This is a genomic window from Pseudomonas fluorescens (assembly GCF_902497625.1).
GTDB classification, from domain to species: Bacteria; Pseudomonadota; Gammaproteobacteria; order Pseudomonadales; family Pseudomonadaceae; genus Aquipseudomonas; species Aquipseudomonas fluorescens_BQ.
The window spans coordinates 1-114,600 of sequence record NZ_CABVGX010000005.1 but is presented as its reverse complement, the minus strand read 5'-3'; the positions used below and the strand labels follow the sequence as shown (position 1 = coordinate 114,600).

At 59.2% G+C, this 114,600-nt stretch carries 99 protein-coding genes, 1 tRNA gene and 4 pseudogenes (1 of these 104 only partly in view); 55 read left to right on the top strand and 49 right to left on the bottom strand.

From position 1 onward, the window contains the following. The 11 genes from imuA to F8N12_RS05060 all read right to left on the bottom strand — a co-directional run. Positions 1 to 297, bottom strand: partial view of a translesion DNA synthesis-associated protein ImuA gene (gene imuA / locus F8N12_RS05110; protein WP_150579470.1) — the beginning only. 321 nt of this gene lie to the left of the window's left edge; 297 of the gene's 618 nt are visible here — the first part of the coding sequence; the start codon lies at positions 295 to 297; its stop codon lies beyond the left edge, outside the window. Continuing rightward, the gene (gene lexA, locus F8N12_RS05105) at positions 297 to 914 is read right to left on the bottom strand and encodes a transcriptional repressor LexA (RefSeq protein ID WP_150579469.1); all 618 of its coding nucleotides are present in this window, start codon (positions 912 to 914) and stop codon (positions 297 to 299) included. The genes imuA and lexA overlap by 1 nt, the downstream gene beginning before the upstream one ends. Before the next feature lie 204 nt (positions 915 to 1,118). Continuing rightward, positions 1,119 to 1,394 (bottom strand): DUF971 domain-containing protein, encoded by a 276-nt coding sequence (locus F8N12_RS05100; RefSeq protein ID WP_150579468.1) that lies wholly within the window; start codon positions 1,392 to 1,394, stop codon positions 1,119 to 1,121. Further along, positions 1,391 to 2,353, bottom strand: a complete 963-nt coding sequence (locus tag F8N12_RS05095) for a HEAT repeat domain-containing protein (protein WP_150579467.1) — start codon at positions 2,351 to 2,353, stop codon at positions 1,391 to 1,393. Before F8N12_RS05095 ends, F8N12_RS05100 begins: the two co-directional genes overlap by 4 nt. Further along, positions 2,350 to 3,198 carry an ABC transporter ATP-binding protein gene (locus F8N12_RS05090; RefSeq protein WP_150579466.1) on the bottom strand — a complete coding sequence of 283 codons (849 nt, stop codon included), beginning with the start codon at positions 3,196 to 3,198 and terminating at the stop codon, positions 2,350 to 2,352. Before F8N12_RS05090 ends, F8N12_RS05095 begins: the two co-directional genes overlap by 4 nt. Further along, positions 3,198 to 3,980 (bottom strand): ABC transporter permease, encoded by a 783-nt coding sequence (locus tag F8N12_RS05085; protein ID WP_150579465.1) that lies wholly within the window; start codon positions 3,978 to 3,980, stop codon positions 3,198 to 3,200. The genes F8N12_RS05090 and F8N12_RS05085 overlap by 1 nt, the downstream gene beginning before the upstream one ends. 136 nt (positions 3,981 to 4,116) lie before the next feature. Further along, positions 4,117 to 5,523, bottom strand: a complete 1,407-nt coding sequence (locus F8N12_RS05080) for an ABC transporter substrate-binding protein (RefSeq protein ID WP_150579464.1) — start codon at positions 5,521 to 5,523, stop codon at positions 4,117 to 4,119. Positions 5,524 to 5,758: 235 nt separating this feature from the next. Then, entirely contained in the window at positions 5,759 to 6,004 is a 246-nt protein-coding gene (locus tag F8N12_RS05075) for a ferredoxin family protein (RefSeq protein ID WP_007946457.1), read from the bottom strand. Between the two features lie 38 nt (positions 6,005 to 6,042). After that, entirely contained in the window at positions 6,043 to 7,788 is a 1,746-nt protein-coding gene (locus F8N12_RS05070) for a fumarate reductase/succinate dehydrogenase flavoprotein subunit (protein ID WP_150579463.1), read from the bottom strand. After that, on the bottom strand, positions 7,785 to 8,537 hold the full coding sequence (locus F8N12_RS05065) for a GntR family transcriptional regulator (RefSeq protein ID WP_150579462.1): 753 nt from the start codon (positions 8,535 to 8,537) through the stop codon (positions 7,785 to 7,787). The genes F8N12_RS05070 and F8N12_RS05065 overlap by 4 nt, the downstream gene beginning before the upstream one ends. Positions 8,538 to 8,975: 438 nt before the next feature. Further along, positions 8,976 to 9,863 carry a Dyp-type peroxidase gene (locus F8N12_RS05060; protein WP_150579461.1) on the bottom strand — a complete coding sequence of 296 codons (888 nt, stop codon included), beginning with the start codon at positions 9,861 to 9,863 and terminating at the stop codon, positions 8,976 to 8,978. Positions 9,864 to 10,048: 185 nt separating this feature from the next. Between F8N12_RS05060 and F8N12_RS05055 the strand changes: the two genes are divergently transcribed. Both F8N12_RS05055 and F8N12_RS05050 read left to right on the top strand, forming a co-directional pair. After that, positions 10,049 to 11,671 (top strand): NADP-dependent glyceraldehyde-3-phosphate dehydrogenase, encoded by a 1,623-nt coding sequence (locus F8N12_RS05055; RefSeq protein WP_150579460.1) that lies wholly within the window; start codon positions 10,049 to 10,051, stop codon positions 11,669 to 11,671. 47 nt (positions 11,672 to 11,718) lie between these two features. Beyond that, positions 11,719 to 12,759 carry an FUSC family protein gene (locus tag F8N12_RS05050; protein ID WP_150579459.1) on the top strand — a complete coding sequence of 347 codons (1,041 nt, stop codon included), beginning with the start codon at positions 11,719 to 11,721 and terminating at the stop codon, positions 12,757 to 12,759. 7 nt (positions 12,760 to 12,766) lie between these two features. Here F8N12_RS05050 and F8N12_RS05045 read toward each other — a convergent pair whose 3' ends face one another. After that, the gene (locus tag F8N12_RS05045; RefSeq protein ID WP_150579458.1) at positions 12,767 to 13,660 is read right to left on the bottom strand and encodes a DMT family transporter; all 894 of its coding nucleotides are present in this window, start codon (positions 13,658 to 13,660) and stop codon (positions 12,767 to 12,769) included. Positions 13,661 to 13,794: 134 nt separating this feature from the next. Between F8N12_RS05045 and F8N12_RS05040 the strand changes: the two genes are divergently transcribed. Then, complete coding sequence (locus F8N12_RS05040) at positions 13,795 to 14,235, top strand: Lrp/AsnC family transcriptional regulator (protein ID WP_150579457.1); 441 nt, start codon at positions 13,795 to 13,797, stop codon at positions 14,233 to 14,235. Between the two features lie 149 nt (positions 14,236 to 14,384). Here F8N12_RS05040 and F8N12_RS05035 read toward each other — a convergent pair whose 3' ends face one another. Next, positions 14,385 to 15,056, bottom strand: coding sequence for a Bax inhibitor-1/YccA family protein (locus F8N12_RS05035; RefSeq protein ID WP_150579456.1), 672 nt, complete (start codon positions 15,054 to 15,056; stop codon positions 14,385 to 14,387). Positions 15,057 to 15,179: 123 nt separating this feature from the next. On the opposite strand from F8N12_RS05035, the gene F8N12_RS05030 reads away from it, so the two are divergent. Next, positions 15,180 to 15,267 (top strand) — tRNA-Ser (locus tag F8N12_RS05030). A gap of 96 nt (positions 15,268 to 15,363) precedes the next feature. On the opposite strand, the gene F8N12_RS05025 is transcribed toward F8N12_RS05030, so the two are convergent. Then, entirely contained in the window at positions 15,364 to 16,485 is a 1,122-nt protein-coding gene (locus F8N12_RS05025; protein ID WP_150579506.1) for an amidohydrolase, read from the bottom strand. Positions 16,486 to 16,624: 139 nt separating this feature from the next. On the opposite strand from F8N12_RS05025, the gene F8N12_RS05020 reads away from it, so the two are divergent. The 3 genes and pseudogenes from F8N12_RS05020 to F8N12_RS05010 all read left to right on the top strand — a co-directional run bounded on the left by F8N12_RS05020 (position 16,625) and on the right by F8N12_RS05010 (position 20,148). Then, complete coding sequence (locus tag F8N12_RS05020; RefSeq protein WP_150579455.1) at positions 16,625 to 19,030, top strand: glucose/quinate/shikimate family membrane-bound PQQ-dependent dehydrogenase; 2,406 nt, start codon at positions 16,625 to 16,627, stop codon at positions 19,028 to 19,030. Between the two features lie 147 nt (positions 19,031 to 19,177). Next, positions 19,178 to 19,419 (top strand): annotated as a pseudogene (locus F8N12_RS05015) (carbohydrate porin); the annotation flags it as partial. A gap of 210 nt (positions 19,420 to 19,629) precedes the next feature. After that, on the top strand, positions 19,630 to 20,148 hold the full coding sequence (locus tag F8N12_RS05010) for a YkgB family protein (protein ID WP_150579454.1): 519 nt from the start codon (positions 19,630 to 19,632) through the stop codon (positions 20,146 to 20,148). Between the two features lie 9 nt (positions 20,149 to 20,157). Here the strand turns inward: F8N12_RS05010 and F8N12_RS05005 are convergent, their stop codons facing one another. Beyond that, positions 20,158 to 21,027, bottom strand: a complete 870-nt coding sequence (locus F8N12_RS05005; RefSeq protein ID WP_150579453.1) for an AraC family transcriptional regulator — start codon at positions 21,025 to 21,027, stop codon at positions 20,158 to 20,160. A 69-nt stretch (positions 21,028 to 21,096) separates the two neighbouring features. Then, a complete protein-coding gene (locus F8N12_RS05000; protein WP_150579452.1) occupies positions 21,097 to 21,537 on the bottom strand; it encodes a hotdog fold domain-containing protein in 441 nt (146 codons plus the stop codon). 145 nt (positions 21,538 to 21,682) lie between these two features. Between F8N12_RS05000 and F8N12_RS04995 the strand changes: the two genes are divergently transcribed. Together F8N12_RS04995 and F8N12_RS04990 are read left to right on the top strand one after the other, a co-directional pair. Then, a complete protein-coding gene (locus F8N12_RS04995) occupies positions 21,683 to 22,303 on the top strand; it encodes a TetR/AcrR family transcriptional regulator (RefSeq protein WP_150579451.1) in 621 nt (206 codons plus the stop codon). 26 nt (positions 22,304 to 22,329) lie between these two features. Next, complete coding sequence (locus tag F8N12_RS04990) at positions 22,330 to 22,584, top strand: hypothetical protein (protein ID WP_150579450.1); 255 nt, start codon at positions 22,330 to 22,332, stop codon at positions 22,582 to 22,584. A 104-nt stretch (positions 22,585 to 22,688) separates the two neighbouring features. Here F8N12_RS04990 and F8N12_RS04985 read toward each other — a convergent pair whose 3' ends face one another. The 7 genes from F8N12_RS04985 to F8N12_RS04955 form a co-directional block, all read right to left on the bottom strand. Beyond that, positions 22,689 to 25,526, bottom strand: coding sequence for a PAS domain-containing protein (locus F8N12_RS04985; RefSeq protein WP_224787665.1), 2,838 nt, complete (start codon positions 25,524 to 25,526; stop codon positions 22,689 to 22,691). A gap of 269 nt (positions 25,527 to 25,795) precedes the next feature. After that, positions 25,796 to 27,355, bottom strand: a complete 1,560-nt coding sequence (locus F8N12_RS04980; RefSeq protein WP_150579448.1) for a sensor domain-containing diguanylate cyclase — start codon at positions 27,353 to 27,355, stop codon at positions 25,796 to 25,798. 268 nt (positions 27,356 to 27,623) lie between these two features. After that, positions 27,624 to 28,202: a hypothetical protein gene (locus F8N12_RS04975; RefSeq protein ID WP_150579447.1), complete on the bottom strand. Its 579-nt coding sequence runs from the start codon at positions 28,200 to 28,202 to the stop codon at positions 27,624 to 27,626. 1 nt (position 28,203) lies between these two features. Continuing rightward, on the bottom strand, positions 28,204 to 30,372 hold the full coding sequence (locus F8N12_RS04970; protein WP_150579446.1) for a xanthine dehydrogenase family protein molybdopterin-binding subunit: 2,169 nt from the start codon (positions 30,370 to 30,372) through the stop codon (positions 28,204 to 28,206). Positions 30,373 to 30,389: 17 nt separating this feature from the next. Continuing rightward, complete coding sequence (locus F8N12_RS04965; protein ID WP_150579445.1) at positions 30,390 to 30,845, bottom strand: (2Fe-2S)-binding protein; 456 nt, start codon at positions 30,843 to 30,845, stop codon at positions 30,390 to 30,392. A 173-nt stretch (positions 30,846 to 31,018) separates the two neighbouring features. Then, a complete protein-coding gene (locus F8N12_RS04960; RefSeq protein WP_150579505.1) occupies positions 31,019 to 32,173 on the bottom strand; it encodes an NnrS family protein in 1,155 nt (384 codons plus the stop codon). Next, complete coding sequence (locus tag F8N12_RS04955) at positions 32,173 to 32,421, bottom strand: transmembrane sensor/regulator PpyR (RefSeq protein ID WP_150579444.1); 249 nt, start codon at positions 32,419 to 32,421, stop codon at positions 32,173 to 32,175. The genes F8N12_RS04960 and F8N12_RS04955 overlap by 1 nt, the downstream gene beginning before the upstream one ends. A gap of 321 nt (positions 32,422 to 32,742) precedes the next feature. On the opposite strand from F8N12_RS04955, the gene F8N12_RS04950 reads away from it, so the two are divergent. Beyond that, entirely contained in the window at positions 32,743 to 33,576 is an 834-nt protein-coding gene (locus F8N12_RS04950; RefSeq protein WP_150579443.1) for a helix-turn-helix transcriptional regulator, read from the top strand. Positions 33,577 to 33,787: 211 nt separating this feature from the next. On the opposite strand, the gene F8N12_RS04945 is transcribed toward F8N12_RS04950, so the two are convergent. Next, positions 33,788 to 34,375 (bottom strand): LysE family translocator, encoded by a 588-nt coding sequence (locus F8N12_RS04945; RefSeq protein ID WP_150579442.1) that lies wholly within the window; start codon positions 34,373 to 34,375, stop codon positions 33,788 to 33,790. 1,750 nt (positions 34,376 to 36,125) lie between these two features. Then, positions 36,126 to 37,445 carry a PLP-dependent aminotransferase family protein gene (locus tag F8N12_RS04940; RefSeq protein WP_150579441.1) on the bottom strand — a complete coding sequence of 440 codons (1,320 nt, stop codon included), beginning with the start codon at positions 37,443 to 37,445 and terminating at the stop codon, positions 36,126 to 36,128. Between the two features lie 96 nt (positions 37,446 to 37,541). Here F8N12_RS04940 and F8N12_RS04935 point away from each other — a divergent pair, with 96 nt between their 5' ends. The 5 genes and pseudogenes from F8N12_RS04935 (at position 37,542) to F8N12_RS04915 (ending at position 41,643) form a co-directional block, all read left to right on the top strand. After that, positions 37,542 to 38,438 (top strand): DMT family transporter, encoded by an 897-nt coding sequence (locus F8N12_RS04935; protein ID WP_150579440.1) that lies wholly within the window; start codon positions 37,542 to 37,544, stop codon positions 38,436 to 38,438. A 168-nt stretch (positions 38,439 to 38,606) separates the two neighbouring features. Continuing rightward, positions 38,607 to 39,724, top strand: a pseudogene (locus F8N12_RS04930) (bifunctional transcriptional activator/DNA repair enzyme AdaA). 39 nt (positions 39,725 to 39,763) lie between these two features. Next, entirely contained in the window at positions 39,764 to 40,384 is a 621-nt protein-coding gene (locus tag F8N12_RS04925) for a DNA-3-methyladenine glycosylase family protein (RefSeq protein WP_150579439.1), read from the top strand. A gap of 167 nt (positions 40,385 to 40,551) precedes the next feature. Continuing rightward, entirely contained in the window at positions 40,552 to 41,040 is a 489-nt protein-coding gene (locus F8N12_RS04920) for a GFA family protein (protein WP_150579438.1), read from the top strand. A gap of 198 nt (positions 41,041 to 41,238) precedes the next feature. Beyond that, positions 41,239 to 41,643, top strand: coding sequence for a PaaI family thioesterase (locus F8N12_RS04915; RefSeq protein ID WP_150579437.1), 405 nt, complete (start codon positions 41,239 to 41,241; stop codon positions 41,641 to 41,643). Between the two features lie 12 nt (positions 41,644 to 41,655). Here the strand turns inward: F8N12_RS04915 and F8N12_RS04910 are convergent, their stop codons facing one another. Then, positions 41,656 to 42,270, bottom strand: coding sequence for a tRNA-(ms[2]io[6]A)-hydroxylase (locus tag F8N12_RS04910; protein ID WP_150579436.1), 615 nt, complete (start codon positions 42,268 to 42,270; stop codon positions 41,656 to 41,658). A gap of 157 nt (positions 42,271 to 42,427) precedes the next feature. On the opposite strand from F8N12_RS04910, the gene F8N12_RS04905 reads away from it, so the two are divergent. Beyond that, positions 42,428 to 43,291: a universal stress protein gene (locus F8N12_RS04905; protein WP_150579435.1), complete on the top strand. Its 864-nt coding sequence runs from the start codon at positions 42,428 to 42,430 to the stop codon at positions 43,289 to 43,291. Positions 43,292 to 43,315: 24 nt separating this feature from the next. Here F8N12_RS04905 and F8N12_RS04900 read toward each other — a convergent pair whose 3' ends face one another. Next, positions 43,316 to 43,786: a DUF1289 domain-containing protein gene (locus tag F8N12_RS04900; RefSeq protein ID WP_010459705.1), complete on the bottom strand. Its 471-nt coding sequence runs from the start codon at positions 43,784 to 43,786 to the stop codon at positions 43,316 to 43,318. Between the two features lie 410 nt (positions 43,787 to 44,196). Between F8N12_RS04900 and acnB the strand changes: the two genes are divergently transcribed. After that, a complete protein-coding gene (gene acnB / locus F8N12_RS04895) occupies positions 44,197 to 46,806 on the top strand; it encodes a bifunctional aconitate hydratase 2/2-methylisocitrate dehydratase (protein ID WP_150579504.1) in 2,610 nt (869 codons plus the stop codon). A gap of 959 nt (positions 46,807 to 47,765) precedes the next feature. On the opposite strand, the gene F8N12_RS04890 is transcribed toward acnB, so the two are convergent. Continuing rightward, on the bottom strand, positions 47,766 to 49,046 hold the full coding sequence (locus F8N12_RS04890; RefSeq protein ID WP_150579434.1) for a serine/threonine transporter: 1,281 nt from the start codon (positions 49,044 to 49,046) through the stop codon (positions 47,766 to 47,768). A gap of 390 nt (positions 49,047 to 49,436) precedes the next feature. On the opposite strand from F8N12_RS04890, the gene F8N12_RS04880 reads away from it, so the two are divergent. The 4 genes from F8N12_RS04880 (at position 49,437) to F8N12_RS04865 (ending at position 52,999) form a co-directional block, all read left to right on the top strand. Beyond that, positions 49,437 to 49,820, top strand: a complete 384-nt coding sequence (locus F8N12_RS04880; protein ID WP_150579433.1) for a tautomerase family protein — start codon at positions 49,437 to 49,439, stop codon at positions 49,818 to 49,820. 190 nt (positions 49,821 to 50,010) lie between these two features. Further along, positions 50,011 to 50,976: a 2-hydroxyacid dehydrogenase gene (locus F8N12_RS04875; RefSeq protein WP_150579432.1), complete on the top strand. Its 966-nt coding sequence runs from the start codon at positions 50,011 to 50,013 to the stop codon at positions 50,974 to 50,976. Positions 50,977 to 51,119: 143 nt separating this feature from the next. Next, the gene (locus tag F8N12_RS04870) at positions 51,120 to 52,187 is read left to right on the top strand and encodes a phosphotransferase family protein (RefSeq protein WP_150579431.1); all 1,068 of its coding nucleotides are present in this window, start codon (positions 51,120 to 51,122) and stop codon (positions 52,185 to 52,187) included. 44 nt (positions 52,188 to 52,231) lie between these two features. Further along, a complete protein-coding gene (locus F8N12_RS04865) occupies positions 52,232 to 52,999 on the top strand; it encodes an SDR family oxidoreductase (protein ID WP_028623050.1) in 768 nt (255 codons plus the stop codon). A gap of 419 nt (positions 53,000 to 53,418) precedes the next feature. Here F8N12_RS04865 and F8N12_RS04860 read toward each other — a convergent pair whose 3' ends face one another. The 4 genes from F8N12_RS04860 to F8N12_RS04845 form a co-directional block, all read right to left on the bottom strand. Continuing rightward, on the bottom strand, positions 53,419 to 53,670 hold the full coding sequence (locus F8N12_RS04860; protein ID WP_150579430.1) for a DUF1652 domain-containing protein: 252 nt from the start codon (positions 53,668 to 53,670) through the stop codon (positions 53,419 to 53,421). Positions 53,671 to 53,854: 184 nt separating this feature from the next. Beyond that, the gene (locus tag F8N12_RS04855) at positions 53,855 to 55,348 is read right to left on the bottom strand and encodes a helix-turn-helix transcriptional regulator (protein WP_150579429.1); all 1,494 of its coding nucleotides are present in this window, start codon (positions 55,346 to 55,348) and stop codon (positions 53,855 to 53,857) included. Positions 55,349 to 55,532: 184 nt separating this feature from the next. Then, positions 55,533 to 56,816 carry a Zn-dependent hydrolase gene (locus tag F8N12_RS04850; protein ID WP_150579428.1) on the bottom strand — a complete coding sequence of 428 codons (1,284 nt, stop codon included), beginning with the start codon at positions 56,814 to 56,816 and terminating at the stop codon, positions 55,533 to 55,535. Positions 56,817 to 56,956: 140 nt separating this feature from the next. Then, positions 56,957 to 58,441: an NCS1 family nucleobase:cation symporter-1 gene (locus F8N12_RS04845; protein ID WP_150579427.1), complete on the bottom strand. Its 1,485-nt coding sequence runs from the start codon at positions 58,439 to 58,441 to the stop codon at positions 56,957 to 56,959. A gap of 551 nt (positions 58,442 to 58,992) precedes the next feature. Here F8N12_RS04845 and hydA point away from each other — a divergent pair. From hydA to preA, 3 genes are all read left to right on the top strand, one after another. Next, positions 58,993 to 60,432 carry a dihydropyrimidinase gene (gene hydA / locus F8N12_RS04840; protein ID WP_150579426.1) on the top strand — a complete coding sequence of 480 codons (1,440 nt, stop codon included), beginning with the start codon at positions 58,993 to 58,995 and terminating at the stop codon, positions 60,430 to 60,432. Positions 60,433 to 60,592: 160 nt separating this feature from the next. Further along, complete coding sequence (locus tag F8N12_RS04835; RefSeq protein WP_150579425.1) at positions 60,593 to 61,960, top strand: NAD(P)-dependent oxidoreductase; 1,368 nt, start codon at positions 60,593 to 60,595, stop codon at positions 61,958 to 61,960. Then, positions 61,961 to 63,232 carry an NAD-dependent dihydropyrimidine dehydrogenase subunit PreA gene (gene preA, locus F8N12_RS04830; RefSeq protein ID WP_150579424.1) on the top strand — a complete coding sequence of 424 codons (1,272 nt, stop codon included), beginning with the start codon at positions 61,961 to 61,963 and terminating at the stop codon, positions 63,230 to 63,232. Between the two features lie 127 nt (positions 63,233 to 63,359). Here the strand turns inward: preA and F8N12_RS04825 are convergent, their stop codons facing one another. Continuing rightward, complete coding sequence (locus F8N12_RS04825) at positions 63,360 to 63,980, bottom strand: TetR/AcrR family transcriptional regulator (RefSeq protein WP_150579423.1); 621 nt, start codon at positions 63,978 to 63,980, stop codon at positions 63,360 to 63,362. Positions 63,981 to 64,119: 139 nt separating this feature from the next. Here F8N12_RS04825 and copC point away from each other — a divergent pair, with 139 nt between their 5' ends. From copC to F8N12_RS04780, 9 genes are all read left to right on the top strand, one after another. Continuing rightward, positions 64,120 to 64,488: a copper homeostasis periplasmic binding protein CopC gene (gene copC, locus F8N12_RS04820; protein WP_150579422.1), complete on the top strand. Its 369-nt coding sequence runs from the start codon at positions 64,120 to 64,122 to the stop codon at positions 64,486 to 64,488. Between the two features lie 3 nt (positions 64,489 to 64,491). Next, complete coding sequence (copD, locus tag F8N12_RS04815; protein ID WP_150579421.1) at positions 64,492 to 65,349, top strand: copper homeostasis membrane protein CopD; 858 nt, start codon at positions 64,492 to 64,494, stop codon at positions 65,347 to 65,349. 208 nt (positions 65,350 to 65,557) lie between these two features. After that, the gene (locus F8N12_RS04810; RefSeq protein WP_150579420.1) at positions 65,558 to 66,853 is read left to right on the top strand and encodes an OprD family porin; all 1,296 of its coding nucleotides are present in this window, start codon (positions 65,558 to 65,560) and stop codon (positions 66,851 to 66,853) included. Between the two features lie 286 nt (positions 66,854 to 67,139). Further along, complete coding sequence (locus F8N12_RS04805) at positions 67,140 to 67,955, top strand: NAD-dependent epimerase/dehydratase family protein (protein ID WP_150579419.1); 816 nt, start codon at positions 67,140 to 67,142, stop codon at positions 67,953 to 67,955. 44 nt (positions 67,956 to 67,999) lie between these two features. Next, positions 68,000 to 68,887, top strand: coding sequence for an SMP-30/gluconolactonase/LRE family protein (locus tag F8N12_RS04800; RefSeq protein ID WP_150579418.1), 888 nt, complete (start codon positions 68,000 to 68,002; stop codon positions 68,885 to 68,887). Positions 68,888 to 68,952: 65 nt separating this feature from the next. Next, a complete protein-coding gene (locus F8N12_RS04795) occupies positions 68,953 to 69,924 on the top strand; it encodes a TRAP transporter substrate-binding protein (protein WP_150579417.1) in 972 nt (323 codons plus the stop codon). A 78-nt stretch (positions 69,925 to 70,002) separates the two neighbouring features. Further along, on the top strand, positions 70,003 to 70,530 hold the full coding sequence (locus tag F8N12_RS04790) for a TRAP transporter small permease (RefSeq protein WP_150579416.1): 528 nt from the start codon (positions 70,003 to 70,005) through the stop codon (positions 70,528 to 70,530). Then, positions 70,531 to 71,811 carry a TRAP transporter large permease gene (locus tag F8N12_RS04785; protein WP_150579415.1) on the top strand — a complete coding sequence of 427 codons (1,281 nt, stop codon included), beginning with the start codon at positions 70,531 to 70,533 and terminating at the stop codon, positions 71,809 to 71,811. 146 nt (positions 71,812 to 71,957) lie between these two features. Then, positions 71,958 to 72,827, top strand: a complete 870-nt coding sequence (locus tag F8N12_RS04780) for an aldose 1-epimerase (protein WP_150579414.1) — start codon at positions 71,958 to 71,960, stop codon at positions 72,825 to 72,827. Between the two features lie 3 nt (positions 72,828 to 72,830). Here the strand turns inward: F8N12_RS04780 and F8N12_RS04775 are convergent, their stop codons facing one another. Further along, on the bottom strand, positions 72,831 to 73,631 hold the full coding sequence (locus F8N12_RS04775) for a sulfite exporter TauE/SafE family protein (RefSeq protein WP_150579413.1): 801 nt from the start codon (positions 73,629 to 73,631) through the stop codon (positions 72,831 to 72,833). A gap of 158 nt (positions 73,632 to 73,789) precedes the next feature. On the opposite strand from F8N12_RS04775, the gene F8N12_RS04770 reads away from it, so the two are divergent. After that, positions 73,790 to 74,653, top strand: a complete 864-nt coding sequence (locus F8N12_RS04770) for an MBL fold metallo-hydrolase (protein WP_150579412.1) — start codon at positions 73,790 to 73,792, stop codon at positions 74,651 to 74,653. A 131-nt stretch (positions 74,654 to 74,784) separates the two neighbouring features. Here the strand turns inward: F8N12_RS04770 and bkdR are convergent, their stop codons facing one another. After that, positions 74,785 to 75,273 (bottom strand): Bkd operon transcriptional regulator BkdR, encoded by a 489-nt coding sequence (bkdR, locus tag F8N12_RS04765; RefSeq protein WP_017339472.1) that lies wholly within the window; start codon positions 75,271 to 75,273, stop codon positions 74,785 to 74,787. A 186-nt stretch (positions 75,274 to 75,459) separates the two neighbouring features. Between bkdR and F8N12_RS04760 the strand changes: the two genes are divergently transcribed. The 5 genes from F8N12_RS04760 (at position 75,460) to F8N12_RS04740 (ending at position 81,864) form a co-directional block, all read left to right on the top strand. Further along, positions 75,460 to 76,695 (top strand): 3-methyl-2-oxobutanoate dehydrogenase (2-methylpropanoyl-transferring) subunit alpha, encoded by a 1,236-nt coding sequence (locus F8N12_RS04760; RefSeq protein WP_150579411.1) that lies wholly within the window; start codon positions 75,460 to 75,462, stop codon positions 76,693 to 76,695. Between the two features lies 1 nt (position 76,696). Then, entirely contained in the window at positions 76,697 to 77,755 is a 1,059-nt protein-coding gene (locus F8N12_RS04755; protein ID WP_150579410.1) for an alpha-ketoacid dehydrogenase subunit beta, read from the top strand. Then, positions 77,756 to 79,039: a dihydrolipoamide acetyltransferase family protein gene (locus tag F8N12_RS04750; protein WP_150579409.1), complete on the top strand. Its 1,284-nt coding sequence runs from the start codon at positions 77,756 to 77,758 to the stop codon at positions 79,037 to 79,039. A 3-nt stretch (positions 79,040 to 79,042) separates the two neighbouring features. Beyond that, positions 79,043 to 80,425 carry a dihydrolipoyl dehydrogenase gene (lpdA, locus tag F8N12_RS04745; protein WP_150579408.1) on the top strand — a complete coding sequence of 461 codons (1,383 nt, stop codon included), beginning with the start codon at positions 79,043 to 79,045 and terminating at the stop codon, positions 80,423 to 80,425. 419 nt (positions 80,426 to 80,844) lie between these two features. After that, entirely contained in the window at positions 80,845 to 81,864 is a 1,020-nt protein-coding gene (locus F8N12_RS04740; protein WP_150579407.1) for a branched-chain amino acid aminotransferase, read from the top strand. A gap of 52 nt (positions 81,865 to 81,916) precedes the next feature. On the opposite strand, the gene F8N12_RS04735 is transcribed toward F8N12_RS04740, so the two are convergent. Together F8N12_RS04735 and F8N12_RS04730 are read right to left on the bottom strand one after the other, a co-directional pair. Next, positions 81,917 to 82,759: a TIGR03915 family putative DNA repair protein gene (locus tag F8N12_RS04735; RefSeq protein ID WP_150579406.1), complete on the bottom strand. Its 843-nt coding sequence runs from the start codon at positions 82,757 to 82,759 to the stop codon at positions 81,917 to 81,919. Continuing rightward, positions 82,756 to 83,976, bottom strand: a complete 1,221-nt coding sequence (locus F8N12_RS04730; RefSeq protein ID WP_150579405.1) for a putative DNA modification/repair radical SAM protein — start codon at positions 83,974 to 83,976, stop codon at positions 82,756 to 82,758. The genes F8N12_RS04735 and F8N12_RS04730 overlap by 4 nt, the downstream gene beginning before the upstream one ends. A 309-nt stretch (positions 83,977 to 84,285) precedes the next feature. Here F8N12_RS04730 and F8N12_RS04725 point away from each other — a divergent pair, with 309 nt between their 5' ends. Then, positions 84,286 to 85,029: an SDR family NAD(P)-dependent oxidoreductase gene (locus F8N12_RS04725; RefSeq protein WP_150579404.1), complete on the top strand. Its 744-nt coding sequence runs from the start codon at positions 84,286 to 84,288 to the stop codon at positions 85,027 to 85,029. 138 nt (positions 85,030 to 85,167) lie between these two features. On the opposite strand, the gene F8N12_RS04720 is transcribed toward F8N12_RS04725, so the two are convergent. After that, positions 85,168 to 85,506 (bottom strand): FKBP-type peptidyl-prolyl cis-trans isomerase, encoded by a 339-nt coding sequence (locus tag F8N12_RS04720; protein WP_150579403.1) that lies wholly within the window; start codon positions 85,504 to 85,506, stop codon positions 85,168 to 85,170. A gap of 147 nt (positions 85,507 to 85,653) precedes the next feature. Between F8N12_RS04720 and F8N12_RS04715 the strand changes: the two genes are divergently transcribed. Both F8N12_RS04715 and F8N12_RS04710 read left to right on the top strand, forming a co-directional pair. After that, positions 85,654 to 86,718, top strand: coding sequence for a M4 family metallopeptidase (locus tag F8N12_RS04715; protein ID WP_150579402.1), 1,065 nt, complete (start codon positions 85,654 to 85,656; stop codon positions 86,716 to 86,718). Next, positions 86,715 to 87,038 (top strand): protealysin inhibitor emfourin, encoded by a 324-nt coding sequence (locus tag F8N12_RS04710; RefSeq protein ID WP_150579401.1) that lies wholly within the window; start codon positions 86,715 to 86,717, stop codon positions 87,036 to 87,038. Before F8N12_RS04715 ends, F8N12_RS04710 begins: the two co-directional genes overlap by 4 nt. A 48-nt stretch (positions 87,039 to 87,086) precedes the next feature. On the opposite strand, the gene F8N12_RS04705 is transcribed toward F8N12_RS04710, so the two are convergent. Beyond that, a complete protein-coding gene (locus F8N12_RS04705) occupies positions 87,087 to 87,392 on the bottom strand; it encodes an RcnB family protein (RefSeq protein ID WP_150579400.1) in 306 nt (101 codons plus the stop codon). Positions 87,393 to 87,577: 185 nt separating this feature from the next. Between F8N12_RS04705 and F8N12_RS04700 the strand changes: the two genes are divergently transcribed. Continuing rightward, positions 87,578 to 89,389, top strand: a complete 1,812-nt coding sequence (locus F8N12_RS04700; RefSeq protein WP_150579399.1) for a monovalent cation:proton antiporter-2 (CPA2) family protein — start codon at positions 87,578 to 87,580, stop codon at positions 89,387 to 89,389. Then, entirely contained in the window at positions 89,389 to 90,489 is a 1,101-nt protein-coding gene (locus F8N12_RS04695; RefSeq protein ID WP_150579398.1) for a DNA alkylation repair protein, read from the top strand. The genes F8N12_RS04700 and F8N12_RS04695 overlap by 1 nt, the downstream gene beginning before the upstream one ends. 246 nt (positions 90,490 to 90,735) lie before the next feature. On the opposite strand, the gene F8N12_RS04690 is transcribed toward F8N12_RS04695, so the two are convergent. Next, positions 90,736 to 91,632, bottom strand: a complete 897-nt coding sequence (locus tag F8N12_RS04690; RefSeq protein ID WP_150579397.1) for a LysR family transcriptional regulator — start codon at positions 91,630 to 91,632, stop codon at positions 90,736 to 90,738. Between the two features lie 121 nt (positions 91,633 to 91,753). On the opposite strand from F8N12_RS04690, the gene F8N12_RS04685 reads away from it, so the two are divergent. The 3 genes from F8N12_RS04685 (at position 91,754) to lldD (ending at position 97,357) form a co-directional block, all read left to right on the top strand. Further along, positions 91,754 to 93,400 (top strand): GMC family oxidoreductase, encoded by a 1,647-nt coding sequence (locus F8N12_RS04685; protein WP_150579396.1) that lies wholly within the window; start codon positions 91,754 to 91,756, stop codon positions 93,398 to 93,400. A gap of 206 nt (positions 93,401 to 93,606) precedes the next feature. Further along, entirely contained in the window at positions 93,607 to 95,229 is a 1,623-nt protein-coding gene (locus F8N12_RS04680) for an MFS transporter (RefSeq protein ID WP_150579395.1), read from the top strand. 985 nt (positions 95,230 to 96,214) lie between these two features. Next, on the top strand, positions 96,215 to 97,357 hold the full coding sequence (lldD, locus tag F8N12_RS04675; RefSeq protein ID WP_150579394.1) for an FMN-dependent L-lactate dehydrogenase LldD: 1,143 nt from the start codon (positions 96,215 to 96,217) through the stop codon (positions 97,355 to 97,357). 51 nt (positions 97,358 to 97,408) lie between these two features. Here lldD and F8N12_RS04670 read toward each other — a convergent pair whose 3' ends face one another. From F8N12_RS04670 to F8N12_RS04655, 4 genes are all read right to left on the bottom strand, one after another. After that, a complete protein-coding gene (locus F8N12_RS04670) occupies positions 97,409 to 99,880 on the bottom strand; it encodes a TonB-dependent siderophore receptor (protein ID WP_150579393.1) in 2,472 nt (823 codons plus the stop codon). A 205-nt stretch (positions 99,881 to 100,085) separates the two neighbouring features. Then, positions 100,086 to 101,030 (bottom strand): FecR domain-containing protein, encoded by a 945-nt coding sequence (locus F8N12_RS04665; RefSeq protein WP_150579392.1) that lies wholly within the window; start codon positions 101,028 to 101,030, stop codon positions 100,086 to 100,088. Continuing rightward, positions 101,027 to 101,548: a sigma-70 family RNA polymerase sigma factor gene (locus F8N12_RS04660; protein ID WP_150579391.1), complete on the bottom strand. Its 522-nt coding sequence runs from the start codon at positions 101,546 to 101,548 to the stop codon at positions 101,027 to 101,029. Before F8N12_RS04660 ends, F8N12_RS04665 begins: the two co-directional genes overlap by 4 nt. A 152-nt stretch (positions 101,549 to 101,700) precedes the next feature. Further along, positions 101,701 to 102,069 carry a DUF427 domain-containing protein gene (locus F8N12_RS04655; RefSeq protein WP_150579390.1) on the bottom strand — a complete coding sequence of 123 codons (369 nt, stop codon included), beginning with the start codon at positions 102,067 to 102,069 and terminating at the stop codon, positions 101,701 to 101,703. A gap of 282 nt (positions 102,070 to 102,351) precedes the next feature. Here F8N12_RS04655 and F8N12_RS04650 point away from each other — a divergent pair, with 282 nt between their 5' ends. The 3 genes from F8N12_RS04650 to F8N12_RS04640 all read left to right on the top strand — a co-directional run bounded on the left by F8N12_RS04650 (position 102,352) and on the right by F8N12_RS04640 (position 105,577). Further along, a complete protein-coding gene (locus tag F8N12_RS04650) occupies positions 102,352 to 104,292 on the top strand; it encodes a DNA topoisomerase III (protein WP_150579389.1) in 1,941 nt (646 codons plus the stop codon). 532 nt (positions 104,293 to 104,824) lie between these two features. Then, the gene (locus tag F8N12_RS04645; RefSeq protein WP_150579503.1) at positions 104,825 to 105,154 is read left to right on the top strand and encodes a hypothetical protein; all 330 of its coding nucleotides are present in this window, start codon (positions 104,825 to 104,827) and stop codon (positions 105,152 to 105,154) included. A gap of 120 nt (positions 105,155 to 105,274) precedes the next feature. Beyond that, positions 105,275 to 105,577, top strand: coding sequence for a hypothetical protein (locus F8N12_RS04640; RefSeq protein WP_150579388.1), 303 nt, complete (start codon positions 105,275 to 105,277; stop codon positions 105,575 to 105,577). A 45-nt stretch (positions 105,578 to 105,622) separates the two neighbouring features. Here the strand turns inward: F8N12_RS04640 and F8N12_RS04635 are convergent, their stop codons facing one another. Next, positions 105,623 to 107,125, bottom strand: coding sequence for an aldehyde dehydrogenase family protein (locus F8N12_RS04635; protein ID WP_150579387.1), 1,503 nt, complete (start codon positions 107,123 to 107,125; stop codon positions 105,623 to 105,625). A 613-nt stretch (positions 107,126 to 107,738) separates the two neighbouring features. On the opposite strand from F8N12_RS04635, the gene F8N12_RS04630 reads away from it, so the two are divergent. Further along, positions 107,739 to 108,254, top strand: a complete 516-nt coding sequence (locus F8N12_RS04630; protein ID WP_150579386.1) for a DoxX family protein — start codon at positions 107,739 to 107,741, stop codon at positions 108,252 to 108,254. A 54-nt stretch (positions 108,255 to 108,308) separates the two neighbouring features. Next, the gene (locus tag F8N12_RS04625; protein ID WP_150579385.1) at positions 108,309 to 109,007 is read left to right on the top strand and encodes a dienelactone hydrolase family protein; all 699 of its coding nucleotides are present in this window, start codon (positions 108,309 to 108,311) and stop codon (positions 109,005 to 109,007) included. Positions 109,008 to 109,095: 88 nt separating this feature from the next. On the opposite strand, the pseudogene F8N12_RS04620 reads toward F8N12_RS04625, so the two are convergent. After that, a pseudogene (locus F8N12_RS04620) lies at positions 109,096 to 109,716 on the bottom strand (cell wall hydrolase). A gap of 145 nt (positions 109,717 to 109,861) precedes the next feature. Here F8N12_RS04620 and F8N12_RS04615 point away from each other — a divergent pair. Continuing rightward, on the top strand, positions 109,862 to 110,713 hold the full coding sequence (locus F8N12_RS04615) for a CAP domain-containing protein (protein WP_150579384.1): 852 nt from the start codon (positions 109,862 to 109,864) through the stop codon (positions 110,711 to 110,713). Positions 110,714 to 110,889: 176 nt separating this feature from the next. On the opposite strand, the gene F8N12_RS04610 is transcribed toward F8N12_RS04615, so the two are convergent. Beyond that, positions 110,890 to 111,558 (bottom strand): ATPase, encoded by a 669-nt coding sequence (locus F8N12_RS04610; RefSeq protein WP_150579383.1) that lies wholly within the window; start codon positions 111,556 to 111,558, stop codon positions 110,890 to 110,892. Positions 111,559 to 111,826: 268 nt separating this feature from the next. Here F8N12_RS04610 and F8N12_RS04605 point away from each other — a divergent pair, with 268 nt between their 5' ends. Both F8N12_RS04605 and F8N12_RS04600 read left to right on the top strand, forming a co-directional pair. Then, positions 111,827 to 112,252, top strand: coding sequence for a hypothetical protein (locus F8N12_RS04605; protein WP_150579382.1), 426 nt, complete (start codon positions 111,827 to 111,829; stop codon positions 112,250 to 112,252). A gap of 258 nt (positions 112,253 to 112,510) precedes the next feature. Next, complete coding sequence (locus F8N12_RS04600; RefSeq protein ID WP_150579381.1) at positions 112,511 to 112,729, top strand: PLD nuclease N-terminal domain-containing protein; 219 nt, start codon at positions 112,511 to 112,513, stop codon at positions 112,727 to 112,729. A gap of 137 nt (positions 112,730 to 112,866) precedes the next feature. Here the strand turns inward: F8N12_RS04600 and F8N12_RS04595 are convergent, their stop codons facing one another. Beyond that, positions 112,867 to 113,415, bottom strand: coding sequence for a cupin domain-containing protein (locus F8N12_RS04595; protein ID WP_008068184.1), 549 nt, complete (start codon positions 113,413 to 113,415; stop codon positions 112,867 to 112,869). A 254-nt stretch (positions 113,416 to 113,669) separates the two neighbouring features. Continuing rightward, positions 113,670 to 114,600, bottom strand: a pseudogene (locus tag F8N12_RS04590) (NAD(P)/FAD-dependent oxidoreductase); the annotation flags it as partial.

The following is a 114,600-nucleotide window of genomic DNA, read 5'->3' as shown; positions in this document are numbered from 1 at the left end:
GACCCCCGCATTCAGCCAGGCCATGGGGTATGGCACGTAAGGCGGCGCTACCAGCACGATGCGCTCCCCGGCCGCCGCTAATCGCGCCAACGCCGGCCACACCAGTTGCAACTCGCCAACGCCCTGCCCGGCCAGGAGAATTTCGCTCAGCGCCGCTTCTGGCCAACCGCCCGTGGGCAATGCCGCGTCCAGCGCGGCATGGCCGGTTGGTTGTGGGCTGGTGGCCGCAGGGGCGGGTCGGCCTTTCCAGACCTGGCCGCCATTGAACAGGGTATCCAGCGCAACGACGGCACCCATCACCCTTGCCTCACAAGGCCACAGAACACGCCTTCAATCGCCAGGTCCTGACCGGCGCGCACGTGAATCGGCTTATAAGCAGGATTGCGCGGTAACAGTTGAACCTCGTCGTCAATGCGCTGAAAACGTTTGATTGTGACTTCGCCATCGAGCCGTGCGACGACGATCTGCCCGTTGAGCGCTTCCGGATTACGGTACACACCGACCAGATCACCATCGAGGATGCCGTCTTCAATCATCGAGTCGCCCTGAACCCGCAGCAGATAATCCGGCACGCGGGAGAACATGGCGGGATCGAACAGCAAACGGCTGTGCACCTCGGCATCGGCGCCGATCGGCGCACCGGCAGCCACCCGACCGAGCACCGGGATGTCGAGCAAACCGGCTCGCGCTGGCTGACCAGGCAGACGAATGCCCCGGGCCTGATGGGGATTGACCTCAATAAAACCGGCTTCGGTTAACGCCAGCACATGCTTGCGCGCCACGCTGCGGGAGGCGAAACCGAACGCCTCGCTGATTTCAGCGAGGCTCGGAGACTGGCCGTGCTCCGCGATTCGATCACGGATGAAGGTCAGGATGGCGGTGCGGCGGGGAGTGAGAGTAGTCATGGAGTACATTTGTACTCTTTTGCGATTTCTCCAGCAAGAGCCGTTAGTCAGGCTCGTCTATGCAAGATGATCGACCGTAGGAGCTGTCGAGTGAAACGAGGCTGCGATCTTTTCAGGAGCAAGATCAAGAGATCGCAGCCTCGTTTCACTCGACAGCTCCTACAGTGGGCACGGTTGAGCCAGTTGATCCGGTTTTTCCTGATCAAACACCCTTCAGTTCAGGCTGGTTAGAAAAGCCCACGGATAAATCCCCCGCTCATGGCCATCGCTGAACACAAGTTGCAACCCATATCCCTGGGCATTCACCTCGACCACGCGAACACGTGAATCGACCTGCGGAATCAGCCCCTTGAGCCTGAATGCCCTACATTGCGAGCACGGGCATTGGCGGCGCAACTCGGCGTGATCGAGCAATTGCTCGCGCCCATCCGGCCAGTTCAGGCGCAGTTGCTGTTTAACCCGGGAATTGCCGATCGCCAGCGGGTTCATTGCAATTGGCTCAAGGCAATGCGCACGGCTTTGCGCACTTCCGGGTCGCCGTCGCCCTGCGCGGCCTGCAAGGCGGCAACGGCGCCTTTATCGTTTAATTCGCCAAGGGCCAGGGCCGCTTCCTTGCGCAGGTTGCTGATGCGGTGGGCGAGGGTGTCGATCAACGCAGCGAGGGCCGGCACGTATCGCAAGCGACCCAGGCTACGGGTGGCGCGCAGGCGCACTTGCCAATAATCGTCGGACAACGCGGCAGTCAGTGCAGGGCCCGCATCAATGTGGCCAACCTTGCCCAGCGTGGTCGCGGCTTCCTCCCGCACCTGCCAGGCCTGATCGAGCAAGGCCTGACGCAGCGCTGGCAGCACTTGTGCGTCCGACGCCAGACCAAGGGCGCCCGTGGCTGCGCGGCGCACTTCGGTGTCCGGGTCATCACTGGCCAGACGCGCCAACGCTGGCAATTGATCGAGCTGCTTGAGCCAGCCGAGCACGCCGACGGCTTCTCGGCGCACGCTGGCATCGCCATCGTGCAGAGCTTGCGCAGCGACAAGCGCAGCGCCGGAGAAGCGCAATTCGCGCAAGGCCCGGAATGCGGCAATGCGCACACTGGTATCAGCATGCCCGGTCCACGGCAGGATGACCTGCCCCGCAGCCTCGGTCTTGAGCAGACTCAGGCTTTGCGCCGCGGCGGCTTGCACGGCCAATGAGGGATCAGTCAGCGCCTGACACAACGCAGCGACTACCGGTTCCTCTTCCCAGGCTTCAAGCAGCCGCGCGGCTTCGGCGCGCACCTCTTCGGCAGGGTCCTCGACCAGCCGGTCGACCAGCCACACCAAACTTTCCGGCTCTTCCAGGTCAGCCAGTTCGATCAGGGCAATCCGGCGCACGCCGGGGTCCGCGTCGACAAGCCGCGATTGCAGGGCAAGAATGTCGTCGTTAGTGGTTACTTCAAATAATGAGGTCATAGGGCAAATCGCGGCAGTTTGTTTTCAGGAGGCAGTCCGAGAGGGTTAAGGCGCGGTAGCTGCCGACCATCTTCGTGACGCAATAATTCGAGACAATGACGTTTCAGGCGAGAGAACTCGTGACGGGTGACCAGCTCCGCGGTGCGCGGCCGGGGGAAGTCCAGGTGCAGGTCTTCGATGATCCGCCCGGGCCGTGGACTCATGACCAGCAGGCGGTCGGCGAGGAACAGTGCTTCATCGATGTCATGGGTGACGAACACCACCGTGGTGCGAATGCGCGTCCAGATCTCCAGCAGCAGTTCCTGCATGTTCAACCGGGTCAAGGCATCCAGCGCGCCGAAGGGCTCGTCCATCAGTAACAGGCGCGGACGGTTGATCAATACGCGGGCGATTTCGACCCGTTGCTGCATGCCGCCCGAGAGCTGATCCGGCCAGCGCTCGGCAAAATCCTCAAGGCCGACCAACCCGAGCATCTCATCGGCCGCCAGGTGCCGTTGCGCTTTGCCGATGCCCTGCATTTTCAAACCGAACGCAACGTTATCACGCACGGTACGCCACGGGAAAAGTGTGTGTTGCTGGAACACCATCCCGCGCTGCGGAGACGGGCCGGTGATGTCGGCACCGTCGACTTTCAAACTGCCTGTGCGCGGTTGCAGATGGCCGGCGAGTGCGCCGAGCAACGTGGATTTTCCGCAACCTGAAGGCCCGAGAATGCACACGAACTGGCCCGGCTCGATCTGGCAATCCAGACCTTGCACCGCTTCGAACGCAGCACTGCCCTGCCCCAGACTGATCGACAATTGCTCAATATCGATACGCCCTTCGGGGTGTTGAAAACTGCTCATCAGGCTTTCCCTCGTGGTCGATGCCAAGGCGTGAACAGCCCGCCCAGACGTTTGATCAGCAGGCTGCTGCCCATCCCCAGCAAACCGATCAACAACATGCCGACGACGATGTCGGCGTAGTTCTGGATGGTGTAGGACTCCCAGGTGTAATAACCGATGCCGTACTGGCCGGAGATCATTTCGGCAGTCACCAGGCAAAACCAGGAAGTGCCCATGCCGATGGCGAGGCCTGTAATGATGCTTGGCGCAGCGCCCGGCAAAATCACCTCCCGCAAAATCGCCCGCCGCCCTGCCCCGAGGCTTTCTGCCGAGGCGATCAGGCGTGGGTCGACGCCTTCGACGCCGTGCACGGTATTGAGCAGGATCGGGAACAGTGCACCGGTGAAGGTGATAAAGACCATCGACAATTCCGAAGAAGGAAACATCAGGATCGCCAGTGGAATCCAGGCCACGGCCGGGATCGGCCGCAGGACTTCCAGCGGCGGCAATAACAAGTCTTCCGCCCATTTTGAGCGCCCGATGGCCAGGCCCAGGGCGATGCCCATGAACACTGCGGTGAGGTAGCCGGCGAACACACGGCCGAGGCTGCTGCTCAGGTGTTGGGCCAGTTTGCCCGAGTCGCCGAGGCCCAGGGCCGCTTCGATGACGGCGAGGGGTGTCGGCACGTTGGCGAAGGTGACCAGGCCGAGGTTCCAGCGATGGCTGGCGGCGAGTTGCCAGAACAGCAGGCAGAACACGAGTGAAGCGGCCCTTGGCAGCCAGCGTACATAAGATCGGTACACAGTTATTCCTCTCAACCCTTACCCCTGTAAGAGTGAGCCTGCTCGCGATTGCGGTGTGTCAGTCGATGTTGAAGTCGGCTGGTCTGGCGCTATCGCGAGCAGGCTCGCTCCCACAGGGGGATGTGGTGTTTGGGGTTTAGCGAACGGCAATTGCCTGGGTCGTGGCGTCATTGAAGTCGAGGACTTTGCCGCCCTGCGCGGTGGCGAATTGCTCGGCCTGGCCTTTGAGGAGGAAGGCACTGAGGCGTCCCTTGGCATCGCTGGCAAACCAGGCCTGATCCGCCAGTAACTTGATGCCGCTGTCACCCGCCTGCGCATACACCGCGCGGATGCTCTTGCCTTCCTGCTTCAGACTTGCCAACGCGGCGAACGCCGATTCTGCGGACGCGTACTGACGGACTTTGGCCTCGCCGCGCACCCAGATCTCGGCCACATGGCTGGCGTCGGCGATGGTCTTGCCAGTCAACGCATCCACGCCGCTAAGAGGTGTCTGCGAGTAGTTGGCCAATTGCGCGGTGTAGTCCAGATTCGATGCCTTGAAGGCAGCGCGGATGTACTGGTCGTCAATGAAGGTATTGAGGTCCAGGCCGCGATCGGCTTTTTTCAACAACTTGAGGGTGTCGATCGCGGTGCCGACGGCCTGGCGATATTCCGGCTTCCAGCTGAGGTCGCGGGTCTGCACCCCGAGCGGGCCATGGAACAGGTAATTGACTTCGGCATCGACGCCAGTGACCTTGGCAATCAACTCACTGTATTTCTCCGGTTCTGCGCTCAGTAACTGATTGGCCTCGATACTCGCACGCAAATACGCAACGACGATCTCAGGGTATTTTTTCGCATACGCCTGATCGACCAGCGCACCGTGAAACGTCGGCGCGTTCGCTTGGGAACCGTCATAGATCTTGCGCGCAAACCCACGGCTGGGGAACAGTTCGGCGAACGGCACGAAATCGGCGTGGGCGTCGATCTTGCCGGCCTGCAGCGCAGACCCTGCCACTTCCGGTGGCTGCGCGATGATGTTCACATCTTTCAGCGGATCCCAACCCTGAGCCGCGACGGCGCGCAGCAACATGCCATGGGCGGTGGAAGCGAACGGCACGGAAATGGTCTTGCCCTTGAGCTCGGCCAGCGACTGCACACTCGACGCGCTCGGCACCACAATGCCATTGCCGCTGCCCTTGATACTGCCCGACAACACGCTGATGAACAGGCTGTGCTTGCCCGCCGTTTCGAACGCTACGCCGTTGAACGAACCCGGGAAATCGGCCATGGCGCCGAAGTCGAGCTTGCCTGCAACCATCTCGTTGGTCAGCGGCGCGCCGCTAGTGAAGTTCTTCCACACCACTTCGTACCTGGCATCTTTGTACTGGCCTTCGTGGGGCAGGTATTTGTCCAGCAAGCCGAGCTCACGAATCAACAGACCGCCAGCGGCGCAGTTGATCGTGGTGTCCTGGGTGCCGATGGCGATGCGGATGGTTTCGGCCGAGGCCGACAGGGTGAAAGTGGCCAGTATCAGCCCGGCGAAAGCTGCACGTAAAAGCATGATGAATCCCCTCGAATCGTTTGTTGGATATTCGTCTCCGCCACGATCGGAGCGTGGTGGGAAACGAGGGGTGGTGATGAATCTGGCGTCCGGTGGTTGCCGGATGGCTTTTGGGTTGTCAGTGCTGGCCTCATCGCGAGCAGGCTCGCTCCCACAGGTTGCTCGGTGTGCTTAACATTGGTGGCTGGCACGCTCCACTGTGGGAGCGAGCCTGCTCGCGATAGCGTCCTGTCATTCAGCGCAACAAATACGGGATTTCCACTTTCACCGCACCGGTCGGGCAATCCTTTTCACACGGCATGCAGTACCAGCATTCATCAAACGCCATATAGGCTTTTTGCGTGGCCGGGTTGATCGCCAGCAGGTCCATCGGGCAGACATCGACGCACACAGTGCAGCCTTTGTGGGCGATGCACAGGTCTTCGTCGACCGTGACGGGCGCGTTGGAGCGGAAGAAAATTTCCTGGGGTTGATAGGCCATTTCGCAGCTCTCTCTGGTAACGAATTCTTTGATGAAGCTCAGGCTGCAAAAGCACCGACGCGAAGTTTGTCGTAAGCCTGCATCTCTTCGGCATCCAGCGGGATGATGTAAGGTTCGACCGCTTTCTTGAAGCTGGTCATCTGGCCGTCCTCGCCCTTCTTCAAATGGCAATGGCAGAACCAGTCACTGTCGTTGCGCTGCGGATGATCGACCCGATAGTGATACAGGCCCCACCTACTCTCTGCGCGAAACAACGAAGCGCGGGCAGCCATTTCGGCGCAGTCGCGGATCATGCTCACCTCCATCGCGCGCATCAGTTCGTGCGGGTTGTGCGCCTTTATCTGATCAAGGTCACGCTGGATATCGCTGAAACGCTGCAGGCCGATCTGCATTTTCTTGGTCACTTTCGGTGGTTGCAGATAGTCGTTCACAAAGCGCCGCAGCTTGTACTCAACCTGAGCCGGCGGCAGACCGTGCTCACGGTCCAGCGGCGCGTAGACGCGCTGCTTTTCTATTTCGACCTGGCGGGCATCCACCGCGGAAAATTCCCGCCCGGCGACAAAATCCGCCGCGTTGCTGCCGGCAAACCAGCCATAAGTGAACGCACCCAGCATGTAGTTATGCGGCACGGCAGCCATATCCCCGGCCGAGTACAACCCTTTCACCGAAGTTTCGGCCTTCTCGTTGACCCACACACCCGAAGCCGAATGCCCGCTGCAAAAACCGATTTCCGAGATGTGCATCTCGACCATCTGCGTGCGGTAATCGGTGCCGCGATTGGCGTGAAACTGGCCACGACTCGGGCGCTCGTTGCTGTGCAGGATCTCTTCGATATTCTGGATGGTTTCCTCGGCCAGGTGATCGAGTTTGAGGAACACCGGACCGTTGCCACTTTCGAGTTCCTGATGGAACTCCCACATCATCTGGCCGCTCCAGTAGTCGCACTCGATGAAGCGTTCGCCCTTGTTGTTCGCGGTATAGCCACCCAGCGGACCGGTGACATAAGCGCAGGCCGGTCCGTTGTAATCCTTGATCAGCGGATTGATCTGAAAACATTCCAAGTTCGCCAGCTCGGCGCCGGCGTGATAGGCCATGGCGTAGCCGTCGCCGGCATTGGTCGGGTTTTCGTAGGTGCCCATCAGGTAGCCCGAGGACGGCAGCCCCAATCGCCCGGCCGCGCCGCAGGCGAGGATCACTGCCTTGGCCTTGATCACATGGAAATCGGCGGTGCGGCAATCGAAGCCCATCAGACCGTTCACCGCGCCCTCTTCGTCCGTCAGCAAACGCGTGCAGACGACGCGGTTGCTGATGCTGACCCGTGCACGTTTCAACTGACGGTAGAGGACTTTCTTGATGTCGTGCCCTTCCGGCATCGGCAAGACATAGGCGCCCATGTGGTGGACTTTTTTCACGGCGTAATCGCCGGTCTCGTCTTTCTCGAACTTCACGCCCCAGCGGTCGAGTTGCTCGATGGTTTCGAAGCTGTGGGTCGCGTAGGCGTAGACCGCCGCCTGGTTGACGATGCCGTCGTTGGCGATGGTGATTTCCTTGGTGTACTGCTCCGGCGTTGAGTGGCCCGGGATAATCGCGTTGTTCAGCCCGTCCATGCCCATACTGATGGCGCCGCTGCGTTTGACGTTGGCCTTGTCGATCAACAGCACGCGAAGATCACGGTTGCGCTCTTTGGCCTTGATCGCTGCCATCGGCCCTGCGGTGCCGCCGCCGATCACGACGATGTCGTATTCCTGTTCGAGCGTGTTTCTGCATGTGGATTTGGGTGTCATGCCTGCGTCCCTTTTTGCCGGTCGATCCGCAGGCGGTACTGGAAGGCATCGCCGCGGTAGTAAAGGTGTTCGAAGTCCACGGGCTGGCCATCGGCAGCGTGGGTCAGGCGCTCGATGCGCATGATCGGCGAGCCCGGCTCAACGTTCAGCGCCTGGGTCAGGTCGCTGTCCGCGAGTACAGCGTCGATGGCCAGGTCGGCATGACCCAGCGCCAGATCGCAGTCGTTTTCAAGAATCAGGAAGATGTCACGGGTCACCAGGTCGGCCTTCTCCAGCCGTTCACCCAGGGCTTTGGGCAGGTAGGTGATTTCCAGCGAGACCGGCTCGCGGTTGATCAGCCGTACGCGTTTGATCTGCGCTACGGTCTCGCCTTCAGCAACGTTCAAGCGTTCGGCGACGAGTTTGTCGGCGGCAATGAATTTGAAGCTGCGCAGGCGGTTGATCACCTCATAACCACGTCCGGTCATGGACTCGGCGAGGCCTTGCAGGGTGCTCACGTTCTGGAAGGTTTTGGGCTTGGCGACAAAGGTGCCTTTGCCGTGAATCCTGAAAATCAGACCTTCCTTCTGCAGATCGCCCAAGGCCTGGCGAACAGTGATGCGGCTGACTTTGAACAGTGCGCCCAACTCGCTTTCCGATGGCATCTGGCTGCCTTGCGGGTACTCGCCGTCGAGGATGCGGGATCGGAGCACATCGCGCAGCTGCGTATGGAGGGGCACGCTGCTTAGAGATAGAACGTTATCGGTCATGGCTGATCACTTGTCATAACGAGTTATGACGTGATCTTAAAGTTCTAATGGAGCGCTTGAGAAATACTGATTGGGTATAAGGTTAGATGCACAGAAAGCGTAATCCCCGTAGCAGCTGCCGAGCACCGCGAGGCTGCGTTCTGGCCTGATACACCGCTCACGCAGCCTCGCGCTGCTCGGCAGCTGCTACGGAAGTGGCTTGTCTGATACACCGCTCACGCAGCCTCTGATTGGGTATAAGGTTAGATGCTCAGAAAGCGTAATCCCTTGTAGCAGCTGCCGAGCACCGCGAGGCTGCGTTCTGGCCTGATACACCGTTCACGCAGCCTCGCGGTGCTCGGCAGCTGCTACGGAAGCGGCTTGTCTGATACACCGCTCACGCAACCTCGCGCTGCTCGGCAGCTGCTACGGAAATTTTGCTGGGCTGGGCTCGGTGAATCAGCCGATACGCAGTGCGCGCAAATCCAGGTAGCCATCCTTCATCGGCGGGCACCAGTAATAACCACCCGTGACCGGCCGGCTCATGCGGTACAAACCGTCAGTGATACCGTCCTCGAGTCCACTCATCCTGCGCAATTGCGCTTCGAACGCATCGAGGGAAAAACCGAAGGCCAGGAACATCAAGCCAGCGCGATCACCTTCGATCCATGGCATGGAACGGCGCACCACAAACGCTTCCGGGGCGAAGCTTTCCTGAGCGGTGCGTTTGACGTGGGCGGAAATCGGCGCGTCATCCAGCTCTTCGTTATCGCTCAAACGGCGGCCCATGATGTCGTCCCTTTCATGGGCTGACATTGCGTTGAAGCCTTTGAAATCATGCTGCCATTGCTGGATTGCGGCGAAACTGCCGCCGACCAGACCGTCAGCGCCTTCACCCAACAATGCCGCCGCAACCGCTGCTTCATCGTGAGGATTTTCAGTGCCGTCCTCGTAACCGGTCAGGTCATGGCCGGTCTGGTGGCGGAAGGTTTCATTCATTTGCACCCGACGAAACGCCGGAGCGAGCGCGGCTTCGAGGGCATTGCTGCGGTTGAGCAACTCGCCACGATCAATGCCATGCAGCCAGCACCACAACGCCTGCTGCGTCGAGGGGTTATCGACACCGACGCCGGCCATTGCCGGGAACACTCGCAAGCCGTCGATCTGCGCATGCAGCGCCTTGACCAGCGACTCACCAAAACCCACTACCGCCGACTTGCCATCCACCAGCGTCATCAGCTTGTCGAGCGCGGCCGGCACAGCCTCGAGGGATTGCAGGGCGAAGAACATATGACGGGCGTGAGGCGGAACAGGGGTGGCGAGGATGCCCGGCTGGTAGTGACTCATATGAACTCCTATGGAAAGAGCGCGGAGTTTACCCGCAGCACTGGCCATTGTGTGTGCTCAGGTCAAAAGATCGCGGGATCGACGGATCGGCACTTAAAAATTCCGACCAATAAGGCGTATAACCTTTGAAGTGAATTTGAACAGCAAGCCGCCAGCACGTGGCTGACATCACATGGAGTAGCGAAATGAGCACAGCAATCCTTGGCAACCTGTTTCCACACTCCAGCGATATTCCGGAAAAATATCGCCTCGACGGACCCACCGAACAGCGTGAATACCTGGTCGATGGCGAGCTGAAAACCTGGGCCGGGGCCCTCGCCCAGGTCCGCAGCCCGGTGTACCTGAGCGGCGAAACCGGCGACGAACAAGTGATTCTAGGCAGCACACCACTGCTCGACGCCGACACCGCACTGACTGCCCTCGACGCCGCGGTCCGCGCCTATGATCGCGGTCAGGGCCTGTGGCCGACCATGCGCGTGGCCGAGCGCATCCAGCATGTGGAAACGTTCCTGCGGCGAATGCGCGAACAGCGTGAAGCGGTGGTGAAGTTGCTGATGTGGGAAATCGGCAAGAACCTCAAGGACTCGGAAAAGGAGTTCGACCGCACCTGCGACTACATCGTCGACACCATCAACGCCCTCAAGGAACTCGACCGCCGCTCCAGCCGCTTTGAGCTGGAACAGGACACGCTCGGCCAGATCCGTCGCGTGCCGCTCGGCGTCGCGCTGTGCATGGGACCTTACAACTACCCGCTCAACGAAACGTTCACCACGCTGATCCCGGCGCTGATCATGGGCAACACGGTAGTGTTCAAACCGGCCAAGCTCGGTGTGTTACTGATTCGTCCTCTGCTCGAAGCTTTTCGCGACAGCTTCCCGGCCGGGGTGATCAATGTGATCTACGGCAGTGGCCGCGAAACGGTCAGCGCCTTGATGGCCAGCGGCAAGATCGACATTTTTGCGTTCATCGGTACCAACAAAGCCGCCAGCGACCTGAAAAAACTTCACCCAAAACCGCACCGTTTGCGCGCCGCGCTGGGTCTGGATGCGAAGAATCCGGGCATTGTCTTGCCCGAAGTCGACCTCGACAACGCCGTCAGCGAAGCGGTGACCGGGTCACTGTCGTTCAACGGCCAACGCTGCACTGCCTTGAAAATCCTTTTCGTACACGAAGATGTGGTCGAGGCATTCATCGAAAAATTCAACGCCAAACTGGCGACGCTGAAGCCGGGCATGCCTTGGGACAGTGGCGTGGCACTGACGCCGTTGCCGGAGTCGGGCAAGGTCGATTACCTGCACGCGCTGGTGGCGGATGCAGTGAGCAAAGGCGCGGCCGTGGTCAACCCCAACGGCGGTGAGGCCCGCGCGTCTTTCTTCTACCCGGCGGTGTTGTACCCGGTGACGCCGCAGATGCGCGTCTATCAGGAAGAGCAGTTTGGACCGGTGGTGCCGATCGTGCCGTACCGCCATCTGGACACGGTGATCGATTACGTTCTGGAATCGGACTTTGGCCAGCAGTTGAGCATCTTCGGCACCAATCCGGTAGCGGTCGGCCGTCTGGTCGATACATTCGCCAATCAGGTCGGGCGGATCAATCTCAATGCCCAGTGCCAGCGCGGCCCGGACACCTACCCCTTCAACGGGCGCAAGAACTCCGCCGAAGGTACGTTGTCGGTGCATGATGCGCTGCGGGTGTTTTCGATCCGCACGCTGGTCGCAACCAAATTTCAGGAAACCAACAAAGACCTCATCAGCGAGATCATCAGCGGTCGCAGTTCGAGTTTCCTGACCACTGATTACATCTTCTGAGGACAGCACGCCTGAACACGTTCAACAGCCATCGACTGCCACCGCTTTTGCGCCGATTACTGCGTCCGTTACTCGACCCCTATCGGCGTTATCGGCACGCCAGACTGATTCACGCGGTGCGTGTGTCGATCGGCTTGCTCGCCTCGATATTGCTGACCACCGGCATCAACCTGCCCCACGGCGAATGGGCATCGGTGACGATGCTGGTGGTGATCGGCGGCTTGCAGCACCACGGCAACATCGGCAAGAAAGCCGTCGAGCGAGCGACCGGCACGTTGCTCGGCGCCGGCATCGGGCTGTTGTTGATGGCTCAGGAATCATGGCTGGGCATGCCGTGGCTGACCTATTTGACCATGTCGGTGGTGTGCGGGGCTTTCTCCTATCACGCCATCGGCAAGGGCGGCTACACCGCGCTGCTGGCCGCGATTACCGTGTTCATCGTTGCCGGGCACGGCGACAATCCGGTCAGCGATGGCTTGTGGCGCGGCGTCGATATCTTGATTGGCTGCGCGCTGGCCCTGGCATTTTCCTTCGCCCTGCCGTTGTACGCGGTGTATTCCTGGCGCTACAACCTGGCGGATGCCTTGCGCGATTGCGCGACGATTTACGGACGCATCCTCAACGGCGAGTCGGTGAACGATGACGAGCATGTGAAGGTCATGAATCGTCTGAACGCGGCGATGGTGCAACTGCGTTCGCTGATGCCGTCGGTGTCCAAAGAGGTGAAGATTTCCATGACTGAACTGGATGCCATTCAGCGCCACTTGCGGATGTGTGTCAGCACCCTGGAAATCCTCGGCAACACCCGCCCGGATGTCCGCGATATCAACGCCATGGCGCAACTGCAGGCAGCGCTGAACGCAGAGCATCGGCTGGTTCGGGTGCAACTGATCGGCATGGCTCGGGCTTTGAAAACCGGTGCATCGCAGCGACTCGGTCGGCCGCTGGACGCGCCGACCGAAGCCAGTCTGGAGGCGCCGTTGTTCAGCCCTCTCGACGGCTACCGCTTGTTGGTTCAGCAGCTGGCGGGCAATATCAGTCTGCTGCGCCAGCGGTTGGCCAAGACGGCTCCCCGCTGGAATATCTGAGCCCTCATCACTGCGTGACGGGGCGCCGAAATTTAAAGGTCCAGCCTTGTTGCATGCCCGCAGCCGCTAACAGAATCGCGGCAACGCCAACCCATTGCAGCACCTCCAGACGGTGGCCGAAGGCGAACCAGTCGACGAAGATCGCTGCAATCGGATAGATGAAAGACAGCGCACCGGTCAGCGCCGTCGGCAGTTTTTGAATCGCGCCATACAACAACACGTACATCACGCCGGTGTGCACAATGCCCAGCGTCACCAGACTGGCCCAAGCGCTCGGCGCTTGTGGCAACGCCGTAAAGTGCGCGAATGGCGCGAGCAGCAGCGCGCCGGTGCTGACCTGAATCAGGGCAATCAAATGCGGTGGCGTGCCAGTCAGGCGTTTGATGATCAACGCCGCAATGGCGTAAAGAAATGCAGCGCCCAGCGCGAGCGCAATCCCCAGCAAGTAATCGCTGCCACTTTCACCCTGGTGGCCATGGGCGCTGACAATGGCGAGCATGCCCAGAAACGCAAAGCCGAGCCAGAACAGTTTTTGCAGGGTAATTTTTTCATTGAGGAACAAGGCGGCCAATCCAACCAGCATGAACGGCTGGACGTTGTAAACCGCTGTGCCAATGGCAATCGAGGCCCGTGAATAGGAAGCGAACAACAGCAGCCAATTGCCGACGATCGCCACGCCGCTGAGCACCGCCAGCAAGAAAGTAGTGTGGGTCAGAATGCCCGGGCGCAAAAAGCCGAACGCCGCGCAAATCAGCAGCAACGTGCCGGCGCCGAACACGCACCGCCAGAACACCACGTCCAGCACCGGCTGCCCGGACACCAGCACGAACCAGCCAATGGTCCCGGAGATCAGCATGGCGGCTGTCATCTCGAATGATCCGCGCCGAATTGAATTGTTCATCACCTGACTCCTCTGTTGAGTGCAAATTATGCCAATCGGCCTCCAGGCATCTCCAGCGCAAAAATCAGGCTAAACTTTGAATGTGCCTTTGTTATCAAGGCATTTTTTAACAAATGCCTTATCGGGAATTCGCCATGACTGACGACATTGATCAAGTGCTCATCGCCGCATTGATGGAAGATTCGCGACGCTCACTCAAGGCGTTGGCGGGTATCAGCGGTTTATCTTCGCCAAGTGTCGCCGAACGCTTGCGCCGCCTGGAGGAACGCGGCGTGCTCAAAAGCTACACCGTGGAGATCGATCCGAAATGCTTCGGCTATCAGCTGCAGGCCATTGTGCGCATTCGTCCATTGCCGGGGCAGTTGCAAGAGGTCGAGCGACAGATCCAGGCGATTCCTGAATTCACCGAATGCGACAAGGTCACCGGCGACGATTGTTTCATCGCGCGCCTGCACGTGCGCTCGATGGAACAGCTGGACACCCTCCTCGACCGCCTCAACAGCCATGCCGAAACCAACACTGCCATCGTCAAGAAAACCCCGGTCAAGCGACGGTTGCCGCCGATGGCGTTGTGAACGTTGATGTGCGACGAGCGGTGGCCGCAACAGCAATTCCATGCAGGAGCAGTCAAGCGAACCGAGGCCACGATCTTTGATCGGTCATCAACAGAATACGAACTCAATAAAAAACCCGCCGAAGCGGGTTTTTCACTCAAGGCCTGCGATCAATCATCGCGGCTCATGATGCCGAACAGCTGCAACAAGCTGACGAACAGGTTGTAGATCGATACATACAGGCTAATGGTCGCCATGATGTAGTTACGCTCGCCGCCGTGAATGATGGCGCTGGTCTGGTAGAGAATGCAGACCGAAGAAAACAGCACGAAACCTGCGCTGATCGCCAGTTGCAGACCGCTGATCTGGAAGAAGAAGCTCGCGACCACCGCACCCAGCAACACGAAGAAACCGGCGGTAATGAAACCACCGAGGAAACTCATGTCCTTGCGGGAGATCAGCACGTAAGCCGACAGACCACCAAACACCAGTGCTGTCATGGCGAACGCCGAGCTGACGACTTCGGCGCCGCCCTGCATGCCCAGGTAACGGTTGAGGATCGGGCCGAGCAGGAAACCCATGAAACCGGTCAGGGCAAACGCCGACACCAGGCCCCACGCGGAATCACGGAGTTTGTTGGTGAGGAAGAAAAGGCCGTAGAAACCGATCAGTACCACGAAAATATTCGGGTAGCCCACACGCATCTGCTGGGCGACATATGCCATCACGCCGCTAAATGCGAGGGTCAGCGCCAGTAAGCCATAAGTGTTGCGCAGGACGCGGCTAACCTCTAGCTGCCCAGCCTGCACGCTGTTATTAACTGCGTAATCCTGTTCGCGCATGGCGACACTCCTGTTGGTTTGAAACGTTCAGTCGCAAAGATCATAACAGACGCTCTGTAACAAGCTACGTAGAGAGTTTGACAGTGTGTTTCATTCAGGTATTATGGCGCCCGCAACGCAAACGGAGGTGTGGCCGAGTGGTTTAAGGCAACGGTCTTGAAAACCGTCGACTGTAACAGGTCCATGAGTTCGAATCCCATCGCCTCCGCCATATTCGCATCTAAAAGGCCCCATTTTATGGGGCCTTTTTGCGTTTAAGCCTTTCTGTTCCCCCTCCCTGTTTTTCCTTGCGCACCACGACAAATCATCAATCCGCGCGTGGATTCTGTAGAAACTGGACAGTCAAACCAGAGAGCGCGCGAGCCCCGGTCAGCAGTGCGCTTTCATCGACAAAAAAACTCGGGTTGTGGTTGGGGGCGGCAGTTGCCGGATCCTGGCCATCTGGCGTCACGCCGAGGAAAAAATAGAGTCCAGGCACCTGGCGGGCAAAAAACGAAAAGTCCTCAGACGCTCCGACCAGCGCAGCAGGCGCCACTTTTCCCGAGGCTGCCAGGCCAAGCACGGGGGCCATCTGCGCGACGAGACTTTCGTCGTTTAACGTCGTGCCGTAAGCAGGAACCACAGACACATCAGCCGTGGCCCCAGCGCCTTCGGCCGTCTTCTGTGCGCTGAGCTTGATGTCGCGGCCTACCTGCGCACGGACGTTCTCGTCGTAGGTGCGAATGGTCCCGGCCATCTTCACCTGTTGCGGCACGATGTTTGGGGCACTGCCGCCCTGAACCATGCCTACGGTGACCACTGCGGGTGATTGGATCAGGTTGGTTTTCCGGCTGACTACGGTCTGCAGGCCTGTAATGATTTGGGCAGCCGTGACTACCGGGTCAACCGTGTTCCAGGGCATACCGCCATGCCCCTGCTTGCCGGTGACGGTAATGTTCAAGTCATCACTGCTGGCAGTGGTCGCGCCGGCGCGCCAACTGAGTTCGCCAGAACGCCCGGGCATGACATGCACCGCGAAAATTGCGTCGGGTTTCAATGTCTTGAAGATTCCTTCATGTAGCATCAGCTGGGCGCCCCAGAGCTGATTTTGTCCAGGCATAACCTTGCTGGATCCCTCTTCAGATGGCTGGAAGATGAACATCACTCTGCCCGGCAGTTCTTCACGCATTCCGGCCAGCACTTCGGCCGTGGCCATCAGCATGGCAGTGTGAGCATCGTGTCCGCAGGCGTGCATGACATCAACCTCTTTGCCTTGGTAGTCACTGCGAGCCTTGGACGCAAACGCAAGGCCTTGCGACTCTTTGACCGGCAGCGCGTCCATGTCGGCCCGCAGGGCCACGGTAGGGCCAGGCACTACATCCTGATCCATACCTGTCACTACGCCCTCATCCCCTGACAGAAAAGAGACTTTCTGTAGACGTTTACCCATCTCTGCAAATCCCTCATGCGCGCACGTCGCGGTCAAGCGCGGTGAAGCTGCGAAATAGTAGATCTATACTTAATTTATGATTTAACTAGGTAGTTAGCTATCTATATAATGCTCACATCATTTCAACGGGACATTCAACGTGAAGCAGAGTCAACGCCTCTCGGGCATATCAAAATTCATCCTGGTCGGGCTGGGCGTGATCATCGCCCTCCTCGGTTTGGCACTGGCTGCAGGCGGCGTTAAATTGGTCAGTCTGGGAGGTTCCTGGTATTTCCTGATAGGCGGCTTGGTCATGACCACTTGCGGTCTGCTGATCGCCCGCTTCAAACCGGCAGGTGCCTGGCTGTTTGCTGCATTTCTGGTGGGCACAGCCATTTGGGCCATCAGCGATGCGGGTCTGGTGTTCTGGCCGGTGTTCTCGCGCCTGTTCATGTTCAGCGCGATCGGCCTGGCCGTGACGTTGGTCTATCCACTGCTCAAGCGTGCAAACGGTGGCGTTCCAGGTCGTGGCGCCTATGGCATCGCTGCTGTACTGGCGATCGGGCTGGCGGTGGCTGCGGGCAACATGTTCGTTGCACATCCGACAGTCGCCGCGACCGGAACAGGCCCGGGACTGACGCCGGTCGAGCCGGCCAAAGCGCAAAAGGACTGGGCCCACTACGGCAATACCGAAGGTGGCAGCCGCTTCGCCGCATTGGATCAAATCAATCGTGGCAACGTCGACAAGCTGAAAGTGGCGTGGACTTATCACACGGGTGACGTCGCTGAAAGCGATGGCAACGGCGCCGAAGACCAGCTCACACCGTTGCAGGTCGGTAACAAGGTGTTCATCTGCACGCCGCACAACAACTTGATCGCGCTCGATGCCGACAGCGGTAAAGAGCTATGGAAAAACCCGATCAACGCGCAGTCGAAAGTCTGGCAGCGATGCCGCGGCATGGCGTACTTCGACGCCACCACCGCCATCGCTCAACCCGCCAATTCGACCATCATCGAAGCCCAGCCAGCGCCGGCCGCCAATTGCCAGCGTCGCTTGCTGACCAACACCATTGATGCGCGCCTGATCGCGGTCGATGCTGACACCGGCGAGTTCTGCCAGGGCTTCGGAAGCAACGGCCAGGTTGATCTGAAGGCGGGTCTGGGTGATGTGCCTGACAGCTATTATCAGTTGTCGTCTCCACCGCTGATGGCGGGCACGACGGTTGTGGTGGGAGGCCGTGTCGCCGACAACGTGCAGAGCGACATGCCGGGTGGTGTGATTCGCGGCTTTGACGTCATCACCGGCGCCATGCGTTGGGCCTTCGACCCGGGCAATCCGCAGGATAAACAGGCGCCGGCAGACGGCAGCACCTATGTGCGCAGCACGCCGAACAGCTGGGCGCCAATGTCCTATGACGCGGGGACCAACACGGTGTTCCTGCCGATGGGCAGTTCGTCCACCGACATCTATGGTGTGGAGCGCAGCAAGCTGGATCACACCTACGGCGCGTCGATCCTCGCACTGGACGCGAGCAGCGGTGAAGAACGCTGGGTTTTCCAGACCGTTCACAATGACCTGTGGGATTTCGATCTGCCGATGCAGCCGAGCCTGATCGACTTCACCAAGGATGGGAAAAGTGTCCCTGCACTGGTCATCGGTACCAAGGCCGGGCAGATTTACGTGCTCGACCGTGCTACCGGCAAACCGCTGACCGACGTTAAGGAAGTGCCGGTCAAGCCCGCAAACATCCCCAACGAACCGTACTCGCCGACCCAGCCAAAATCGCTGGGCATGCCGCAGATCGGTGCGCAGCACTTGACCGAATCCGACATGTGGGGTGCCACGCCGTACGACCAATTGCTCTGCCGCATCGATTTCAAAAGCATGCGTTACGACGGCTTGTACACCGCGCCGGGCACCGACAAATCCTTGAGTTTCCCAGGCTCGCTGGGCGGCATGAACTGGGGCAGCATCTCCACTGATCCGGTGCATGGCTTCATCTTCGTCAATGACATGCGCCTGGGCCTGTGGATTCAGATGATCCCCTCGCAGAACAAGGGCCAGGCCGCGTCCGGTGGTGAATCGCTGAACACCGGGATGGGGGCCGTGCCGCTCAAAGGCACACCCTATGCGGTGAACAAAAACCGCTTCCTGTCGGTGGCTGGTATTCCGTGCCAGGCCCCACCGTTCGGCACCCTGACTGCCATCGACATGAAGACGCAGAAAGTTGCCTGGCAAGTCCCCGTTGGCACCGTGGAAGACACTGGGCCGCTGGGCATCCGAATGCACTTGCCGATCAAGGTCGGTCTGCCGACCCTCGGGGGCACCCTGTCGACGCAAGGTGGCTTGATCTTCATCGCCGGCACTCAGGACTTCTACCTGCGTGCCTTCAATAGCGGTAATGGCGAGGAAGTCTGGAAGTCGCGCCTGCCAGTGGGCAGTCAGGGCGGTCCGATGACTTACGTCTCACCAAAGACCGGCAAACAGTACATCGTCATCACTGCCGGCGGCGCGCGCCAGTCGACTGATCGTGGCGACTACGTGATGGCTTACGCCTTGCCGTAACCCGCTGCGCCCGCCTCACCGGCGGGCAATCTCTCTGTGCGCGGCACCTGCGGGTGCCGCGCCGCTTTGCGAAATCATTCCAGATTCCACCGGGAAGACTCACATGTTTTTGGCTGCCGCTTTTCTCATGCGGGCTGGCTCAACGGCTTGCTGCTGGGCCTGACCTGCAGCGCCACCCTGCCCGCCTTCGCCAATACCGATTCGAACCTTCTGACCCGCCATACCCTGACCGGTGATTGGGGGGGCTACGCCACCAGATGGATCAGGACGGCATCAAATTCACCGGCGACTACAGCGGCGAAACCGCCTACCACGCCGATGGCGGTCTGCACCGTTCGGCCCGGTACTCGCAGAACCATTTCAGCGTTTTGTATCGGCGTGATGAGGGTGCGTATTGGTAATGGCAGTCTTCCTTGGTGTCAAGTGACTGCGCCCTCGACATGTCCTCCACCCGACCGGCCAGCTCAAGACGATCTGCACCGAACCCAATATCTTCTGCTGCCAGCTGATGAGCAACACAGACCACAATGGGCTCATTCCCAACGCATACGGCGTTAGGCAGCCCAACCGTCTGCTCACTCACTACTGGAATTTCAGCCATGAAAACCTCAAGCATCGGAAATGCAAAATCAAGCGCACTGGCACACTCCACGCTCGGCACCAGAACCATGGAGACAGGTATCTACAGCGCCTACTTTGCGCTTGCCGTCATCTACTTCTGGTTTGGAGGCATGAAATTCACCCACTACGAAGCGGCAGGACTGGTTCCACTGGTCAGCAACAGTCCGTTTCTGGGTTGGGTCTATGGCATTTTCTCGGTTGACATCTTCTCCAGCCTGCTCGGCCTATTGGAGATATCGATCGGCGTTCTGATTGCAGGCCGTTTGCTTTCGCCGAAACTGTCGCTGACAGGGGGTGCATTGTCCGCTGGCCTGTTCTTCACGACCCTTACCTTCATGTTCTCCACCCCGGGCGTCATTGAGCCTGGCTTGGGCTTCCCGGCGATTTCCGTGATGCCAGGCCAGTTTCTGCTCAAGGATTTGGGTTTGCTTGCTGCTTCGGTATTTGTTGCCGGTCATTCGCTGGTAGAACTGGAAAACCGTAAAGCCAATGCATAAGTTGCTCGTTCAATGGCCCAAGGCACTGATGCCTTGGGTCAACCTGCCTTCATTTGCCCCCGCCAGATCTTTCATCCAGTCGCGAGGGCTCAACCCCGTCTTGCGTCTGAATGCACGAGACAGTGCCGTAGGGCTTTCGTAGCCGACTTGAGCTGCAATCAGCGTTATCGAGCGCCCTTCTCGCATTAGCTTCTGAGCCAGACTGATTCGCCAACTCAACAGATAATCAGCCGGCGTCTGCCCAATGACATTCTTGAAATGCAGCGCATACGCGGCGCGTGACATATTTGACTCGCTGGCCAACTCCGCTATCGACCAGGCACGTTCGGGTGAGTCATGCATCTGCAAAAGTGACCGGACCAGCCGCGTGTCGGCCAGCCCTGCCATCATTCCGGCCCGCAACTGGTGATGATCGAGCAGATGACGAAGCAACAGGATGATCAAGAGTTCAAACAGGCGATCAAGCGCGGCCTCCCTTCCACAATGCACATTGGCTGCCTCGGCGAACATCCATCTCAATGTATCTTCCAGCATGGGCAGATCATCGAGAGCGAGCACCAGACAGTCCGGAAGTGAAGTGGACAACGGATTATCAATCCCGCCCCCAAACTCCATGGAGGCGCACAACAACCTTGCGCCATCAGACTCCGCCGCAAGCAATTGATGCTTGGTGGGGCGTGGCATGAAAATCAGAGTGGGACGAGTAATCTGCAAATCCTTGCTATCGGGACGTAACAGCGTCACGCTGCCGGCCTGGAGCAGATGGACATAACCTCGCCGCTCAGCGTCATCGTAAGATGACAAACCGCACAGATCGCCGTTGTAGAACAGATTGGCCCGCACGCCGAAGCGCGAAAGCAAATGAGACAAACGATCCATTGCCCCCTCCTTGATGAGTCAGATTGCCCGAGCATACCATCGCCGATTTCCGGCCTGACGCGGAACTGCTTAGCCGATTTTCACGTTCATGGTGATGCGCGCTGTAAACACCTTCACCCCGCCCTCATCAAAAATCTCGACCGGCACAACCTTGTCACCCGCCGTCTCCCAGTCGATCAGGCTGCCATCTGCGATCGCATGAATGGAGGTCCTGGCTTTGGCCAGGTATTCAACGCTCATGCCTTTTGGAATCCAGCGCGCGCCGCTCGGGATGGACACCTCAGTCATCATGCCGCCTGCAAGTTCTGCCGCATTGCACAGCGCAATGGCGTGAACTGAAGCCAGATGGTTGGTGATTTCCTTGCGGAACGGCACTTTCACTTCACTGCGACCCGGGCTCAATACCGAGATTTGTGGATTGATGGTGCCGAAATACGGCGCCATCTGGCAGGCCATGTTGCTGAACGCGGACGGGCCTGCGCTTTGATACATGCTGAGAGTCTGGCTCATGGGATTCCTCGGGCTCAAGTGAATTGACAGAGATAAACAGAATACTGCTCTGTTACAGAACATTATTCTGTAAAAGCTCGCCAGTCAATCACTCGTGCCCTGCCATTGATTGAATTACCATGGCTCTTTTTTGCCTGGGCTGAGAATGGAACCTGATGACCTGCTTGAGCGCTGCTATCCAGGGCGTCGTGCCGAATCCAAGCGGCACATCCTCAAATGTGCTCTGGCACTTTTCAACCAGCAGGGCATTGAAGCGACCACGATTGATCACATCCGCGTAGACAGCGAGATGAGCGTTGGGGCCATCTATCATCATTTCCAAAACAAGGAAGGGCTGGTCGCCGCGCTGTACATGACCGCTCTTGATGACCAGGCACAACTTAGGGATAGCTACCTTGCAGAGGTCACGTCGACCAAGGAATGGGTTCAAGCATTGGTCTACAGCTACGTCGATTGGGTCGTCCGTCAGCCGGACTGGGCGCGCTTTCAGTACCAGGCGCGCTTTGCCGTCGCGCAAAGCAGTTTTAGCGATCAGCTCAAAGAAGCCAATCTGCGCCGAAACGCTCAACTGAAAGACTGGTTCAACAACCCCGCCCATCGCCGGGACCTGCTGGAGTTACCCTTTGAATTAATGCCGTCACTCATCGTCGGTGCTGCGGAGAGTTATTGCCGGGCCTGGCTGTCTCAGAGAGTCAAAGGAAGTCCTGAGGATCACCGGCAACAGCTTGCGCAAGCGGCATGGCGCGCAGTGGGCGGTCAGGACTGAACTATCCCGTTCCATAGGACTGACATATGACCGATTTGATAACCGGCCTCCAGGGGCCCCGAACTGCCCGGCAGGAATTGTTTTATGACCTCGAAGACGCCGCCTCCATTATCGGTTGGGCAGTGGTGCAACTGTCCGCCATGGCGGACAGCGAATCCAGTAGCGCAAAGGTTGATGCGCTGAGGAAGATCTGCGAGCTGATGAGTAACGAGCAGATCAAGCTCGCCGGTTATGCCGACGAGGTAAAGGCAGGACGAATTGTTCGTTCTGAGGCTGAATGATGTTTAAAACCGCCGGGTAATGGCGGATTTGCATGATCTGGACGGATGTGAGGCAGCCTTCGCGAGCAAGCTGGCTTCTGCGGCGATTGGGAATATCCGCACACTCACTCGCCCATCAACCTGCGCACCCGCGAAACCAGCGTGTCAATAGCAAACGGCTTGGTCAGCACATGCATCCCCGGCTCGAGGTGGCCCTGAGCAATCGCAGCGGTTTCTGCATACCCCGTAATGAACAACGTCTTCAATCCAGGGCGAACCTCCCGGGCGGCGTCTGCCATCTGCCGCCCGTTCATGCCACCGGGCAAACCTACATCCGATATCAGCAAATCAATACGCACGCCGGAACGCAGGACCTTGAGTCCTTCAGCACTGTCCGCTGCTTCGATGACGCAATAACCCAATTCTTCCAGCACCTCTACCAGCAACATGCGCACTGTGTGCTCATCATCCACCACCAATATCGTCTCACCGACGTTTGTAGCCGCGGGGGCACTGGCGCTTTCGGCATGCTCCTGAACACTCGCGTCACCCACATATCGCGGCAGGTAAATACACATCGTGGTCCCGCGTCCCACCTCGGAAGAAATCCGCGCCTGGCCGCCTGACTGTTTGGCAAAGCCGTAAATCATCGAAAGACCGAGACCGGTGCCCTGCCCTATAGGTTTGGTGGTGAAGAAAGGATCGAACGCTTTCGCCACGATCTCGGGCGTCATACCTGTTCCGGTGTCGCTTACACACAGCGTCAGGTACTGGCCTGCCGGCAGGTCCAGCGCTGGCGCCTCCTGCGCGCTCACCCACTGATTGGCAGTGGTGATGGTGATGCGCCCACCGTTGAGCATGGCATCACGTGAGTTGATGCACAGATTGAGCAGGGCATTTTCCAGCTGGCTGGGATCCACCAATGCCGGCCAGAGATCCTCTGCGCCGACTGTCTCCAATGGGATGCTGGGGCCTACGGTGCGCTGGATCAGCTCGCTCATGCCCTCGATCAATGCATTGACATTGGTCGGTCGCGGATCGAGGGTTTGCCGCCGGGAGAACGCCAGCAGTCGATGCGTCAAAGCGGCTGCCCGCCTGGTGGCGCCTTGTGCCGTCTGCAAATACCGATCAACGTCGGAAAAGCGCCCTTGACTGATCCGCGTGGCCATCAGTTCCAGAGCACCGGATATGCCGGCCAGAAGATTATTGAAATCATGGGCCAGGCCACCCGTCAGTTGGCCGACTGCCTCCATCTTCTGCGACTGACGCAACTTTTCCTCGGCCTGCATCAACTCCGACGTACGCTCGGCGACACGCTGTTCCAGGGTTTCATTGAGCGAGCGCAATGCAGCGGTGGCACGGTCACGCTGCGCCTCTACCGAGCGACGCTCTTCAACGTCGATCACGACGCCCGGGAAACTGGTCGGCGTGCCGTCCTCAGCGTGATCGACGCGGCCGTTGGCTTCGATCCAGTAATACTTGCCGTCAGCGCGACGCACCCGGTATTGGTGGGCATAAGCGCCGCCGCGGGCAATCACCTCATCGATTGCCCTCTTCAACCCGGGTTGATCCTCCGGGTGGACAGTGGCAATGACCTGCTCGAGACTCAAACCTTCGTGACCCAAGGCCGGATCGAGGCCAAAGGCCCGCGCAAACGCCTCGTCCACGGTGAAACTGTCTTTGGTCAAATCCCAGTGCCACGTGCCGAAGATCGCACCTGCCGCAAGGGCGAGCTGGACCCGTTCGATGTTCGCCCGAGCGATCATCTCACTCTGGCGCAGACGTTCTTCGTCAGCACGGCGTCCGGTCACGTCACTGAATAAAATCGCCAGTTGACGATCGGCGCGATCGCCCACGGGCACGGCGCGCACGTCAAACCAGCGGCCAAACGCCTTGGCATAGCTCTCGAAGTTGGCCGGCACGCCGGTTTTGGCCACGCGGCCATAGGTTTCAAACCAGAAACGCTCAAGATCGGGGGCAAATTCAGTCACCCATTTGCCGCGCAGGTTTACACCTGCCTGACGCTCGAAAGCCGGGTTGGCTTCCAGGAACCGATAGTCCACCGGCTGATCGTCGGCATCAAACTTGACCTGCACGATGGCGAACGCCGCTTCGATGGTTTCCAGAATCGTGCGAAAACGTTCTTCGCTCTGCCGCAGCGCGGCTTCTGTGCTGCGTACCCGCGTCAAATCGAGCATCGCGCCGATCATACGCAGCGCACGGCCGTCCTTGTCGCGGATGACGTGGCCGCGATCAAGCACTTCGGCGTACGAACCGTCAACCCGCCGGAAGCGATATTCCTCGGTCCAGGCAGTGCCGTTGCCATCGATTACGGCGTGAATGGAAGCATGGATACGCTGCTGATCGTCCGGGTGAATTTGCCCGATCCACCAGTCGCCGTTCATTTCGATATTGGCCAGCGCATGACCATAAGCCTGCTCGAGAGCGTCGTTCCACTGCACACGATTGGAGGTCAAATCCCAGTCCCAGATCGCATCATTGGTCGCTTTGACGGCTAACCGATAGCGCGCCTGGGCTTCTTCGATCGCGCGGCCCGCGAGGTGCTCGTTGGTGCGGTCGCGCAGAATCTTGACGAAGCCGAGGTGAATAGCGTGGTCACCCCAAAGCGGCATCATCTCTCCAGAGGCCCAGAAGCGCTGCCCGTCCTGACGCAGGTGCCAGCGTTCATCGGACGCTCGCCCGTCGCGCAGCGCACTGGCCATCTCCAGCTCGATTCGCCCGGCCGCGCGATCCTCCGGGGTAAAAAAACGCGCTGCGGTACGGCCACGCATTTGTTCCGCGGTCCAGCCCATCACCTGAGTCGCGCCGGAGTTCCAGTCGGTGATCTTGCCACTCGGGTCGGTCAGGATCATCGCAAAATCAATGGCGCTGTCGAAGATTGCCCGCTGACGCGCTTCACTGCTGGCCAGGGCCGAGCGACTGGCTTGCAGCTCCGCCTGAATTTTTGCCGAAGCGCGTCGATCAGCCAGCACGGCACCTGGCGGTCGCTGGTTGCCGTGTGCGCCTGTGTCCGCGGCTAGCGTTGCAGACCCGGCGTCGTCGCGCAGGGAATCATCCCGGCCGGAGCGCGGTATTTGCGCCTCAAGTCTGGCAGCACCAAGCGCCAGACGAAGGCTCGCGACCTCGGCCTCAAGTTCCTCTCGGGATAAATGTTTCAGGATGTCCCCCAACTGATGCACCGTCTCTTTTTCAGTCTGATATCAAGAGTGACTCAAGGCATTGCAGGTTCGGTCATGGCGACCCCGCTGCGCCCTACTTGTTTGACGCCATACATCGCCTGATCCGCTGCTTTGAGCAAGGTATCGAGACTTTGCCCGTGGTCCGGACACTGTGCGATGCCGATGCTGCACGAGATGGCAAGCTCCCCTGCGCTTGTGACAACGGTCTGTGCAATGGATTCAAACACCCTCGCGGCCATTAGTTGCGCATTGTCCTGGCGAGTCAGACCGGACAGCAGAATGACGAATTCATCTCCGCCATAGCGGGCAACGGTGTCACACGAGCGAGTGGCTTGCAGCATGCGCTTGGCCACCGCTTGGAGCACTTGATCACCGGCTTCATGGCCATAGTGATCGTTGATCTCCTTGAAATGATCCATGTCGATCAACAACACGGCAAACTGCACCCCGTTTTCCAGCCAGTTCGAATGCGCCTGGTCAAACCGATCGGCGAACAGGTAGCGATTGGGCAGCTGGGTAAGCACGTCATGCGTGGCGAGATAGGCGGAACGTTGATGCTCGGCGTCTGCCCGCTCTACGGCCTGGAAGTGTCTGATCAGCACCACGGGCATCCCGATCAGTACGCCGGCGAGTACGGTCAGGATGATCAGCATTTCGTTGGTCAAGACGTCCGCAAACCTTAACTGGCGCTCGAACAGCAGGGTCATGGGTTGCGACATATTGCGAATCTCGACCCGCTCGGCCAAACGCGGCAAAAAAAAGTGATCGAGCACACCGGTTGGCAGCGGCGGAGTGGAGAAAACCGGACTTTCAGTGCCGGCCGCCGTATTCAGGACGGCGTCAATGCGCACCAGCGGATCAACGTTTGCGTTGTTCACGGCATCAAGCAGCGCGCCGGTCTTGACCAAAAGCAACGACATCATCGTGCTGCCGAAGAAATTCGGCCGCACTTGCTCCCGCGTCTGGGAGGGCCGTGTGACCGACTGCATCAGGATGTATGCACTATCGCCCTCGTACATCGAGAAAACCGGCGATACCACCGGTTTTTGATGGTGGCGGGTCAACGCCAGGGCGTAGGACAGGTGGCCGACGGTTTCCAGCCGCACGCCGTAGATCGAACTGGACTCCGGCAGCGACGGGTACATGAATAACACTGGCCAGGTTTCTTTGAGGTATGCCTGAGGATGGCCCGGTTGCTGGGCCAGGTTCGGGAAATCCTTGAGTTTGAAATCTGCTCGCCAGGTACGTTGAAGCAATGCTTCGAACGCAGCTTGCTCGGTGACCGGAACCGCCCGCGCCGCTTCCAGCATGTAAATGTGCGGATAAGCGGATAAAACGGCGGCGGCATACCGGGCGGCGGCTTCCGTATCGCTCTGATCGACAGCTTGCAGGAAGGCGGAAAACCCTGCCAATACAGCTTCATTGGTGTCGAGCTGATTGCGCACAATGCCGGAAATATTCTGCACGTATTCCGAAAAACGCGTTTCCCTGCGCTGGGTTTCAGACTTGAGCAACAGCAACGCAGAGAACCCGACCAGGCCGACGGCGAGGACGATGAAGCCAATCAAGGAACTGCGCCGCTTGGTCAGCATTGCGCCGTGCCCATGCCTGAAAAGAGTACGAAGTCCGGGTTAGCCGCTTCCGGATGCAGATTCCACATAGCGTCTAGTCCCTGTTTCAAGCGGCTGGTATGCGCGGCTTCTGGATATTAGCGGCTGATTCTAAGGCAACGTGCCACGGTTAAGAATAGGGAAAAGTGCCAGTAGTTGTGCTGCGGTGTGGGAAGAGTAGCGGCGATGCAAATCCGACCAGCTCCGGCCGGTCTGCGCGATGGCACTCTGTCAGGCGAAATTGACTGGATCAGATGCCTGCAACGGGGCACGGGCCTCCGGCATCCGCCCAGAGTTTGAACTGCGCGACGAAAATGTCATGCGGCACTGGCACCGGTGCCCTGCCCTCGCCCGGGTTCCAGCCCCACAGCACCAGTTTGTCCTCGCTGACGTGTTTGAGCATGGCGGCGAAATCACGGTCGCCATTTTCGGAGCGGTCTTTGATCATCGCGCAGAGCTTGTCGGCCGGCAGACCGATCCAGGCCATTTTGTGCGCCGCTGGCGGCAGGCTCCAGTGAGGCGCGCCGGGCGGCATATGCGGGCCGTAAGTAGCGGGCGGATTACTCTCGGCATGGCACGTCGTGCAGGGCAAACCGCCCGCGCCTTTACCGTCCAGTCCACGGACCACGTTCATCGCGTGTGGAATGCCTTCATCGAATTGCAGCGGCGAGTCACCTGGGATATGACAGTTCTGGCAACGTGGGCTCTGCAAGACTTTTTGCACGGTATCGAATGCCTTCAACGCAGCCTTGTCATCAGCAAACAGATCGGTCGCGTAGGTGGTCAGCCCCACCATCACCACCGCGCCGAGTAAAAGATGTCGTTTCATTTCACACCCCCGACAGCTGCAAGGGCAACTCGCGCAGTCGCTGTCCGGTGAGCGCGAACACTGCGTTGGCCACCGCCGGCGCTGTCGGTGGCACGCCTGCCTCGCCGACGCCGCCGGGTTTAGCGCTGCTCGCGACGATATGCACTTCGACCCGCGGCATCTCGTTCAAACGCAACACTTGATAGTCATGGTAATTGGACTGCTGCACCTGCCCGTCCTTGAACGTCAGCTTGCTGTGCAGGGTAAATCCGAGGCCGAAAGCGATAGCCGACTCCATTTGCGCGGCGATACTCAACGGGTTGACCGCGATGCCACAATCCACTGCGCACACCACCCGGTGTACGCGAATGCCCAGATTGTCCTGCGACACTTCCGCAACCTGCGCTACATAACTGCCAAACGATTCGTGCACCGCGACGCCCAGCGCATGGCCATCGGGTAATGGCGCCTGCCAGGCAGCTTTCTCCACAGCCAGATCAAGAACCCCCAGATGCCGCGGATGCTCCCTGAGCAACGTCCGTCGGTAATCCACGGGGTCCTTGCCAGCCGCTTCAGCCAGTTCATCAATCAATGATTCCATCACAAATGCGGTGTGGGTGTGCCCGACCGAGCGCAACCACAATACGGTGATCCCGGTTTGCGGCGAGTGCAGGTCGACTTGATGGTTGGCCAGTTTTGCCAGATAAGGGCTGTCCGCCACGCCCTCAACCGAAGTTTTATCGACACCTTCCTTGACCATGCTGGCCTCGAGCAGGGTCCCGGCCATGATCGATTGCCCCACCAGCACGTGCTTCCAGGCGATCGGCGAACCGTCTGCATCCAGGCCAACGCGAGCCTGATGCAGGAACGCCGAGCGGTAATAGCCGCCGCGAATATCGTCTTCGCGCGCCCACACGGTTTTGACCGGCATACCGGCCGCTTTTGCCACCTCCACCGCCTCGGCGACGAAGTCTGAGGTCGGATTGGCGCGACGGCCGAAACCGCCGCCGAGGAATTGGGTATGAATCTCGACCTGCTCAGGTTTGAGCCCGGTGATCTTGCCCGCGATCATCTGGTCGAGCGTCTGGAATTGCGTGCCGGTCCAGATCTCGCATTTGTCCTGGGTGATCTTCACCGTGCAATTGAGCGGCTCCATTGGCGCATGTGCCAGGTACGGCACACTGTATTCGACGTCAATGGATTTGGCGGCGTTGCTCAACGCCTGCTCGACATCGCCGGCTTTACTGGCAGAAGCCCCGGCGGTGCCAGCCAGTTTGCGAAAGTCTTCAAGCAGGACCTGGCTGTCGAGCCCGGCGTTGGCTCCCAGGTCCCAGTCGATCTTCAGCGCATCGCGCGCCAATTTTGCGGCCCAATAATGGTCGGCAATCACGGCGACACCGCTCGGCACTTGCACAACCTTGTGCACGCCAGGGATCGACAACGCTTCTGCGCCTTCAAATGATTTGACGCTGCCGCCGAGCACCGGCGAGCGGGCGACCATCGCGGTCATCAGTCCGTCAAATTGCACGTCAATGCCGAATTTCGCGCGACCGGTGATTTTCTCCGGAGTGTCCAGACGTTTGGTCGGCTTGCCAATGAGTCTCCAGTCCCTCGCCTCCTTCAATGTGAGTGCGGCCGGATCCGCAACCGGCAGCTTGCCGGCGTCATCCGCCAATTCGCCATAGGTGGCACGCCGGTCGCCGGCGATAACCACCCCTGGCTCGGTACGCAGGGTCGACGGTGCGACGTTGAAACGCCTGGCGGCAGCGTCGATCAACATCAGGCGCGCGGCGGCACCGGCCTGACGGTAGCGATCGAATTCCATCCACGTGGAGGTAGAACCGCCGGTGATCTGCATCCCGCCAAATGCAGCCAGGCCATAATCTGCCGCCGAGGCCGGGGAATGCTCGACGCGGATCTTCGACCAATCGGCGTCAAGCTCCTCGGCGATCAGCATGGTCAAACCGGTCCAGATGCCTTGGCCCATCTCCGAGTGGCCAAGCAACACGGTGACGCTGTTGTCGTTGCCGATCCGCAGGAACGCATTCGGGGCGAACACCTCGCCCTGATTTTCAGCGCCCATGGCAAACCGGTGAGCACCGGGCAACACAAACGCGACGACCAGACCACTGCCTAGCAGCGCGCTGCCTTTGAGAAAACCACGGCGAGATATCGGATTGCTGCTCTTCATCGCTGAGCCTCTGCGCATCAGCCGATGTCGGCGGCGCGTTTGATCGCTGCACGAATGCGTGGATAGGTGCCGCAGCGGCAGATGTTGCCGGAGAGAGCCTGGTCGATGTCGCTGTCGGTCGGTTTGGGGATTTTCGCCAGCAATGCCGCGGCCGACATGATCTGCCCGGACTGACAGTAGCCACACTGCACCACATCGAGTTCGGCCCAGGCTTGCTGCACCGGATGCGAACCGTCGATGGACAGGCCTTCGATCGTGAGAATTTTCTGCCCATGGGCGACCGCTGTGGCGGGCGTGACGCAGGCACGTACGGGCGCACCGTCGACGTGCACGGTGCAGGCGCCGCACTGGGCCATGCCGCAACCGAACTTGGTCCCGGTGAGGTGCGCAACATCGCGCAATACCCAAAGCAAGGGCATGTCTGCCGGGACGTTCAGTTCCTGATCCTGGCCATTGATGTTGAGGGTCAGCATTGCGAAGGACCTCAGACTCACAGTGTTCTGAAGGGCGTCGCTGCGACGATCAACTGCCTGCGCGCGCCTCGGGTTTATCCCTACAGCTAAGCGCAAAATCCCGGACAAGACCGGTTCATCGACCACCGGTCACCCTTAAACAAGACCTGCAACCCTCAAGCGCGGATAGTGCTTCAGACCCGAGGAGTCAGCAAAATACCGGTGTACTTCCACAGGAACAGAGCAAACGCCACACACCAGAACAATGCTGACAAAGCCAAGCCAGTCGATGAAAGCGGCACCAGCAACACCCGACAAAGCCCTGCGATCAGCAGCAACGCAAAGCCTGGCACTATCGCCCTTGAAGGCTGCAGCGCCCGACCGGTATGGCCAAGACTGACGCGCGCAATCATCGCCAGAATCAGCCCGCCCATGGCGCCAACCGACAGCGCATGCGTCGCCAGGCTCTGTTGCGGCAAAACGCCGATGTGCCACAAGGCCATGGCCAGTGCGGCCACCGCCAGCCATAGGTAAGAAACATAAAGTGACCACAACAGCGGCAAGCGCCAGATACCCCGATCATGCCAGCGCCAGAGGCGTAGCAGGTGCAGTCCGCCCAGCAAACCAAAGAATCCACCCAGCCACGCTGACGGCTGATCATTCAAGCCAGCGGCGAAAGACACTGCAACGAGTAGGCTACCGATCAACAGCAGGCGCGTCGGCAGCACCGGCACCGAAGCGGGAGTCGGTCGATCGAGCCCGCGCTGGATGAAAAACGGAATCACCCGGCCGCCGATCACGGTCATCAGCGCGCCCACCAGCCAAACGGCCGCCAGCACGCCGTTGCGCTGCAAGCCGGCATTGTCGCAGTAGATTCCGGCGAGGGTCATCGCCTGACAACCCGCCAACAAAATGAGCACCAGCACAATTGGATAATGGTCACGCTTGCGCGCCGCCACCAGCTCCCGGCCCATCAGCCAGGCCAGCAATGGCAGAAAGGGCATCTGCAAGGCCAACAGGAGAGCGACTGGCAGCGGCAACAGCCAGGCTGAACGCGCCACTAGCCACACCAGTAGCAGACCGATCAGCGGCCAGCCCTGGAGGCCCGGTCGCCCGGTCCAGTTCGGCACTGCCGTCAGTAGAAATCCGCCAATAATTGCCGTCGCAAAACCGAATGGCATCTCATGCCGATGCCACGCGAGCATCCCGCCAGGTGTGTGCGCATCCGGCCAATGGCCATAGAGCCACAATCCCCAGATCGCCACGGCAATAAGCGCGAAGCCTGCGCCGGCGAGAAAAAAAGCGCGAAAGCCAAGACTGAAGACCGGCGCTGCCGCCAGGCGGCGGATCATGCCAGCGACCCGACCTGCATTTTTCCCAACCGGTATTGCGCCAGCAGGCGCATGACGTAACCGATTTTGATCAGCGTTGGCCCGGTGATCGTGCCGGCGTGCATCAGCACTTGCACCGCGATGGGCAGATACCCTGTATAGAGATAGGCGCCGTAGATTCCGACCAATAAAAGAACAAGGCCCGCCCAGAGTATTTTGCTCGACAGGTGCAGGACGTTTTGCAAGTTGCTGAAGTAAGCAAACATTTTTCGTACTCCTGAAGCATTGAATTGTATTGAGAATACTTCAGGAAGCGTGCCAGGTAATTAATACATGAGGATCAGTGAGTTATACTCAATGCAGTCAATTCGACGTCGACGGGGATTGGTCCTATAGACTCCAGAAAGGTCATTTTGACTCGCTGTAAATGGCGTGCGCTGGCAGCAACCGCCGCTGTTCAGAGCGACGCTGCACATTTCCCCTCGGGCGCAGTGTGTCCCTGAACGCGCCGGGATTTCTGATCAGCGAATTTGTCGATGTGGAGGGTGCCAAATACACTCCAGGCTGGCTTGCCGAGGAATGCCACGATGAAACATTCGCCAGTAAAAAATGCCGACATGGCTCCGCGCTTCTGGCGCGACCCCGCCCTGCCCTTCATCGAAGCCCGTGCCGTCGCCGACGGTCGCGAAGTCTGCTACACCCGGCATTCCCACGCACATTTTTCCATCGGCGCGATCACGGCCGGGCGCAGCACTTACGTGCATGAGCATATGCAATGCGAAATCAGCGCCGGCACCGTCGTGTTGATGAACCCCGGTGACGTGCACGCCTGCAATCCGATCAACGACCAGCCCTGGTCCTACCTGATGCTGTATGTGGAAACGCCATGGCTCAGCGATTTGCAGCGCCAGCTTGGGGTCAGCCACGACCAGGCGTTTCGCCGGTTTGCCGTGACGCATACTGCTGATGCCTGGCTGTTTGACGGGCTGAATAATCTTTACGCGGTGCTGACCGATTCCGACCAGGATATCCTGTGCAAACATAGCGCAGCGGTGGAATATTTTACCGAGGTGCAGCAACGCCTCAACCCCGCCGAGCAACCGCTGCGCGAAGCCAATGCCAGGCTGGAACGTGCAGCCGAATACATTCGTGAAAACTGCACGAAGATGCTCAAACTCGAAGATATCTGCGCGGCGGCGCAACTGTCGCCGTCGTACTTGATACGCGCCTTCAAACAGCATTTCGGCATGACGCCTCACGCGTTTCTGCTCAACCGGCGTATTCAGTTTGCCCGAGAGCAGCTGCGTCGAGGCAGATTGATCGCCGATGTCGCCCTCGAAGCCGGTTTTGCCGATCAGGCACATTTCCAGCGAGTATTCAAACAGCATTTGGCGGCGACGCCGGGGCAGTATCAGCGTTAAGTCTTCAATGTCCGTGCTCGGCTGTCACGGGTTCTGCGACAGCAATGCCGATGTGGCGCGCGCGGCTTACACCATTACGCGGTTGAAAACGGGCCGTTTCAACGCGCTGGACCCTACGACAGATAACCTTCCAGGCGATTTGAGCTGAGCACCGACTCGCGCCACCGGTTTGCCCGGCGACGTGGCGTGGTGCATCAACAAGCCGTAGGGATCAGGAATAAACCAGATACCCGGCGCTGCCCGCCAACAACAGAGCCATGGTCCGGTTGAACCAGCGCAGGTTACGGGCATTGTTCAGGTATTGCTTGAGGAATGTCCCGGCATATGCCCAGCACGCGACCGACAGATAACAGATCACCAGGTACACCGCCGCAAACTGCCAGACCAGCGATGTATCGCCATCCGCAACGAACGCGCCCATGCCGGCGATGCACGCCAGCCAGGCTTTCGGGTTGAGCCATTGCATGACGGCGCCGTAGAGCATCGATGGCGCTGTACTGGCCTCTTTGCTCTGCAGCTCGCCGTTGTCCGACGCCAGCTTCCAGGCCATGAACAGTAGAAATGCGACGCCCGCAATCTGTACCACTTGAGTCAAGGCCGTCCACATGGACAACACCTCGTGCAGGCCCAGCCCCATCAACACCAGCAGCAACACAAAACCCAGGGTCGCCCCGGCCACATGCCGCTGACTGGCACGAAAGCCGTACTGCGCGCCGGAACTCAACGCAACGATATTCACCGGCCCCGGCGTAATGGACGCCACTAATGCAAACGCCGCCATTGATACCATTACACTCATCGCACACCTGCTCTATTCGATTGAACAAGGCCGCAATGTAGCGATGTGTTCGGCGCGGGTATTGAACAAAACTACCCAACACTCTAATTCTTCGTAGCAGCTGCCTAGGGCTGCGTTAGCGCACTACCAGATGACCAATGATCATCAATTGACACCGGCTCCGCCGGACGCAGGCTGCGCCAGCTGCTACAGGGTCTGTGCTGCACCGAAACCTGTAGCAGCTGCCGAAGGCTGCGTTAGCTCACTACCAGATGACCAATGATCATCAATTGACACCGGCTCCGCCGGACGCAGGCTGCGCCAGCTGCTACAGGGTCTGCGCTGCACCGAAACCTGTAGCAGCTGCCGAAGGCTGCGTCGGCGGCCTACCAGATGACCGGTGATCATCAATTTAAACCGGCTACGCCGGACGCAGGCTGCTACAGGGTCTGCGGCGCACCGAAACCTGTAGCAGCTGCCGAAGGCTGCGTCGGCGGTCTATCAGATGGCTGGTGATCATCAATTTAAACCGGCTACGCCGGACGCAGGCTGCGCCAGCTGCTACAGGGTCTGCGGTGCATCGAAACCTGTAGCAGCTGCCGAAGGCTGCGTCGGCGATCTTCTAAATGGCCGGTTATCATCAGGTGAAACCGGCTACGCCGGACGCAGGCTGCGCCAGCTGCTACAGGGTCTGCGCTGCACCGAATCCTGTAGCAGCTGCCGAAGGCTGCGTCGGCGGCCTAAGAGATGACCGGCGATCATCAATTTAAACCGGCTACGCCGGACGCAGGCTGCGCCAGCTGCTACAGGGTCTGTGCTGCACCGAAACCTGTAGCAGCTGCCGAAGGCTGCGTCGGCGGTCTACCAGATGGCTGGTGATCATCAGGTGAAACCGGCTACGCCGGACGCAGGCTGCGCCAGCTGCTACAGGGTCTGAGGTGCACCGAAACCTGTAGCAGCTGCCGAAGGCTGCGTCGGCGGTCTACCAGATGGCTGGTGATCATCAGGTGAAACCGGCTACGCCGGATGCAGGCTGCGCCAGCTGCGACAGGGTCTGTGCTGCACCGAAACCTGTAGCAGCTGCCGAAGGCTGCGTTGGCGGTCTACCAGATGGCTAGTGATCATCAATTTAAACCGGCTACGCCGGACGCAGGCTGCGCCAGCTGCTACAGGGTCTGTGCTGCACCGAAACCTGTAGCAGCTGCCGAAGGCTGCGTCGGCGGTAAGCCAGTTGGCCGGTGATCATCAGGTAAAACCGGCTACGCCGGACGCAGGCTGCGCCAGCTGCTACAGGGTCTGCGGTGCACCGAAACCTGTAGCAGCTGCCGAAGGCTGCGTCGGCGGCCTACCAGATGGCTGGTGATCATCAGGTGAAACCGGCTACGCCGGATGCAGGCTGCGCCAGCTGCTACAGGGTCTGTGCTGCACCGAAACTTGTAGCAGCTGCCGAAGGCTGCGTCGGCGGACTACCAGATGGCTGGTGATCATCAGTTGAAACCGGCTACGCCGGACGCAGGCTGCGCCAGCTGCTACAGGGTCTGTGCTGCGCCGAAACCTGTAGCAGCTGCCGAAGGCTGCGTCGGCGGTCTACCAGATGGCTGGTGACCATCAATTTAAACCGGCTGCGCCGGACGCAGGCTGCGCCAGCTGCTACAGGGTCTGTGCTGCGCCGAAACCTGTAGCAGCTGCCGAAGGCTGCGTCGGCGGTCTACCAGATGGCCGGTGATCATCAGGTGAAACCGGCTACGCCGGACGCAGGCTGCGCCAGCTGCTACAGGGTCCGCTTCACCGCGATCAACGCGGTGCGCAATGAATGCATATCCACCGAGCCCAGCGCCAGCCGGATCGCATGGGGCACACTGGCGCCTATGGCAAAAGGCTCAGCAGTGGAAACGGCCACCTGCTGCTGCATCAAGGCCACAGCGATCTGGTCGGCTCGGGCATCTTCGCCCAAGGGCAACCATAAAAAATACGAAGCCGGATGACTGATGTAATCCAGCCCCGTCAATACCTCCCTGGCGAGGGCCTGCCGGGCGCGCGCATCGGCACGCTTTTGCACTTCCAGTGTGTGCACGGTGCCATCGTCGAGCCAGGCGCAGGCAATCGCAGTCATGACGCCGGGCGTGTTCCAGGTAGTGGCGCGGATTGTCCGTTCCAGCGCTGGCACACGGTCTGTCGGCGCGGCGACGAAGCCAACGCGCAAGCCCGTGGCGACATTCTTCGATAACCCTGACACATAAACCGTCCGCTCCGGTGCCAACTGCGCCAGCGGCGGCGGCGGGTCCTCGGCAAGAAATGCGTACGCACCGTCTTCGATGATCAACAGGTCGTGCAGGCGGGCAATCGATACCAGTCGATCTCGCCATGCGGCAGCCTGCACCCAGCCGAGCGGATTGTGCAGCGTCGGCATGCTGTAGACGGCCCGCACCGGTCGACGCCGACAAAGGACTTCGAGCGCGTCGAGATCAGGCCCCGAATCGGTGGCTGCAATAGGCACAAGCTCCAGATGCAACGCTTGCGCAAGCACCTTGAATCCCGAATAGGTCAATGCGTCTGCCGCCACCACATCGCCCGGTTTAAGCAAGGCCATCATCGTCACGGCCAGCCCATGTTGCGCGCCGCTGACGATCAGCACCTGCTCGGCCAGCACCTGCAAACCGCGTGTGCGCAAATGGTTGGCGACCGAAACACGCTCATGCGAACGCCCGGCATGGGGCTGGTAGCGCAGGTGCGCTTCAAGGTCGCCGGACAACGCCAGTTGACGCAAGCCATGGCGCAACAGGTCAGCCTGCCCCGGCAATGAAGAGTAATTGAAATTGAGGTCGAGAACGCCTGCCGCCACATCGGGCTGATCGACACCATGATTGGGCGGCAATGACGTTTCGCGCACGAAAGTACCGCGCCCGGCTTCACCGCTCACCAGCCCCATGGCCTCCAGCTCGGCGTACACACGGCTGGCAGTAACCAGCGCCAGCTGGTGCGTTGCGGCCAGTTCACGGTGAGGGGGCAGACGAGTGCCAGGCGCCAGTTTTCCCGAGCGGATGTCAGCGGCGTAGGCATCAACGAGCGACTTGTAACGGGAGCGCGGCATGTCGAGATGTATCCATGACAATTTTTTGATTGTCTTGATAATCGGTCATACGATGCGCTGAGGCAACCCGCCGATCAATCATCAAGTGAGCCCCACATGGAACGAGCAACAGGCCTGCACAGCCAGCCCCGCGAGAACACTTCCAGCGGCTGGATCAACGGCTTGATTGGCGTGGTGATTTTCAGTGGTTCGCTGCCGGCTACGCGGGTGGCGGTGCTGGAATTTGATCCGGTGTTTCTAACCGTTGCGCGGGCGACCATTGCTGGCGCGCTAGCGCTGTGCCTGTTGTGGCTGTTCAAGGAACAGCGCCCAGCCCGCAATCAATGGCTGCCGCTACTGATTGTCGCGCTCGGCGTGGTGGTCGGGTTTCCCCTGCTGACGGCGCTGGCGCTGCAGTACGTGACGTCCGCGCATTCAATCGTCTTCGTCGGCCTGCTGCCTTTGGCAACTGCCGCGTTCGGTGTTCTGCGCGGTGGCGAGCGACCCCGCCCGGTGTTCTGGGTATTCTCGATTCTCGGCAGTCTGCTGGTATGCGGTTATGCCTTGGCACGAGGAATGACGGCCTCACCTGCCGGCGACATCCTGATGCTGCTGGCGATTCTGGCGTGCGGGCTCGGTTATGCCGAGGGTGCAAAACTGTCCAGAACACTCGGCGGCTGGCAGGTGATTTGCTGGGCGCTGGTGCTGTCGCTGCCGGTAATGGCGATCTTGACCGGCCTGCTCACGCCAGCGTCGTTCAGCGGGATCAGTACGCCAGCGTGGTTGAGTCTGGGTTACGTCTCACTGTTCAGCATGCTGATCGGGTTCGTGTTCTGGTATCGCGGGCTTGCACAAGGCGGGATCGCCGCTGTCGGCCAACTGCAGCTGTTGCAGCCCTTCTTCGGCCTGGCGCTGGCGGCCACAGTGCTGCACGAGCCGGTGAGCCTGGGCATGTTAGGAGTAACGCTGGCGGTGATTGTGTGTGTGGCTGGCGCAAGAAAGTTCGCAAGGTAACCGACTGTACCGGGTTCGAGGTATTTCGCTGTCGGGGTCTCGCGGCAAGGGGCAGTGGCAAAAACAATGCTCGCGCTGCTGGAGTCGATCATGCAGCTCGCCCGCGAAGAAAAATTGCCTGTCGATTTTCCGGTGGAGCTCTCCGGCAACGCCACTTATGCTCAATCCATGAACCTACAAAACGCTGCACTTCCGCCCCACGCCGAGATGATCCGCGCCATGCTCGAACGGGACACCGCTTACGAAGGGGTGTTCTTTACGGCAGTGAAAACTACGGGCATCTTTTGTCGTCCCAGTTGCACGGCGCGCAAGCCCAAGCCGGAGAATGTCGAGTTCTTCGCCCACGCCGATGACTGCCTGTCAGCCGGCTATCGCGCCTGCCTGCGCTGCAAACCGCTGGATGCTGCGGCCATTGCGCCAGAATGGGTGCAGACCCTGCTGAGCGCGGTGGATGCCGATCCCGAGGTACGCTGGAGCGATGCGCAGTTGCTCGCCCAGGGCATTGAGCCGCTGAAACTGCGGCGCTGGTTCAAACAGCATTTCGGCATGACCTTTCATGCCTGGCTGCGCACCCGACGCCTCGGGATGGCGTTGGGCGGAATAAAACAGGGCCACTCGATTGACCACGCCGCGTTCGATTCAGGCTATGATCCCTGAGCGGTTTTCGCGATGCGTTTCAAAAATCCTTCCACATCACCCCCGGTCGCGCCGCCCGCAGCGAGCCCTTGCTGTTCAGCCGGCTGACTACGCCGCTGGGGCCGATGATCGCCATGGCCGAACGACGCGGGTTGGTGTTGCTGGAGTTCCTCGATCGGCCGGCCCTCACGCGCGAAGTCGAAGCCCTGCAACAGCGCTACGGTTACGCTGTGGCGCCCGGCCACAATGAGCACTTGCGCCAGATAGAGCTAGAGCTGGCGCAGTATTTCGCCGGCAAACTCAGTGAATTCAAGGTCGCCCTGCACCTGCCAGGCAGCGAATTCTCGCAGCAAGTCTGGGCACAGCTGGCGAAAATCCCCTATGGGCAGACCAGCACCTACGGCACCATCGCCGCGACATTGGGCAAGCCGGGTGCCAGTCGTGCGGTCGGCCTCGCCAATGGGCATAACCGGGTGTCGATCGTCGTGCCCTGCCACCGGGTGATCGGTGCGGATGGTTCGCTGACGGGCTATGGTGGTGGACAACCGCGCAAGGCGTTCTTACTCAGGCTTGAGAAGGCTGCGGTGCAGATCGGGCAAGCAGTGAAAACGCCTTCGCGAGCAAGCCTTGCTACAGGGGACTTGTTCTGAGCTGGCTTGCAGAATCCACCCTCACCTCAGGAGCAAGGTTTGTCCGTAAATCCATATTTGTCTGCCAGTGAGTACCTGGCGTGCATCGACGACGACTGGCGTCGCCACATCGCCGCCATTGGCCCGTGTCTGCACCAACCGCATCCGGCTCGCGATCCCTATGAATCGCTGGTGCGAGCCATTGCGTATCAGCAACTGCACGCCAAGGCTGGCGATGCCATTGTCGGGCGACTGGTGGCGTTGTTTCCTGACCGCCCCTTCCCACGACCTGAACAGATTCTGGCCTGCGGATTTGATCAACTGCGGGGCTGCGGATTCTCCGCGAGCAAGATTACGACCCTCCAGGGCATCGCTCAGGCAACACTCGACGGTGTGGTGCCGGACTACGCGACAGCGCTGGCCATGGAGGATGAAGCGCTGATCGAGCGCCTGACCGCCCTGCGCGGCGTCGGTCGCTGGACGGTGGAAATGTTGCTGATCTACAGCCTGGAGCGGGCGGATATTCTGCCGGCGGATGATTTCGGCGTACGCGAAGGTTTTCGGCGTTTGAAGCGATTGGAAAAACAGCCGGGCAGGAAGCAGATGATCGAGACCGGACTGGCGTGGAGCCCTTATCGGACAGTGGCTGCCTGGTATCTGTGGCGGGTCCCGGCGAGGTAGACCGCGTTGGCGTTCATCGCCAGCAAGCCGGCTCCTCCAGGATTAGTGCCGATCATGGAATATGTTTTCGACACCACAGGCGGAGCAAGCTTGCTCTCGATGAAGCCGGCAGCACCGCCACATATCTTCTAGGCTGAACCCCACCCCTCATCCCGACCGAGGTCCCCATGCATCTCGAAGGCTCCTGCCACTGCGGCGCGGTTTCATTCAACTTGACCAGCGCGCACCCCTACCCTTACCAGCCATGCTACTGCTCGATCTGCCGCAAAACCCAGGGCGGAGGTGGTTATGCGATCAATATCGCAGGCGATGCCACCAGCATGAAGGTGCGCGGGCGCAAGCACATTTCGATCTACCACGCTCGGCTCAAGGACGATGGCGACAAACGCGCCCACCGCAGCACTGCCGAACGGCATTTCTGTTCAGTGTGCGGTTCGGGATTGTGGGTGTTCAGCCCCGAGTGGCCCGAGCTGATTCACCCTTTTGCCTCGGCCATCGATACGCCGCTGCCGGCGCCGCCACAACACACGCATGTGATGCTCGGTTCGAAAGCGCCGTGGGTGGACGTTCATGTGCAACGCGGTGACCAGCAGTGTGATCGCTGGCCGGAGGAGTCCATCGCCGAGTGGCATCAGCGGCTGGGTCTGGAGGGCTGAATCAAGTCTGTTCGACGGGATGCAGGCAGCCGGCCGGATCCACATTCTCTGGTCACCGCCCGCGCTGCAGAACCTGGCAGGCCGTGCGTTGATCAACCGGCATTCACGGAAATTCCAGCGGCCCATCACCCTCGCTGATCGACAAAGACTTCCGGCTTTCTTGGGCGCATGTTGATACCTCAACCGGAGGGATTCGATATGCTCGACACACTCAAACAAATCAACTCAACGTCAGCTTTCAACCGTTGGGCAGGTTTTGAAGTCACCCGCGCCGAGCGGGGCGAGGTCGAACTGACCCTGGCTTTTCGCCCCGTCGACATGGCGCAATACGCAGGTTTTCTGCACGCAGGCATGATCGGCGCGCTACTCGACACCGCTTGTGGTTTCGCGGCGGGAACGGTAGCCGGTACCGTGTTGGCTTCACATTTTTCGGTCAACTGCCTTGCCCCGGCCGTCGGCGAAGTCTTCGTTGCACGAGGTCAGGTGGTGAAGGCAGGCAAGAAGCAGGTGTTCGCCCGCGCCGAGCTGTTTGCGCAAAGCGGTGATCAACTGAAACTGGTGGCCACCGGCGAGGCGATTCTAGTGCCCGTGGATGCGCGCTGAGCGCAAAGTCGATTAATTTGATGCAGCTTTCGGCACGCCACTGTGAAAACGGAACTCCACGTCCGGCGATTCGATCAGCTCCTGCTCGGCGGCACGGACTTTGTCGATCACCTGTGCAATGTCTTTGGCATCCCCGTACTGGTAGGCCAGTTTCAGGTAGCCCTGGAAGTGCCGGGCTTCGCTTTTCAGCAGGCCGAAGTAAAACTTGCCGAGTTCTTCGTCCAGATGCGGCACCAAGGCCTCGAAACGCTCGCAACTGCGCGCTTCGATGAAAGCGCCGACCACCAGCGTATCCACCAGCTTCACCGGCTCATGGCTGCGCACCACTTTGCGCAGCCCCGATGCGTAACGCCCGGCGGACAGCTGGCGGAGTTCAACCTTGCGCTTTTTCATCAGGCGCATGACCTGCTCGTGATGGACCAGCTCTTCCCGGGCCAGACGCGACATCAGATTGATCAGATCAACGTGGCTGTGGTATTTCGCGATCAGGCTCAACGCGGTGCTGGCGGCCTTGAATTCGCAGTTCTTGTGGTCAATCAGCAGGGTTTCCTGATCGGCCAAGGCGGCCTGAACCCAGCCGTCCGGGGTGCGGCAGCCAAGGAACTCGTGGATTTCGGGAAGGATCATGGGGCTCACGGCGAAAGGTCTGATACGAAGGGCGGCGATTATACCGGCCTGTCGCCAGACCACCAGCCGCGACCGTTGATATGCATCAAGTCCCGGATACGCTCGTAGCAACTATAGTTGTGCAACGCCGTATTTTTCTTTTCTGGAGATCCCGACCATGCAAGCCATCCGCAGCATTCTGGTGGTCATCGAACCTGAACATTCGGAAAGCCTGGCGCTTAAAAGGGCCAAGTTGATTGCCGGCGTGACTCAGGCTCATCTGCACCTGCTGGTCTGCGACCGCAAGCATGATCACGGCAGCATGCTCAGTGTGCTCAAGGCCGGGCTGCTGGAGGATGGTTACAGCGTCACTACAGAGCAAGCGTGGAATGAAAGCCTGCATGAAACCATCGTCGATGTGCAGCAAGCGGAAGGCTGCGGATTAGTGGTCAAGCAGCATTTTCCTGATTCATCGCTGAAAAAAGCCTTGCTGACCCCGGCCGACTGGAAACTGCTGCGCTACTGCCCGACGCCGGTATTATTGGTCAAGACGTCCAGGCCGTGGACGGGTGGCGTGATTCTGGCGGCCATCGATGTCGGCAACACTGACGGCGAACACCGCACGTTGCATGCGACGATCATCGATCACGGTTACGACATCGCCAGCCTGGCCAAGGCGCATCTGCACGTGATCAGTGCACATCCTTCACCGATGCTGTCGGCAGCCGATCCGACACTGCAACTCAGCGAGACCATCGAGGCGCGCTATCGCGAACAGTGCAAGGCGTTTCAGGCGGAATTCGACATTGATGACAACCATTTGCACATCGCTGAAGGACCGGCTGATGTGCTGATCCCCTTCACCGCGCACAAGTTGGGGGCGGCGGTGACGGTCATCGGCACCGTGGCGCGCTCGGGATTGTCCGGGGCATTGATCGGTAATACGGCGGAAGTGGTGCTGGATGTGCTGGAGAGTGATGTGCTGGTGTTGAAGCCGGACTCGATCATGGATCATCTGGAGGAAATTATGGCGCAGCATTGAACTTGAAAAGCAGAGACTGAACAGTCACCCGCCAAAAGCGTCTTTGAGAAACCCTGGCGCGATGTAGCGCTGGTAATGCGCCTCGGAGAGCAAAAAGAACTCCCGATCAATCGCATCGCGCAGTTCCGGCAAATTCCAGTCGCGAAATTCCGGCATCAGCACCATTCCGTAGGCTTCCAGATTGTTGATCACTCGCGCCCCGCGGGCGATCAACTGATAGGCCCAGCAATATTCCGACTGATGGGGCACAAAGCGAATTTTGCGCTGTTCCAGTTGCAGGCGCAGGCGCTGAGGATCAAATATCTCGAGTTTGCTGGCCATCACTTGAGACAATAATTGCTCCAGACGCAGCCACACCGCGCGCTTTTCTTCCTCGTTGTAACCGTTCCAGTTGATCACTTCGTGGTGAAAACGCTTGCAGCCGCGGCAGACCAGGTCACCGTAAACAGTGGAGCAGAGGCCGACGCAGGGAGTCTTGATGGTCTGATTGGGCATAGGTAGAAAAGTACAAGAAAGCAGAACAGGTCGGCATGTTAGCCCTTTGTCCAATATTGATCACCCACCAAAGTCCAATAGCCCCTCACTTACCTTTAAATTTTTTTTGCCGTAGAATCAGCCAGCCTTTTAAGGCGCCAATGTCCGTTTGAAGCTGTTTTCAAAGCGTCACGAGCACAGTCGTTCCTTCAGAGCGGTGTTGGCGAAGGGTTTTTCCAGCGGGGAAAAGCGCTACGCCAACCCTCATCAGCTCCCCGTTCTGCAGGCGTAAAACTTTGAAAGCAGCTTCTGTAAGGAATTGCCGGTAATTCTGGCTAAGTGGCCCACAACGCCATGCAGCGCATGAGTACGGCAATTTCGGGATGAGCGTCCCGGACACCCATTTGGGACCACTGATGAGGGTAATAACTGTGCTTGAAGCCTACCGCAAACATATCGAAGAGCGTGCAGCACTGGGTATCGTTCCCCAGCCGCTAAACGCCGAACAAACTGCAGGCCTGGTCGAGCTGCTGAAGAATCCCCCGGCTGGCGAAGAAGCTTTCCTCGTTGACCTGATCACCAATCGCATTCCACCTGGCGTGGACGAAGCGGCCTATGTAAAAGCCGGTTTCCTGTCTGCACTCGCCAAAGGCGAAGCCACCTCTCCTCTGATCGACAAAAAACGCGCGGTTGAACTGCTTGGCACCATGCAGGGCGGCTACAACATCGTCACCCTGGTTGACCTGCTCGACAGTGAAGAACTGGCTGCCGTGGCTGCCGCTCAGCTCAAGCACACCCTGCTGATGTTCGATGCGTTCCACGACGTCGCGGAAAAAGCCCGCAACGGCAACGAACACGCCAAGGGCGTGATCCAGTCCTGGGCCGACGGCGAGTGGTTCCGCAATCGCCCTGTCCTGGCCGACAAGATCAGCCTGCGGGTATTCAAGGTCACCGGCGAAACCAATACCGACGACCTGTCCCCTGCTCCGGATGCCTGGTCCCGCCCGGACATCCCGTTGCACGCCCTGGCCATGCTGAAAATGGCCCGCGAAGGCATCGTCCCGGACGTTCAAGGCGTTACCGGCCCGATGAAGCAGATCGAAGAAATGCGCGGTCAAGGCTTCCCGATCGCCTACGTCGGTGACGTGGTCGGTACCGGTTCTTCGCGTAAATCCGCGACCAACTCGGTGCTGTGGTTCTTCGGCGACGACGTTCCTTACGTGCCAAACAAGCGTGCCGGCGGCTTCTGCTTCGGCAGCAAGATCGCACCGATCTTCTACAACACCATGGAAGATGCCGGCGCACTGCCAATCGAATTCGACGTCACCAACATGAACATGGGCGACGTGATCGACCTGTACCCGCATGCTGGCAAAGTCTGCAAACACGGCACCGATGAAGTCCTGACCACCTTCGAAATGAAGACCCCGGTGCTGTTGGACGAAGTCCGCGCCGGCGGCCGTATCCCGCTGATCATCGGTCGCGGTCTGACCGACAAGGCGCGCGCCGAGCTGGGCCTGGGCCCAACCGATCTGTTCAAGCTGCCGGAAGCACCTGTCGACACCGGCAAGGGCTTCACCCTGGCACAGAAAATGGTCGGTCGCGCCTGCGGCCTGGCAGAAGGCAAAGGCGTTCGTCCTGGCACCTACTGCGAACCGAAAATGACCACCGTGGGTTCCCAGGACACCACCGGTCCTATGACCCGTGACGAACTCAAAGACCTGGCTTGCCTGGGCTTCTCGACCGATCTGGTGATGCAGTCGTTCTGCCACACCGCGGCCTATCCAAAGCCGATCGACGTGACCACCCACCACACCCTGCCTGACTTCATCATGACCCGTGGCGGTGTATCGCTGCGTCCAGGCGACGGCATCATCCACAGCTGGCTGAACCGCATGCTGCTGCCGGACACCGTCGGTACCGGTGGTGACTCCCACACCCGTTTCCCGATGGGCATTTCGTTCCCGGCCGGTTCCGGTCTGGTCGCGTTCGCCGCAGCCACTGGCGTGATGCCACTGGACATGCCGGAATCGATCCTGGTGCGCTTCAAAGGCAAGATGAAGCCTGGCATCACCCTGCGTGACCTGGTTCATGCCATTCCTTACTACGCGATCCAGGCTGGCCTGCTGACCGTAGAGAAGAAAGGCAAGAAAAACGCCTTCTCCGGCCGCATCCTGGAAATCGAAGGTCTGAACGACTTGACGCTGGAGCAGGCTTTCGAGCTCTCCGACGCCTCCGCTGAGCGTTCGGCTGCCGGTTGCACCATCAAGCTGTCGAAAGAATCGGTGACCGAGTACCTGAACTCCAACATCACCCTGCTGCGCTGGATGATCGGCGAAGGCTACGGCGATCCACGCACCCTGGAACGTCGCGCCCAAGCGATGGAAGCCTGGGTTGCCAACCCGGAGTTGATGGAAGCCGATGCGGACGCGGAATACGCCGAAATCATCGAGATCGACCTGGCCGAAATCAACGAGCCGATCCTCTGCGCACCAAACGACCCGGACGATGCCCGTCTGCTGTCGAGCGTTGCCGGTGAGAAGATCGACGAAGTGTTCATCGGTTCGTGCATGACCAACATCGGTCACTTCCGCGCTGCCGGTAAGCTGCTGGAACAGGTCAAGGGTCAGCTGCCAACCCGTCTGTGGCTGTCGCCACCGACCAAGATGGACGCTCACCAACTGACCGAAGAAGGTTACTACGGCATCTACGGCAAGGCCGGCGCACGCATGGAAATGCCGGGCTGCTCGCTGTGCATGGGTAACCAGGCACGTGTTGAGCCGAACTCGACTGTGGTGTCGACGTCGACCCGTAACTTCCCGAACCGTCTGGGTGACGGCGCCAACGTCTACCTGGCCTCGGCCGAGCTGGCGGCCGTCGCTTCCACCCTGGGTCGCCTGCCGACCGTCGAAGAGTACATGGGTTACGCAGCGAAACTGGACACCATGGCCAGTGACGTTTACCGCTACCTGAACTTCGACCAGATCGCCGAGTTCCGCAAGATCGCAGCAAGCGCCAACATCCCGGTGATTCAAGCCTAAGGGTGTGTTGATGTAGTTTGACTTGGTAAACAAGCGCCGCGTATCGCAAGGTACGCGGCGTTTTTTTATGCCTGGAACACAGTACTGGCAACATGCAGGAGCTGGCTTGCCTGCGATGGCGAACCTGACAGCCGACCTGGAGGCTGGATCAGACCGAGTACATATCCGTTATTCAGGTAACGGCAGCATTGGGTTCCGCTCTTACAGCGGCTCACTTTTGAACAGCGCAAAAGTAAGCAAAACGCTCTTGCCCCAACACTCGGCACCTCGCCTAGGCTCGGTGGGCCCGTAATCCGACATTGATTTGGGGGGCCGCCGCCACGCGCCATCCATGGCGCAGGGCGGCTAAACCGGCATCCCTGCCGGTTTACCCCCCAAATCAATATCGAATTCCGGCCAGCGTGTTTGACGGGGCGCCTCAAATCAAAATCAAAAGCGCGGCAGCCTTGAAGCCGACCGATGTTGAAGGCCGAACTCGGTTCAACTGTAGGAGCCGACTTGCCTGCGATGGCGGCCCGACAGCCGACCTGGAGGCTGGATCAGACCGAGTGCATATCCGTTATCCAGGTAACGGCAGCATCGGGTTCCGCTCTTACAGCGGCTCACTTTTGAACAGCGCAAAAGTAAGCAAAACGCTCTTGCCCCAACACTCGGCACCTCGCCTAGGCTCGGTGGGCCCGTAATCCGACATTGATTTTCGGGGGCCGCCGCCACGCGCCATCCATGGCGCAGGGCGGCTAAACCGGCATCCCTGCCGGTTTACCCCACAAATCAATATCGAATTCCGGCCAGCGTGTTTGACGGGGCGCCTCAAATCAAAATCAAAAGCGCGGCAGCCTTGAAGCCGACCGATGTTGAAGGCCGAACTCGGTTCAACTGCATGAGCTGGCTTGCCTGCGATGGCGGCCCAACAGACGACCTGGATGCACACTGCGCAGTCAGATAAACAGCATCAGCACTCAAGCCATAAACGAATACAGCAACGCCGTAATCGCCACTAAACCTACCGCTGTAACAAACACATTGGACGCCTGCCCACGGTATTTAGCCATGGCTGGCACCTTGCGAATGGCGTACATCGGCATCAGGAACAGGATCGATGCAATGATCGGCCCGCCCAGGGTTTCGATCATGCCGAGAATACTCGGGTTCAATGTAGCGACTATCCAGCACACCAGCAGCATGAACGCGGCAGTGATGCGATCCAGGCTCTTGGCAGCGGGACGACGGCCAGTCTTCAGCACCAGCCCCTTGAGGCCTTCACTCGCGCCGATGTAATGCCCCAGGAACGATTTGGCAATCGCCACGAACGCGATCAAAGGCGCCGCAAATGCGATGGTCGGGTTGCTGAAATGGTTCGCCAGGTACGACAGGATGGACAGATTCTGCGCCTTCGCTTCCGCCAGTTGCGCTGGCGACAGGGTCAGCACGCAGCTGAACACGAAGAACAGCACCATCACCACCATCAATGCATGGGCGCGCGACAGGATCTGTGAACTGCGCTCTTCGGCGTGCTCTGCGTAGCGACGTTTCTGGTCCACGGCAAACGCGGAAATGATCGGCGAATGGTTGAACGAGAACACCATCACCGGAATGGCCAGCCACAGCGTGTGCAGCAGCGCAGACGGCTGCGGTAGTGTGCTGGCCGTGCTGAGGATGCCTCCGTTCCAGTGCGGAATCAGGAACACCGCCAGAAACAGCAGCGCGACGATAAACGGATAGACCATCAGGCTCATGGCTTTGATGATGAACTGCTCACCGCAACGCACCACTGCCAGCAACCCGAGAATCAGCACCAAGGACAGAATCGCGCGCGGTGGCGGCGTGACGTGCAGCTGATGTTCGAGGAAACTGCCCACCGTGTTGGTGAGCGCCACACTGTAGATCAGCAGGATCGGGAAAATGGCGAAGAAATACAGCAAGGTGATCAGCGCACCGGCCTTGATGCCGAAATGCTCTTCGACCACTTCGGTGATGTCCGCGCCTTCGCGGCCGGATAACACGAATCGGGTCAGGCCACGGTGCGCGTAAAACGTCATCGGGAACGCCAACACCGCGAGAATCAGCAACGGCCAGAAACCGCCCAGCCCCGCGTTGATCGGTAAGAACAGCGTGCCGGCACCGATTGCCGTGCCAAACAGACCGAGCATCCAGGTGGAGTCGATGCGACTCCAGCTCGTCAGTGTTGCTGGTGTCGCCGCTTCGTAGCGTTCGTCGACGCTATTGGCCTGATCATTCATCCGGTGGGATCTCCGCATTCCGGTCAGTTGCTACCCGGCCAGGGCGAGTCGGAAAAATCCGACAGGCAGTGCCCTGGTCGAAACAGGGGCGCGATTGTCCGGGATAAGTGAACAGAAGCAAAGACTTAGCTGAGGAGCGGTCAAGCGGATCGGGCGGCCGAACACGGCTTCACCCTGTGGGAGCGGGCTTGCTCGCGAATTCGTCAGGTCAGACAACAATGATGTCGAATGGCACGCCGCCTTCGCGAGCAAGCCCGCTCCCACATTGATTTTCCGCTCACTCAAGAACTGTGGAACCAGCATCCACTAGCCAAGCAACAGCGCGCGACTCGATAACCGTCTACCGTCATGCATTCACACAGCAGTCTTCATCACTCAGAGGTCCATGCCATGCCACTGGTCCGCATCAGTCTCAAACAGCAAGACGACCCCACGTACGCCAAACGCATCGGCCAACTCGTCTACGCCGCCATGCACAGCGCGATCAATGTCCCGGAGAACGATAACTTCCAGATCCTCACCGAGCACGATGAACAGCACTTCATCTATGACCCGCAATACCTGGGGATCCAGCGCACCGACAGCCTGGTAATCATTCAGATCACGCTCAGCGAAGGTCGAACCGTCGACCAGAAGAAGCTGCTCTACACAACCATCGCCGAGAACCTGAATACGCAACTGGGGCTGCGCCTCGAAGATGTTTTCATCAACCTGGTTGAAGTGAAAAAGGAAAACTGGTCGTTTGGCAACGGAATCGCCCAGTACGCGCTCTGAAACTCACCTGCAAACGTCGGGCTCCGGCCCCTGCCCCCGGAAGTTTGCAGGTGACCGGAGAACTTTTTTGCTGTCCGAAAACCTTCCGCTGGCGTTCCGCTATGATCATCTGAAGGCGGTGTCTTTGCTCATTGCCAAAGCGCATACAAGCCAGCCTTCTCAAAGAATCTTCGAGCAACAGGAGCCCAGCATGCCCGCAACTGTTCTGGTACTGGTTGAAACCATCAACGATTATTTGCCGATTCTTGAACATCAGGGCTTCCACCTGATTCTGGCCCCGACTCCTGCCGAACGTGCTCAGGCCATTGCCACCCACGGCGCGCGGATTGATGCCGTATTGACCCGTGGCCCTTTGGGTCTGTACGCCGAAGAGATGGCTGCCCTGCCCGCGCTAAAGATTATCTGCGTGATCGGTGCCGGCTACGAACACGTCGATCTGCAAGCCGCGTCGGACCGCGGTATCACCGTTACCAATGGCGCCGGCGTTAACGCCTCATCGGTCGCCGACCATGCCATGGCGTTGCTGCTTGCACTGGTGCGTGACATTCCCCGCTGTGATGCCGCCGTGCGTCGCGGCGAATGGCCGAAAATCATGCGGCCGTCGCTGGCCGGCAAGCACTTGGGGATTTTGGGCCTGGGTGCGGTCGGCATGGCCATTGCCAAACGCGCCGCCGATGGTTTCGACATGAAAGTCTGTTACCACAACCGCCAGCATCGCAGCGACGTACCCTACACATTCTGCTCAACGCCCAACGAACTGGCGCGCGCTTCGGACTTTCTGGTGGTCGCCACTCCGGGTGGATTGGGCACCAGGCATTTGATCAACCGATCTGTACTCGATGCCTTGGGACCTAACGGATTCATCGTTAACATCGCGCGTGCCAGCGTCATTCAGACGACGGATCTGATTGGCGCACTTGAACAGCGGCGCATCGCCGGCGCGGCGCTTGATGTGTTTGATCACGAGCCTCAGGTCCCGGACGCTCTCAAGGTGTTGAGCAACGTGATTCTGACCCCGCACGTTGCAGGATTGTCGCCGGAAGCCACCAAGGGCACCGTCGAGCTGGTCGGGCGAAACCTGGCAGCGTTCTTTTCCGGGCAACCGGTCTTGACCCCGATTGACCTGCCGGAAGCGGAAAGTCAGGCCGTCTTGTAGGACGATTCAAACAGGCGTATCAAAAGCAATGATTGCCCGGCAACACGCTCACCTATAAGGGGTGATCGTGGTTGTCGCTATCAGGTGCGCGCATTAGATTAGCCAATAGTTTCAGGCCTCCAGAATAAGCAGAAGGGATAAACATGGCGCTTACTGACCAGTCCACCCGAATCCGCAGCGGCGAAGAACTCGATGCCAGCCTGATCGATCCCTACGTAAAGGCCCATATCCCGGGACTCAGCGGCTTGCCACGTATCAGCCAGTTTCCAGGTGGCGCGTCCAACCTCACTTACCTGCTCGAATACCCGGAACAGGAGTTCGTCCTGCGTCGCCCGCCGTTTGGCCACAAGGCCAGGTCCGCCCACGACATGGGGCGTGAATTTCGCATCCTTAATCAATTGCGCGACGGCTTCCCGTATTGCCCGAAAGCCTACGTGCACTGCACTGACGAGTCGGTGATCGGCGCCGAGTTCTATGTGATGGAGCGGGTCAAGGGGATCATCCTGCGTTCCGATTTGCCGCCGGAACTGGGGCTGGACTCGACGAAAACCGAGGCATTATGCAAAAGCTTCATCGACAAATTCGTCGAGCTGCACCAGGTCGATTACAACGCCTGCGGGCTCGGCGACCTGGGCAAGCCGGAGGGTTATGTCGCCCGCCAGATAAAGGGTTGGAGCGAGCGCTACGAAAAGGCGCTGACCCCCGATGCGCCGCAGTGGGAAGCGGTGAAGGCCTGGCTCAATGACAAGATGCCCGCCGACCACCCGACTTCAAGCATCGTGCACAACGACTATCGCTTCGACAACGTGATCCTCGACCCGAACAACCCGATGCAGATCATCGGCGTGCTCGACTGGGAACTCACTACCCTGGGCGATCCGCTGATGGATCTGGGCAACACGCTCGCCTACTGGATCGAAGCCGGCGACCCGGCACCGGTGCAATTGCTGCGTCGGCAGCCAAGCCATGCGCCGGGTATGCTGACCCGCCGTGAATTTGTCGATTATTACGCGCAACGCTCAGGCATCGAGATCGACAATTTCGATTTCTATTACACCTACGGGCTGTTCCGCCTGGCCGGTATCGTGCAGCAGATTTACTACCGTTTTTTCCACGGCCAGACCCAGGACAAACGCTTCGCGCCGTTCATTCACATGAACAAATTGCTGGAGCAGATGAGCCTGCAGGTCATCCACAAATCCAGCCTTTGATTACGCCCCTAGGCCAACAACAAGACTTTTCACAAGGGAATCCCATGTCCAAGACACAGCTGTTCGACCTCGATGGCAAGATCGCGTTCGTCTCCGGTGCCAGCCGCGGTATCGGTGAAGCCATCGCCAAATTACTCGCGCAGCAAGGCGCCCACGTGATCGTCTCGAGCCGCAAGCTCGAAGGCTGCCAGCACGTCGCCGATGCCATAATCGCCGCCGGTGGCAAAGCCACGGCGGTTGCCTGTCACATTGGTGAAATGGAGCAGATCAGCCAGGTGTTCGCGGGCATCCGCGAACAATTCGGGCGCCTGGACATTCTGGTCAATAATGCCGCAACCAACCCGCAATTCTGCAACGTGCTCGACACCGACCTCGGCGCCTTTCAGAAAACCGTCGACGTGAACATCCGCGGCTACTTCTTCATGTCGGTTGAAGCCGGCAAACTGATGCGCGACAACGGTGGCGGCAGCATCATCAACGTGGCTTCGATCAACGGTATTTCGCCAGGGATTTTTCAGGGCATCTATTCGGTGACCAAGGCCGCAGTGATCAACATGACCAAGGTATTCGCCAAGGAATGTGCGCAGTTCAACATCCGTTGCAACGCCTTGCTACCGGGTCTGACTGACACCAAGTTCGCTTCGGCACTGGTAAAAAACGACGCCATCCTGAAGACCGCTCTGGCGCAGATCCCGCTCAAGCGCGTAGCAGACCCGAGCGAGATGGCAGGTGCGGTATTGTTCCTCGCCAGTGATGCGTCGAGCTACACGACTGGAGTTTCGCTGAACGTGGACGGCGGTTTCCTGTCCTGATCAGGCAGCTACCCGACTACTGCGTCACACATCGGGTCGTTTTGGTCACGCGAGTCACCTGCCCCTGCGCCCTCATATCACCGAGCACGTCGGTTTCTTCGGCGGTTTCGCAGGTGCGTTGGGGGATGGGTGGCGGCGCGGCAGGTGGTGGGGGCGCAGGACTGGCGCAACCACCTGAAATGGCTGCGCAGAAAGCGAGTGATAGTGGCGCAATGACGCGTTTCCCAAGACTGTTCATAGGCTGACCCGCGATAAGTGATCGACAGATTTTTACAACACGACGCGCGGTGCAGTGCACAGCGCAACCGTGCTGCATAAATCCTTCGTATTCCTTATAGCTCAGTCGGGTGGCGATGCCAGTCCTTAGCACCGGTATCGCCTGCACGCCTGCATAAAACCATTCCGATGACAGGCGGAGCCTACAGCACAGGATCCGGCCGATGGAGCGTATTGCTTTCCAGCTCGTAGCGCAGCTCTTCGATCAAAGCCTGTACGGACTCAGCGCTGACCAGAGTGGCAACATTCAGCCCGGTCACCACCAGATCTACCTCACCGGTGTCCGGACTATAGAGTTTCACAGTCAAAGAATGATCCCCGGTCAGCGTGCATTCACAGGCCAGAGGGGAGAAGCTCTGCTCCAACTGCGCGCGCAGATGCGCCAGCGAGATCATTCCGACTCACCGTGACAGAGTTGTTCAGTCAACCGTGTGCTACTTGCGATCATATAGATTGCTGATCCTTTTATACCGAGGGAAACGATACCGACACAGTCCGCTATCGCACCCCTACAGGCTAAGAACCACGGCCCAGATTCAACACATGAATATGCACCAGGCAGTCTAGTGCATTTGCACCTTAACGCTGGCCCGGATGCCGGTCGCTGGAAAACAGCCCACGTTCGCGCGCCCAGACGATCGCCTCGCTGCGACTGTGAACGTCCAGTTTGGAGTAAACCGTCGCCACATGATTGCGCACGGTATTGGGCGCGAGCTTGAGACGGGCGGCAATCTCCTTGTCGGCCAGACCTTCGCAGATCAGCCCCAGCACGTCGCGCTCACGAGCGGTCAGGTCGGTATACGAAACACTGGGCAGGTTGGGTGAACTCACGCTTTTCACGTTGGCCAGTTTTTCGATCAGCGTGCGGCTGAACCAGGAAGCGTCTTTCATCACTTCTTCGATGGCCGCTACCAATTCCAGCTCCGTGCGTTTGCGCTCGGTAATGTTCATCAACACCAGCAGGTAGCACGGATTGTCCTGAATGTTGACGGTGTCGGCCGACAATGCGCAATCGATCAGTTCAGTGTCTTTTTTGCGCACCCGCACATCAACGCGATCCAGCCGGGCGTTTTTCTCCAGTGCCGCGAATAGCCGGGAGCTGGCAGCCTTGTCGTGAAAAAAACCAATGTCGGCAACGCTTTTGCCCAGCACTTCTTCACTGGGATAAGCGAGCGTGTCGAGGAACGCCTCGTTGACGTCCATCACCACCTGACTACTGGCGCTGCACACCAGAATGGGTACCGGGCTCAGGCGGAAGGCTTTGGCAAAGCGCTCCTCGCTTTGACGCAGGGCAACTTCAGCCTTGCGACGGGGTTCGACGTCCACGAACGAAAACAGCATGCAGTCTTCGTCATTGAGTTCCAGCGGCTGGCCCGCAACTATCACTTGCTTGACGCCTCCGTCGGGCAGGCTCAGTTCCGCCTGCATCTGCGGGATAGTGCCGCCTTCGCGCAGGCGCTGTTTGGCAAGGTCCTTGTTTTCGGCACCTTCCAGAATGTCCAGCTCATAGGTCGCCGTGCCGATAACCTGATCGCGGGCATACCCGGTCATCTCGAGAAAGCCCGGGTTGACCTTGATGTAACGCAAATCGCTAAGACGACAGATCACTGCCGGGGCCGGGTTGGCGTTGAAGGTTTTTTCAAAGCGCTGCTCGGCGCTGGCCCATTCGGTGACGTCGTCCATGATCAGCACCATGAATTCCGCTTCGCCCTGGTTGTCGGTCAGCACCATGCCACGAACTCTGTGCACCCAGTTGCGCTCGTCGTTGTCGGCGTGAGTCACTTCCACCAGCACATCGTCGAACATTTCCCCACGGGCCACGCGGTGGATGGGGTAGTGGTCGGCCGGGACAGCGTGATTATTGCGATATCGCAGCGCAAAGCGCTTGGCGTATTCCTTGGCGTTGCGCCCCATATCACTGACTTGCGCCACGCCATGCATAGCCAGCGCGGCCTCATTTGCCCAACGAATGGTCTTATCGGGATCCAGCACAATCACGCCGTCGGACAACCCGGCGATGATCTGCTGCAAATGGCGACGATTGGTTTCGGTTGACAGGACGTCCTGGCTCATTGGGTCTCCACATTTCTTGTCGCGCCAGCGGGTGGCGCTCTGTGAAGATGTCGACCGCAGAGGGTTGCGATAGTGCGAGCAAACAACGCACGTCTGCAGGAGCGAACCTGCCCCTACATTGGCGGCGCGCACAGAATCTGCAGTCGGCGTGGGGACAAGCTTTGCTTTAATGGCACTCGTCAATTCAGCCGGCGAGCCCCCCGCCTGCAATAGCCGTCGAAGCCGCGAGCATTGCCCGTAGCAGCACCGCGCACCCTGCCGCAAGATCCTCCGGCGCTGCGTTCTCGATTTCGTTATGACTGATACCGCCCTCGCACGGCACGAAAATCATCCCGGCCGGGCCGAGTTCGGCGAGGAAAATAGCGTCGTGCCCCGCCCCGCTGACGATGTCCATGTGCGATAAGCCCAAGCCTTGCGCAACACCGCGTACGGCGTCGACGCAGCCCTTGTCAAAATACAGTGGCGGGAAGTCGGCAGTGGGTGTCAGTTCGAACAACAGGCCGTGCTCTTCACAAGTCGTTTCGATGACCTGGCGGACCTCAGCAATCATCGAATCGAGTTGCGCCGGTTCCATATGACGGAAATCGAGCGTCATGCGAACTTCCCCGGGGATGACGTTGCGTGAGCCGGGATAGGCTTGCAGGCAACCGACTGTGCCACAGGCGTGAGGCTGATGGCCGAGGGCTGCGCGATTGACCGCGCCTACAATAAGCGCCGCACCGACCAGGGCATCCTTGCGCAGGTGCATTGGCGTCGGACCGGCATGGGCTTCGACGCCGCGCAGTTTCAGATCGAACCATTTCTGTCCGAGCGCGCCCATAACGACTCCGATGGTTTTGCGCTCGTCTTCCAGGATAGGGCCCTGTTCGATATGCGCTTCAAAATAGGCGCCGACCGCATGGCCGCTGACGGCGCGAGTGCCGGCGTAACCGATGGCGTTGAGCGCTTCGCCAACGGTGACGCCTTCGGCGTCGACCTTGGCCAGGGTTTCCTCAAGGGTGAATTTCTCCGCAAACACACCCGAGCCCATCATGCAGGGGGCGAAGCGTGACCCTTCTTCGTTGGTCCAGACCACCACTTCCAGCGGCGCTTCGGTTTCCACGCCGAGGTCGTTGAGCGTGCGCAACACTTCGACGCCGGCAAGCACGCCGAAGCAGCCGTCGAACTTGCCGCCGGTGGGTTGGGTGTCGATGTGGCTGCCAGTCATCACCGGTGGCAGGTCCGGATTGCGCCCGGGGCGACGGGCGAAGATATTGCCGACGCCGTCGATGCTGACGGTGCAACCGGCGTCTTCACACCATTTGACAAAAATGTCGCGGGCCTGACGATCGAGATCGGTCAGGGCCAGACGACAGACCCCGCCCTTGACCGTGGCGCCGAGCTTGGCCAGTTCCATGAGCGACTGCCAAAGGCGATCGCGGTTAATGTGCTGATGGGCGGAATGCAGAACGTCTACGGCTGCGTTCATGGGGATCTCCTCAGGCATTTGTTATAGGTTTGTTCAGGCAGTTATTGGAAGAATCTGATGCCGCATCGCGAGCAGGCTCGCTCCCACATGGAATTCGCATTCCCCTGTGGGAGCGGGCATGGCCGCGAAAGGGCCATCCGCTACACCGCAGATTTCACGATTGAAAGCTGTGGTTTCATCACGCACAAACCGTAATAAATCACCCCGCCCAGCGCCGAACCGGTGAACCAGCCGTAGCTGTAAAACCAGCTGAACGCGTCACTGCCCAGCGACAGCAGCGTCAGCGCCACCGGCACACCGAACGCGATGAAACCGAACCAGTTCCACGCCGGGTAAACGTCATCGCGATACAACCCGGCGAGGTCCAATTGCTGCTTTTTGATCAGGAAGTAATCCACCACCATGATCCCGGCGATCGGCCCCAACAGACTTGAATAGCCCAGCAACCAGTTCGAATAAACCGTTTCCAGGCTCACGTCGGACACGATCAAGCCGAGCTTCTTGAACAATTCATGCGCCATCAGCACCAGGCCGACCAGCCCGGTCAGCATCACCGCTTTGGTGCGGTTGATAACCTTCGGCGCGATGTTCTGAAAGTCGTTGGTCGGCGAGACGATGTTCGCCGCCGTGTTGGTCGACAGCGTGGCGATGATGATCAAAGCCATGGCGACGGCCACCCACACCGGGCTCTGGATATGCCCGATCAAGGTCACCGGATCGGAGACCGTCACACCGACCAGTTTCACCGATGCGGCGGTCATTACCACGCCCAGCGCGGCGAACAGGAACATAGTCAGCGGCAAGCCGACGATCTGCCCGACGATCTGGTCCTTCTGGCTTTTCGCATAGCGGCTGAAGTCCGGAATATTCAGCGATAACGTCGCCCAGAAACCGACCATCGCGGTCAGCCCTGCGGCGAAGTAACTGACAACGCTCGCGCCTTCAGGTCGCTTGGGCGGGATCGCCATCAGCTCGGTCATCGACACATTCGGCATCGCCCAGACCAACAGGCCCACGCCGACCAGAACCAGCAGTGGCGCCGAGAGAGTTTCCAGCCATTTGATCGACTCGGCGCCGCGTATGACCACCCACAGGTTGAGCGCCCAGAACAGCATGAAGCCGATAACTTCCCCGGTCCCGCCGAGGGATTTCCAGCCATCGAACACCGAGCCCAGAAACAAGTGAATGGCCAGCCCGCCGAACATCGTCTGGATGCCGAACCAGCCGCACGCCACCAGCGCACGAATCAAACACGGCACGTTGGAACCGAGAATGCCGAAGGAAGACCGTAATAACACAGGAAACGGGACGCCGTATTTGGTGCCAGGGAAGGCGTTCAGCGTCAGCGGAATCAACACGATGATGTTGGCGAAAAGAATCGCCAGCAGCGCTTCGCCAACGCTCAGCCCGAAATACGCGGTCAGCACGCCGCCAAGGGTGTAGGTCGGCACACAGATCGACATGCCGACCCACAGCGCGGTGATGTGCCATTTGTTCCAGGTTCGTTCGTGCACCTTGGTCGGTGCCATGTCGTGGTTGTAACGGGGACTGTCGAGGACGTCGCTGCCGGCTTCGAGCTCGAACAAGCCGTCGCGTTCGGTCACTTGCGATCTGATCTGTTGCATGGCCGCTCCACTGTTCTTTGAATTATTTTTTGCTCATCAGGGGCTGGCGGCATCAATAAACGTGCCGGGCACTCCGTTTGCGCATCGGGCAGTTCCATAAACTTGCAGTAACGTATTGATGTTGTTGTGTTTATAAATGCATTCCGGAGAGTCTTGAGCAACTTGCGAGGCTCCCAGCACTGATGCCGGACGAGTTGTCGATAAGCTCAGGACTCAATGTGGTGCATGCATCTTTTCTCAAGCGCTGCGTACCAACCATAGACCATTCTCAAGCGGCTGATTTCATATGGAAAATCTTGACCATATTTGGATCCTGTCAAGTGCGTCAAAATGGACAAGCGCCTCACCATTTTGGTGATTCTGACGATTAATCCTTATATTTCAACAAGTTATAAAGTAAATAAGCTTATTAAAATTGTTCTTGCTGATTCGCCATTCTAAGACTAGCTTCTATTCCTGACAGCGCTGACAGGAATACACCTGTTTACGCCTGCTTCATATAAAACACTTAGAACCGGCATAAGTCGGTCATAGCCTGGGAGGAATTCGGCATGTCTTTGTTGATCCGTGGCGCCACTGTTGTTACCCATGATGAAAGTTATCGTGCCGATGTGTATTGCGCGGACGGCGTGATCAGAGCCATCGGTGAAAACCTCGACATTCCCGCCGGCGCCGAAGTGCTCGACGGCAGCGGCCAATACCTGATGCCGGGCGGCATCGACCCGCACACGCACATGCAGCTGCCCTTCATGGGCACCGTGGCCAGTGAAGACTTTTTCAGCGGCACCGCTGCGGGGCTCGCCGGGGGCACGACTTCGATCATCGATTTCGTGATTCCCAATCCGCAGCAATCGCTGATGGAAGCCTTTCACCAGTGGCGCGGCTGGGCCGAGAAGTCAGCTTCGGATTACGGCTTTCACGTCGCCATTACCTGGTGGAGCGAGCAGGTCCGCGAGGAAATGGGCGAGTTGGTGAGCCACCACGGCGTCAACAGCTTCAAGCATTTCATGGCTTACAAAAACGCCATCATGGCGGCCGACGACACCTTGGTCGCCAGCTTCGAGCGTTGTCTGGAACTGGGTGCGGTGCCAACCGTGCATGCGGAAAACGGTGAACTGGTTTATCACCTGCAACGCAAACTGATGGCGCAGGGCATGACCGGTCCGGAAGCGCACCCGATGTCGCGACCGTCGCAAGTGGAAGGTGAAGCCGCCAGTCGGGCGATCCGGATTGCCGAAACCCTGGGCACGCCGCTGTACCTGGTGCATGTCTCGACCAAGGAAGCCCTCGACGAAATCACCTATGCGCGCAGCAAAGGTCAACAGGTTTACGGTGAAGTTCTGGCCGGGCATTTGCTGTTGGACGATAGCGTCTATCAGCATCCCGACTGGCAGACCGCCGCCGGTTACGTGATGAGCCCGCCGTTCCGTCCTCGTGGTCACCAGGAGGCGCTTTGGCACGGTTTGCAATCCGGCAGCCTGCACACCACCGCCACCGACCATTGCTGCTTTTGCGCCGAACAAAAAGCCGCCGGCCGTGACGATTTCAGCAAAATCCCCAACGGCACGGCCGGCATTGAAGATCGCATGGCGGTGTTCTGGGATGAGGGGGTCAACACCGGGCGCTTGTCGATGCAGCAGTTCGTCGCGCTGACCTCGACCAATACTGCGAAGATTTTCAACCTGTACCCGCGCAAGGGGGCGATTCGAGTTGGCGCCGATGCCGACCTGGTGCTGTGGGATCCGCACGGGACGCGGACGATTTCGGCAAAAACGCATCACCAGCAGGTCGACTTCAACATTTTTGAAGGCAAGACCGTGCGCGGCGTGCCGAGCCACACCATCAGCCAGGGCCGCGTCGTGTGGGCCGACGGTGATCTGCGCGCCGAGCGCGGGGCTGGACGCTATGTCGAACGCCCTGCGTATCCGGCGGTGTTTGATTTGCTGAGCAAGCGGGCGGAGTTGAACAAGCCTGCTGCTGTGAAACGCTGAAAGCGGCCTGCGGCCTATCGCGAGCAGGCTCGCTCCCACAGGGATCTCAGGTGTTCACAAATCCTGTGGGAGCGAGCCTGCTCGCGAAGACGCCAGTCCGGACACCACAAAACTCACTGCCCACCAGAGGCAGCACCTCAACAAACCTGAGGCCAACACCGTGATCAAAACCCTGAACCATCTTCCGCACCCGCACGAAACCGCAGCCGCCCTCGCGAGCCATTTCAGCGATCTGGCGCCGCCGCTCAACGACCGTCAGGCACACCTGGAAGCTTCACGCTGCCTGTATTGCTACGACGCACCGTGCGTTAACGCCTGCCCCAGCGACATCGACATTCCGTCCTTCATCCGCAACATTCATCAGGAAAACGTTCAGGGCGCGGCGCAGAAAATCCTCTCGGCGAACATCCTCGGCGGCAGTTGCGCCCGGGTGTGCCCGACCGAAATCCTTTGTCAGCAAGCCTGTGTGCGCAACAACGCACAGGAATGTGCGCCAGTGTTGATCGGTTTATTGCAACGCTACGCGGTCGACAACGCCCACTTCAGCGCTCATCCTTTCCAGCGCGCTGCGGCAACCGGCAAACGCATCGCCGTGGTAGGCGCCGGCCCGGCCGGTTTGTCCTGCGCTCATCGCAGCGCCATGCATGGGCACGAGGTGGTGATTTTCGAGGCACGGGAAAAAGCTGGCGGACTGAATGAATACGGGATCGCCAAATACAAGCTGGTCGACGATTACGCGCAGAAGGAACTCGATTTCCTGCTGCAGATCGGCGGCATCGAAATCCGTCACGGGCACAAACTCGGGGAAAACCTGACCCTCAGCGAACTGCATCAGCAGTTCGACGCCGTGTTCCTCGGCCTCGGTCTGGCTGCCAGTAAACAGCTCGGGCTCGCCCGCGAAGAGGCGCCGGGCCTGCTCGCCGCCACCGACTACATCCGCGAATTGCGCCAGGCTGACGATCTCACGCAACTGCCGCTGGCTGACCGCTGCATTGTGCTCGGCGCCGGCAATACCGCCATCGACATGGCCGTGCAAATGGCTCGACTCGGTGCCCGCGACGTCAATCTCGTCTACCGCCGCGGTGCCGAGGACATGGGCGCGACGGGTCACGAACAGGACATCGCCAAGGCCAACCAAGTGTGCTTGCTGACATGGGCGCAACCGCAAGATGTGCTGGTCGACGAAAGCGGCAAGGTGCGCGGCATGCGTTTCGCCCGCACAACGTTGGTGGAAGGTCGCCTGCAAACCACCGGCGAAACTTTCGAACTGGCCGCCGACGCGATCTTCAAAGCCATCGGCCAGGCCTTCGATTCAAGTGCCCTCAGCGACCCGCTGGCCCGTGAGCTCAGACGCATCGGCGATCGCATTGAAGTGGACGCCAACTTGCGCACCAGCATTCCCGGGGTGTACGCCGGCGGCGACTGCACCAGCCTCGATCAGGACCTCACCGTACAAGCCGTACAGCACGGCAAACTCGCCGCCGAGGCGATCAACGCGCAACTGATGCTTAATGTGGAGGCTGCGTAAATGGCCGATCTTTCGATTGTCTTCGCTGGCATCAAATCACCCAATCCGTTCTGGCTGGCCTCCGCGCCGCCGACCGACAAGGCCTACAACGTGGTCCGCGCGTTCGAGGCCGGATGGGGCGGCGTCGTGTGGAAAACCCTTGGGGAAGATCCTGCGGCGGTCAACGTGTCGTCGCGCTACTCTGCGCACTTCGGTGCCAACCGCGAAGTGCTGGGTTTCAACAACATTGAATTGATTACTGACCGCTCGCTGGAGATCAACCTGCGGGAGATCACCCAGGTGAAAAAGGATTGGCCGGACCGCGCGGTGATTGTTTCGCTGATGGTGCCGTGCGTTGAAGCGTCGTGGAAATACATTTTGCCGCTGGTGGAAGCCACCGGCGCTGACGGCATCGAGCTGAACTTCGGTTGCCCGCACGGCATGCCGGAACGCGGCATGGGCGCGGCCGTCGGCCAGGTGCCGGAGTATGTCGAGCAGGTCACGCGGTGGTGCAAGACCTATTGCTCGCTACCGGTGATCGTCAAGCTTACGCCGAACATCACCGACATTCGTGTCGCTGCCCGCGCAGCGCATCGTGGCGGTGCGGACGCGGTGTCGCTGATCAACACGATCAACTCGATTACCAGCGTCAACCTGGAGCGCATGGTCGCCTACCCTACCGTCGGCAGCCAGAGCACTCACGGCGGTTATTGCGGTTCGGCGGTCAAGCCAATTGCGCTGAACATGGTCGCCGAAATTGCCCGCGACCCACAAACTCACGGCCTGCCGATTTCCGGCATCGGCGGTATCGGCAACTGGCGTGACGCGGCGGAGTTCATTGCGTTGGGCAGCGGATCGGTGCAGGTGTGCACGGCGGCGATGCTGCATGGCTTCCGCATTGTCGAGGAGATGAAAGACGGCTTGTCCCGCTGGATGGACACTCAGGGCTACGCCAGCCTTGCAGATTTTTCCGGACGCGCAGTGGAGAACACCACGGACTGGAAGTACCTGGACATCAACTATCAAGTGATCGCCAGGATTGATCAGGACGCGTGCATTGGCTGCGGTCGTTGCCACATTGCCTGTGAAGACACCTCGCACCAGGCAGTTGCCAGCGTCAGACAGAACGACGGAACGCACAAATATGAAGTGATTGATGACGAGTGTGTGGGCTGCAATCTTTGCCAGATTACTTGCCCGGTGGAGGACTGCATAGAGATGGTGCCGATGGAGAACGGCAAGCCGTTTCTGGACTGGAATCACGATCCGAGGAATCCGTATCATGTGGTTTGATCTTTGAATGAACGCAACCTCGTTGCTCTCAACAGCTGCTACAGGGAATCGCGTTTCTGCACGAGACGCGTAGCAGCTGTCGAGTGCAACGAGGCTGCGATCTGTCAATCAACCTGCGACCTGTTAACTACGGCTCCAATCCAATCCCGCGCAAAATCACACTCGTCACCGTCTGCACCGCTCTTTCAAACTGCATGTCTGACAGCGGCTGGTGATCATTCAGAATATTCACCTGATGATCAAAATCCGCGTAATGCTGAGTCGATGCCCAGATCATGTACAGCAGGCTCGAAGGCTCAACCGGCAGGATGCGTCCGTCTTCTACCCACTGGCGAATTTTCGCCTCTTTCATCTTGGCCCAGTCGTACAGACTGACGTCCAACGCCTCACCTAGCGTAGGAGCGCCGTTAATGATTTCATTGGCCCAGACTTTCGAGCCGTGCGGGCGACTGCGGGAGTGATTCATTTTGGCGCGGATGTAGCTGCTGAGCACCACGCGGGGGTCGTCGAACATTTCGAAACACAACGCGTCCTGCTTCCAGACCTCGAGCAAATCGAACAGCACTGCACTGTAAAGCTCACCTTTGGTACTGAAGTAGTAATGCAGATTTGAACGCGGCAACTGCACTTCAGCAGCGATGTCGGCCATCGCAGTGCCGCCGAAACCCTTTTCGGCAAAGACTTTCTCGGCCCCCAGCAAAATTTTCTCAACGTTACTGCGGCGTATCTCGATCTTGTGATTGCCCATGAGGGCTCCCTGACTGCAGCGTTGACCAAGACTAGCATCCGCTCTACCCCGCGGCGACCGCGTAAAAGCAAACGTCGTATGCGCGGTGTCTCGAAGGTAAACTGCGCGCTTATTCGAACCTGCCCGCGAGGTATCCACGATGCTGCTCAAAACCGCCCTGACCACCGCCGCCCTGCTCGGCTCACTGCTCGTCGCTTCCTCGGCATTGGCCCACGCGCACCTGAAAAGTTCGACCCCGGCGGCCGACAGCACCGTGGCTCCGCCGCCGTCAGAATTGAGCCTGGTGTTCACCGAAGGCGTCGAAGCGGACTTCAGCACGGTCACGCTCACCAAGGACGGTGACGAGGTACTGGTAAAAACCCTGAGCACTAACGGCAGCGACAAGAACACCCTGATCGTGTCGCCCGCAGCGCCACTGACGGCCGGGGATTACACGGTCAAGTGGAATGTGACCTCGGTCGACACCCACAAACTTGAAGGCACTTACAGCTTTACGGTTGGCGAGTAACTCATGCCGGATGCAATGGTGCTGTGCCGTTTTGTGCACTTCACCTTAGTACTGATGCTGTTCGGCGCGTGGGTGTTCAAGCCGTTGTTGGCGCCCGGTGAAAGCACGCTCGATGCATCGCTGCTGCGCATCAGTCGCTGGCTGGCCGTGGTGGCGCTGGTCAGTGGCATTGCCTGGTTGCTGCTGATCACCGCGACATTGACGGGGAGGCCTGACGCGGCGTTCGATCCTGCGATGATCGGCAAGGTGTTGGGCAAGACCTTCTTTGGAGAAGTGTGGGTCTGGCATCTGTTGTTGAACGTCTTGTTGATGGGGGTGCTCTGGTCTCCCCTGCGCAACCACCTACCGCTGCGCCTGATGTTGAGCGGCTTGCTGCTCTCCACACTGGCGCCGATCGGTCATGGTGCATTGCTCGATGGGCTGAGCGGCCAATTGCTGATTCTCAATCAGATCGTTCACCTGATTTGCGTGGGTGCCTGGCTCGGCGGGCTGATGTGGCTGGTAATGATCCTGCGGCAACCGGGCGACCATGATGTTCGCGTGATTTTGCGCCGCTTCAGCGGGATCGGTTATGCGCTGGTTGCGGGATTGGTGATCACAGGGTTGATCAACGTGCGCGTACTCACAGGGCAATTCTGGCCTACGCCGTGGTTGAGCGGGTTTGCATTGATCCTGTTGATCAAGGTCGTGCTGGTGGGTCTGATGCTCGGGTTGGCGCTGTTCAACCGCATGCAGATCAATGGGCGCGAGCTGCGCATGGCAACCTTACGCACCAGCGTGATGCTGGAATGGCTGCTGGGCATTGGCGCGGTGGCGGCTGTTTCTCTGTTGGGAACGCTGCCGCCGATGATTGCCGGCTGAAACACATATCCCTGTGGGAGGAAGCTTCGCTCCCACAGCTCCCACAGCCCGGTTCACGCACGGGCTCGCGGTGATAGCCGGATATCACTTTGAGTCATCCTATAAGTTCTGATTGACATTCCCCTAACCCCTCGCAAATAATCGCCGCCATGTTGTACGACGACGTATAACGACAATAAAAACAAAAAAGCAGCAAGGGAGCGTCATAGTGATCAAGCTCGTCCGCAATTCCTCCGTCAAAAGTCTCCGTCCAGCCTTCGCACCTCGTCATTCCCTGAGCCTTCTCGGCCTCGGTGGGTTAGCTTTCGCTTTGCCGATGACCGGCAACGCTGCAGGTTTCGTCGAGGACGGCAAAGCCACGCTCAACCTGCGCAATGCCTACTTCAACCGTAACTTCACCAACCCGGCCAATCCGCAGGGCAAGGCTGAAGAGTGGACGCAGAGTTTCATCCTCGACGCCAAGTCAGGGTTTACCCAGGGCACCGTGGGTTTTGGCGTTGATGTGCTCGGTCTGTATTCGCAAAAGCTCGACGGTGGTAAAGGTACCGGCGGCACCCAGTTGCTGCCGATCCATGACGACGGTCGCCCGGCGGATAATTTCGGACGACTCGGTGTAGCGCTCAAAGGCAAAGTCTCCAAGACAGAATTGAAGGTCGGCGAGTGGATGCCGGTGCTGCCGATCCTGCGTTCCGACGACGGCCGCTCGTTGCCACAGACCTTTCGCGGTGGCCAGGTCACGTCCAGCGAAATAAACGGGCTGACGCTCTACGGCGGCCAGTTCCGCGGCAATAGCCCTCGTAACGATGCCAGCATGGAAGACATGTCCATGAACGGTCGCGGCGCGTTCACTTCGGACCGCTTCAACTTCGGCGGCGGTGAATACGCGTTCAACGACAAGCGCACGCTGGTCGGCGTCTGGTATTCGGAACTGTCCGACATTTACCAGCAACAATATTTCAACGTCAGCCACAGCCAACCGGTTGGCAGCTGGACCTTCGGCGCCAACCTCGGGTTCTTCAATGGCAAGGAAGACGGCAGCGCGCTGGCCGGCGACCTCGACAACAAAACCGCATTCGCTCTGCTTTCGGCCAAATACGGTGGCAATACCTTCTACGTCGGCCTGCAGAAACTCAGCGGCGACAGTGCCTGGATGCGCGTCAACGGCACCAGCGGTGGCACACTGGCCAACGATAGCTACAACGCCAGTTACGACAACGCCAAGGAAAAATCCTGGCAGCTGCGTCACGATTATAACTTTGTCGCCGTCGGAGTTCCCGGCCTGACCCTGATGAACCGCTACATCAGCGGCGACAACGTGCACACCGGCACAATCACCGACGGCAAGGAGTGGGGCCGCGAATCGGAACTGGCCTACACCGTACAGAGCGGCGCGTTGAAAAACCTCAACGTGAAATGGCGTAACGCGACGATTCGTCGGGACTTCAGCACCAACGAATTCGATGAGAACCGGATTTTCATCAGCTACCCGCTTTCGTTGTTGTAAGGCGTAATCGGGCCGGCATGGACGCGGATGTCCAGATGTGCCCGATCAATGTGGGAGCCAGCCTGCTGGCGATGAGGCCGAGTCAGTCGCCGTCACGGGTGGCTGGCCCGCCGCCTCGCGAGCAAGCTCTGCTCCCACAGGTCAGGTGTAAAACGGTGTGTCGCAACCCTCCGTCAACTACCACCAAAGTCGCGTTGACAAGACAAGGAAAGGCTTACGATACTTCGATTATGTCGTACGACAACCTACAACAAATTCAATAACGACTGCGTGTCCAGGGACTTCCATGACTACCACTTCAGCCCCTTTCAATCGTTTGCTGCTGACCGGTGCCGCCGGAGGCCTTGGCAAAGTCCTGCGCGAAAGCCTGCGGCCTTACACTAATGTGCTGCGCCTTTCGGACATCTGCGAGATAGCGCCGGCGCGTGACGAACACGAAGAAGTCGTGATCTGCGACCTCGCCGACAAGCAGGCCGTGCATCAACTGGTCGAAGGCGTTGACGCGATCCTGCACTTTGGCGGTGTGTCGACCGAGCACTCGTTCGAAGAGATCCTCGGCGCTAACATCTGCGGCGTCTTCCACATCTACGAAGCGGCGCGCCGGCATGGCGTAAAGCGCGTGATTTTCGCCAGCTCCAACCACGTTATCGGCTTCTACAAGCAGGACGAAGTGATCGACGCCCTCTCCCCTCGCCGCCCGGACAGTTACTACGGTTTGTCCAAATGCTACGGCGAAGACATGGCCTCTTTCTACTTCGACCGGTATGGCATCGAGACCGTCAGCATCCGTATCGGCTCTTCGTTTCCTGAACCGCATAACCGCCGGATGATGAGCACCTGGCTGAGTTTCGGCGACCTGACGCAATTACTCGAGCGTTCGCTGACCACTCCGGGCGTTGGCCACACCGTGGTGTACGGCATGTCGGATAACAAGGACATCTGGTGGGATAACCGCCACGCCGCGCTGTTGGGTTTTCAGGCAAAGGACAGCTCTGAAGTGTTCCGCGACAAGATCGAAGCGCAACCGATGCCGGCCGCTGATGATCCGGCGCGGATGTATCAGGGCGGCGCCTTCTGCGCAGCCGGCCCGTTTGGCGACTGAACCTGCGTGTATGCCCACAATAAAAACCCAGGGAATGAGTTGCCATGCACGTTGAATTGATTGTCGATGCCCGTAATGCGGTCGGTGAAAGTCCGGTCTGGGTGCCCGAGGAAAATGCCCTGTACTGGGTGGATATTCCGGCCGGCGGCCTGCAACGCTGGAACGCTGACACTGGCCACGTTGACGCGTGGACCGCGCCGCAGATGCTGGCGTGCCTTGCGCGTCATCGCGATGGCGGTTGGGTCGCCGGCATGGAAACCGGCTTTTTCCGCCTGCGCCCGAACAACGATGGCAGCCTCGACAGCGAACCATTGGCAGACGTGGGCCACGCACGTCCCGACATGCGCCTCAATGATGGCCGCTGCGACCGTCAGGGCCGTTTCTGGGCTGGCAGCATGGTGCTGAACATGGGTGCAAATGCCGCCAACGGCGCACTGTATCGCTACAGCGCCGGGCAGCACGCACCGATCGCCGCGCAACTAGACGGCTTCATTGTGCCCAACGGCCTGGCGTTCAGCCCGGATGGCAAAACCATGTATCTGTCCGATTCGCACCCGTTGATCCAGCAGATCTGGGCCTTCGATTACGACATCGACAGCGGCACACCGTCGAACCGCCGCCTGTTTGTCGACATGAACCAGTTCCCCGGTCGCCCTGACGGCGCTGCGGTCGATGCCGACGGCGGCTACTGGATCTGCGCCAACGATGCCGGGCTGATTCACCGTTTTACTCCTGATGGCCGCCTCGACCGCTCACTGGAAGTACCAGTGAAAAAACCGACCATGTGCGCCTTTGGCGGCAGCCGCATGGACACCTTGTTCGTGACCTCGATTCGCCCCGGCGACGACCACGACGAGCAGTCCCTGGCCGGCGGCGTGTTCGCCCTCAACCCTGGCGTGAAAGGTCTGGCTGAACCCGTTTTTAATCCCTAGCGACACTGCTCCACTGCTGCGCCTTGAATGAACACAAAAAAAATAACAACACTGGAGACACCCTCATGGGCTTCAAACGCACCTTGCTCGCCGCTGCACTCCCGCTGGCCTTCACTTTCAGCAGCGTCGCTCACGCGCTGGAACTGAAAATTGCCGACATCCACCCCAAGGGTTACCCGACCGTGGTGGCGGAAGAACAAATGGCGAAAACCCTCACGGCCGAAAGCAACGGCGCACTGACCGTCAAAATGTTCCCCGGTGGCGTGCTGGGTTCGGAAAAAGAAGTCATCGAACAGATGCAGGTCGGTGCCATCCAGATGGCTCGCGTCAGCCTTGGCATCGTTGGCCCGGTGGTGCCGGATGTGAACGTATTCAACATGCCGTTCATCTTCCGCGACCAGGCGCACATGCGCGCGGTCATCGACGGTGAAGTCGGTGACGAAATCCTCGCTAAAATCACCGACTCCGAATTCGGCCTGGTGGCGCTGGCCTGGATGGACGGCGGCACCCGCAACATCTACACCAAAAAACCGGTGCGCAGCCTGGCCGACCTCAAAGGCATGAAGATTCGCGTGCAAGGCAACCCGATGTTCATCGAAACCATCAACGCCATGGGCGGTAACGGCATTGCGATGGACACCGGCGAGATCTTCAGTGCGTTGCAGACAGGCGTCATCGACGGTGCCGAGAACAACCCGCCGACCCTGCTCGAGCACAACCATTACCAGAATGCCAAATACTACAGCCTGACCGGTCACCTGATCCTGCCTGAGCCGATCGTGATGTCGAAAATCACCTGGGAAAAACTCACCCCCGAGCAGCAGGCACTGGTGAAGAAAACTGCCAAAGCCGCACAAGCTGAGGAACGCGTGCTGTGGGACAAAAAATCGTCCAGCAGCGAAGAGAAACTCAAGGCTGCCGGCGTCGAGTTCATCACCGTCGACAAAAAACCCTTCTATGACGCCACCGCGTCGGTCCGCGACAAATACGGCGCGCCATACGCTGACCTGCTCAAGCGTATCGAAGCCGTTCAGTAAATCTCTATAGCAATCAAACAGGCCCGGCGCAGCTGACTCGGATGTCGGTCAGCGTGCGCCCGGTTACGGTGGAACCCGATGAAGAATTTGCTGCTGCGTATTAACGACAGGATTTACATGTCCTGCATCTGGGTGGCCGGTCTGTCCGTGTTAGCCATCGCATTAATCATTCCCTGGGGCGTATTCGCTCGCTATGTCCTCGGCACCGGCTCGAGCTGGCCGGAACCTGTTGCAATCCTGATGATGCTGGTGTTCACCTTTATCGGTGCTGCCGCCAGCTATCGCGCTGGCGCGCACATGGCCGTAGCCATGGTGACCGACCGCATGACGCCGAAATTGCGCAATAGCATGAGCATCGTTTCCCAGTTGCTGATGGCTACCATCTGCCTGTTCATGACCATCTGGGGCGCCAAGCTCTGCATGTCAACGTGGAACCAGTTCATGAGCGCCCTGCCGACCCTGCGCGTGGGCGTCACGTACATGCCGATTCCGATAGGCGGGCTGCTGACCCTGGTGTTTGTTCTGGAAAAACTTCTGCTCGGTGACCAGAGCAACCGGCGGGTCGTGCGTTTCGACCTGGTTGAAGAAAGCGAAGGTGCCGCATAAATGGACGCTTTGATTCTGTTGGGCAGTTTTATCGCATTGATCGTGATCGGCATGCCGGTCGCTTACGCCCTGGGCCTGGCCGCCCTGATCGGCGCGTGGTGGATCGATATTCCGTACCAGGCGGTGATGATTCAAGTCGCCGGCGGTGTAAACAAGTTCTCTCTGTTGGCGATTCCGTTCTTCATTCTGGCCGGCGCAATCATGGCCGAGGGCGGCATGTCGCGGCGGCTGGTGGCGTTTGCCGGTGTGCTGGTGGGGTTCGTGCGCGGCGGTTTGTCGCTGGTCAATATCATGGCCTCGACCTTCTTTGGCGCGATCTCTGGTTCATCGGTCGCGGACACCGCCTCGGTAGGTTCGGTGCTGATCCCGGAAATGGAAAAACGTGGTTATCCGCGTGATTTCGCTACTGCGGTTACCGTCAGCGGTTCGGTACAAGCGTTGCTGACGCCGCCGAGCCACAACTCGGTGCTGTACTCGCTTGCCGCAGGCGGCACGGTGTCGATTGCCTCGCTGTTCATGGCCGGCATTGTTCCCGGCCTGTTGATGAGCGCGTCCCTGATGGTGCTGTGCCTGATCTTCGCGAAAAAGCGCAACTACCCTAAAGGCGAAGTGATTCCGATGCGCCAGGCGCTGAAGATCTGCGGCGAAGCGCTGTGGGGCCTTATGGCGATGGTCATCATCCTCGGCGGCATCCTCTCGGGGATTTTCACCGCAACTGAATCGGCGGCGATTGCCGTGCTCTGGTCGTTCTTCGTGACCATGTTCATCTACCGTGACTACAAGTGGAGCGAACTGCCGAAACTGATGCACCGCACGGTACGCACGGTTTCGATTGTGATGATCCTGATCGGCTTCGCCGCGAGCTTCGGCTACATCATGACGCTGATGCAGATCCCGGCGAAAATCACCACGATGTTCCTGACCCTGTCGGACAACCGCTACGTGATCCTGATGTGCATCAACGTCATGCTGCTGTTGCTGGGCACAGTGATGGACATGGCGCCGCTGATCCTGATCCTGACGCCGATTTTGATGCCGGTGATTCTGGGCATTGGCGTGGACCCGGTGCAGTTCGGCATGATCATGCTGGTGAACCTGGGGATTGGATTGATAACACCGCCGGTGGGCGCGGTGCTCTTTGTGGGGTCGGCGATCGGCAAAGTCTCGATCGAAAGCACCGTAAAAGCACTGCTGCCATTCTACGCTGTACTGTTCCTGGTGCTGCTGGCCGTGACTTACATTCCTGCACTGTCGCTGTGGTTGCCTAATCTGGTGTTGTAATCCACACGGCCAACTCCCCTCTGTAGGAGCTGTCGAGTGAAACGAAGAGGCGATGTTTTGATCTTGTCGTTAAACAGGATCAAGGGATCGCAGCCTCGTTTCACTCGGCAGCTGCTACAAAGGCGTCGGTGGATTTGAGGATTGATATGACTTCAAAACTTCTCGAACTCGAAGACTCGCTTACCCGCCTTACCCTCTCCCCCGAACGCGGCGGTGCCATCGTCAACTGGACGGTCATCGGCAGCGGTCAGCCGCTGTTCCGCCACAGCGATTCCCACGCGTTGAACACCGGCCTGGCAAATAAACTGGGTTGCTTTCCGCTGGCGCCGTGGTCCAATCGCATTGCCGGTGGCGGATTCGATTGTCCGCACGGATGGCTGGCACTCACGCCCAACAGCCTCACCGAAGCGCTGCCCATTCACGGCAGTGCCTGGCAGCAACCGTGGCAGCTACTGTCCCAAACCGATGATGAAATCATCCTGCAACTCGATAGTTCCCAGCCATTCGCCTACCGCGCTCGACAACGATTTCATCTGCGTGAAGGCCGCTTGAGCATTGAGCTGCGGGTGACTCATATGGATGATTGCTCTGCGTGGCACGGTCTTGGTTTACACCCGTACTTCCCGCGCACTGCCAACACACGGTTGCAGACCAAGGCCGAGCAGGTCTGGTTGTGCGACGCTACCAGACTGCCGACAACGCTTGGCAAGTTGCCAGCGGAATGGGATTTCCAGCAGCTGCGAGCGTTACCCGACACATTGGTCGATAACGGTTTCTGCCAGTGGGATGGACGCTGCCGAATCGAGCAGCCTGACCTGGGTTATGCGCTGGATTGCCACACCAGCGGCAGCGATTACTATCTGCTGTACTGCCCCGTGGATTTGGGGTTTTTCTGCATCGAACCAGTCAGCCATCCGGTCAATGCGCACCACTTGCCCGGTCGGCCGGGGTTGCGCCTGCTTGAGCAAGGGCAATCGGTTGAGCTGACGTTCGCCCTGCACTACCGCCCTCTCTGAGTTTCATGCGCGGATCAGCATATACGCCGCGAGCAGCAGGCAAATGCTCGCAAACCCGACCTGCAACGCCCGCGCCGGTACCTTCGCGCAAAGCCTGCGGCCGATTACCATGCCGACGATGCTGGCGATAATAAAGGTGACACCCACATCATCGATGCGCACCCCGGCGTGAAATGCGCCGATCACACCAATCGCCGAAATCAGGCTGATCACCATCAACGAAGTCGCGACGATGCCGCGCATTTGCACGTCAGTCAGTTGCTTGAAGGCCGGGACAATCAGAAACCCGCCCCCGACGCCCAGCAGACCTGAGACCACACCGGTCACCGCGCCCAGGGCAGCCAGTGTCGCCGTGCATTTGGCGGTCCACGAGAAGCGCCCGGTGTGCTGATCGAGCATGCAGTTTTTCTGACCCCAGTTGGCATGGCCATGGTCGCTGGGACCTGAATCCTGGCGCTCGCGGCGCAGCATGCGCCAGGCAACCATGATCATCAGCAGGCTGAACAGGACCATCAGGATTTTTTCCGGCAACTGATGGGCGAAGTAGATGCCGAGCGGGGAAAACAGCGCGCCCAGCAAGGCGATCAACAACGCGGCGCGATAACGCACCAGGCCGTGACGCAAACCGTCTAGGGCGCCCACTGCCGCTGCGCTGCCGACCGCGAACAAGGCGACGGGGGCGGCTTGCGTCATGCTGAAACCCAAACCGAGCACCAGCGCCGGCACGGCCAGGATTCCACCTCCAGCACCGGTCAACCCAAGTACCATGCCCATGACCAGCCCAAAAAAACTTGCCAGCACCATAAAACGCTCTTGATCAGTGAAAAGCCGGGAACGCCCGGTATCGATAGGCGACAGGATAAAGCCCGGGCCTGTTTTTAGTGAATTGAATTGATTCGGCGCTGGTCAACGCAGGGAAAATGAATTTACCCTCATGGCTCGCCCAGAGAGAATCTGCTGCCATGCCTGCCTTGATCGAACCCTTCCTCGACCCCGCCTCTTCGACTTACAGCTATGTGGTCTATCAAGTCGATGGAGGCCAGTGTGCAATCGTCGATCCGGTGCTCGACTACGATGCCGCGAGTGGGCGAACCGGCACGGCGCAGGCAGACAAGGTAATCGCTTACGTGCGCGAGCATCGCTTGCAAGTGCAGTGGTTGCTGGAAACTCATGCGCACGCCGATCACTTGTCAGCGGCGCCTTACCTGCGTCGGGAACTGGGTGGCCAGATTGCGATTGGCCAGTCGATCAGCAAGGTTCAGGACGTATTCAAGACGCTGTTCAATCTTGGGCCGGAATTGCGCAGCGACGGCTCGCAGTTCGATCATCTGTTTGCGCCGGACGAGTCGTTCATGATCGGCAATCTCAAAGCCACCGCCCTGCACGTCCCTGGCCACACGCCGGCGGACATGGCGTATGTCATCGACAGCAACTCGATCCTGGTCGGCGACACCTTGTTCATGCCGGACGTCGGCACGGCCCGCTGTGACTTCCCCGGCGGCAATGCCAGCCAGATGTTCAAATCGATCCGCAAACTGCTGGCCTTCCCGGCCAGCGTCAACCTCTACGTCTGCCACGACTACCCGCCCGAGGGCCGCGAGTCGCGGTGCATGACGACCGTGGGCGAACAGCGTCAGAGCAATGTTCATGTGCGCGATGGCATTGATGAAAGTGCCTTCGTCGAGATGCGCACCGAGCGCGATGCGGGGCTGGGGATGCCGGCACTGTTGCTGCCGGCGATTCAAGTGAACGTTCGCGCGGGGAACATGCCGCCGGCCGAAGATAATGGCGTCACGTACCTGAAAATCCCGGTTAATAAGCTCTAGGATTCAAAAGATCGCAGCCTCGTTTCACTCGACAGCTCCTACAGGCACGGCGTGCGTCCGAGTAGCAGCTCAGGAGCACGTTGTGGCGAGGGGATTTATCCCCTAGCCACAAAGCGGCTACGGGGGATGTTTCAGTTGGCGAGGGTCAGGCCATTTGCGGGCAACGGCAGGGCCGTCTTGTAGCGCACCTGCTTGAGCGCAAAGCTTGAGCGAATGTTGGCGACGCCGGGGACTTTGGTGAGAAAATCCATCATGAAGCGCTCCAGCGACTGAATGGTTGGCACCAGCACGCGGATCAGATAATCCGGATCGCCGGCCATCAGATAGCACTCCATCACCTCCGGCCGATCCGAGATCGCCTCCTCGAAATGCTGCAGCGCCTCCTCCACCTGTTTTTCCAGACTGACGTGAATGAACACATTGACGTGCAGCCCCAGCAAATCGGCATCCAGTAGCGTCACCTGCTCACGAATCAACCCCAATTCCTCCATCGCCTTGACCCGATTAAAGCAAGGGGTGGGCGAGAGATTGACCGAGCGTGCGAGGTCAGCATTGGTGATGCGGGCGTTCTCCTGCAGGCTGTTGAGAATGCCGATATCGGTACGGTCCAGTTTGCGCATGAGATAAAAACACCTGCTTTTTATGTTTATGCAGGTTTTTTATCTCCAAATGATCACCAACGCAATGAAACAGAGATAAATATTCTTCTGCGCCGCGCCTATGATGTTTGTAGGACAAGATTTCCATCACACATGGAATGACGGTCAGCTCACTACAAGAATTTCACAAGATCGAGCGTAGAAGCCATGACTCAAGCATACGAACCGCTGCGCCTGCACGTTCCCGAACCGTCCGGCCGACCAGGCTGTAAAACCGACTTTTCCTACCTGCGGCTGACTGACGCCGGCACGGTGCGCAAACCCGCAATCGACGTAGAACCTGCCGACACGGCTGACCTGGCCAAAGGCCTGATTCGTGTGCTCGACGATCAGGGCAATGCCCTCGGTCCGTGGGCTGAAGGCGTCCCCGTCGAGATCCTGCGCAAAGGCATGCGTGCCATGCTCAAGACGCGGATTTACGACAACCGCATGGTCGTCGCCCAGCGTCAGAAGAAAATGTCGTTCTACATGCAGAGCCTTGGCGAAGAAGCTATCGGCAGCGGTCAGGCCCTCGCGCTGAACGTCGACGACATGTGCTTTCCGACCTATCGCCAGCAAAGCATCCTGATGGCGCGCGAAGTGCCGTTGGTCGATCTGATCTGCCAGCTGCTGTCCAATGAGCGTGATCCGCTCAAGGGTCGTCAATTGCCGATCATGTATTCAGTGAAAGATTCCGGTTTCTTCACTATTTCCGGCAACCTCGCCACCCAGTTCATTCAGGGTGTCGGCTGGGGCATGGCCTCGGCGATCAAGGGCGACACCAAGATCGCATCAGCCTGGATCGGTGACGGCGCTACTGCTGAATCCGACTTTCACACCGCCCTCACCTTCGCCCACGTTTACCGCGCCCCAGTCATCCTGAACGTGGTCAACAACCAATGGGCCATCTCGACATTCCAGGCCATCGCCGGCGGTGAGGCCACCACATTTGCCGGGCGTGGCGTCGGTTGCGGGATTGCCTCCCTGCGGGTCGATGGTAACGATTTCGTCGCGGTTTACGCCGCCTCTGCCTGGGCCGCCGAACGGGCCCGGCGCAATCTAGGCCCGACCATGATCGAATGGGTCACTTATCGCGCCGGCCCGCACTCCACCTCCGATGATCCGTCCAAATACCGTCCGGCCGATGACTGGAGCTTTTTCCCGTTGGGCGATCCCATCGTGCGTCTCAAGCAGCACCTGATCAAGGTTGGCCACTGGTCGGAAGAGGAACACGCCGCCGTCAGCGCCGAGCTCGAAGCCGAAGTAATCGCCGCACAGAAAGAAGCCGAACAATACGGCACCCTTGCCGGCGGCCAGATCCCGAGTGCGGCGACCATGTTCGAAGACGTCTATAAAGAGATGCCGGAGCACTTGAAGCGCCAGCGTCAAGAGTTGGGGGTCTGACATGAACGATCACAACAACAATATTCAGCCGGAAACCGCCATGACTACCACCACCATGACCATGATCCAGGCCCTGCGCTCGGCCATGGATGTGATGCTTGAGCGTGATGACAACGTTGTGGTATTCGGTCAGGACGTCGGCTACTTCGGCGGCGTGTTCCGCTGCACCGAAGGCTTGCAAACCAAATACGGCACCTCCCGCGTATTCGACGCGCCGATTTCCGAAAGCGGCATCGTCGGCGTCGCCGTTGGCATGGGCGCTTATGGGTTGCGGCCGGTGGCAGAGATTCAATTCGCCGACTACGTGTACCCGGCATCGGACCAGATCATTTCCGAAGCCGCCCGCCTGCGTTACCGCTCGGCCGGCGAATTTACCGCACCGATGACCCTGCGCATGCCTTGCGGCGGCGGCATCTATGGTGGCCAGACGCACAGCCAGAGCATCGAAGCGATGTTCACTCAAGTCTGCGGTTTGCGCACGGTCATGCCGTCCAACCCGTACGACGCGAAAGGCCTGTTGATCGCCTCCATCGAAAACGATGACCCGGTGATCTTCCTTGAGCCAAAACGCCTGTACAACGGCCCGTTCGATGGCCACCACGATCGCCCTGTCACGCCGTGGTCGAAGCACCCTGCCGCGCAAGTGCCGGACGGATACTACACCGTGCCGCTCGACGTTGCGGCCATTACCCGCCCGGGCAAGGACGTCACGATCCTGACCTACGGCACCACTGTCTATGTGTCGCAAGTAGCCGCCGAAGAAACCGGCATCGACGCCGAAGTCATCGACCTGCGCAGCCTGTGGCCGCTGGACCTCGAAACCATCGTCAAATCGGTGAAAAAGACCGGCCGTTGCGTGGTCGTTCACGAAGCCACTCGCACCTGCGGGTTCGGCGCCGAACTGGCCGCCCTGGTGCAAGAGCACTGCTTCCATCACCTGGAAGCGCCAATCGAGCGTGTAACCGGTTGGGACACTCCTTACCCGCACGCGCAAGAGTGGGCGTATTTCCCAGGGCCGTCCCGAGTGGGCGCGGCGTTGAAACGGGTCATGGAGGTCTGAATGGGCACGCACGTTATTAAAATGCCGGACATTGGCGAAGGCATTGCAGAAGTTGAATTGTCAGTCTGGCACGTCAAGGTCGGCGACATGGTCGTCGAAGATCAGGTATTGGCCGATGTCATGACCGACAAGGCGATGGTCGACATTCCATCGCCGGTGCACGGCAAAGTGATTGCCCTGGGCGGTGTGCCGGGCGAAGTCATGGCGGTCGGCAGTGTATTGATAAGCATTGAGGTGGAAGGCGCGGGCAATGTGAGAGAGTCGGCTCAGCCGGCGGCGGTTGCTGCGAAAGAAGCGCCGGCTGCCGTGCCGAAAGTCGAGCCTGTCGCTGAAAGCAAACCCGCTGTGGCTGCGACTGCATCGCCACGCACAGCGGTTTGCCCGGGTCCGATGGTGGCACGTGAAGCAGATGAGCGCCCATTGGCCTCGCCGGCTGTGCGCAAACATGCGCTCGACCTCGGTATCCAGTTGCGCCTGGTGCGCGGCACTGGCCCAGCGGGTCGGGTCTTGCACGAAGACCTGGATGCTTATCTGGCTCAGGGTCAGTCAAACGCATCGACCGCCGCCAGCGCTTACGCCGAACGCAACGACGAAGAACAGATTCCGGTCATCGGCATGCGCCGCAAGATTGCCCAGCGCATGCAGGATGCGACTCAACGTGCGGCACACTTCAGTTATGTCGAAGAAATCGATGTGACGGCGGTGGAAGAACTGCGCGCTCACCTGAACGAAAAACATGGCGCCACTCGCGGCAAGCTGACGTTGTTGCCATTCCTGGTACGCGCTCTGGTCGTCGCCCTGCGCGACTTCCCACAGATCAACGCCCGCTATGACGACGAAGCGCAGGTCATCACCCGCCTTGGCGCGGTGCATGTGGGCATCGCCACGCAAGCCGACATCGGCTTGATGGTCCCCGTGGTGCGTCACGCCGAAGCTCGTAGCCTGTGGGACAACGCGGCGGAAATCTCACGCCTGGCCACAGCTGCGCGCACTGGCAAGGCCAACCGCGATGAGCTTTCGGGCTCAAGCATCACCCTGACCAGCCTCGGCGCCTTGGGCGGCATCGTCAGCACGCCAGTACTGAACCTGCCGGAAGTGGCGATCGTGGGCGTGAACAAAATCGTCGAACGGCCGATGGTGGTCAAAGGCCAGGTCGTGATCCGCAAGATGATGAACCTCTCCAGCTCCTTCGATCACCGTGTGGTCGATGGCATGGACGCGGCGCTATTCATCCAGGCCATTCGTGGCTTGCTCGAACAACCCGCCACCTTGTTCATGGAGTAAACGATGCAGACTTTGCACACCACACTGCTGATCATCGGCGGCGGCCCCGGCGGTTATGTGACGGCTATTCGCGCTGGCCAACTGGGCATTTCGACCATTCTGGTGGAAGGCGAATCCCTGGGCGGCACGTGCCTGAACATCGGCTGCATTCCATCGAAGGCGCTGATCCACGTGGCTGAACAGTTTCACCAGACACAGCAGCACAGCCAGCACTCGGCGCTGGGCATCAGCGTGTCGGCGCCGACCCTCGACATCAGCAAAAGCGTCGAGTGGAAGGACGGCATTGTCGACCGCCTGACCACCGGCGTCGCAGCGCTGCTGAAAAAGAACAAGGTTCAGGTCATTGAGGGCTGGGCCAAGGTCATTGACGGCAAGACTGTTGACGTCGGCGACACGCGGATCCAGTGCGAGCATCTGGTGCTGGCCACCGGTTCGAAAAGCGTGAACCTGCCGATGTTGCCCATTGGCGGCGCGGTAGTTTCTTCCACTGAAGCGCTGGCACCTCAGTCGCTCCCCAAGCGGTTGATCGTGGTCGGCGGTGGGTATATCGGTCTTGAGTTGGGAATCGCTTATCGTAAGCTGGGCGCGGATGTCAGCGTGGTCGAGGCGCAGGATCGTATCCTGCCGGCCTATGACGCCGAGCTGACCCAACCGGTGCACGACGAACTGAAAAAGCTTGGGGTGAAGCTTTACTTGAAGCATAGCGTTCAAGGCTTTGATGCTGCAGGGAATATTTTGCAGGTGTCGACCCCCGATGGGGTCGCGTTGAATCTGGAAAGTGATCAGATTCTGGTGGCTGTCGGCCGCAAACCGAATACCCAAGGCTGGAACCTCGAAGCCCTCAACCTGGACATGAACGGCTCGGCGATCAAAATCGACAGTCGTTGCCAGACCAGCATGCGCAATGTCTACGCCATCGGCGACCTGAGCGGCGAACCGATGCTCGCGCACCGAGCGATGGCTCAAGGCGAGATGGTTGCCGAGTTGATCAGCGGCAAATCCCGCGAATTCAACCCGACCGCCATTGCGGCAGTGTGCTTTACCGATCCGGAACTGGTGGTGGTCGGCAAAACGCCGGACGACGCCAAGGCGGCGGGTCTGGACTGTATTGTCTCGAACTTCCCGTTCGCCGCGAACGGTCGGGCGATGACGCTGGAATCGAAAAGCGGTTTTGTCCGGGTCGTGGCGCGTCGCGACAATCATGTGATTGTCGGCTGGCAAGCGGTGGGTGTTGGCGTGTCGGAATTGTCGAGCGCATTTGCCCAGAGCCTGGAAATGGGCGCACGACTGGAAGACATCGCGGGCACCATCCACGCGCACCCGACCTTGGGCGAGGCGGTGCAGGAAGCGGCGTTGCGGGCGCTCGGTCACGCGTTGCACCTGTAATTCGCACGCAATCCTGTAGCAGCTGCCGAGCACCGCGAGGCTGCGTTCGGCGACGAAGTCGACGTGCTCCGTTAAATTCGTCTCACTGCAATTCAAGGTTAGACGACGGTGTTGCGCTGAACGCAACCTCGCGGTGCTCGGCAGCTGCTACAGATGTGCCACCGGGCGAGGCTGCGTTCGGCGACGAAGTCGACGTGCTCCGTTACATTCGTCTTACTGCAATTTAAGGTTAGACGGCGGTGTTGCGCTGAACGCAGCCTCGCGGTGCTTGGCAGCTGCTACGGGGACATGTGCCGCCGGGATATAGAGTTCACATTGCGGGCTGCGAAATGGGTACGGAATGAAGTATTGTTGTCCCCATCTAAAATATGTCAGAAGCCTTGAACCGCTTCGGCGGTTGTTCAGTGATAGAGGGTGTCATGGGTAACGAAAGCATCAATTGGGACAAGCTGGGTTTTGACTACATCAAGACAGACAAGCGTTTCTTGTCGTACTGGCGTAACGGCTCCTGGGACGAAGGCACCCTGACCGAAGACAATGTGCTGCACATCAGCGAAGGCTCCACTGCCCTTCACTATGGTCAGCAATGCTTCGAAGGCATGAAGGCCTATCGTTGCAAGGACGGTTCGATCAACCTCTTCCGCCCCGATCAAAACGCCCTGCGCATGCAGCGCAGCTGTGCACGCCTGTTGATGCCGTTCGTTGAAACCGAGCAGTTCATCGAGGCCTGCAAGGCAGTAGTTCGCGCCAACGAACGTTTCATTCCGCCATACGGCACTGGCGGCGCGCTGTACCTGCGTCCGTTCGTGATCGGTGTGGGTGACAACATCGGCGTGCGCACTGCGCCCGAATTCATCTTTTCGATTTTCTGCATCCCGGTGGGTGCCTACTTCAAGGGCGGACTCACCCCGCATAACTTCCTGATCTCCAGCTTTGACCGTGCGGCTCCGCAAGGCACCGGCGCGGCCAAGGTCGGTGGCAACTACGCCGCCAGCTTGATGCCAGGTTCCCAGGCAAAGAAAGCGAATTTCGCCGACTGCATCTACCTGGACCCGATGACCCATTCGAAAATCGAAGAAGTCGGCTCGGCCAACTTCTTCGGGATCACCCACGACGACAAGTTCATCACGCCGAAGTCGCCTTCGGTTCTACCGGGCATCACTCGCCTGTCACTGATCGAACTGGCCAGTTCCCGCCTGGGCCTGGAAGTGATTGAAGGTGACGTGTTCATCGACAAGCTGTCGGACTTCAAGGAAGCCGGCGCCTGCGGTACTGCTGCCGTGATCACCCCGATTGGCGGCATCAACTACAACGATCACCTGCACGTGTTCCACAGCGAAACCGAAGTCGGCCCGGTCACCCAGAAGCTCTACAAAGAGCTGACCGGTGTACAGACCGGTGACATCGAAGCGCCGCCAGGCTGGATCGTCAAAGTCTAACCAGACATCGGCGGCACCAGGCCCCCAATTGCTCGCGCAATCGGGGGCTTTTTCATGAGCTTTGATTGCGCTCCTGCTCACCCAAGGCGATGCGCTTGCCACCCCTGCCCTTGATGCTGCTGGCTTGACCATCCTGCTGTTTACCGGTGCGCGCCTGGGTGATCAGCCCGGGAATCAGCGCACCCTCCGGCAAATTTTTCCAGAAGCGCGCTGGCAAATGCCCTTGCATGACTTTCGGATTCAGCCGCGCCGGATTAAAAATGTGGCTGTAATACGTCAGCCACATCTGCCCGTGGGGATCATCAACGTTTTTCGCCAGTTGCTGCCATTCCGGCGGGCATAGCCGCTGGTGAATCAATTGTTCACCGTCGTAGTAAACGCCGTCGCGGGGCGTGGCGATCAACCAGCGATGGCGGCCCATGCGCCCGATGAAATGCTCACTGGCGCTGTGCAGGATGTCGTGCGCCGGCTCATGCCAGGCAACATACTGCGGCCCCTCGCTGAGCGGTGTTTCGACAAAACGAACGAACGCATGCAGATGGTGGGCTTCGCGCCGGACCTGCTTGATTCTGCGTTGCAATTCGCTGCCCAGTTTGTCACCGGCCATCATCGCCGTGCGGTCACCATGACTGACCCGCCACAGCACTTCATATAGAACGCTCCAGCGCTGATCTCCCCGATAGCGCGCTGCACTTTCGAGGGTTTCGAGCAATGCTCGTGGGATCCTCGCTTGAAACGGCCCCTGAGTGTCCGGCGGTGCGTTGTCGCTGGCAAACAGGTCGGCGACTCCTTCGCTGGCCCAGCTCACCCGGCTGGGATCGACCTCATGGCTGAGCAGCCAGCGGGCCTGCTGACGCCAGGTCTCGAACAAGTCGTCGCAGTCGAGGTTGATCATCCCCACAACCCCATCTGCTGCGGTTGTGGCCGGTCGCGAAGCTGCTGATAAAGCATGTGGCTAGTGACCTCGGCCTGCTGCGGATGGTAATCGCTGGTAATGAAAAACGGCTTGGCCTTGGCCAGGACGCAACGCATCCGCGCGAGGTCTTCATAGCGGATTCGACGCTGCTGGCGCAACGCGACCAAGCGCTCGGTGGTACGCAGGCCGATCCCGGGAATGCGCGCGATCAAGGATGCTTCAGCGCGATTGAGGTCCAGTGGAAAAACCTCGCGATTCTGCAACGCCCAGGCCAGCTTCGGGTCGATGTCGAGCGCCAGATGCCCAGGGCCCTTGAACAGTTCTCCTGCCTTGAAGCCGTAACTGCGCAACAGAAAATCAGCCTGATACAAACGGTGCTCCCGCATCAATGGCGGCGCAGCTAACGGCACGCTTTTCGGACTGTTTGGAATCGGGCTGAACGCCGAGTAATACACCCGGCGCAGTTTGTAATTGCCGTACAGCGCCTGCGCGCCGTGAAGAATGGTGCTGTCGTCAGTGTCATCGGCGCCGACGATCATTTGCGTGCTCTGCCCGGCCGGGGCGAACTTCGGCGAACGTGGCTCATTGAGCACCGTCTGTTCGCCGGTGTAGATGGTTTTCATCGCTTGCTTGATCGAGACCAGCTGCTTCTCAGGCGCGAGGGTTTGCAAGCTTGCATCGGTCGGCAGTTCGATATTGACGCTGAGGCGATCGGCGTACCGCCCCGCTTCCGCGATCAGCGCCGGGTCGGCCTCGGGAATGGTCTTGAGGTGGATGTAGCCGCGAAACTCATGCTCTTCGCGCAGCAGCCTGGCCACACGGATCAACTGCTCCATGGTGTAGTCGGCTGATCGAATGATCCCGGAGCTGAGAAACAGCCCGCTGACGCAGTTGCGTCGGTAAAAATCCATCGTCAGTGCCACCACTTCTTCGGGCGTGAAGCGTGCACGCGGCACGTCACTCGAACGCCGGTTGACGCAGTACTGGCAGTCATACAGACAAAAATTGGTCAGGAGGATTTTCAGCAGCGAAACGCAGCGCCCGTCCGGCGTATAGCTGTGGCAAATACCCATGCCATTGGTTGAACCGAGTCCGCTCTTGCTCTCGGAACTGCGCTTGGGCGCGCCACTGCTGGCGCAGGACGCGTCGTACTTGGCGGCGTCGGCGAGGATGCTGAGCTTGTCGATGAGTTCCATAAGGGCACGCTTTTCCACTGTGTGGATGTACAGTAAAGCGTCCAGATCATTGAAACAAGTCGCTAACCGACCCTTGGTCGGGACGGGCAGCTCTGCACGAATCGTTGGCGCAGGCAGAGCGACGTCATAATGACTTCATCGTTTGTCTTTATGACTCTTTATGCGAATAGTCATAAAAACTACACCACCTGCCCAAGCCAGGTTTTATAAGGCCTGCATAACTGGCGCGAATATTGAACTGTAGGCACAGCGCTCAACGATTTCGATCGCTGCAGTTATCAGGTCAATCATCAGAAGAGGACTCGCGGTATGCACAATGAATTTCTGAATCGCCTCGCCGTTGTCACCGGCGCCAGCTCCGGAATCGGCCTGGCCGTTACCCGACTGTTATTGGAACGTGGCTCGCGCGTGCTGGCGATGTCACGTCAAGTGGGCGATCTGGCAACGCTGGCAGAAGGTTATGACGGGCAGCTGAGTTGGGTTGCCGGCGACGTAACGCGCGCAGAGGATTTGGCCAGGCTGGCCCAACGAGCGAAAGATTTAGGCCCCGTCGATTTTGTTGTGCCTAACGCGGGCATTGCGCAATTGGCTGACGGTCTGGATGTATCGGCGTTCGATCGACAATGGGCGGTCAATGGTGCGGGGGCATTGAACACCCTGGGCAGCTTGCGCGACCACCTTGCCGAATCGGCCTCGGTGGTGTTCATCGGTACGTTTCTGGCGGGGGTGACGTTTCCGGGTCTGGCGGCCTACATCGCTTCGAAAACGGCACTCATCGCACATGTCCGCACCCTGGCCGTTGAGCTCGCGCCTTTGGGTATTCGCATCAACACCGTATCGCCAGGCCCTACCGCGACGCCGATCTGGTCCACGTTGGGTCTGGCGGATGAACAACTGGGTGAGGTCGCAAACGTGGTCAATCAACGTTTACTGGACGGCAAATTCCTGGAGCCGGATGCGGTAGCGGAGGTGATTCTGTTTCAGCTCGGGCGTGGAGCGCGCAGCGTTTATGGGCAGGATTGGGTTGTGGATAGTGGGTATACCCTGCGATAAGTTGGGCCTGCTCGCGAAAGCGCTGGGTCAAGTGACGTATAAGTTAAATGACCGGGCGCCTTCGCGAGCAATCTTTGTTCCTACGGATACGTGCAGCGCCCGGTATTGCGTTGCTGCCACCTCACAGCAGGGGGTTGGTCAATCATCCCGCGTCAGCACCTCCAGCAGCTCGATTTCGAAAACCAGATCCGAATTTGGCGGAATCGACCCCATGGTCCGCTCGCCATAGCCCAAATGCGCCGGCACCTGCAGTCTGCGCTTGCCGCCGACACGCATTCCCATGATCCCCTGGTCCCAGCCTTTGATGACTCGCCCCGTCCCGATCACACACTGAAACGGTTTGCCACGGCTATAGGAAGAATCAAACTCGGTACCATCCTCCAGCCACCCGCGATACTGCGTGGTGATCAGCGCGCCTTTGACGGCAGCCTTTCCCTCACCCCACTTCAGATCAACAATCTGCAATTCGTCGTTCATGCGCCTTACTCGTCAACTGTCGCCCGAATGTAACGGGCGCGAACGGAGGTTTTCGCAGAATTGGCCCGTATTGGCAATCCATGGAACCGAAAGCCTGCCCGCCCCCTCACATGAGTAACGACTTCGTACTCGGGTAAGGATGCTCTGATGACCGACTCACGACCGCTGCACAGTTTCATTCCTCCCTACATCCTCAACCGAATCATTGCTCATGGTTCTGAGCGTCAGCGCTCCAGCGCCCAGACCACGCTGACCCATGTCCGCACACTTCGACACACTCCCGCCCCGCCGCAACGCCCACCCGCTACTACACTTCTGCCGCAACCTGGCAAACCTGGCCTGGCGCAACGCAGCGTCCATGACGCGCAGGGCAAAATGCTTTTGCCCGGGATGCCCGCCCGGCTTGAGGGCCAACCCGCCACAGGCGACCCGGCGGTGGACGAAGCCTACGATGCCCTGGGCGCCAGCCATGATTTTTTCTGGAAGGTATTCGGTCGTGACTCCATCGACAATCAGGGCTTTGCGCTGATCGGCAGTGTCCATTACGGGCAAGACTATGAGAATGCTTTCTGGAACGGCGCACAGATGGTGTTCGGTGACGGCGATGGCGAGATTTTCGAACGTTTCACTCGTTCACTGGACGTCATCGGCCACGAACTTTCCCACGGTGTGATCGAAAGTGAAGCGGGCTTGATTTACGCCAATCAATCCGGCGCCTTGAACGAGTCGATTTCAGACGTCTTTGGTGTACTGATCAAACAATATGTGCTGGGGCAGACAGCAGCAGAGGCCGACTGGCTGATCGGCGCCGACCTGCTCACGCCTCGAATCAAAGGTATTGGCTTGCGCTCGATGTCGCATCCGGGCACCGCCTATGACGACCCGCTGCTCGGCAAGGACCCACAACCGGATCACATGCGCAGATTCGTCATCACCCAGGAGGACAACGGCGGCGTGCACATCAACTCCGGCATTCCCAACCGCGCCTTTTATCTGGCGGCCGTGGCGCTGGGCGGATTTGCCTGGGAGAAAGCCGGACGCATCTGGTATGACACATTGTGCGATAAGCAACTGTCCAGCGAGGCGACATTCGAAGCGTTCGCGATGTTGACCGTAGCGCATGCGCGCAGGCATTTTGGCGCGGATGAGGTTCGAGCGGTCGCTCAAGCCTGGACTGAAGTGGGGGTCAAACTGACTGAGGAGGCTGCATGAAAATCCTGCCGACATTGGGCGATGAGGCCGTAGTGCGCCTCTCGCGGCAAGGCGGTTTTGCGCCGATCCATGCGCTTTCACGCCCTCGCGAAATCGAGTTCGCGCAATGCGATATCGATCAGCGCACGCGCATCTGCACAATACTCGAAGGTTGCCTGCCACTGAATCAGGAAAGCTCAGGCAAGAATGACCAGCGCTTTTACGAAATCGAAGTGCGCTATCGCCTGAATGAAAAGGATGACCGGATGGTGCTGAAAGTTCCTGAGGACAAAGCGCCTGGCGAGTTGGTGCATTTGTGGGACAAAGGGGAAATGATCTGAAGGCGTAGCGTTCTGGCCCTCCATGGCCAGCGGATCACAGAAGACCGATCACTTTTTCTTGACCGGGGTGATTTCCACGATCGTACCGTTGGTGGTCTTCACGCGCATGTACTTGCCATTGTTCTCAACCCACTGTTCTTCTTCCCCAGGCGCTTTCAGGCCTTTGGCTTTCCAGTCGATGGCCTTGTCGGAACGCATGTAAATGTCCGGAGCGCGATCGTTTTCGACCAGCTCGCGGGTATTGGTGGAGCTAGGCTGAACAGTCTTGTGCGGCTCATCTGCCTGAACCGTCGCGCTGACACCGGCCATCCCGGCAACAAGGGCAAGGCTGGCAATAAGGGTCTTGTTGTTCATGGGTGAACCTCCGGTAATGTTTTCATGACAGCACTCCGACTGCGGCGTTAACGAAACATTCCGTAATGATGCGCGTAAATGCGCAACAACCGCTCATTCATACAATCTTCCACGTCTCGGGCTGACGTTCGCCACCTCACGCTTTATCCTTGTTGCCCCCGCCGTATCCAGTTCTGGAGTTCTCCATGCCCCATGAAGGCAACCTGTTGCAAGCCGCCGTCGTGTTCCTGTTGGCGGCCGTGCTCACCGTTCCGCTGGCCAAGCGCCTGCAGCTGGGGGCTGTGCTCGGGTATTTGTTTGCCGGGGTGATCATTGGCCCGTCGGTGCTGGGATTGATCGGTAATCCGCAAAGCGTCAGCCATTTCTCGGAACTCGGGGTGGTGTTGCTGCTGTTCATTATTGGTCTGGAGCTGTCGCCGCGACGTTTGTGGGTAATGCGCAAAGCGGTGTTCGGCGTCGGCCTGGCGCAGGTGCTGCTGACGGCCTCGGTGATCGGCGTCGTCGCGTTGTATGGGTTCGGGCAGGCGCTGAACAGTGCCATCGTGCTGGGCTTGGGTCTGGCGCTCTCTTCCACCGCGTTTGGCCTGCAAAGCCTGGCCGAACGCAAGGAACTGACCAGCCCCCACGGGCGGCTGGCGTTCGCGATCCTGTTGTTCCAGGACATCGCCGCGATCCCGCTCATCGCCATGGTGCCGCTGCTGGCCGGCAGCGATCACACCAACAGCACGGCCGAAGACATCAATCACGGCTTGCGCGTATTGGGCAGCATTGCCGTGGTGGTGATCGGCGGACGTTATCTGCTGCGCCCGGTGTTTCGCGTGGTGGCCAAAACCGGTTTGCCTGAAGTCTCGACAGCCACGGCGTTGCTGGTGGTTATCGGCACGGCGTGGTTGATGGATCAGGTCGGCGTGTCCATGGCGCTGGGGGCGTTCCTCGCCGGATTACTGCTGGCGGATTCTGAATACCGCCACGAACTGGAAGCGCAGATCGAACCGTTCAAGGGTTTGCTGCTGGGCCTGTTTTTCATCAGCGTCGGCATGGGCGCGAATCTGAGCTTGCTGCTGAGTGCGCCGATTACCGTGCTGGGACTGACGCTGTTGTTGATTGCCATCAAGCTGCCGCTGTTGTTTGCCGTCGGTCGCCTGGCGGGCGGCCTGGGCAAGGTCAGTGCGATTCGCCTCGGCATCGTATTGGCAGCAGGTGGTGAATTCGCCTTCGTGGTGTTCAAGATCGGCCGCGACCAAGGTTTATTCGAACCACGCCTGTACGATTTGCTGGTGTTGACAATTACTCTGTCCATGGCCGTCACGCCGTTGCTGCTGTTGGTTTGCGCGCGATTGGTCAGCCCGAAGGTGCAACCGGTGGTGGTCCCGGAACAATTTCGCGAGATCGACACCGACGAGCCGCGCGTGGTGATTGCCGGCATGGGCCGGATGGGGCAGATCGTGGCGCGGATCCTGCGGGCGCAAAACATCAGGTTTGTCGCCCTCGATACGTCGGTGGAGACGATCGAGCTGTCGCGTAGTTTTGGCGGCGTGCCAGTGTTCTACGGCGACCCGATGCGACCGGAAATCCTCAGCGCGGCCAAGGTCGAGCAGGCCGAATATTTTGTGATCGCCACGGACGATCCGGAAACCAACATCAAAACGGCCGAGGTGGTACATCGCTTGTACCCGCACATCAAGATCATCGCCCGAGCCCGAAACCGTCAGCATGTGCACCGGCTGGTCGACCTCGGTGCCGAGGCGATTCGCGAGACCTATTATTCGAGCCTGGAAATGAGCCGGCGCACGCTGGTCGGATTGGGCCTGACCCAAGCGCAGGCCGATGCGCGGATCAAGCGCTTCAAGCATCACGATGAGCAAGTGCTGGAAGCGCAGCACGCGGTATACGACGATGCCGCGAAGGTGCTGCAGACCGCCCAGGAAGCCCGGGCGGAATTGGCGAAGCTGTTCGAATCCGACCAGCTGGAAGAGCAATCGGCGAGGAATCACTGATGGCTGCCGATCAACCCGCCCCTGCCCTCAAGGAAATTTTCAACGCGGCCCGCCTTGAGCACATCGCCTGCGAAATGATCGCGGTCTACCCGGCGTTCGACGCTAGAGCATTCCTTGAAATGGCCAACGAGGGGCTGGCCGAACTGTCGATCATGCAACGCATGGCCCGGGTCAGCGAATCGTTACATGCCGTATTGCCGCTCGATTTTGAACAATCACTCAAGGTGCTGTACGCCCTTGCCCCGCGCCTGAATAGTGGCTTTGTCAGCATCTCACTGCCGCATTATGTGGCGATGTATGGCGTTCGCGACTTCGAACGGTCCATGGCAGCGCTTAAATACTTCACCACGTTCGGCTCTGCAGAATTTGCGATCCGGTATTTTTTGCGCAGTGACTTTGAGCGCACCCTGGCGGTGATGCATGAATGGTCGCTGGATGAAAATGAACATGTGCGGCGCCTGTCCAGTGAGGGCAGTCGACCGCGTTTGCCGTGGTCGTTTCGCCTCGAGCCCATTCAGGCGGACCCAACGCTTGCGGCGACGATCCTCGATAACCTCAAGGCCGACGAAAGTCTGTACGTGCGCAAATCGGTGGCCAACCACCTCAACGACATCACCAAGGTCCACCCCGAGTGGGTGCTCGACCTCATTGAAGGCTGGTCGCTGGACAACCGCCATACGGCGTGGATTGCCAGACATGCACTGCGCAGTCTGATCAAACAGGGCAACAACCGCGCACTGGCGATCATCGGCGCGGGCGGCAAACCTGAGGTTGAGATCATTGCTGCGAACGTTGAACCCGCGGTCGTCAGGCTCGGGGAGAAAATCACCCTGTCGTTCACCGTCAAATCGACTGTCGAGAACAGTCAACGGCTGGTGATCGATTACGCCATCGACTACGTAAAGGCCAACGGCAGCACCTCGGCAAAGGTGTTCAAACTCAAGGCCCTGACACTGCCCGGCAAGAGCAGCGAATTCGTGGCGCGCAGTCAGCAGATCAAGGAACTCACAACCCGTAGACACTACGCCGGACGCCACGCCGTGCACATCCTGGTCAACGGCGAACGCCTGGCCAGCAGTGAATTCGAAATAGTGCCTTGATGCAAAGGCGATCTGGAGGCGATCCGCTGTGGGAGCGAGCCTGCTCGCGAAGCGGTGCGCCAGTCGCTATTCAATTGACTGACCCGGCCCCATCGCGAGCAGGCTCGCTCCCACAATAATCCAGTGCGAACGCCAAGTTCGTGGTCTTCGCAGATCCCCTGTGGGAGCGAGCTTGCCCGCGATGAGGTCGGGACAGCCAGCAGATATCTTGCGGCTGACACATCGCTTTCGCGAGCAAAGTTACTCCTACGGGCCGGGCATTCCCAGCAACAGGTTCTGCTCGCGCTCGCACAACTCCACCACGTAATCCCAGACCACGCGCAAGCGCACGGATTTGTGCAGTTCGCGTCGGGTGCTGATCCAGTAACTGCGCTGGATACTCTCGTCCGGCAACAGCGCCACCAGGTCCGGATCAGCGCTGGCCATGTAGCAGGGCAACACCGCAATCCCGAGCCCGGAGCGTGCAGCCTGTTGCTGGGCGATGACGCTGGTGCTGTGGAACACCACCTGCGGATTGCGACAGAAACTGTTGAGGAACATCAATTCCTGGCTGAACAGCAAGTCATCGACGTAGCCGATCCACGCATGCCGGGCGAGGTCTTCGCGGCTGCGCAGCGGCGGCGAGCGACCCAGATAGGTCTGGCTGGCATATAGCGCCAGACGATAGTCTGAGAGTTTGCGCGTGACCAGCATGTCTGCGGCCGGGCGCTCCAGGTGAATACTGATCTCGGCTTCGCGGTTGAGGATGCTCACAAAACGCGGGACCGCCACCAACTCCACTTCCAGCCCCGGGTAACGCTCAAACAACCCGTTCATGCGGCTGGCGAGAAACATGACGCCCAGTCCCTCTGTCACGCCGACGCGAATCTTGCCCAGTGGCGCCGTCGACTGAGTGATTTCCTCTTCAGCCAGCAGTGCTACATTTTCCATCGCCTCCGCGTGCTTGAGCAGCGCTTCTCCCGCCGGCGTCAGCTCATAACCCTGCGCATGTTGAACAAACAACGCAGTCCCGAGACTTTTTTCGATGGCTTCGATATGCCGCGCCACGGTGGCGTGCGTGGTGTTCAACCGCCGGGCGGCGGTGAGCAGGCGTCCGCTGCGCTGCAGTTCGAGAAAGAATCTCAGATCATTCCAGTCGAACATGAACCTTCCTTGAAGTGATGTTGTTTGAAAACGCACAGCGGCTGCGCAAAAACTAACATTCTTTTAACGAAAGCTAACAACTAGGATGACTGACGACAAGAACAACAATAAGAGGTCAGGGATGCAGACTTCCCTTGATGAATTCGATTACATAGTGGTCGGCGCGGGGCCCGCCGGGTGTCTGCTGGCCAATCGACTCTCGGCCTCGGCGCAACAACGCGTGCTGCTGCTCGAAGCCGGTGGCCGCGATAACTATGCTTGGATTCACATTCCTGTGGGTTACCTGTTCTGTATCGGCAACCCGCGCACCGACTGGTGCTTCAAAACCGAGTCACAACCCGGCCTGCAAGGGCGCGCCCTGAGCTATCCGCGTGGCAAGGTATTGGGCGGTTGTTCCTCTATCAACGGCATGATCTACATGCGCGGGCAGGCCAGCGATTACGATGGCTGGGCCGGCGACGGTAATCCGGGGTGGGCCTGGAACGATGTTCTGCCATTGTTCATGAAAAGTGAAAATCACTTCGCCGGCGACTCGCAATTCCACGGCGCTGCCGGCGAGTGGCGCATCGAACGCCAGCGCCTGTCGTGGCCTGTTCTCGATGCTTTTCGCAGCGCTGCCGAACAAAGCGGCATCGCCAGCGTGGACGATTTCAACCAGGGCGATAACGAGGGCTGCGGCTACTTTCAGGTCAATCAGAAAGCCGGGATTCGCTGGAACGCGGCGAAGGCCTTTCTCAAACCGATCCGGCAGCGGCCTAACCTGACCGTGTTGACCGGTGTGGAAGTCGACCGTGTATTGCTGGAAAACGGCCGGGCATCTGCGGTCAAGGCTCAGTGGCAAGGCCAGGCAAAAACGTTCAAGGCGCGCAAGGAAATCGTTTTGTGCGCTGGCTCGGTCGGCTCTCCGGGCATCCTTCAACGCTCCGGCATCGGCCCTCGCCCGCTGCTGGAAAAACTCGGCATCGGCGTCGCCCGCGATGTGCCCGGGGTGGGCGGTAATCTTCAGGATCACCTGCAATTGCGCCTGATCTACAAACTGGAAAACGCGCGGACGCTGAATCAGATCGCGGGGAGTGTGTGGGGCAAGATGGGCATGGGCCTGCGTTATTTGTATGACCGCAGTGGACCGCTGTCGATGGCGCCGAGTCAGCTTGGCGCGTTTGCCCGCTCGGGGCCGGAGCAGACCTCAGCCAATCTCGAATACCACGTGCAGCCGTTATCGCTGGAACGCTTCGGCGAGCCGCTGCACGCCTTCCCTGCCTTCACTGCGTCAGTCTGTGATTTGCGCCCGAAAAGCCGCGGCCGGATCGATATTCGTTCGTCCGACCCGCAACAAGCGCCGGTGATTCAGCCCAATTACCTGAGCGATCCGGAAGATCTGCGGGTTGCTGCCGACGCCATTCGCCTGACCCGACGCATCGTTGCCGCGCCGGCCCTGCAAGCATTCAAACCCGCTGAATACCTACCCGGCGACAGTTTGCAGACAGAGGAAGAGTTGCACGAAGCCGCTGCGCGCATTGGCACGACGATCTTTCATCCGGTAGGCACTTGCCGTATGGGTAATGACGAGCAATCGGTGGTCGATGCCCAACTCAAGGTGCACGGTATTCCCGGCCTGCGCGTCGCCGACGCTTCGATCATGCCGCGCATCGTCTCGGGCAACACCTGTTCGCCTACGCTGATGATTGCCGAGAAAGCCGCGCAGCTGATTCTGGAGCCAGATACCCGAAGCATCGCCACACCCAGGGTGTTAGCCACACACCCGTAATCATCCACGGACATTGCAGGAGCTGGCGAAGCCTCGGGCTGCGATCGGACGATCTTCGTTTTCGAGATCAAAGGTCGCACGCTCCTGCAGGATGTGCAGTACGGGAACTCGACGCAGGTAGCGTCGAATTGACAGGAGCGGCGCCAGCCCACAAGGCCGGCGCTGACAGTGGAACAACAAAAACAATCACTGTGAGGGATACCGATATGTCAGAACATGTTCAGCCTCTGGATGCCGTGCCCGGTGCGATCACCAGCCCGGATACGCGAAAGGTCATCTTTGCCTCATCACTCGGTACGGTTTTCGAGTGGTACGACTTTTTCCTTTATGGCGCCCTCGCGGCGGTCATCAGCAAGCAGTTCTTTGCCGGGGTCAATGACACCACGGCGTTCATTTTCGCTTTGATGGCGTTCGCCGCCGGTTTCATAGTGCGGCCATTCGGTGCGTTGGTATTCGGTCGATTGGGCGACATGATCGGGCGCAAGTACACCTTCCTCGCCACCATCATCCTGATGGGTGTGGCGACTTTCTGCGTCGGCTTGCTGCCGACTTACGCCAGCATCGGCATCGCGGCGCCGATCATCCTTGTAGTGCTGCGCATGTTGCAGGGCTTGGCATTGGGCGGTGAATACGGTGGTGCCGCGACTTATGTGGCAGAACACGCACCGATGGGTAAACGCGGCTTCCACACCAGCTGGATTCAATCGACAGCCACCCTCGGGCTGTTGCTGTCATTGCTGGTGGTCCTGGGTTGCCGCTACTTCACCGGCGATCAGTTCGAAGTCTGGGGCTGGCGCCTGCCGTTCCTGTTTTCCATCGTGTTGCTGGGCATCTCGACCTGGATCCGTCTGAGCCTGCACGAGTCTCCTGCATTCGTAAAAATGAAAGAAGAAGGCAAGGTCTCGAAATCACCACTGCGTGATTCGTTCGGCAAATGGGAAAACCTCAAGGTCGTGCTGATCGCCCTGTTCAGCATCAATGCCGGGCAAGCGGTGACGTTTTATGCGGCGCAGTTTTATGTGCTGTTCTTCCTCACTCAATTCCTGCGCATGGATCCGGCACTGGCCAACAGTTTGCTGATCGTCAGCGTTATGATTGGCGCGCCATTCTTCATCTTCTTCGGCTGGTTGTCGGACAAGGTCGGGCGCAAACCGATCCTGATGATCGGGCTGTTGCTGGCCACTGCGTTGTATTTCCCGATTTTCAAGACCTTGGCCCACTACGCCAACCCGGCAATTGATCAGGCCAGCCGCCAGGCGCCGATCACTGTTCTGGCCGACCCCGCGACCTGCACTTTCCAGTTCGATCCGGTGGGCAAGGCGAAATTCGACAGCCCGTGCGACAAGGTCAAGACCTTCCTGGTCAAGCAGGGCCTGCCCTATTCAAGCGCAGAGGCCCCGGCAGGCAGCGGCGTGCAGGTCAGCATTGGCGACGTAAAAATCGACGGTTACGACGAATCGGCCTTGCGCGGCGCGGTGACCCTGGCAGGCTATCCGTCCCAGGCAGATGCGCAGGCGATCAACAAGCCAATGATCGTGGCGCTGATCGTGGCGCTGATCATCATCTCGGCGATGTGCTACGGCCCGTTGGCCGCGCTGATGGTGGAGCTGTTCCCGACGCGGATTCGCTATACCTCGATGTCGCTGCCCTATCACATCGGTAATGGCTGGTTTGGTGGTTTCCTGCCTACCGTGTCGTTCGCGCTGGTGGTGTACACGGGGGATATTTTCTATGGGCTGTGGTACCCGGTGGTGATTACGGGGGTGAGCCTGGTGGTGGGGATGATCTGTTTGCGCGAGACCAAGAACGTGGATCTTGATACTAACTAACTGACTGGGTCTGGGTGGGTGGCAGTGGCGGGTTTTGATTGGGAGGGTACATATCCGTTGATGTGGTGATGGCTGCTATCGGTTCCGCTCTTACAGCGGGTCACTTTGGAAAAGCCTACGCGGCCCGGCCCAAAGTAACCAAAGCGCCTGCGCCCCTGACGTACGGTGGCTAGCTAAGGCTCGCCATACCCTCGCTCCGGTCCTGCTCCGTGGGCCCGCTGCCATCGGCCATCCATGGCCGGCGGCAGCTAACCCGGCATCCATGCCGGGTTGCCCACTGCGCAGAACCTGCACTCGGCCTTCCGACGGGGCAGATCAAGATCAAAAGCAAAAGCAAAAGCAAAAGCAAAGCAAAGAGCCCGAAGCACCACAGAACCTGTAGCAGCTGGCGCAGCCTGCGTCCGGCTGCGCAGCAGTCGTCTCGTCTCGTCTCGTCTCGTCGTCGTCGATCCCCGAGCATGCGTTTATCTATCAAACCGCGCCGCCTGATTTTACGACTGCTCCGCAGCCGGACGCAGGCTGCGCCAGCTGCTACAAGGATTTGTGTGGTGGCGCAATACCGCAGCCGGACGCAGGCTGCGCCAGCTGCTACAAGGATTTGTGTGGTCGCGCAATACCGCGCGCCAGGTCGGCTATCGGGCCGCCTTGGCGGCTGTAGAGTTGAGCGCACCGTCGGGAGGCTGAGCGCAGGTTCTGCGCAGTGGGCGAGCCGGCTGACCGCAATAACGGATATGTACACCAGCAAAACCTGACCGCCCACGCCATAGCCATACCCATAGCCACCGCTGGCAAGCCAGCTACAGTGGATCGCTTACGTCCTCGGGAAGGAAGGTCGAACCAGAAAAGCTTTCGCGAGCAAGCTTTGCTCCTGCAACTGATCCGAAACCGCAGCAGATTCACAGGCCAACAGAATTACCCCAAACCCAAGCCATTTTCGCTACTCTGACCCAACACAACCGCCCCGCCACTCACCGAACGAGGCACCATGATTATTTCATCCGCATCCGACTACCGCGAAGCAGCACGCCGCAAACTGCCACGTTTCCTCTTCGACTATATCGACGGCGGCGCCTACGCCGAACACACCCTCAGGGCCAACAGCGCCGACCTCACCGGTATCAGCTTGCGCCAGCGGATCCTCAAAAACGTCGAAACCCTGAGCCTTGAGACCACCCTCTTCGACCAGCCGCTGTCCATGCCCGTCATCCTCGCGCCGGTCGGCCTGACAGGCATGTTCGCCCGCCGAGGTGAAGTGCAGGCGGTCAGAGCGGCCGAGAAAAAAGGCATCCCATTGTGCCTCTCCACGGTGTCAGTGTGCTCGATCGAGGAAGTGGTGGCGCAGACCGAGCAAAACATCTGGTTTCAGCTGTACGTATTGAAAGATCGCGGCTTTATGAAAAACGCCCTCGAACGGGCGAAAGCCGCCGGGGTGAAAAATCTCGTGTTTACCGTCGACATGCCGACCCCCGGCGCTCGATATCGCGATGCCCACTCGGGCATGTCCGGGCGCTTCGCCTCGTCACGGCGTCTGCTGCAGGCCATGACCAAACCTCAGTGGGCCTTCGACGTCGGCCTGATGGGGCGCCCGCACGACCTCGGCAACATATCGAAGTACCTCGGCAAAGCCGTCACCCTCGAAGACTACATGGGCTGGCTGGCCAACAACTTCGATCCTTCGATCAGCTGGAGCGATCTGGAGTGGATTCGCGATTTCTGGAAAGGCCCGATGATCATCAAAGGCATACTCGACCCCCAGGATGCCAAAGATGCCGTCAGCTTCGGTGCGGACGGCATTGTGGTGTCGAATCATGGCGGGCGGCAGCTGGACGGCGTGCTGTCGACCACCAGGGCATTGCCGCCGATCATGCAAGCGGTGGGCAATGATCTTACCGTGCTGGTCGATTCCGGCATTCGCTCGGGGCTGGATGTGGTGCGCATGCTCGCGCTGGGCGCGAAAGGCGTAATGCTCGGTCGCTCAATGGCGTACGCGCTGGCGGCCGATGGTCAACGCGGCGTGGAGAACCTGCTCGACATCTTTGCCAAGGAAATGCGCGTCGCGATGACCCTGACCGGGGTCACGACGATCGCTCGGATCGACGAATCGGCACTGGTAAGCACTACCCGATAACAGAAACCAGGACGCCGTGCACAGGCACGGCGTTGGGCGCAGGCGTTTACCTTAAAAACTTGCTTTGACCGACACCATGAAGTTACGCGGATCACCGTAATAGTTGCCGAAACCCTCGGTACCGATGGTGCTGTAGTAGCGTTTGTCAAAAAGGTTATTGCCATTTAATGCCACCGACCAGATGTCGTCGATGCGGTAACCGATGCGTCCGTTCCAGATCGCATAACCTGATTGGCCAATTTTCTCGCCACTGGTGGGCGAGACCCGGAAATTATCGCTCTGCGCGTTGACGCCGGCTCCGATGGTGAACCGCGCAAGTGAGCCGCTCAACGCATAATCGCCCCACATGCGCAGCACATGACGCGGCAAATAACTGTTGAACACGGCACCGTTCAGGCTGCTGTCGATATCATCCAGCGTCTTGGTCTGAGTGTAGGTGTACCCCGCGAGCAATTGCAGGCGCTCAATCACTTCCCCGCTGATTTCCGCCTCGAAACCCTGGGCGCGGACTTTGCCCGCGTTGACGTAGCAGTAGCCATCCGATGACGGGCAGGATGAGTTGTAATCCGTTTGCGCCTGGTCCTTTTGAATGGTGCGGAACAGGTTGAACGAGCTGTTCAGGCGACCATCGAACCAGGCGCCCTTGATCCCCAATTCGTAGCTCTGTCCAACGAGCGGTTTAAGGGCTGAACCGTCCTCTGAGCGGTAGTTGCCTTGTGGCGTGAAGATATCCGAGTAGCTGGCGTAAGCCGTAAGGTTTTCATTGAGGTCCAGCAGCAGGCCGGCAAAGGGTGTGACCTGCCCGGTTTCCGTGGTGCTGGAGTGTTCCGAGGTACCGGTATTGATGAACTCCGAGTCGGTGTCCGAGTTGTACCAGCTCACTCGACCGCCGACGACCAAGGTCAACGGATCGGCCAGTTTGAGGCGCAAGGTCGAATAAACACCCTTCTGTTTGGTGACGGAGTTGACTGGCCCGCCGCGAGACGAGTTATTGATGAAGTAGCTGTCGTCCGGCTCAGGAATATGCCGGTCTGGATTGAATACGTTTTGCCGCTGCGGCAAAAACGCCACTGAGTAAAAGTCATCTTTTTTCGCCCGGCTGGCGTTGAAACCGACCACCAACTCATGACGCTGGCCCAACGCGTCGAACTTGCCATCCACGTAAGCATCCAGGCCGTAGTCAACCTGATCGTAATCGTAGAGGCTGCCCAACATGCCCGTGGTGTTGACCCCGGGTGTGACGGCGCCGGAGGCGAACGCGTATTTGATGTCCTGAGTGTTTTTTGTATAAACACTGGCGACTTTCAGAGCCCAGTCATCGTTGATCTGGTGTTTCAAATCACTGAAAAACGTGGTGCGCTGGCTGCGCCAGGTATTCCAGGAAGGATCAAGACAGGTCGAACGCCCCAGTTGCAAATCACTGCGGTCACGATAACGCGGCAGTCCCCCCCAGCACGGACTTGCATCCACGTCTTCGTAGGCAACGCCGAGCCCGACCGTGGTGTTCGGGCTCAGGTCGATATCAAGAGCGCCGTAGTACACCTGATCCTTGCGATTGGCATCGTCCACAAAATAATGCCGGCTCTGCTGGGCAATCACCCCCCGCCCGCGAATCGTTCCGGCATCATTCAGCGGTCCCCCGGTGTCGACCTGCCCGCGATAATTGTCCCAGCTACCACCGGACAGCGTGATGTCGGTATGGGCCGCAGCCTGTCCGCGCTTGCGCACGAAGTTGACTCCACCCGCAGTACCGCCCGCCCCTTTCATCATTCCCGCGGCGCCGCGCAGAATCTCCACCCGGTCGTAATACGCCATGTCACCGCTGAAACTGTCGGCCTGGACATACAGGTTGCCCATGTCCAGCGGCACACCATCGTATTGGTACTGACCCGACATGCGGAACCCGCGCGAGTAAAAATATTTACCGCCCATGGTCGAATCGTAAACCGTGATGCCTGGGGTCTTTTCCATCACTTGATCGATGGTGTTGAGGTTCTGGTCATCGAGCATCTTGCGGGTCATGACCGTGACCGATTGCGGCGTTTCCTTGAGCGAATGCTCACCCTTGCCAATCGTCACCGCGCCGGTGGTGTACGAGCCGCTGTTCTCGGTGGTTGCGCCCAGCAACTGACCATTGATGTTGGTGGTGCCCAGTTCCAGCGCAGATCCCGCGGCCGGCACTGGCCTCAGCACGTAAGTCCCGTTAGCCTGCGGTTCGGCTTGCAGGCCGCTGGCTCCGAGGATCCGCGCGAACCCTTCACTGACACCGAACGCACCTTTGAGCCCTGGTGAGCGTAAACCTTCGGTTTGTCGCGCATCAAAGGAAATAGCGGCGCCGGCGGCGCTGGCGAAATGACTGAGCACTTCGGTCAGGCTGCCCCCGGCGATATCGAAAGAGTGCACCGATTGCTGCTGCGTCGGCGCCGCTGTTGCTGCGCGAGGCCACGCGGTCATCGACGCTGCCGCGATCAAGCCGACCTTGATTGCCATTGCCAGCCGACCTGGCGCATCCACTTGAGACATGCTTAACCTCCCCCAAAGCTATCAATAAATACTCACTGAGGGATGAGCCGAACGATGTGTCTCAAAAGTGCAAATGATTGAAAAACTATTTTTCCCCAATCCGGCCCACACTGCCGCCGCCCTGTAGCAACTACCGAGGCACGAGGCTGCGTCGCGTGTCCGCAGGACCGCCCTGCGCAGCTACGCGCAAAGTTAACGGACATCTTCAAGCCGAAACATTAACCCAATAACGGCTCAATCGAGTGACACGCAGCGAGAACCCGCTTTCCAGCGCGGCGAGCGCACGGTCGGTATCATCAATTGGAAAGGCGCCGGACACTTTCAATTGAGCGACACGCGGATCGCAACGGAGCACGCCCGTACGGTAACGCGATAGCTCGGCAAGCAGCCCGACCAAGGGCCGATTGATGGCGATGATGCTGCCTTGCTGCCATGCGCCCGTAGACTTATCGTTGTAGCGGACAGTGCCCAGTGCAGCGGCAGTGAAATTGATCGACTGCCCCGCCTCGACACGCACCTTCGGACCGCCGCCAGCGGCGCTGACTTCAACCGCTTTTTCCAGCACGGCCACCTCGCCCCCCTCGTCCCGGGAGCGCACGATAAACCGCGTGCCCAGCGCCAGGACCTCGCCGTGGCGGGTGCTGACGGTGAATGGCCGCTGCGCAGGATCGGCGGCCGTCGTGACCAGGACCTCGCCGCGCAACAGGTGCAACAACCGTTGCCGACCATCGAAACGCAGGTTCACCGAGGTGTCCGTGTTCAGCAGCAATGAACTGCCATCCGCCAAGTGCCATTCACGGCGCTCGCCGACAGCGGTACGCAAATCCGCAGACAGATTCTGGCGTGACTCACTGCGCCATCCCAACCAGCCCAACGAACCGGCCGACGCCAGCACCGCAAAACCGCGCAAGACCTGTCGACGTGATCGATCTGCGCCCCGCAGGACGGGTGATGCCAATGCGCCCGGAACGCTGCCCATCTGGTCGCCGATGGCCGTCATGCGCTGCCAGGCTTGCTGATGCACAGGGTCGGCCATCAGCCATTCATTCCATTGCGCACGTTCGGCATCGGTAGCAACGCCCGATCGAAAACACGCACACCAACGGGCGGCGGCACTGATGGCCCGCAGTTCCGCGGATGACAGGCTCATGGCAGCTCCAGACGAATCTGCATCAGACAGCAATGCTCCATCGCCTTGGCCATATAATTGTTAACCGTACGCACACTGATGTTCAGACATTCGGAAATCTGCGGGTAAGTCAGCCCTTCGAATTGAGACAGGATGAACGTCTGCTTGATTTTGGGCCCCAAGCCTTGCAGCAAACGATCAATTTCCATCAGGGCCTGCAGCAGGATCGCCTGTTCTTCCAGCGAGGTCTGTTGCCATTCGGGCATGGCCGCCAGCGCTTCCAGGTAAGACTCCTCAAGCGAACGGCGACGGAACAGGTCGATCAGCAGCCCTTTAGCAATCATCGACAGGTAGGGTCGCGGCTCGCGAATGTCATGCGCATTGCGCGCCTTGATCACTCGAACAAAGGTGTCCTGGGCAAGGTCGGCGGCATCGAAAGCATTGCCCACACGCTTGCGTAACCAGCCATTGAGCCAACCGTGATGTTCGCAATACAGATCGTTGACGGCGCTGCGCAGAGACAAATCGTTGGCGGACATGACGATGGAATGGTTCGCGACTGATAATGACTCGCATTATCGAGCCAGCCACCAACGATTGGCAAGAGCCGCTGACAGCAAAATGCCCCAGCACATTGGCGAACTACACAGCTGCGCGAGCTGCCCACTGCCAGTGCGCAGAACGGGACAAGTCACTCAACGTCTTTGAGAATCTCGAATGTCACCTGATCGGGATAGAACGCCACATAATCCTTGATCTGCGCCACCGACACTTTGGGATCCTCATACGTCCACACTGCATTGGCGCCCTCGTGCCCGGGAATCTGCAGGCTGTAATAGCTCGCGTCGCCTTTGTAAGGGCAGTAGCTGGTGTGGTCGGTACGGGCAAAATACTCTTCGGCAATGTCCTCACGCGGCACGTAATACACCGGCGGGTAGTTAGCCTCCAACAGCACCAGCGCGCGGGTGGACGCGGCAACTTGAATACCGTGGAATTTTACCAACAGACAACCTGGCTGCTCGGCGATAGTAATGACAGGACTGGGACCGGTGCTTTTCATGACTTGCATTCCTCGTTACGACGACAAACCTGTGGGAGCGGGCAAAATGCGAAATCCGCTTTGCCCGCGATGGGCCATGCAGCGGCTGCAACAAATGAGACCACGGTTGATCAGGTATAACGCAAATTTTCAGTCAAAAGCGCCTGCCAGCCCAACGGAGTGCAGTTCGTCTGCAGCAAACCGGCGCAACAGCTTTGCTGTACATCCATACAGATAAAGATTGCCCGATCGCTTCTCAGCCGCCATCCTGTGGTTCTCGGCACTTGATGAACGATGGTGGTTATGCGGCTGTACCTCTGTGAAAAACCTTCCCAGGCCAAAGACATTGCGGCGGTGCTTGGCGCCAGACGGCGCGGCGACGGCTGCTGGCTGGGCACAGACGTCACGGTCACCTGGTGCATCGGCCATTTACTGGAAACCGCCCCGCCGGATGCCTATGACGCCCGGTACAAGCGCTGGGTACTGGCGGATCTGCCGATCATTCCGGACAAGTGGAAGATGACCGTCAAACCGCGCACCGCCAGCCAATACAAAGCGGTCAAGCGTCTGCTCGGTGAAGCCGATGACCTGGTGATCGCCACCGATGCCGACCGTGAGGGCGAGATGATCGCCCGGGAACTGGTCGAGCATTGTCGCTACCGCGGGCCAATACAGCGCTTGTGGTTATCGGCGCTCGATGACGCGTCGATCCGCAAGGCCCTGGCTTCGCTGAAGCCCGGCGCCGAGACCTTCAGCCTGTATCACTCGGCACTCGGGCGTTCACGGGCGGATTGGCTGATCGGCATGAACATGAGCCGGTTGTTCACTTTGCTCGGAAGACAGTCCGGTTATCAGGGCGTTTTGCCGGTGGGCCGGGTGCAAACGCCGACCCTGCGTCTGGTCGTGGATCGTGATCGCAGCATTGCCGATTTCGTGCCGGTCGCTTACTGGGCCATTGACGTGCAACTGCTGCACGAGGGCACGGCATTTACCGCGCAGTGGCGCGCGCCCTCTGACGCGTGCGACGATCAGGATCGCTGCCTGAATCAGCCGCGGGCGCAACAGGCAGCCGCGGCGATGCTCGGCGCGACGACGGCCCGGGTGATCAAACTCCGCACCGAGCGCATGCGTGAAGTCGCACCACTGCCGTTCGATCTGGGCACGTTGCAGGAAGTGTGTTCCAAGAAACTCGGGCTCGGTGCTCAGGAAACCCTAGACATCGCCCAGGCGCTTTACGAAACCCATAAAGTCATCACCTACCCGCGCAGCGACTGCGGTTATCTGCCTGTCAGTCAGCACGCTGAAGCATCAAGCATCCTCGCGGCGCTAAGGCAGGCCGATCCCACACTGAGTGCCTTGCAGGATCTTCTGCAACCGCAACGCCGTTCGCGCGCCTGGAACGACGCCAAGGTCAGCGCTCACCACGGGATCATTCCAACGGCTGCGGCGAAAAATCTCGAGCGTCTGGTGGGCAAACAGCGTGCGGTCTATACCCTGATCCGCGCTCGCTACCTGGCGCAGTTTCTGCCCCATCACGAATACGATCGCACTCAGGCCGACTTTGACTGTGCCGGGGAAACCTTGCGCGCCGTTGGCAAGCAGATTGTCGAAGCGGGCTGGAAGCGTGCCTTGCCCGAAGCACTGGCGCCGGCCAAAGGCCGCGAAGCCCCGCCAGCGCAAACGCTGCCCGCATTGGCCGAGGGCGGTGACTGCGCAGTGGCCGATGTCAAGCTGAAGGATCTCTGGACCCAGCCACCCAAGCCGTTCACCGAAGGCGACCTGATCAAGGCGATGAAAAACGTCGCCAAACTGGTGGAGGATCCGCTGCTCAAGCAAAAACTCAAGGACACCACCGGCATCGGCACCGAGGCGACCCGCGCGTCGATCATTCAAGGCCTGCTCGACCGCGGTTATCTGATCAAGAACGGCAAGGCACTGGCGGCGACGCCGGCCGCTTTCAGCCTGATCGACGCGGTACCACGCGCCATCGCTGACCCGGGCACTACAGCCATCTGGGAACAGGCCCTGGACATGGTGCAAAGCGGCGAGATGAGCCTGGAAGAATTCGTCACCAAGCAAGCCGCGTGGATGAGCAAGCAGGTCGCGCGATGTGCCGGCCTGAGTCTTACCATCAGCGGCCCGGCCGGACGGGGTGCGACACCCTGGAAAAACAAACGCAAACCCGCCAAGCGCAAGCCTGCAACCTCTGCCAAACGCAGCGCAAAGCCCGCCAGGAAAGCCTGATCGCGCAAAAACGTTCCGCAAACATCAGGCGATTTTAATTCCAAAATGTCTTTGTCGGACAATATGTAGTGTCTGAAAATAATCACTACAAAACCGTTGACGCCTCCGATTTGCCCTTGCATGATGCAGACGTCACCCCGATCGGGAGACAGGCAACATGTTTGAGCAAGCTCGTCTGACCGCCGAGCTGTTATTCCGGATACACGCTGCCCACAAGGCAGATTGAAGAAGCTGACCTGGCCTGAACGTCCAGTACAAGGACGAGAAGCGCTGGCGATCAATCCTCATGAAGCTTGTGACCGACCCTCAAAGCGTCGGCAGTGGCCAAAAGGTTTTCGCCGCTTCTCCTCGTTGTGACGCTATTGCGTAGCAGTTATTCAACACGACTACATGCAACAGATGCGTGCCCCCGTCATTTCGACGGTCGAGCGCTGACGTCCTGGTTTCGGTGCCAGGGATCAACTAACCGATGGGCTACCTGTATTAGCGAATCAACTTTGAAAGATCACCAAATGGTCAAGGGGTTTACATGATGAATCTGAATAATCAACCGACTATCGATGAACTGGCTCGTCTGTTCGCTGCGCAAAAAGACAGCCACGACAGCCACATTCTGTGGATCAGCAAATCGGGTCAGGTGCACATCGACTGCCTGTCGCCGCACACCCATGAAGCCGAGTTCGACCGGAACAACCAGAACCTGCTGGCCCGACTGAAGATGTACCGTCGCGGCCAAGGTTATGTCGGCAAGAAAGCCGCCGCTGACAAGGACTTCATCGGTAATGTGCTGCAAACGCTTAAACAGGCCTGGGCCTCGATGCAGAACCAGAATGAAGCGCGGGTGATCGACCGGTTCTACTGATACGCCTGATAACTGAAAAGGCCCCGCCCGAGTCATCGAGCGGGGCCTTTTGTTTGCCGTCTGCACAAAAAATGCAGCTATTGTTAACGGTATCCAGCAGTGAGCCCATGGAGATGAGAGATGAAGTCCGTTTTGACAATCATGGCGTTGTTGATGACTGCGAATGCCGCTCAGGCCAACAGTGTCCCAGGAGTGCCGTCATTCATCGTTGAGTGCCCCGGAAAACTGTTGGTGCAGGCGGACCAGGATGGAGCTGTAATGATCGGTACCCAGGAAGCCGAAACCAAAGCCATCAATGACCGTCGTTTTGAGTCCAAGGGGACGGATGTGACGCTTGCAATCGTGATCGCCGAAGACGATTCGGTCGCAGTCTCGTCCAAGGGCAAAGCATCCAACGGAGTGTGCGAGTCCGTAGAGGACTGACGCGGTAGTAAAACCGCGTCTTGACTGGTGGTCGTCTGGGGAATGTTAGCGTTTCACCGACAGATCGGTCTGCCGCATTCTGCTCCGAATGGTGAACACGCCGTCACCCGAGAGAATCGCGCTGCGGGCGAACAGCCGTCCGCTCTCCCAATTGGAAAGACCCAGTTCCGGCTTGTTCAGAGCGTACTGGCCGTCGACCCAGCGGGTGATGCCATCGCCAACGAACGGAGCGTTGACTGCGTTATAGAATCGTTCCTGAGTCGCCGCATTTTCGCTGATCAGCGACACGGTGAACTGCGGACTGTAGTGGTTGAACAAAGCAATGCCGCTGTCGAGGTCGTCGATAATGTTCAGGCTGACTTCCGGCGTCTCCTCCCACTCCCACTCTTTACCGAGCTGCTCTTGCGCCAACGGCTCGGCCAGAGGCTCAGTCCGGTAGCCCTCGGGGCGACAGACCTCAACGCTGGCGGTTTGCCAATCACTCGGCAAGTACGTTTCGCTGCCTGCGACGATGTGCAACTTGCACCCCTGCCCTCGTGCGAGGCCGGCCTGTTTCAGCGCGTCGAGGAACAACGGCACCAGGTCGGCGGCGCGGTCTCGGTGAATCAGACAGACGTTGAGGGTGTTGCAGACTTTACGGTCCAGCGAGTTGCGCACCACGGCGGCGAAGCGCCCGGCATCGGCATCGTGTTCGGCTACCAGCCACGCGCCGCCAGTACCGTGCAGGCTCACGGCCGTACCGGCCTGTTGCGCGATGCTGCCCAGCTGACTGACCGCGCGCCCCGAACCGCGAGCCACCGCCAGTGAAAGACGCCGATCGGCAAACATCGCCCAACCGGCAGCATGATTGACGCTTTCCACCAGCGACACCGCGCCAGCCGGTAATCCGGCGGCCTCCAGTGCCGGATTCAAGGCGTGTGTGACGATCGCTTGCGCCGTCCCCAACGCATCACTGCCGATGCGCAGCACCGCGGTGTTGCCGGTGCGCAACACACCGGCAGCGTCGGCGAAAACATTTGGCCGACCTTCAAACACAAAAGCGACGATGCCCAACGGCGCGACCACTTGCTCGACGGTCCAGCCGTCATGCTCGACGCTGCTGATCACTTTGCCACGGGATGCCGACGCGTCACGCCAGGACCGCAGGCCGGCAATCATGTCACTGCGCATGCGCTCATCGGCGAGCAGCCGTGTGGTCGATCGCCCACGCGTCTTCGCTCTCTCGATATCGGCGCGGTTGGCGCTCGCGATCAACGCCCAGCACTGCGGATCTTCCAGACGCTGGGCAAAATGTTCAAAGAATTCGCTGATGGCGTCATCGGAAACGGCTGACATCGCGCGAAACGCGGATTCGGCTCGCGCGATCGCGAGTGTCGCCGCTTGCTGGTCCGCCACCGGGATCAGCAGCAATTCACCGCTGACCTGCTCCACCAGCAAATGGTCCCCAGGCTGAAAACGCGCGGCCAGTTCGGGGCTAACCACCGTGACACGGTTACCGGCGAAAGGAATCGGCGTGCCAGCGACTAGACGTTCGAGCGCGAGAGACATGAAGCGGTTTCACCATGCAAGGGACGGCCGGAAAATGTATAGCAAATCTTCCTGAGCGTCATCTCCCCGACGGAGACACGGCTCCTGTAGCAGCTGGCGCAGCCTGCGTCCGCCTGCCTCTGTAGCAGCTCGCGCTGCACCCGCCGCCTTTGTAGCAGCTGGCGCAGCCTGCGTCCGGCTGCGCAGCAGTCGTTTGATCAGCGGTCGCGGTGTGTCAGAACACCCATGTTACGACTGCTTCGCAGCCGGACGCAGGCTGCGCCAGCTGCTACAGGGTTGCAAGGTCGCAAGGTGCAGGGTTGCAAAGTCGCAAGGTCGCAGGGTTGCAAGGTCGCAGGGTCGCAGGGTCGCAGGGTCGCAAGGTCGCAGGGTCGCAAGGTCGCAAGGTCGCAGGGTTACAGGATTACAAGGCCACCACGTGACGTCTTGTATCCGCCTGTATACAACCCCGCCTCAGACACACCAGCCCATAAAAGCCACCCGGAAAGACACATCACGGATACACCCGCTTGATCAACTGTGCCGGTCGATTGGCTCCGCCGATCAAAGCGCATCACACCCCCGCGCGGGGCCTGCTGCAGCCCCCCCTCCCCGACTACCGGAGATCAAGCCCATGACCACCTCACTTTCATCGGCCGTGAAAGGCCTGCACCTGAACCTCGACCGTGCCGGCCACTGGCTCACGCCGCTGACGCTGCGCGTGTTCCTCGCCTGGGAGTTTTTCGAGTCGGGGCTGGAGAAATTCAATGGCGAAAACTGGTTCGCCGACATTCAGCAGCGCTTCCCATTTCCCTTCAACCATGTGCCGGCCACCTGGAACTGGGAACTGTCGATGTGGGCTGAGTTGATCTGCGCCCTGGCGCTGCTGGTCGGGCTGGGCACGCGTATCAGCGCATTCATCCTGATTGTGGTGACGATCGTGGCGACGGCTGCCGTTCACTGGCCCGCCGATTGGTCTACATTGAGTGAGCTTGCCCAAGGCTATGCGATCAGCAACAAAGGGCACGGCAACTTCAAACTGCCGCTGATCTACCTCGTCGCCCTGCTGCCCCTGGTTTTTTCCGGCGCAGGCAAGCTCAGCCTCGATGCGCTGCTGTCGCGATTCTTCTGGCACCGCGACAATCGCTGAAATGATAACGTGGCAGCCTTCACCTTTACTTCACTTGTGCAGACAGGAGCCACCATGAGCGTGACCACCCAATGGATCGACATCGACAGCGCCGACGGTAAATTCGGCGCTTACCTGGCGATTCCGCACACCGGCAAGGGCCCGGGCATCGTACTGATCCAGGAAATTTTCGGGGTCAACGAACACATCCGCTCGGTCGCCGAGCAATACGCGGCCGACGGTTACGTTGTGATCGTTCCGGACTTGTTCTGGCGCAGCGGCCACCGTATCGAACTCACCTACGATGAACCGGGCTGGAAACGCGCCGTCGAGTTGATGAACGCCACCGACATCGACAAAGCCCAGGCCGATATCGAACTGGCCATCAATGCCTTGAAAGCACATCCGGGTCTGGACGGCGGCATTGCCTCGATCGGTTACTGCTTCGGCGGCCTGCTCTCGTACCACACCGCTGCCAATGGCTTGGTGGATGTGGCGATCGCCTATTACGGTGGAGGTATCCAGGACCAGCTGGAACGTGCCGATCAAATCGAAGTACCGCTGCTGATGCATTTCGGTGAAGAAGACAGCCACATTCCGCTGGAAGCCGTGGAGAAGATCGCCGAACGTTTCGAGAACAACGAAAACGTCGAGATCGTTGTGTATCCGCAGGCCCAGCATGGTTTCAACTGCTCGCACCGCGACAGCTACAACCAGCGGGCATCGGCCGAAGCTCATGGCAATACATTGATCTTCCTGGGCATGGAACTGTAAGTCCGCAATATTGAACGGAGCACGGCCCGGTTGATGAAGCTGATCGAGTCTTCTTCGCCGGCAAGCCGTGCTCCTGCAGCCTGGCGCGCTACTTCGTCGTTCCTTCCTGCGGTTTGTAGAACCTGAACAGTCCGATGTCTACGGTTTTGATGTAAGTCCTCGACCAATCCGGACGCACCGTACGGTCGTGGAAATACAGCGCCCCTTTGGTCCGGTCCGCGAGCTGCCGGTTGAGCGCCTTGCGGGCGATTTCCTTGGCGAGCGCGTAAGGCGCTTCTTCCTGAACCGAATCCGCGCGACCGTCGCACCACTATGAGAACTGGCAGTTCCTGGCTTCTGAACCCTGCTTGACCACACCGCACACCGTGTCCGGGAAACCCTTGTGGCCGAGCCGATTCATGACGACGCTGGCGACAGCTTCCATGTCTGCGGAATCCTTGCCCTTGGCTTCCCAGTAGATTGATCGCGCCAGGCAGGTGATGGCGTCATCGAGCGGCGCGGCGCCTTCGGGGTCTACGGCCTGAACTTCTGATTGGGTGATGGCTTCGGCTTTCGGCGCGGGCGTCGAACGGCTGTTATCGGCGGCTTTTTGCTCGAGGACTTCAGCCTTGTTTTCGGCCGCTTGTTGCTTTTGTTCCTGTTCGGCGGCAGCTGCCGGACCAACGAGAAGAGTGATTGCGAGGAAGGTGGCTATCCAGTTTTGGCGCATAGTCGGATTAACTCGGTTGGCCGTGGTCGGTTGAGTGTAGTAGTGAAATGATAGCCACTGGTGTGCAACATTTTGCGCAAATGCACTGCCTCAACAGGCGCAACTTCACGCATCATGGGCACCGTCCGTTCAAGGGAGATATTTCATGGGTTTCACATCATTCGTCAGGCGTTGTGCCGCGTTGTCGTTGGGTCTGTCGTTCGCCATGAATGCATGGGCGGTCGATGAGAAACAGCTGATCGACTCGATCAACGTCTACCGCAGCGAAGTGCAGAAATGTGCCGGCGAGGTCTCGTCCGAGCTGCCACCGCTGGCTGGCGACCCACGGCTGGCGCTATCGGCCACTGGTGTGGGCAATCTGCAGCAGGCGATGACCACCGCGGGTTATCCGATGGTCAATGTGCAGGCGATCAGCCTGTCGGGGCCGCGGGACGCGCAGTCGGCGATGACGGCCATTCGCGAAAGCTTCTGCAAAGTGGTTCTCGATCCGCAGTTTGTCGATATTGGCGTCAGTCGCGAAGGACGCGAATGGCGCATTGTGCTGGCGCGCCCGCTGTTGAGCGCGCGCTTGGGCGACTGGCAGGCGGAAGGTCAAAAGCTGCTGGCCGAACTCAATACCGCACGCAGTCGGGCCCGCCAGTGCGGCAGCCAGAACTTCGCCGCCGCCGCGCCGCTGACGTGGAACGCAGTCCTGGGGGCAGCGGCCGAAAGCCACTCTCGGTCCATGGCCAACAACAACTACTTCGATCACAAGGATCGCGACGGTCGGACACCGGGCGACCGGGCGGAATTGGGCGGTTACATCGGTCAGCAGGTCGGCGAGAACATCGCCGCCGGGCAAGATACCGTGCGCAGAGTGGTTGACGGCTGGGTCGCCAGCCCCGGTCATTGCGCCAACCTGATGAATCCGCAGTTTCAGGAGCTGGGCGCGGCGTACGCGGTCGATCCGAAGAGCGATTCGGGGATTTACTGGACAGCTATGTTTGGGACGCCGTGAAGCCTGAACGAATCAAATGAAGGGGCCGCTTCGCTGCCCAACGGGGGCAAGCCCCCTCGCCACATATGACTGCCAGTGAAAGCGGCCTTGCTCATGAAGGAGCCGGGTCAGCCAACATTGATGTGTGCTGGAAGCCCACAATAGGGATCAACATCCTGCAAGGGCAAGTGGGCGGGTTACTGAACCGCAAGCTGGGCGATGGTGCCGGAAGATACAAGTGCTTTGAGTGATGAGTCGAACTGCTTCAGAGCATTGACTTGCAACGCAGTTTGCTGCTCGATCTGCGCCGCAATCTCTGGCACCGCTTTGCCTTTCACCCACACTGAAGGCATCTGCTGCATCCGCGAGCCTTCAGCCTTGCCGATGTATTGCAGGTTCGAATCGTAAAACTTCGCCATGAAGCGCGCTTCAACCTGATTGTTGCGCTTGGACACCAGACGGCTGTACGTGTCGAGCATCACCACCACATCCGGTCGGGCCTGCATCAGCGCGTCCAGGTTGTCGTAGACCGTCACCGCCGCAAACTCTTTCTGCAACGAAGCCATCAGCCAGTTGATTGCCCGCTGAGGATCGGAACTGTCGACGAACGCCCGGCTGATCCGCGAATCCAGCTCGGTGTTCTTCGCGCCTTTGAGCGCTACAGAGTGGTACTGCTCGAGGTACGCCAGCGTGTCGATGGTATTTTCGCTGTACAACACGCCAACCGTTTGAGCGTGCTGCAAATGGGCGGCGCTGTCGGCCACCGGCAGGAAATGGCAGGACGGTTCGGCAGCATAAGCCGGCACGACAGCCGTGAAGCTTCCGGTCATTACGGCGATAAGGGCCAGCCAGGTAGACATTCTCATCGCGCAGGTTCCTTCAGAGGCGAGTCAGGTATGACGCTATCCTCCTCTCATGACAGAAAAACAGAACTTGCGTTTCTTGATGATCGATATCGATTAAACCAATGATTGTCCTGACCAGCGCAAATTTGTGACAGCGGCCGAAGGCCGCGTCCGACACTACCTCGCGTACTAGCCGAAAACGTATTGAACCGCACGCCCTGTCGAAGTTTCGAAACTCTACCAGCGCTGAACTAAGCTCCAGGGAAGCGCCATTGGAGAGGAAAACCCGATGAACAGTAGAGTTCTGCTTCTGATCGCCAGCCTCAGCCCCACCCTGGTCTTCGCCGAAGCCTGTGACGTGCAGACCCGCTCGCAAAGCACGTCCGTGCCGGTCGTCGAATCCCATAGCTGTTACGAGTACGAAGGCATGCCGGTAAACTCCATCGACTGGTCTTGCAGCAATGAAAGCAAGGAAATGGTCACCAGTACCAAGAAAAAAGTCGCCCAGTGCGAAGAACGTTATCAGGCGACCTGCGTCGCCACGCTGACACAGGAATCACTGGCGAACCCGCATTCCACCAGCAAAGACAAAAACAGCGAGCGGCCCAACGTACCGGACAACGCACAGGTCACTACCTATTATTACGGCGCCGATAACCTGAGCCAGGTAAAGATTGATTGCGAATCGGGCGGCGGTCACTGGAAACCGAAATAACCCCGTATGACCCGTGAACTCCGTAGCCCCCATACGACCCGTACGACCATACGACCCATATGACCGTACGACCATACGACCATACGACCCATATGACCGTACGACCCGTACAACCCATATGACCGTACGACCCGTACGGTCCGTAGGAGCTGTCGAGTGAAACGAGGCTGCGATCTTCCAATCGAACTCGCCGCTAATAAAAAGATGGAACCCGGCTGCAAAAAAACCACCTAATGACAAGACCTTAGGAGGTGACCAATGCAAATCGAAACCATCTGGATCGTACTGGCGGCAATTCTTGTACTGGTCGAGCTATGGGCTATCAACAAAGTCCGCAAAGCCGAAGGCAAATCCAGCGACAAAATGGTGTGGATCGTTGTCATCGTGTTCGTGCCTTTGTTCGGTTTGATCGCATGGGCAGTGGCGGGACCCAAACACAAGAATCCAAATCCGCATTCGCCGCAGGCCAGGCAGTAACTCAAGCTTGCATGCGTCAGTTGTCAGGAAGAGCGAAGATTAAAAACAAAGCCCCGATCGGAAGTCGGGGCTTTTGTTTTTTTTTCGGGACTGCGGACGCAGCCTTCGGCAGCTGCTACAGAGTGTTCGTTTCAGGATCAGAAGTTCGCCGGAGTGTTGGCGCTGATGATTTCCGCTTCATCCTGACCGATGTTGCGAAACCGATGCGGCAGCGTCGTCGGGAAATAATAGCCATCGCCGGCATTCAGCACACTGATCTGCCCATCCACCGTCAGCTCGACCGTGCCGCGCGTCACGAGTCCGCACTCCTCGCCTTCAGCATGCACTATCGGCTCTTCTCCTGAACTTGCTCCGGGTGCGTATTGTTCACGCAAGAGTCGCATCTGCCGGCTCGGCACCGACGCACCGATCAGCAGCAAACGCAGGCCGTGGCGGCCGAGGTCGGGCTGTTCATTGGCGCGGAAAACGTATTGGTGTTCACGAGGCGGTTGGTCGAAGGTGAAGAAATCCGCGAGGGACATGGGGATGCCTTCGAGCAGCTTCTTCAGGGAGCTGACGGAGGGGCTGACGCGGTTCTGTTCGATCAGGGAAATGGTGGCATTGGTCACGCCACTGCGCCGGGCCAGCTCGCGCTGGGAGAGTTTGTAGCTTTCGCGTACCAGTTTGAGTCGTGAGCCCGTGTCCATGACAGCCTTATGCGAGAAATACTTAAGGGTTATGGGGGTGGATGGCGGGCGACTTTTGGCCGCGAAAGTACCGCTTTCCCTGTCCCGGAAATTAAAGGCGGGTATTAAATCACGTTTGCGGTTGTTGCTGTAGGCTGAGGTAGATGGCGATTGGGGGGTGCATGATTGGGTTTGTGTCTGCAGTGATGGCCTCTTCGTCGGAACGCCGCCCGGACCAGGCTCACTTCTACAGTTTGATTCGGGCCGCCAGACTGTGGGAGCGAGGCAAAAGCGTCGAAACGTTCGGCGTCGCCGCGGATCATTTCACTTATCAGTTTGCCGGCCAGGTGCGAACAGGTGACGCCGTGACCACTGTAGCCCTGCATGTAGTAGGCGTTTTTCTCGATGCGACCGAATTGCGGCATGCGCGACATGGTCAGCAGGAAATTGCCGGTCCAGCGGTAATCGATCTTCACGTCCTTGAGCTGCGGGAAGGTCTTGAGGATCTTCGGCTTGATCAGCTGTTCGATGTCATCCGGCTCACGCGCGCCGTAGACCACGCCACCGCCGTACAGCAGGCGGTTGTCGGCGGTGAGGCGATAGTAGTCGAGCAAATAATTGCAGTCTTCCACACAATAGTTGTTTGTGATCAGGCTGCGCGCGACGTGCTCGGACAACGGCTCGGTGACGACGATTTGCGAGCCGCACGGCATGCTTTTGCTGGTCACTCGATTGTCGAGTCCTTGGGGCAGATACGCGTTGCCGGCGATCAGCAGATAGTTGGCGCGCACGACGCCTTTGGCGGTGCGAATGGTGATCGGCTCGCCGTAGGTGATTTCCAACGCCGCCGACTGTTCGTAGATCTTGCCGCCCAGGCCAATGATCGCCGAAGCTTCACCGAGCGCCAGGTTCAAGGGATGGACGTGGCCGCCCTGCAGATCAAGCAGGCCGCCGACGTAATTGTCGCAACCGACTTCACGTTTGATGTCTGCCGCGTCGAGCATCTTCAGGTTTTCGTTGCCGTAGCGTTCCCAGTTGCTTTTCTGCTCGGCCAGGCCTCTGAGCTGCTTTTTATTGAGCGCCGCGAAGATGCCGCCAGGCTGGTAATCACACTGGATGTCGTAGTGCTGGATGCGCTGACGAATGATGTCGGCACCTTCAAATATCATGCTGCCCAGCACTTCAGCGGTCTTGTCGCCATAGCGG

What these genes read in the sequence shown, in the direction of transcription:
- F8N12_RS04685 (WP_150579396.1), top strand. Translation starts at nt 91,754, where the DNA reads ATGCAGACTTCCCTTGATGAATTCGATTACATAGTGGTCGGCGCGGGG.
- F8N12_RS04735 (WP_150579406.1), bottom strand. Translation starts at nt 82,759, where the DNA reads ATGATCAACCTCGACTGCGACGACTTGTTCGAGACCTGGCGTCAGCAG.
- F8N12_RS04935 (WP_150579440.1), top strand. Translation starts at nt 37,542, where the DNA reads ATGGAACGAGCAACAGGCCTGCACAGCCAGCCCCGCGAGAACACTTCC.
- F8N12_RS04665 (WP_150579392.1), bottom strand. Translation starts at nt 101,030, where the DNA reads ATGAGCCTGTCATCCGCGGAACTGCGGGCCATCAGTGCCGCCGCCCGT.
- F8N12_RS04650 (WP_150579389.1), top strand. Translation starts at nt 102,352, where the DNA reads ATGCGGCTGTACCTCTGTGAAAAACCTTCCCAGGCCAAAGACATTGCG.
- F8N12_RS05025 (WP_150579506.1), bottom strand. Translation starts at nt 16,485, where the DNA reads ATGGGTAAACGTCTACAGAAAGTCTCTTTTCTGTCAGGGGATGAGGGC.
- F8N12_RS04875 (WP_150579432.1), top strand. Translation starts at nt 50,011, where the DNA reads ATGCCCGCAACTGTTCTGGTACTGGTTGAAACCATCAACGATTATTTG.
- F8N12_RS05090 (WP_150579466.1), bottom strand. Translation starts at nt 3,198, where the DNA reads ATGAGCAGTTTTCAACACCCCGAAGGGCGTATCGATATTGAGCAATTG.
- F8N12_RS04910 (WP_150579436.1), bottom strand. Translation starts at nt 42,270, where the DNA reads ATGATCCTTCCCGAAATCCACGAGTTCCTTGGCTGCCGCACCCCGGAC.
- F8N12_RS04890 (WP_150579434.1), bottom strand. Translation starts at nt 49,046, where the DNA reads ATGAATGATCAGGCCAATAGCGTCGACGAACGCTACGAAGCGGCGACA.
- F8N12_RS05005 (WP_150579453.1), bottom strand. Translation starts at nt 21,027, where the DNA reads ATGGATCGTTTGTCTCATTTGCTTTCGCGCTTCGGCGTGCGGGCCAAT.
- F8N12_RS04845 (WP_150579427.1), bottom strand. Translation starts at nt 58,441, where the DNA reads ATGCAACAGATCAGATCGCAAGTGACCGAACGCGACGGCTTGTTCGAG.
- F8N12_RS05075 (WP_007946457.1), bottom strand. Translation starts at nt 6,004, where the DNA reads ATGGCCTATCAACCCCAGGAAATTTTCTTCCGCTCCAACGCGCCCGTC.
- copD (WP_150579421.1), top strand. Translation starts at nt 64,492, where the DNA reads ATGCCGGATGCAATGGTGCTGTGCCGTTTTGTGCACTTCACCTTAGTA.
- F8N12_RS04860 (WP_150579430.1), bottom strand. Translation starts at nt 53,670, where the DNA reads ATGATCTCGCTGGCGCATCTGCGCGCGCAGTTGGAGCAGAGCTTCTCC.
- F8N12_RS04705 (WP_150579400.1), bottom strand. Translation starts at nt 87,392, where the DNA reads ATGAACAACAAGACCCTTATTGCCAGCCTTGCCCTTGTTGCCGGGATG.
- F8N12_RS04715 (WP_150579402.1), top strand. Translation starts at nt 85,654, where the DNA reads ATGACCGACTCACGACCGCTGCACAGTTTCATTCCTCCCTACATCCTC.
- F8N12_RS04870 (WP_150579431.1), top strand. Translation starts at nt 51,120, where the DNA reads ATGGCGCTTACTGACCAGTCCACCCGAATCCGCAGCGGCGAAGAACTC.
- F8N12_RS04630 (WP_150579386.1), top strand. Translation starts at nt 107,739, where the DNA reads ATGACCACCTCACTTTCATCGGCCGTGAAAGGCCTGCACCTGAACCTC.
- F8N12_RS04855 (WP_150579429.1), bottom strand. Translation starts at nt 55,348, where the DNA reads ATGAGCCAGGACGTCCTGTCAACCGAAACCAATCGTCGCCATTTGCAG.
- F8N12_RS04755 (WP_150579410.1), top strand. Translation starts at nt 76,697, where the DNA reads ATGAACGATCACAACAACAATATTCAGCCGGAAACCGCCATGACTACC.
- F8N12_RS04635 (WP_150579387.1), bottom strand. Translation starts at nt 107,125, where the DNA reads ATGTCTCTCGCGCTCGAACGTCTAGTCGCTGGCACGCCGATTCCTTTC.
- F8N12_RS04595 (WP_008068184.1), bottom strand. Translation starts at nt 113,415, where the DNA reads ATGGACACGGGCTCACGACTCAAACTGGTACGCGAAAGCTACAAACTC.
- F8N12_RS05065 (WP_150579462.1), bottom strand. Translation starts at nt 8,537, where the DNA reads ATGACCGATAACGTTCTATCTCTAAGCAGCGTGCCCCTCCATACGCAG.
- F8N12_RS04690 (WP_150579397.1), bottom strand. Translation starts at nt 91,632, where the DNA reads ATGTTCGACTGGAATGATCTGAGATTCTTTCTCGAACTGCAGCGCAGC.
- bkdR (WP_017339472.1), bottom strand. Translation starts at nt 75,273, where the DNA reads ATGCGCAAACTGGACCGTACCGATATCGGCATTCTCAACAGCCTGCAG.
- F8N12_RS04725 (WP_150579404.1), top strand. Translation starts at nt 84,286, where the DNA reads ATGCACAATGAATTTCTGAATCGCCTCGCCGTTGTCACCGGCGCCAGC.
- F8N12_RS04780 (WP_150579414.1), top strand. Translation starts at nt 71,958, where the DNA reads ATGACTTCAAAACTTCTCGAACTCGAAGACTCGCTTACCCGCCTTACC.
- F8N12_RS04850 (WP_150579428.1), bottom strand. Translation starts at nt 56,816, where the DNA reads ATGAACGCAGCCGTAGACGTTCTGCATTCCGCCCATCAGCACATTAAC.
- F8N12_RS04940 (WP_150579441.1), bottom strand. Translation starts at nt 37,445, where the DNA reads ATGCCGCGCTCCCGTTACAAGTCGCTCGTTGATGCCTACGCCGCTGAC.
- hydA (WP_150579426.1), top strand. Translation starts at nt 58,993, where the DNA reads ATGTCTTTGTTGATCCGTGGCGCCACTGTTGTTACCCATGATGAAAGT.
- F8N12_RS04605 (WP_150579382.1), top strand. Translation starts at nt 111,827, where the DNA reads ATGAACAGTAGAGTTCTGCTTCTGATCGCCAGCCTCAGCCCCACCCTG.
- F8N12_RS05035 (WP_150579456.1), bottom strand. Translation starts at nt 15,056, where the DNA reads ATGCGCGAACAGGATTACGCAGTTAATAACAGCGTGCAGGCTGGGCAG.
- F8N12_RS04720 (WP_150579403.1), bottom strand. Translation starts at nt 85,506, where the DNA reads ATGAACGACGAATTGCAGATTGTTGATCTGAAGTGGGGTGAGGGAAAG.
- F8N12_RS04805 (WP_150579419.1), top strand. Translation starts at nt 67,140, where the DNA reads ATGACTACCACTTCAGCCCCTTTCAATCGTTTGCTGCTGACCGGTGCC.
- F8N12_RS04625 (WP_150579385.1), top strand. Translation starts at nt 108,309, where the DNA reads ATGAGCGTGACCACCCAATGGATCGACATCGACAGCGCCGACGGTAAA.
- F8N12_RS04980 (WP_150579448.1), bottom strand. Translation starts at nt 27,355, where the DNA reads ATGCTGACCAAGCGGCGCAGTTCCTTGATTGGCTTCATCGTCCTCGCC.
- F8N12_RS04795 (WP_150579417.1), top strand. Translation starts at nt 68,953, where the DNA reads ATGGGCTTCAAACGCACCTTGCTCGCCGCTGCACTCCCGCTGGCCTTC.
- F8N12_RS05055 (WP_150579460.1), top strand. Translation starts at nt 10,049, where the DNA reads ATGAGCACAGCAATCCTTGGCAACCTGTTTCCACACTCCAGCGATATT.
- F8N12_RS05040 (WP_150579457.1), top strand. Translation starts at nt 13,795, where the DNA reads ATGACTGACGACATTGATCAAGTGCTCATCGCCGCATTGATGGAAGAT.
- F8N12_RS04800 (WP_150579418.1), top strand. Translation starts at nt 68,000, where the DNA reads ATGCACGTTGAATTGATTGTCGATGCCCGTAATGCGGTCGGTGAAAGT.
- copC (WP_150579422.1), top strand. Translation starts at nt 64,120, where the DNA reads ATGCTGCTCAAAACCGCCCTGACCACCGCCGCCCTGCTCGGCTCACTG.
- lexA (WP_150579469.1), bottom strand. Translation starts at nt 914, where the DNA reads ATGTACTCCATGACTACTCTCACTCCCCGCCGCACCGCCATCCTGACC.
- F8N12_RS04600 (WP_150579381.1), top strand. Translation starts at nt 112,511, where the DNA reads ATGCAAATCGAAACCATCTGGATCGTACTGGCGGCAATTCTTGTACTG.
- F8N12_RS05060 (WP_150579461.1), bottom strand. Translation starts at nt 9,863, where the DNA reads ATGAGTCACTACCAGCCGGGCATCCTCGCCACCCCTGTTCCGCCTCAC.
- F8N12_RS04710 (WP_150579401.1), top strand. Translation starts at nt 86,715, where the DNA reads ATGAAAATCCTGCCGACATTGGGCGATGAGGCCGTAGTGCGCCTCTCG.
- F8N12_RS04655 (WP_150579390.1), bottom strand. Translation starts at nt 102,069, where the DNA reads ATGAAAAGCACCGGTCCCAGTCCTGTCATTACTATCGCCGAGCAGCCA.
- F8N12_RS05010 (WP_150579454.1), top strand. Translation starts at nt 19,630, where the DNA reads ATGAAAACCTCAAGCATCGGAAATGCAAAATCAAGCGCACTGGCACAC.
- F8N12_RS04965 (WP_150579445.1), bottom strand. Translation starts at nt 30,845, where the DNA reads ATGCTGACCCTCAACATCAATGGCCAGGATCAGGAACTGAACGTCCCG.
- F8N12_RS04640 (WP_150579388.1), top strand. Translation starts at nt 105,275, where the DNA reads ATGAAGTCCGTTTTGACAATCATGGCGTTGTTGATGACTGCGAATGCC.
- F8N12_RS04785 (WP_150579415.1), top strand. Translation starts at nt 70,531, where the DNA reads ATGGACGCTTTGATTCTGTTGGGCAGTTTTATCGCATTGATCGTGATC.
- F8N12_RS04790 (WP_150579416.1), top strand. Translation starts at nt 70,003, where the DNA reads ATGAAGAATTTGCTGCTGCGTATTAACGACAGGATTTACATGTCCTGC.
- F8N12_RS05100 (WP_150579468.1), bottom strand. Translation starts at nt 1,394, where the DNA reads ATGAACCCGCTGGCGATCGGCAATTCCCGGGTTAAACAGCAACTGCGC.
- F8N12_RS04615 (WP_150579384.1), top strand. Translation starts at nt 109,862, where the DNA reads ATGGGTTTCACATCATTCGTCAGGCGTTGTGCCGCGTTGTCGTTGGGT.
- F8N12_RS04670 (WP_150579393.1), bottom strand. Translation starts at nt 99,880, where the DNA reads ATGTCTCAAGTGGATGCGCCAGGTCGGCTGGCAATGGCAATCAAGGTC.
- F8N12_RS04920 (WP_150579438.1), top strand. Translation starts at nt 40,552, where the DNA reads ATGCATCTCGAAGGCTCCTGCCACTGCGGCGCGGTTTCATTCAACTTG.
- F8N12_RS04775 (WP_150579413.1), bottom strand. Translation starts at nt 73,631, where the DNA reads ATGGTGCTGGCAAGTTTTTTTGGGCTGGTCATGGGCATGGTACTTGGG.
- F8N12_RS04955 (WP_150579444.1), bottom strand. Translation starts at nt 32,421, where the DNA reads ATGTTTGCTTACTTCAGCAACTTGCAAAACGTCCTGCACCTGTCGAGC.
- F8N12_RS04945 (WP_150579442.1), bottom strand. Translation starts at nt 34,375, where the DNA reads ATGAGTGTAATGGTATCAATGGCGGCGTTTGCATTAGTGGCGTCCATT.
- F8N12_RS04700 (WP_150579399.1), top strand. Translation starts at nt 87,578, where the DNA reads ATGCCCCATGAAGGCAACCTGTTGCAAGCCGCCGTCGTGTTCCTGTTG.
- F8N12_RS04950 (WP_150579443.1), top strand. Translation starts at nt 32,743, where the DNA reads ATGAAACATTCGCCAGTAAAAAATGCCGACATGGCTCCGCGCTTCTGG.
- lpdA (WP_150579408.1), top strand. Translation starts at nt 79,043, where the DNA reads ATGCAGACTTTGCACACCACACTGCTGATCATCGGCGGCGGCCCCGGC.
- F8N12_RS04915 (WP_150579437.1), top strand. Translation starts at nt 41,239, where the DNA reads ATGCTCGACACACTCAAACAAATCAACTCAACGTCAGCTTTCAACCGT.
- F8N12_RS04990 (WP_150579450.1), top strand. Translation starts at nt 22,330, where the DNA reads ATGACCGATTTGATAACCGGCCTCCAGGGGCCCCGAACTGCCCGGCAG.
- F8N12_RS04740 (WP_150579407.1), top strand. Translation starts at nt 80,845, where the DNA reads ATGGGTAACGAAAGCATCAATTGGGACAAGCTGGGTTTTGACTACATC.
- F8N12_RS05070 (WP_150579463.1), bottom strand. Translation starts at nt 7,788, where the DNA reads ATGACACCCAAATCCACATGCAGAAACACGCTCGAACAGGAATACGAC.
- F8N12_RS04645 (WP_150579503.1), top strand. Translation starts at nt 104,825, where the DNA reads ATGAATCTGAATAATCAACCGACTATCGATGAACTGGCTCGTCTGTTC.
- F8N12_RS04695 (WP_150579398.1), top strand. Translation starts at nt 89,389, where the DNA reads ATGGCTGCCGATCAACCCGCCCCTGCCCTCAAGGAAATTTTCAACGCG.
- F8N12_RS04975 (WP_150579447.1), bottom strand. Translation starts at nt 28,202, where the DNA reads ATGAAACGACATCTTTTACTCGGCGCGGTGGTGATGGTGGGGCTGACC.
- F8N12_RS04770 (WP_150579412.1), top strand. Translation starts at nt 73,790, where the DNA reads ATGCCTGCCTTGATCGAACCCTTCCTCGACCCCGCCTCTTCGACTTAC.
- F8N12_RS05045 (WP_150579458.1), bottom strand. Translation starts at nt 13,660, where the DNA reads ATGAACAATTCAATTCGGCGCGGATCATTCGAGATGACAGCCGCCATG.
- F8N12_RS04995 (WP_150579451.1), top strand. Translation starts at nt 21,683, where the DNA reads ATGGAACCTGATGACCTGCTTGAGCGCTGCTATCCAGGGCGTCGTGCC.
- F8N12_RS05080 (WP_150579464.1), bottom strand. Translation starts at nt 5,523, where the DNA reads ATGCTTTTACGTGCAGCTTTCGCCGGGCTGATACTGGCCACTTTCACC.
- preA (WP_150579424.1), top strand. Translation starts at nt 61,961, where the DNA reads ATGGCCGATCTTTCGATTGTCTTCGCTGGCATCAAATCACCCAATCCG.
- F8N12_RS04865 (WP_028623050.1), top strand. Translation starts at nt 52,232, where the DNA reads ATGTCCAAGACACAGCTGTTCGACCTCGATGGCAAGATCGCGTTCGTC.
- F8N12_RS04750 (WP_150579409.1), top strand. Translation starts at nt 77,756, where the DNA reads ATGGGCACGCACGTTATTAAAATGCCGGACATTGGCGAAGGCATTGCA.
- F8N12_RS04730 (WP_150579405.1), bottom strand. Translation starts at nt 83,976, where the DNA reads ATGGAACTCATCGACAAGCTCAGCATCCTCGCCGACGCCGCCAAGTAC.
- F8N12_RS04880 (WP_150579433.1), top strand. Translation starts at nt 49,437, where the DNA reads ATGCCACTGGTCCGCATCAGTCTCAAACAGCAAGACGACCCCACGTAC.
- F8N12_RS05000 (WP_150579452.1), bottom strand. Translation starts at nt 21,537, where the DNA reads ATGAGCCAGACTCTCAGCATGTATCAAAGCGCAGGCCCGTCCGCGTTC.
- F8N12_RS04900 (WP_010459705.1), bottom strand. Translation starts at nt 43,786, where the DNA reads ATGCCCAATCAGACCATCAAGACTCCCTGCGTCGGCCTCTGCTCCACT.
- F8N12_RS05095 (WP_150579467.1), bottom strand. Translation starts at nt 2,353, where the DNA reads ATGACCTCATTATTTGAAGTAACCACTAACGACGACATTCTTGCCCTG.
- F8N12_RS04970 (WP_150579446.1), bottom strand. Translation starts at nt 30,372, where the DNA reads ATGAAGAGCAGCAATCCGATATCTCGCCGTGGTTTTCTCAAAGGCAGC.
- lldD (WP_150579394.1), top strand. Translation starts at nt 96,215, where the DNA reads ATGATTATTTCATCCGCATCCGACTACCGCGAAGCAGCACGCCGCAAA.
- F8N12_RS04660 (WP_150579391.1), bottom strand. Translation starts at nt 101,548, where the DNA reads ATGTCCGCCAACGATTTGTCTCTGCGCAGCGCCGTCAACGATCTGTAT.
- F8N12_RS04680 (WP_150579395.1), top strand. Translation starts at nt 93,607, where the DNA reads ATGTCAGAACATGTTCAGCCTCTGGATGCCGTGCCCGGTGCGATCACC.
- F8N12_RS04825 (WP_150579423.1), bottom strand. Translation starts at nt 63,980, where the DNA reads ATGGGCAATCACAAGATCGAGATACGCCGCAGTAACGTTGAGAAAATT.
- F8N12_RS04610 (WP_150579383.1), bottom strand. Translation starts at nt 111,558, where the DNA reads ATGAGAATGTCTACCTGGCTGGCCCTTATCGCCGTAATGACCGGAAGC.
- F8N12_RS04905 (WP_150579435.1), top strand. Translation starts at nt 42,428, where the DNA reads ATGCAAGCCATCCGCAGCATTCTGGTGGTCATCGAACCTGAACATTCG.
- F8N12_RS04760 (WP_150579411.1), top strand. Translation starts at nt 75,460, where the DNA reads ATGACTCAAGCATACGAACCGCTGCGCCTGCACGTTCCCGAACCGTCC.